The organism is Bradyrhizobium sp. 1200_D9_N1_1, from assembly GCF_052075915.1.
Lineage (GTDB): Bacteria > Pseudomonadota > Alphaproteobacteria > Rhizobiales > Xanthobacteraceae > Bradyrhizobium > Bradyrhizobium diazoefficiens.
The window spans coordinates 5,080,224-5,187,385 of the sequence record NZ_CP197226.1 but is presented as its reverse complement, the minus strand read 5'-3'; the positions used below and the strand labels follow the sequence as shown (position 1 = coordinate 5,187,385).

The window sequence follows — 107,162 nt, the reverse complement described above, 5'->3', positions numbered from 1 at the left end:
AACGGCCCGGGCCGCACATGCGCGACCCGGGCTTGGTATCACCGGCTACAACGTCATCTGCATCGGTTCGGGATAGTAGTGGAACCCGTCACCCGCCTTGGCGACGTGGCCGTAGCCGGGCCAGGCGAAGTGATAGGACATCACGGGCGTCTTGTTGGCCGCGAGCATGGTGAGCAGCTTGACGCGCGACTCGGCTGCCTGCTTCGGGTCGGTGTCGTAGGAGAATTCCATCCGCGGCCGCTCCAGCAGCAGCACGGAATGGTGCGAGAGGTCGCCGAGGAAGGCGAAGGACTTGCCGGCCGAGCTGACCATGAAGATGGTGTGGCCGACGGTGTGGCCGGGCGCGGAGATGGCCTGCACGCCGGGCAGGAATTCCTGGCCGTCCCTGAAGAACACGATGCGGTCGCGGACCGGCAGCAGGTTCTTGCGGGCGTGCACGACGAAGTCCTTTGCCGGGCTCCCCATCTTGCCTTCATCGGTCCAGAAATCGAAATCGGTCTGGGAGATGTAGATCTGCGCGTTCGGAAACAGCGGCTTGTTGTTGGCATCCACGATGCCGCCGATGTGATCGATATGCGCGTGCGAGCAGACCACGGCATCGATGTCCTCCGGCTTGATACCGGCCTCCATCATGCTCTTCTGCTGCCGGCCGGTGGTGGGGCCGAACATCTTGGAGCTGCCCATGCCGGTGTCGAACAGGATGAGCTTGTCGCCGGTGTTCACGATCGGCGAGTTCTGCTCGAGCACGACATTGTCCGGCGACAGGAAATTGTCGGCGAGCATCTTCTTCACCTCTTCCTTGGAAACGCCGGTGAAGGTGCCGGAGGGATCGCCGAGCGGCAGCGGTCCGTCGGAGACGACGGTCACTTCGGCGTCGCCGAGAATGAAGCGGTGCCAATAGGGAGTCTGGGTGCCGAGCTTGGGAGCGCGTGCCATCGCACTGCTGCCGAGCATTGCGCTGGCGCCAAGGCCGGCGCCGAGTGCGAGCAGGGATCGACGTGAGACATCGAGTGTCATTCGTTTCCTCCATTCTTCTTTTGAGCTGCGCGATTGTCTCGCGCGTTGTGTTCGGCCTGAGGCCAGCGGTGGAATGCTGCGCCGGTTCAGACAAGCTAGCAAGTGGAATTGATTTGCGGGTTAGCGCGGCTTGTCAAAGTGCGCGATGCAATTCCGGCGCGCGACAAAAGACACCGGTTGCCGACGTTGCTTCGTCAGCACGATCCAGCCACGCGGTGCCGCAATGCAATCAATGATTGTGTCGCGATTGTGTCTCCTGACCGCCCGACGCGGCAGGACTGCAAGAATCTTTTCGCGTCACGACGGCACGCGTCCGCATAGGCCGTGTTCGCCATCGGGCTTCACTCGGCTACTCCCCGGCCTAGCCATGGGCAGCGCCGAAAGCGCAGGGAATAGGCCGGGCGTGATCTCACGCGATCCTCAGCGCGAGGTCGCTTGCTTCCGTCTCGGCAAAGCCGGCCTGCAAGACCTCTTCGCGCTTGTGGCGGAGATGCGCACGCAGGATGTGCGAGAGGCCGGCACCATCGCGCCGCTGCAGCGCGTTCAGGATCGCCTCGTGCTCCTTCACCGCGAACGCCCAGCGCTGCGGCGTCATCGGCGTGACGTAGCGCGCGCGGCGGATGCGCGCCGTCACGGAGGCGTAGAGCCCGGTCAGTGCGGGATTTCCGGCCGCGGCGACGATGGCTTCGTGGATGGCGCGGTTGCCGCGATAGTACTGGATCAGGTCGCCCTCGCGATAATGCCGAACCATGTCCGTGTGCGCGGCGGCGATCGCGTCGATCTCGGCGTCGCTGATCCGCTCGCAGGCGAGCTCGCCGGCAAGCGCCTCGAGGCCCTGGCAGACCTCGAACAGGTCGCGCATGTCCTTGTCGGTCAGCTTCGCCGCGCGTGAGCCGCGATGGGGCAGGAGCTGCACGAGACCTTCGGCGGCCAGCACCTTGAGCGCTTCCCGCAGCGGCGTGCGCGAGATCTGGAGCCGGTCGCACAGCTCGCGCTCGGGAATCCGCGCGCCCGGCGGGATTTCACCGTCGAGCAGGATGGCGCGGATGCGGCCGACGACCTCCTCATGAAGCATGGCAGGCGGCTCCAATTTGAATGCAAAAATGCAGTAATCAGTCCAAATATGCAAGTTCCAGCTTGCTAATCGCAGATTCTGCATTCAAAAATGTAAAAAACAAGAGGGCATGAGGAAATGGACCACGCTGCGGAGGCGGACGACCTCGTTTTTGAACGTCAGGACGGCATCGGGCGGATCACCTTCAACCGTCCGCAGGCGCGCAATGCCTTCACCTTCGCCATGTACGAACGGCTCGCGGCGATCTGCGAAGAGGCCGACCGCGATCATACGCTCAAGGTGCTGGTGCTGCGCGGGGCCGGCGACAAGGCCTTCGCCTCCGGCACCGACATCAACCAGTTCCGCGAGTTCAAGACGCCGCAGGACGCGATCGACTACGAGAACCGCATCGACCGCGTGCTCACCACGCTCGAGCAGTGCCGGGTCCCGACCATCGCCGCGATTAACGGGTTCTGCACCGGCGGCGGGGCGGGCATCGCCGCGGCCTGCGACCTGCGCATCGGCACGAACAGCGCCAAAATCGGATTTCCGATCGCCCGGACGCTCGGCAACTGCCTGTCGATGTCCAATGTCGGCCGTCTCACCGCGCTCATCGGCGCTGCGCGCGTCAAGGATCTGATCTTCACCGCGCGCCTCATTGACGCCGCTGAAGCCGCCAGCGTCGGGCTGCTCGGCGAGGTCGTCGAGGATATCGCGGCCCTGGACAGGCGTGCCGACGAGGTCGCTCGCCTGCTGGCCAGCCACGCGCCGCTGACGCTGACCGCGACCAAGCAGGCGGTGGCGCGCCTGCAAAGGCGGCTGACCCGGGACGAGGGGGAAGACCTCATCCTGATGTGCTACACGAGCCAGGATTTTCGCGAAGGGCTCGATGCTTTCCTCAACAAGCGCGCGCCGCAATGGCGCGGCCAATAGGACGGGCCGATGCAAAGCGATCGATCGCAATCCACCTCTCGCCGTTCGGGACCGCTTGCCGGCCTCAAGGTCATCGATCTCACCCATGTCATGGCGGGGCCGACCTGCACCTTGATGCTCGCCGACATGGGCGCGGACGTCATCAAGATCGAGAAATGGCCGAACGGCGACGACACCCGCCATTCGGTGCCGCCCAAGATCGGCGATGAGGCGGCCTCCTTCCTGATGATGAACCGCAACAAGCGCGGCATCGTGCTGGACCTCAAGACCGATGGCGGCAAGAAGGTGCTGCGGCGGCTGATCGCGGACGCCGACGTGCTGGTCGAGAATTTTGCTCCGGGCGCCATGGAGCGCCTCGGCTTCGGCTATGAAGACCTGCACAAGCAGTATCCATCGCTGATCTACTGCTCGCTGTCCGGCTTCGGCCGCACCGGCCCCTACAAGCACCGCCGCGGTTTTGACCTCGTCGCGCAGGCGATGAGCGGCATCATGAGCTTTACCGGCGAACGCCCGGATGGTCCGCCCGTCAAATGCGGCCCGCCGCTGTCCGACATCACCGCCGGCCTGCTCGCGAGCATGGGTATCCTTGCCGCCTATACGCATCGCCTCAAGACTGGCGAAGGGCAGTGGGTCGAGACCTCGCTTTACGAGGCGGCCCTGGTGCAGACCTACTGGCAGTCCACGATCGCGCTGGCCGCGGGCACCGCGCCGCGCGCGATGGGCTCGGCGCATCCGCTCAACGCGCCGTACCAGGCCTTCGAGGCCTCGGACGGCTGGCTGGTGGTCGGCGGCGCCAACAAGAAGCATTGGCTGTTGATGCTGGAGGCGCTCGGTGCCAGCGAGCTTGCCTCCGATCCGCGCTTCGTCACCGGGGCGGACCGCATGGCGCATCTGAAGGAGCTTGAGGCCGTCCTGAGCGAGCGCTTCCGCACCCGGTCGCGGATGCATTGGCTTGCGGCACTCGACGAGAAGGGCGTGCCGTGCGGCCCCGTGCACGACATGCTGGAGGCGCTCCGCGATCCGCAGACGCTGGCGCGCGAGATGGTCGTCGAGGTCGAGCATTCCACGCTCGGTCCGGTGAAGACGATCGGGCTTCCCGTCAAGTTTTCGGAGACCCCAGGCAAAGTGCTCTCGGGCGCGCCGGTCTACGGTGAGCATACCCGCGAGGTGCTGGCCGAACATGGGTTCGACCAGAAGCAGATCGAAGCGCTCGAGCAAGAAGGCGCAATCGTTTCAGCCGCAGACAGACGCGAGGAACGCGTCGCCTGACCGGTTCGATACAACAAACAAAACAGAACAAACATAAGAGCTGGAGGAAATCATGGGTCGGACGTCAACACTTCTGCTTTCCGCAGCCGCGACCGTGCTCGCCGGCACGGTCCCGGCGTTTGCGGCCTGGCAACCGCAAAAGCCGATCGAGTTCGTGGCCACCGCCGGACCGGGCGGCGGCACCGACAATCTCGCCCGCGCGGTGCAGAACATCGTCACCAAGTACAAGCTGACGGAGCAGCCCATCGTCGTCGTCAACAAGGGCGGCGGCAGCGGCGCCGAAGGTTATGTCTACGGCAAGGCGTCCGCAGGCGATCCCTACAAGGTGATCTTCGGAACGTCGAACGCCTGGCAGCAGCCGCTCGTCTCCAAAGTCGCCTTCAACTACACCGATCTCACCCCGATCGCGGCGATGGCGCAGGACGAGTTCCTGCTCTGGGTCAAGCAGGATGCGCCCTACAAGACGGCAGGGGACTATCTGAAGGCGGCCGCATCGGGCGAATTCAAGATGGGCGGCGCGCAGTCGAAGGACACCGACGAGGTGCTGACCCGCATGATCGAGAAGGCCGGTCAGGTCAAGCTGACCTACATCCCCTTCAAGAGCGGCGCCGAGACCGCCGTGCAGCTCGCCGGCGGACACCTCGACTCCCACGTCAACAATCCCAGCGAGAGCCTCGGGCAATGGCGTGGCGGCACGCAGCGACCGCTTTGCGTTTTCAGCCCGAAACGGCTGCCGCAGGGTCCCAAGGTCACCGCGACTGAAGGCTGGAGCGACGTTCCGACCTGCGCCGAGCAGGGGCTCGACATCAAGCAATATGAGCAGCCGCGGACGGTGTGGCTGCCCGGCAAGGTCACGCCGGATCAGGCCGCGTTCTATGTCGACCTCATGAAGAAGGTGCAGGCGACGCCGGAATGGAAGGACTACATCGAGAAGACCTCCCAGGTCGACACGTTCCTGACCGGCGCCGAGCTCGACAAGTTCATCAAGGAGGACCTTGAGCACGTCAAGCAGGTTGCGGGCGAGCAGGGCTGGCTGGTCAAGTGAGGCGACCATCGTGCCACAATCTCCACTGTCGTCCCGGCGAACGGCGGGACCCACACCGCTTGATCTATCGTGGAGCGTTGGTGGTGGTACCGACTTGGCTTCCAGGCCTCGTCAAACTTCTCCCTGGGGTTATGGGTCCTGGCTTTCGCCGGGACGACACTTGATGGCTTGGAAGACGCGTGCGTCATTCACTGGCCGTGGCACGCCGCTCGAACGGAGCTCTCGATGATCTCACGCCGCGCGCTTGAGCTTGCGACCGCTATCCTCACCGGCAGCTTTGGTGTGGCCGTCGTCGTCTCCAGCCTCGACAACGGCATCGGCTGGTCGAGCGCGGGCGTGGACGCCGGCACGTTTCCGTTCCTGACCGGAATCATCATCGTGCTCGGAAGCCTCTACAATCTGGTGAGAGGTCTTCTGCCGGCGACGACGCTCGCAAGCGTTCCCATCGCGATCACACCGATCGAGCTGCGCCGGCTTGCCGGCCTGTTCGTGCCGGCCGCGATCTTCGTTGCCGCGATCCCGCTGGTCGGGATGTACATCGCCTCAAGCCTGTACGTCTTCGCCGTGCTGGCGATTCCGAGGCACCAATCCGTGCCACGCGCGCTGGCGATGGCGGCGGCAACGGCGCTCGCGCTCTACGTCGTGTTCGAGCGCATGTTCCAGGTCAGCCTGCCGCATGGCGCGCTCGCCGCCGCGTTCGGCATCTGACGGAGAGGCCGATGGATAATCTTGGGGAACTGCTGCACGGCTTCACCATCGCGATCACCGTGCCGCATCTGCTGCTGATGGCGGTCGGCGTGCTGCTCGGCATTCTCGTCGGCGTGCTGCCGGGGCTGGGCGCGCCGAACGGGGTGTCGCTGCTCCTGCCGCTGACCTTCGGCATGCAGCCGGTGTCGGCGATCATCCTGCTCTCCAGCATGTACTGGGGCGCGCTGTTCGGCGGCTCGGTGACCTCGATCCTGTTCAACATTCCCGGCGAGCCGTCCTCTGTCGCAACCACCTTCGACGGCTATCCGATGGCGCGGGACGGCCGGCCGACGACGGCACTCGCGACCGCCTTTGGTTCGGCTGCGTTCGGCGCGCTGGTCGGCGTCATCCTGATCACCTTCCTCGCATCCTGGGTGGCGCAGGTCGCGCTCGCCTTCGGGCCGGCGGAATATTTTGCGGTCTATTTCCTGGCCTTTGCGAGTTTCGTCGGCATGGGCGGGGCGGCCCCGATCAAGACCGTCGTGGCGCTCGCGATCGGCTTTGCGATCGCCGCCATCGGCATCGACACCGTCTCGGGCAGCGTCCGGCTGACCATGGGCATCGACGAGCTGGTCAAGGGGGTGAACTTCGTCGTCGCGGTGATGGGTCTGTTCGGCATCGGCGAACTGCTGGTTGCCGTCGAGGAGGAATTCCATGCCCGCGCCGTCTCCTCGAAGATCGATTGGCGCGAGGTGTTTCGCGCAGTCGGCCGCCTTCCGCGGCATAGCGTTGCGCTGCTGCGGAGCGCCGCGATCGGGTGCTGGATGGGGATCACGCCGGGCGGCCCGACCGCCGCATCCTTCATGAGCTACGGCATCGCCCGCCGCTTCTCGCGCCGCGGCCGATATTTCGGCACCGGCGAGCTCGAAGGCATCATCTCGCCGGAGACGGCCGACCATGCCGCGGGCACCAGCGCGCTGCTGCCGATGCTCTCGCTCGGCATTCCAGGCTCGGCGACCGCGGCCGTCATGATGGGCGGGCTGATGATCTGGGGCCTCAATCCAGGGCCGATGCTGTTCGTCGACCAGAAGGATTTTGTCTGGGGCCTGATCGCCTCGATGTATGTCGGCAACATCGTCGCGGTTGCGCTGGTGCTGCTGACCGTTCCGGTCTTCGCCGCCTTGATGCGAATCCCGTTCGTGGTCATCGCGCCCCTGATCGTGATCATCTGCGTCGTCGGCGCCTATTCGGTGTCGAACTCCTATCTCGACGTGGTGATGATGCTTGGCTTCGGTGTCGTCGGCTATCTCTTCAAGAAGCTGTTCTATCCGCTGGCGCCGCTGGTGCTCGCGATCGTCATCGGCGACAAGGCCGAGGATGCGTTCCGGCAGTCGATGCTGATGTCGAAGGGATCGCTCGGGATCTTCTTTGCGAACAAGCTGGTGACGTGCCTGATCGTGGCCGGCATCACGCTGCTGCTGCTTCCGCTCGCGTTGCAGCTCGCGCGTTTGCTGCGCAAGCCCACGCCATCCGACAGGAATGAGACGACAGCTCAGGAGAAGGTGATCATATGACCGCAAAGCCGCTCATTGCACTGGCGATGGGAGATCCCGCCGGCATCAGCCCGGAGCTGACGGCGAAGCTCGTGGTGGAGGGCGACATCCGCGCGAGCTGCCGGCTCGTGGTGATCGGCGACCGCCGCATCTTCGACGAGGGCGCGCACGTTGCGGGCGCCAAGCCGGACCTGACCATGGTGGAGCAGGGGGCCGACCTTCGATCGGCGCAGGGCGACGCGCTGTTTGTCGATCTTCGCCACCTCGACCCCAGGGACGTCGAGCCGAAGACCGCGACGCTTGCCGGCGGAAAATTCGCGCTGACCAATTACCGGCACGCGCTCGAACTCGGCCGCGACGGCCGCGTCGATGCGGTCTGCTTCACCCCCTTCAATAAGCAGGCGATGCGCCTTGCCCGCGCCGAGTATGACGACGAGATCGCGTTTTCCGCGGAGGTGGTCGGCCTCCAGACGCCGGCCAGCGAGTTCAACGTGCTGGACCGGCTCTGGAACGCGCGGGTCACGTCCCACATCCCGCTTAGGGATGTGGCTGCAAAGCTGTCCAGCGAACGCATCCACCGCGCGCTGAAACTGACCGATGCTTGCATGCGCAACGCCGGCTTTGCGCGCCCGCGCATTGCGGTTGCGGGTCTCAATCCTCACGCCGGCGACGGCGGCAATTTCGGCCGCGAGGAGATCGACATGATTGAGCCGGTGGTCGCGGCCGGCCAGCGCGAGGGCATTGCCGCGGAGGGGCCGTTCCCGGCCGACACCGTGTTCCTGCGCGCCAAGGGCGGCGCCTTCGACGCGGTGCTGACGATGTATCATGACCAAGGCCAGATCGCGATGAAGCTGATGGGCTTTGATCGCGGCGTGACCTTGCTCGGCGGCTTTCCATTCCCGATCTGCACGCCCGCGCACGGCACCGCCTACGACATCGCAGGCCAGGGCATCGCATCGATCGGGGCCAGCCGCGCCGCGCTGCTGCTCGCGGCGGAGATGGCCGGGCGCCGTGCTGGGTGATCGACCACGGGCACTAGCTCGTCGGCTGCGCCAGTCGCCCTCGGGAAAAACTAGAAACTTCCGTGGTCGCTCCGAGTTGCCAATTCGGTGAATGTCTCCATCCCGGAGCTGGCACATGGGCGATCGCGGGTCGCGAAGGACGATGATGAGCGCCCGGTCGGTCGATCGCGCCCAGGTATTCTGCATCGTTCTGATCCTTGTTCTGGCGGCAGCACCCGCGTTCGCGGCCGAGATCAGCCCGGCCGTCATCGAGTCCGCCGAGCCATCGAAGAAGACTCTCTCGAACGAAAAGCCGACTCCGGCGGGCGTGCGGTTGCAAGTGCTTCTGGACAGGGCGCATTTCTCGCCCGGCGAGATCGACGGCAGGTTCGGGGAGAATGCGAAGAAGGCGCTACGCGCCTATGCGGAAGCCCGGCAGTTGCCGGGCTCGGAGGCTCCGATGGAGGAGGTTTGGAAGGCGCTGCGGGCGGACGAGCGGCCGGTCACGCTGACCTACACCATCACCGAGCGGGACGCGGCGGGTCCTTTCCTGAACAAGCTGCCGTCGAAGATGGAGGACATGAAGGACATCCCGAAGCTCGGCTTCACCAGTCCGCGCGAAGCCCTGGCCGAGAAATTTCACATGAGCGAGCAGCTTCTGGCGGCGCTCAACCCCGGGCGCCGTTTTGATCGCGCCGGCGACACCATCGTCGTGGTGGACACTGCCAGTGCGGGAGAGGGTGCGCCTGCAAAGGCAGACAGGGTCGAGGTCGACAAGGTCAGGCAGACCGTCAAACTGTTCGACAAGTCGAATGCGCTGATCGGATTTTATCCGGCGACTGTGGGAAGCGAGGACAAGCCGTCGCCCTCAGGCACGCTCAAGGTCACCGAAGTCAGCAAGAATCCGCTCTATCGCTACAATCCCGCCTATCACTTCAAGGGCGTCCGTTCGCGCAAGCCCTTTACCATCAAACCAGGTCCGAACAATCCGGTTGGGACGGTGTGGATCAACTTGTCCGCCGAAGGCTACGGCATTCACGGCACGCCTTCGCCGGACAAGATTTCCAAAGCGGAATCTCACGGCTGCGTGCGTCTCACCAATTGGGACGCCGAACGCGTCGCTGGGAGCGTCGCGAAAGGCACGCCGGTCGCCTTTGTGGAGGGCGCCAAGTGAGGGGCGCTCACACGGCGGTCGCCGGCCCAAGGCAACGAGTGCGTTTTCGGATTTCGGAATAGTCGCATAATGCCACTGTTTTGCCCGACGCGTCAAAACAGCTTGAGCTGCAGGAAAAACACTAATGAAAACAACGCCCGGCTACTGTGTATGGGGTTGTTTTGCGATTTTTTATCGAGCGGACGGATCCTGGCCTCAGGCTCCGCAGATGATCACGCCATACCAGCCGAGGCCGCGATAGGTCTCGTAGCCGGGTGTCGCGTGGAACGCGATCATCGTGCCCGAGCGGTCGTGATAGAAGCCGGAGCGCTCGCCGTTCAGCGACAGCGAGATGCGCTCGCTCAAAATGCCTTGGCCGTCGGAGGCCGCGATCACGCGGAAATTGGAGTCGACCAGCAGCACGCGTGCCTTGTCGCTGTCGCCGACGCGCACGCCCTGGACGATGGCGCGGGCCTGCGGCTCCCAGTCGAAATGGATGGCGAGCACGCCGATCGGCGTGCCGTTGGCCTGGCCGCCGGCGCGGACGCTGGCGCAATAGGTCGCGACCTGCGCGTTGCCGAGCAGCGGCTGGTTCTCGACGTCGCCGGCGACATAGTCGTCGCCGGAGCGCAACGTCCGCGCCTCGCGAAACCATTTGGTGTGGGCGATGTTCTGGCCGACGACGCGAAAGCGGTCGGCGCGGCCATTGGCGATGACGTTGCCGTCGAGGTCGCAGAGCCAGAGGTCGAGATAGACGGTGTAGGCGCCGAGGATGACGCCGAGGCGCTGCGAGGCGTCGGTGACTGCCGCCGGTGCGGGCGAGGCCGCGCAATCCACCACGGCGGAGTCGGTGGCCCACCAGCGCACGTCGCAGGTGCGCTCATAGAGGTTGCGGTCGATCAGTTCGACCGCATTGAGCGACAGATCGACCATGCGCTCGCCGCGCGAGCGCTGGCTCATGCGGTCGATCGAGGCGACGAGATCCCCGGTGCGTTTCGTCAATTGGGTTTCGAGCTCGCGCGCGATGCTCTCGACCTGTTGGCCGACGCCGCGCACCTCCTGCGCCACCACCGCGAAGCCCGCGCCTTGCGCGCCGGCGCGCGAGCTCTCGATCAGCGCGTTTAGCGCCAGCATCTTCATCTGGTTGGTGATCTGCTGGATCGCCTTGGTCTTGTCGACCGCGATCTGGTTGACCTCCGCGGTGAGGCGGTTGATCAGCGCGGAAATGTCGGAATCATCTTCAGCGGGTTCGGCGGCAATCGGCTTGGCTTTCAGACCCAGCACAGCAGACATCGGGGAGTTCCCTTGGCAATGAGGCCTGATCTGCAATGAACCCGGAACAATCGCTTACAGATCGAATACGATTCTTTTTCGAGGATTCCGCCTAACGCCTGCTTAATTTGCTGTTCGGTGGAATGCCCAAATGATAGTCACTCCGGCCCGTCGGCTGGCCATCCACCGCTTTGTGCAGCCCGGCCGTTGCAAATCGCCGGGGTTTCCTGGCCAATCCCCTTAAGCCAGTGACCGGGCGCCTCGCGTGTTCGCCCGAACCTCGAGTTCCCAACAGATTGCCGCTCGTCATGACGCCGCCTACCACTGCCTTGCCCGTCGAAGCGCCCCAGGCGTTCCTGGGGGTGACGCGCTCGCTCACCGACAAGCTCTGGCGCGACCGGCTGGACGCCCGCGGGGCGGCCCAGGCGCTCGCCATTGTGCAGCGGCACCAGTTGCCGGAACTGCTGGCGCGGGTTCTGGCGGGGCGCGGGGTCGATATCGACGCGGTGCCGGACTTCCTGGACCCGACCATCCGCAAGCTCATGCCGGACCCCTTCACGGTGACGGAGATGGAGGCCGCCGCAAAGCGCATCGCCGATGCCGCGGCGAAGGGCGAGAAGGTCGCGATCTTCGGCGACTACGACGTCGACGGCGCGACCTCGGCGGCGCTGCTGGCCTGGCACTTGCGCCATTGCGGGCTCGATCCGCTGATCCACATTCCCGACCGGATCTTCGAGGGCTACGGGCCCAATACCGAAGCCGTGCGCGGGCTGGCCGCGAAGGGCGCCACGCTGCTCGTCACCGTCGATTGCGGCACCACCAGCATCGAGCCGCTGGCTGAGGCCAAGCGCCTCGGCATGTCCGTGGTCGTGATCGATCACCACCAGGCCGGGACGGAGCTGCCGCTGGTCGACGCACTGGTCAATCCGAACCGGCTCGACGATCTCTCGGGCCTTGGCCATCTCGCCGCGGTCGGTCTCGTGCTGGTGACACTGGTCGCGGTCAATCGCGAATTGCGCCAACGCGGCTTCTGGAATGCGGAGATGCCCGAGCCCGATCTGCTCGGCATGCTGCATCACGTCGCGCTCGGCACGGTCGCCGATGTCGCGCCATTGATCGGACTCAACCGCGCCTTCGTCGCCAAGGGGCTGATCGCGATGCGGCGGCGCGATCATGTCGGCCACACCGCGCTGATGGACGTGGCGCGGCTCAACGGCCCGCCGGAGGCCTGGCATCTCGGCTTCATGCTGGGGCCGCGGGTCAATGCCGGCGGCCGGATCGGCCGCGCCGATCTCGGTGTGCGGCTCCTGCTCGAAGGCGACAGCGTCGAAGCCGCGCGGATCGCGGCTGAACTCGATCGCCTCAACACCGAACGCCGTGTCATCGAGCAGGCCGCGGAAGCGCAAGCCGAGGCCGAGGCGCTGGCCTCGATCGGACTGGAGGACAAGCTCGGCGTCATCGTCACGGCGTCCGAAGGCTGGCACCCCGGCGTGGTCGGCCTCGTCGCTTCCCGCCTGAAGGAGAAGTTTTCGCGGCCCGCCTTTGCGATCGCACTCGAGCCCGGCGGCATCGGCACCGGCTCCGGGCGCTCGATCGCCGGCGTCGATATCGGCAAGGCGGTGCGGCAGGCGGTCACCGACGGCATCCTGCTCAAGGGCGGCGGCCACGCGATGGCCGCGGGCGTCACGCTGCGCAAGGAGAAGCTCGCCGAATTCCGCGCCTATCTCGAAAATGCGCTGGCGCGCGACGTCGCCGAGGCGCGCCACGTCAACGAGCTCTATATCGACGGCGCCGTCTCCGCGCGCGCGGTGACGACGGAGCTTGCGGCGACGCTCAACCGCGCAGGGCCCTTTGGCAGCGGCAATCCGGAAGCCGTGCTGGCGCTGCCGGCGCATCAGCTCGTCTATGCCGATGAGGTCGGCCAGGCGCATCTGCGTTTGCGCTTCAAGTCCGGCGATGGCGCCATCGTCAACGGGATCGCCTTCCGTTCGGTCGGACAAAAACTCGGCAACGCGTTGGTCGCCAATCGCGGTCAGCAATTGCATGTCGCGGGATCGTTGTCGGTCGACCGCTATCAGGGCGCCGAGCGTGTGCAGTTCCGCGTCATCGACGTCGCGCTACCGGACCAGGGGCCATCCGTGATTAAGTAGCGGCCTCAAACAACAAGAAAAGGGAGTGAACATGGCAGGGCAGGTTGAGGGCAAGGTCGCGCTGGTGACGGGCGGCGCCTCCGGCATCGGCGAGGCGATCGTCGAGCTGTTCGCGCGCGAGGGCGCCACCGTCATCGCAACCGACGTCGACGAGTTGCGCGGCCCCGAGCTCGCCAAGCGCATCACAAAGGCCGGCGGCAAGGCGATCTTCCTGGAGCAGGACGTCAGCAGCGAGGAACGCTGGATCGAGATCGTCGCCGAGATCGCCAAGCGCTACGGCCGGCTCGACATCATGGTCTCCAATGCCGGCATCGGCATTGCCGTGCCCTCGATCGTCGACATGACGCTCGGTGACTGGCGCAAGCAGAACGCGATCAACCTCGACGGCGTGTTTCTCTCGGTCAAGCATTGCCTGCCTTTGATGCGCAAGACCGGCGGCGGCTCGATCGTCATGATGTCCTCGCTGGCGGGCCTGCGCGGCGCGCCGGGGTTGTCGGCCTATTCGGCGACCAAAGGCGGCGTGCGGCTGTTTGCGAAATCGATCGCGATGGAGTGCGCGGCCGTGGGCGATGGCATTCGCGTCAATTCCGTTCATCCCGGCATCATCGACACTCCGATCTGGGGCAAGATCCCGACGGGGGCGACCGGCAACCAGGGCAATGCGCCGATCGATCCGGAGGAACGGGCCCGGGTCGTCACGCCGCTTGCCCGCGCCGGGCAGGCCGCGGAGATTGCCTCCGGCGTGCTGTATCTGGCGTCAGATGCCTCGCGTTACGTCACCGGCAGCGAGCTCGTGATCGACGGCGGTATGAACGCCGGCGGCGTGCCGCGGCGGCAATAAGCCGCCGCGCGGGCTGCGAAGGGCAGGGTGGCGCCCGCGGGGGCTGACGCGCAGGCGTCGGCCCTGTACAAGGCGCGCAGCTCTCGACCGACAAAGGTGTCCTTCGCCATGGCGCACAGCCTTCACTCCTCGTCATCCACGCCGGCGCCATTCCGCTCGAACCGGCCGGACCTTGCCACCGACGCGATCCGCACCGCGCGCGAGGATCTCGCCGCCTGCTTCCGCATGGCCGCGCGCAACGGCTTTGAGGAGGGCATCTGCAACCACTTCTCGGCCGTGGTGCCGGGCCACGACGACCTGTTCCTCGTCAACCCCTACGGCTACGCCTTCCGCGAGCTGACCGCGTCAAAGCTCTTGATATGCGACTTCCACGGCAACGTGCTCGACGGCGAGGGCGTACCCGAGGCGACGGCGTTCTACATCCACGCCGAGATGCACAAGCGCCTGCCGCGCGCCAAGGTCGCGTTCCACACCCACATGCCCTACGCCACCGCGCTGTCGATGACCGAGGGCGATCCCCTGATCTGGGCCGGCCAGACCGCGCTGAAATTCTACGGCCGCACCGCGGTCGACCGCGACTACAACGGCCTTGCGCTCGACAACCGCGAAGGCGCGCGGATCGCATCCGCCGTCGGCGATGCCGACATCGTCTTCATGAAGCATCACGGCGTGATGGTGCTGGCGCCGACCATCGCGGAGGCCTGGGACGATCTCTACTACCTCGAGCGCGCTGCCGAGGTGCAGGTGCTGGCGATGTCGACGGGACGCAAGGTGCTGGCCGTCGATCCCGCGATTGCGGCCGAGACCTACAAGCAGATGCGCGAGGGCGATTCCGAATCCGCGCGGTTGCATCTGGCTGCGATCCGTAGACAGCTTGATGCTGAGGAGCCGCAGTACAGGCACTGATCTCTTGGGGCCGTCATTCCGGGGCGCGCGAAGCGCAAGCCCGGAATCCATCGCGCAGCGAGCGACGTGGAGGAATGGATTCCGGGCTCGCGCCGAGTGGCGCGCCCCGGAATGACCGGCTCCTACGGCCCTTGCCGCAGCCTCGCCAGCACCTTCAGCCCGCCATAGCCGTCCGCCGGCGTGATCCCCGCGTGTTGCTGGAAATCCTTGATCGCCTTCATGGTGTCGTTGCCGACGCGGCCGTCGGTGCCGCCGGTGTCGAACCCGGCCTTGGTCAGTCGCGTCTGCATCTCCTGGACCTCGGCGAGCGTCAGCGCGCGCTCGGAGCCGGGGAAGGGCTGGATGAAGGGCGGTGCGCCGAGGCAGCGGTCGCCGAGATGGCAGATCGCCAGCGCATAGTTCATCGAGGGATTGTAGCTTTTCACCGAGTAGAAATTCGGCCCCAGCAGGAACGTCGGTCCGCCCGCAACCGGCGTCCACATCTGCGCCGATGCATTGGGCTGCGGGAACGGTTGGCCATCGGCGCGGGTGACGCCGGCTGACGCCCAGGCCGCATAGGTCCGGCTGCCGCTCACGTCGCCGGATGCGCGCACCTCGTAGCCCCAATGCTCGCCGCGGCGCCACTTGCCGCGATTGACCAGGTACTTTGCCGTCGAGCCCAGCGCGTCGTCGGGCTTGCCGAATGGCGACACCTTGCCGTCGCCGTCATAGTCGATGCCGACATTGAGCCAGACTTCGGGCATCCATTGCGAATGCCCCATCGCACCGGCCCAGGAGCCCTTCATCTCCTCCGGCGTGCTCCAGCCCTTGTCGACGATGCGTAGCGCGTTGATCAACTCGGTCTCCCAATAGGCCTTGCGGCGCGGCTCGTTCCAGGCGAGCGCGGCGAGCGAGGGAAACACCGGCGTCATGTGGTTCTGCTGCACCAGCGGATCGCCATAAGCGGACTCGACGCCCCACAGCGCCAGCAGCGTGCCGCGCTCGACGCCGAAGTCGCGCTCGATGCGCGCGAGCAGGGCCTCGTTGTTCTTCAGCGCGATCTTGCCGTTGATGATGCGCCAGTCGGAGACGCGGCGGTTGATGTATTGCCAGACCTGCTCGTGGAATTCGGGCTGGTTGCGCATCTGCTTGAACACGCTCATGTCGGGCTCGACCCGCGCCATTGCGCGCTGCCAGGTCGCGGCCGAAATGCCCTTCGCCATTGCGCGTGCGCGAAAACTCTCGCGCCACTCATCGAAGCCTGGCGGCGCGGCGAGGGCGCAGGTGGGTGACGCGACGATGGCTGCCACGCCGAGCGCAGACTTCAGCAAGGTGCGGCGGGTGTGATTGGCCGAGGAATCAGCTTGTTTCATGTGTGCAGTCTAGCGGGAAACATGGCGCCTGTGAGCCGGTTCCTGGAACGTTGGGAACAGGCGACCCGCCGCACGGCCCGATGGTGAGGTTAAGAAGATGTTGAAGGGCGGGTGGGGCCAAGCACACGAAAGCGCCATTCCCCGATTTTTTGCTCAGCCGCTTTACGGTCGGTTCGCTCTTGTCATGCAGAATACGCGCATGCGGTAGCTGTTCGACATCATCCGTGCTCCCTGGCCGTTCGGCGCAGGGCCGTTCGTCGTGATCCTGACGATCATTGCGGAAAACTTTGGCCGAGGCATTCAGGGCGATGGCGCCGTCGGCGACTTGTCGGATGCCGATGGCGGCGACGGAGGCTTCGGCGGCCAGGGCTAGTCCCGGCGCGGTCTAGTCGTCCTGCAGATCGGCCGCGATTCCGGCGAGCCAGCGCCGGACCGTTGTTTCCGCCTTGCTATCCAGATTCCGGGCGAGGCGTTTTTCCAGCGCGATCACCCGATCCCGGCAGGCCTTCAGCAGCGTCGCGCCGCGCGGCGTCAGGGTCCATTGCTGGATGCGGCCGTGGACGGGATGAGGCGTCATCGCAATCGCGCCGTCGCGTTCGAGGTTGCGGATGATGACGCCGACCGTCTGCGGCGTCAGGAAGGTGAGGCGGGCGACGTCGGCGCCCGACAGGCCTGGATAGGCGTTCAGCATTGTCAGCACGGCAAATTGCGGCGAGGTCACGCCGAGATCGGCGAGCGTCCGTTCCATCGTCAGGCGGACCGCGGCATGGGCCTGGCGCAGCAGATAGCCGAGATAGCCTTGCTCGCCGCGTTTGCCTTCCCCCGGGGCGGGCACGTGGACCGCGCTCCCGTCGGAAGCGGCGGAGGCCTTCCGCGGGCTTTTCGATCTTGTGAAGTCAGCGGCCTTGCGCATCATATAAGAGCTCTTATACAGTATAAGTGCTCTTACAATAACACGAGGTGCACGGCAATGTCACACGCCCGCAGCGAATATGAGGATTTCAAGAGGATTGCGCCCGACGCGTATGATCTGGTGCTGGCGCTGGGCCAGGTTGCGGCCAAGGCCGGCCTCGACAAGCAGCTTCTCGAACTGGTCAAGTTGCGCGCCTCGCAGATCAACGGCTGCGCCTTCTGCGTGCAGCATCATATCCTGCTCTCGGAGCGCATCGGCGTGCCCGTGGACAAGCTCAATCTGGTCGCGGTCTGGCGCGAGGCACCGATCTACTCGGCGCGCGAGCGTGCGGCATTGGCCTGGACCGAAGCCCTGACCTTCCTGCCCGACGGCGTCAGCGACGAGGTCTACGCGGAAGTGACCAGCGAATTCTCCGAGTCCGAGCTGATGTACCTGACCTCGGCGGTCGCCTCGATCAACGTCTGGAACCGGTTTGGCGCGGCCTATCGCTGGACGCCGGCGAAGCGGCCGGTCGCAACGAATGCCGCATCCTGATTGCCATCAGGGAAAAAGGGGAGGTTGTCATGACAGCAATGAGTCTGGCCACCACGCAACGCCCGGTGCCGTCGCGTTCAATGGCGCTGGCCGTTGCCGGCGGGCTCGCCTGCGCACTCGCGATCGGCAAGGCGCTGCCGCTGACGATGGAGACCGTATCCGGCGCGCTCGCGCCGCTCTGCGCGACAGCCGCGGAGAGTTCGCCGCTCGACAAGGTCGAGCCGATCGGCTCCTATGCATTGCCGAACGTGCCGGGCAAGCGCGTGACCATCGTGCGCGTTTTCTACGGCCCCGGCGGATTTACGCGGCCGCATCGCCACGCGGGCTCGGTGACCGCCTACGTCACCAAGGGTGAGATCCGCTCCCAGCTCGGTGGCGGCCCGGTCGAGACGTTTGGCGTCGGCCAGTCCTTCTTCGAGCCGCCCGGCGCGACGCATCTGGTGTCGGCGAATGCCAGCGCCACGCAGCCGGCGGAATTGATCGCGGTGTTCGTGGCGGACGAGGGCGCGCAGCTAACGACGTTTCTGGACTAGTTCGTAGCCCGGGCGAGCGAAGCGACACCCGGGAACAGTTGTCGTGAACATCCCGGATGTCGCTTCGCGCATCCCGACTATACGATCGGCGTGCTCCGCGATCTCGTCAGCCACCATACGACGCCGGATCGGGATTGTCGGACGGGTGCTCGAACGACTTCTTCATCGACACCGGCATCGGCACGTGGAAGTTCAGGCCGCGCGGCGGCACCGGCTCCATGAACCATTTGTTGTAGATCTTCTCGATCTCCGGGCTCTTGTAGAGTTTTGCCGTGGCACGATCGACCACGGCCTTGAACTGTGCGTCGTCCTTGCGCAGCATGATGCCGTAGGGCTCCGGATCGGAGAAGGCGCCGGAGCTGATGGCGTAGAGCGACGGATCCTTCGCTGAGGCGATCATGGCCGCGAGCTGGATGTCGTCCATGACGAAGGCCTCGGCCCGGTCAGTCTCGACCATCAGGAACGCCTCGGGGACGTCCTTTGCATTCATGACGTTGATCCCGAGCGCGCGCGCGGCGTTGGCCTTGTTGAGCTGGGTGATGTTGGTGGTGCCCGCGACCGAGACGACGGCCTTGCCCTTGAGGTCATCGACCTGATCGAGCTTCGAAGCCTTCTTCGACACGAAGCGGCTCGCCGTGAGGAAATGCGTGTTGGTGAACCACACCTGCTTCTGGCGGTCGGCGTTATTGGTCGTCGAGCCGCATTCGAGGTCGATGGTGCCGTTCGCCATCAGTGGAATGCGGTTGGACGAGGTGACGAGGTTCTCGTTGACCGCGAGCTTGTCCAGCTTCAACTCGGCCTTGATCTCCTCGACGATCTTCATGCAGATGTCGATGGCGTAGCCGACGGTCTTCTGCTTCTCGTCGATATAGCTGAAGGGCACTGCACTGTCGCGCACCCCGAGCGTGATCGCGCCGGTCTCCTTGATCTTCTTCAGCGTACCGGTCAATTCCTGCGCATGAGCCGGCACGGCGAATGCGACGGCCACGATGACCGCCGTGGTCAGACAACGCATGTGCTTCCCTTTCTCCAGTTTGCTTGCCGGAAGCCAAGCAATTCTGGGGCCAGAGAAGGCCGGGTCGTTCGGGGAGGTCGGGACGCCGATCCGCTTAAGCCTCGTGCGCCGAAAGGGGCGTCATGAGATCGTCATCGAGGCGCGCCGCGCGGTGAGGCGCGAGTTGCCTCAATTCTCCTCGCTGCTCGAGCCCTCGCGCTGATCCGGCTTGATCACGTCCTCAGGCAGCGCATGTGCCACAGGCTGCGGGCCGCCCGCGATCTCCGGGCCGACCTCGCGGCCGCGGGCACGGATCAGCCGCTCATAGGCGGAGACCAGCGTGACGTAGGGGCTGACCCAGATCCAGCCGTCGCGGGTGAACACCTGGACGTCGAAATGCAGATGCATCGACGTGCCGGCGGGATGGTCGAGATAGTTCGAGACCACGCCGATCTTCTCGCCTTCGGTCACGATGCGGCCGTTAAGCACGCCGTCGGCGTTCATCACCTGCGGGTTCATGTGCATGTAGCGGAAGCGCATGTGCTCGGTGCGGCTGTTGATCTCGAGCGTCGCGGCCTGGTCCTTGGATGCGCGGATCACGATGGCGTCGCGCACGGCGACGACGGCGCGCTGCTTGGGATCGCAGGGGGCGCGACCTTCGCCGGGCGGCGGGCACTCGGCGGCGCGGATGTCCTCGCCCTGGTGGCCGTAACCGCCGCCGCATTGCCCGACTTCGAAGCTGCGGGACTCGCAGAAATTGTCGCGCCAGGGGTAGGCCGTCGGACTCTCGTTCTTGTCGCGCCTGCCGTAGGATTGCGAGCGCACGAAGGCGGGCGCCTTCTCCAGCGGGAAGCGGATCTGCGCATAGGCCATCACGTCCGGATGGCCGCTCTTGTTGCGGTAGCCGGTGTTCGGGATGATGTCGCCGCTCGGCCGGTAGCTGAAATCGGCCGAGCGCCCTGAAGGACGATCGATGATGTCGGAGGCAACGTCCATCAGCGGCCGCATGCGCTGGCCGCCGGCGACGCGCAGCGCCTTCAGGAAGCGTTCGGCAACCGGATAGGCCTCCTTGCAGGCAAGCCGCCGCGGTTTTGCGACACTGTCCAGGCACTGGATGGAGACGACATAGGCGACGCCGAACCGAGTGAAGGCGTAGCGCACATAGCCTTCGCGGATGAACCTGCGCAGGTCCGGATAATGGGCTGCAAGCGGCTTGACCGGCTCACCCTTGCCGCCGGCGGGATCGGCGATGTCATAGAGCAGCGCAGAGCCCGTGATCTGCACCTCGACGGGTCTTGCGAAGACACGCGTCGGCATGCCGTCACCGGCGCCGGGTTCGAGCGAGAAGCTCGCGCTATATCCGGCGGGGCCGGCGTCGAACATATCGACGGGGTTGAAATCAGCCTGATAGCGCGACAGCGACAGGCTCGGCGGCGCGCCGTTGCGCTGGGCCTCGCGATAGGCGCCGGCGTCGAACGGCAGCAGCACGGGCACGGAGCTGCGGGCAATGCCGGTGAAGAATTGGGAGGAGATTGCGTTGAGCTGCACCAGTGCCGGCATCGCGCGCGGATCGTAGCGCGGCACGGAACGGCGAGGCACGAAGATGAAATCGTCCGCGGCCCGGGGGTGGCTGTTGATCTCGGTGCGGAGCTGGTCGAGCGCTGCGCGCCAATCGACGCGCAGGGCCGTGAGCGAGGGGCTGCGGAATTCGTCCGCAGCGAGCGGAGTGGCGGTGAGGAGCGACAGCGACGCCAAAAGAAGCGAGACGAAGCGGAAACTCTTCCTATCCACTGTCTCGCCCCCCGGCGGCACCTGTTCCGATCCTCGATCCCTGGCTTAGTCCTTGGCGCGCTCGGAGTAGGAGCCGTCTTCGGTCATCACCACGATGCGGGTGCCGACGGCGATGTGCGGCGGCACGGTGGTGCGGATGCCGTTGGAAAGCACCGCGGGCTTGTAGGAAGACGAGGCGGTCTGGCCCTTGGTCACCGGCTCGGTCTCCACCACTTCCAGCGTCACGCGCTGCGGCAGCGCGAGCGAGACCACGTTGACGTCGTGGGTCGACAGCTTGACGGTCATGTCTGGCTGAAGATAGGCGGCCGCGTCGCCGACCACGTCCTTGGAGACCTGGACCTGGTCGTAGGTCTCAGGGTTCATGAAGTGGTAGCCGTCACCGTCTTCATAGAGGAAGGTGAAGTTGCGCTCTTCGATCGTCGCCTTTTCGACCTGGTCGGTGGTCTTGTAGCGCTCGGAGATCTTTACCCCGTCCGAGATTCGGCGCATTTCGATCTGGCTGACCGGGGTGCCCTTGCCGGGATGGATGTTCTCGGCGCTCACGACGACATAGAGCTTGCCGTCTTGCTCGATCACGTTGCCCTTGCGAATAGAACTGGCGATGACTCTCAAAGCTGTATTTCCTGCTTGCTTGGCCCGGCTCCGGCCAGGACGTGGTCAAATTGATGGGGGACTTGGGGCCTCAAATCAGACCTCGGCGCCCGTTTCGGGCCGCAACATACTGATTTTGCCGTTGGATGCCAGCACTTTGCTGATGGCTGGGGTGGTCGGTTAATGGCTGGGGACAAGCCGATTTCGCCGTTCTGGTCGCCCGAGCGCCACCTCGACCGGCGGCCGTTCCTCCAGGCGAGGGGAGCCGTGACCGGGGCTTTACGGGGCTTTTTCGCCGAGCAGGGCTTCATGGAGGTCGAAACCTCCGTTCTTCAGGTCTCCCCGGGCAATGAGACCCATCTGCACGCCCCCCGGACCGAGATCGTGCGGCCCGACGGCAGCCGGGCCAGCCGCTACCTGCGGACCTCCCCGGAATTTGCCTGCAAGAAGCTGCTGGCGGCCGGCGAGCCCCGAATCTTCGAGTTCGCCCGGGTGTTCCGTGACCGCGAGCGCGGCGACCTGCATCTGCCCGAATTCACCATGCTGGAATGGTACCGGGCCGGTGCGCCTTATGACGCCATCATGGCCGACACCGTCGTGGTCATCGCCCGCGCGGCGCAGGCGACCGGGATCGGGACCTTCTCCTTCCGCGGCCGGACCGCCGATCCCTTCGCCGAGCCGGAGCTCCTGACGGTCGCAGGCGCCTTTGAACGGTTCGCCGGCATCGATCTGCTGTCGACAATCTCGGGTGACGAGGGTAACCGTGCCGCGCTCGCCCAAATGGCTGGCGGCAAGATCCGCGTGGCCGGGGACGACACCTGGTCGGACATCTTCAGCAAGGTTCTGGTCGAGCATGTTGAGCCGCATCTGGGACAGGGGCGTTTGACCATTCTGTTCGAATACCCATCTCCCGAGGCGGCACTGGCGCGCGTGAAGGCCGGCGATCCCAGGGTCGCCGAACGGTTCGAGGTCTATGCCTGCGGCGTCGAACTCGCCAACGGTTTTGGCGAACTGACCGACGCCGAAGAGCAGCGCCGGCGCTTCACCGAATCGATGGCGGAGAAGCAGCGCCGCTATGGCGAAGCCTATCCGCTGGACGAGGACTTTCTAGCCGCGGTCGCCGCAATGCCGGAGGCGAGCGGCGTCGCGCTCGGCTTCGACCGGCTGGTGATGCTGGCCAGCGGCGCAACGCGGATTGATCAGGTGGTGTGGACACCCCCTGCAAATGAAGCGCTGAGTGAAACATGAAGAAGACCAATCTTGCACGCACCTTGCGCGAGCCGGCCGAGCTCGTGGCCGAGCACCTCGCGCCTGCCGCGGCGCTGCCCGCACTGGAGCGCGTTGCCGCGCGCTATGCGGTCGCGATCACGCCGGCGCTGGTCGAGCTGATCGACACATCCGATCCTGACGATCCCATCGCCCGCCAGTTCGTGCCGACCGCCGCGGAACTCGAGATGCAGCCGGGCGAGAGCGCCGATCCGATCGGAGATCACCCGCATTCGCCGGTCCCGGGCATCGTGCACCGCTATCCCGATCGCGTGCTGTTCAAGCTCGTTCACGTCTGCGCGGTCTATTGCCGCTTCTGCTTCCGCCGCGAGATGGTCGGCCCCGGCAAGGACAACGCGCTCTCGGACAGCGCTTATCGTGCTGCCGTTGATTACATCCGCGCGCACGACGAGATCTGGGAGGTGATCCTGACCGGCGGCGATCCCCTCATGCTGTCGCCGCGCCGCATGAGCGAGATCATGGCCGATCTCGCCGGCATCGATCACGTCAAGATCATCCGCCTTCACACCCGCGTGCCCGTCGCCGACCCCGCGCGCGTCAGCGACGAGATGGTCGCAGCGCTGAAGGTTGCGGGCGCGACCACCTGGGTTGCGCTGCATGCCAACCATGCACGCGAGCTCACGGAAGGCGCCCGCGCAGCCTGCGCGCGGCTCGTCGATGCCGGGATTCCCATGGTCAGCCAGTCCGTGCTCTTGCGCGGCGTCAATGACAACGTCACGGCCTTGTCGGATTTGATGCGAGCTTTCGTCGAATGCCGGATCAAGCCGTACTATCTGCATCACGGCGATCTCGCACCGGGCACTGCGCATCTGCGCACCACGCTGGCGGAGGGGCAGGAGCTGATGCGGCAGCTGCGCGGACGGGTGTCAGGACTCTGTCAGCCTGACTACGTCATCGACATTCCCGGGGGTGCCGGCAAGTCGCCGGTGGGGCCGAACTATGTGTTGGCGGCACAAAATACCGCACCCGACGCACGTGAAGCGGCGACGGAAACGCGCTATCGTATCGTGGACTATTGCGGGGACGTTCATCTCTATCCGCCCGAGACGTGAGTGGTGACGGAGTGGACGCCGGTTTGAGCATGGAGGAACGGAAATGAAGAGGATCATCGTGGCCGTGTCGCTCGTGGTCTTGCTCGGCGGCGCGGCAGTGGCGCAGACCGGCAGCAAGGGATCGACCACCACGTCGGGACCGTCGGCGGGCAATTTGCCGCCTGCACCCGTCGGTCATCGGCAGCCGCGCGCCGGCGACGTGCCGAACGAGAAGAATTTGAGCGACCCGAACGATCCCCTCAGCAAGGAAAACCAGGCGCTCGACAAGAAGATCAAGAGCATCTGCCGCGGCTGCTAGGCCGCGTCGGTGCGGGCAGGGCGCGACAGCTCGCCCCGCCCGCGTTTGCTTTGGCCTTACGCCGAGCGCTCGTGCAGCCCCGCGCGCTGGGCGTTGCGCCGGATTTCGACCGCATCGGCGAGCTGCTCGAGCACAGTTGCCGTGGTCGCCCAGTCGATACAGCCGTCCGTGATGCTCTGGCCGTAGGTGAGCGGCTTGCCCGGAACCACGTCCTGGCGGCCGGCGACGAGATTGCTCTCGATCATCACACCCATGATGCGGCTCTCGCCACCGGAAATCTGGCCGGCAATGTCGGCCATGACCAGCGGCTGGTTCTCCGGCTTCTTGCTCGAATTGGCGTGGCTCGCATCCACCATCACCAGCGGCGCGACGCCGGATTTCGCCAGCTCGTTGCAGGCCGCCGCGACGCTTGCCGCATCGTAGTTCGGCGTGCTGCCGCCGCGCAGGATGATGTGGCAGTCCTCGTTGCCCGCGGTCGAGGCGATCGCCGAGCGGCCGAGCTTGGTCACCGCCATGAAATGATGCGGATGCGAGGCCGACTTCACTGCGTCCGCCGCGATCCGCACATTGCCATCGGTGCCGTTCTTGAAGCCGACCGGGCAGGACAGCCCGGAGGCCAGCTCGCGATGGATCTGGCTCTCGGTCGTGCGCGCGCCGATCGCGGCCCAGGACACGAGGTCAGCGATGTATTGCGGCGTCGTCATGTCCAGGAATTCGGCGCCGGCCGGGAGGCCGAGATTGTTCACCGCTGACAGCACGTTGCGCGCCAGCCGCAGGCCCTTGTTGATGTCGAAGCTGCCGTCGAGATCGGGGTCGTTGATCAGGCCCTTCCAGCCGACGGTGGTGCGCGGCTTCTCGAAATAGACCCGCATTACGATCTCGAGCTGGTCGGCGAGGTCCTCGCGCAGTTTTGTCAGACGCTCAGCGTAGTCGAGCGCGGCCCGGGGATCATGCACCGAGCACGGGCCGACCACCACCAGCAGGCGGTCGTCCTGGCCGGTGAGGATGGCATGGATGGCGTTGCGCGCCGCCATCACCACACGCGTTGCGGTGAGCGTGCGCGGGACCTCCCGCATTACCTCATCCGGCGTGCTCAGCTCTTTCAGTTCACGGATACGAAGATCGTCAGTCGTGCTCAGCACGGCGGGCTCCTGCTTGTTTGAACCTGCCGGCCAATAAAAAAGCCGCCAGGTCTGGCGGCTGTTCGGACGTTTGCTTCAATATTTCAGATTGAGCGCGATCCTCCTGCCGCCAGCGAGCTGTCGTAGCTAAAGTACCAAAAATAGCTGGTGGCAACGGTGATCATGGCAGGCGATATAGCGTGCCATTGGCTGGTTGTCACCCCCCAATCGGCTTGGCGGGCGACGAGACCCCTCAGGTGTTGCTGTTGCGTGCCGCCAGCGCCATGCCGATCAGGGTGGCGCCGCCGAACAGCAGGTTGATACCGACGAGCACGCCGATCGCCCATTCCGCCGAGCTCGGCAGCCCCGTGATCACCATGAACGAGATCGCGATGTCGACGAGACCGGAGATCAGGAGCCACGACCAGCGGCCGCTCAGTTCGCGGCGGTGCTCGAGTGCGTACATGATGGTGGCGACGCCCTCGGCGAGGAAATAGGCGCCGAGCACGATGGTCAACGTCAGCACGGCCTGCATCGGCCGCGCCAGCAGCAGCATACCGGCAAGCACGGCCAGCGCGGCCGAGATTAGCGACCACCAGAAGCCCGGCGTGCTGCGCGCCCAATAGGTCACGATCAGCCCGCCAATGCCGCTGATCAAGAACATCCAGCCGAGGAAGATCGCGATGGCAAGGCTTGCGAGCGGCGGCAGGATCAGTGCGGCGACGCCGAGAACGGCGAGCAGGATGCCCTCGAACAGGAAGGCCTTCCAATGCGCCTTCACAGTCTTGCTCATCGCGGATTGCAGCCGTGAAAGATCTTCAGGCGATGTCATCGGCAGGCTCCGGATCGAAGGGTGTGTGCTCAATCTAGTATGCGCGCAGCGGGCTTGCCATCCCGCGGCTCAACCGCCGCCGTGCGCGGACGAAAAACCTTCGCCGCTGGTGCGAATGCGGTTGCGGCCGAGAATATAGATCGCCGTTGTGACAATCAGAAGCGCGAGGCCGAGCAGGATCGAGACGAAGCCGATCGGGATCAGGGCCAGCGTCAGATTGCGCTCGGGGTTGATCAGCCAGTGGTGGATCGAGGTCAGCACGAAGGCGAGGCCGAGAAAGCCGACGCCGCCGCCGGCCAGCAGCAGCGCCCACATCCGGCGCAACTGGCTGAGCCGCTCCCGCGCAACGTCCGTGCGGGGCGCGTGGTGGCGCGCGACGCGCCGCACCAGGCGGATGGCGAAGGCGATCGAGCTGAAGCCGACCAGGAGGCTCGCGGCGCCCAGCCACATCCGCAGCGTCGGGTCCAGATCCGGCATGCGCTGGAGGGTCAGCAGCGGGAAGTCGAAGGCCGAGTGCAGCGCGAGCGGGCCGGCGAAGATCAGCAGGCGGCTGGAGAGACGGGCCCAGTCGCGATGGTGCCGGTTTGCGCCCAGCGCCGTGCCGGCACGGGCGATCGTCAGGTAAGCGCCGGCGATGATGCCGAGCGCGCCGTGGAACGGCACGGTGAGGACGCTGCGCAAGGCGGCAAGCGAGCGCCACATCTCGGCATGCTGGACGAGATAGGCGAGGTTCTCGTAGGCGGCGAAGCCGAGGCCGACCGCGGCGCCATAGACCACGGTGTCCATCGGATTGGCGAAGGTCCGCCGCTTGGTCGAGGAGACCAGCACGATGGCGACCACCTTGACGGCCTCCTCGGGCAGCGCGACGCCGAAGATCGAATGCATCGCCAGCGCCGCCCAGGGATTGTCGGGGGCTGCAACCATCTTGGCGAAGGGGGCGCGGGCGAGGCCCAGCAGCGAGATGCTGGCCGCGCCGAGCAGGAACGCGGTCCAGACCTGGGCCGGTGGTCCCGGGCGCTCTTCGGCGGCAATGACGAGCCACAGCATCAGCAGCGCCGGGGCGATGGCGGCAGTTCCGATGACGGTGGGTAAAGCTTCAATCAGATACATCGGCGCCGAAAATAGGTTCCCTTGATCCGCTTATCTACAATCACCGCTGCGACCATGTGTCATGCGCTTGCTGTCGCCTCGCTTAACGGGCGTGACAGCTCCCGTTCATACGCACCGCTGGGACCGAATGCAGGCACAATCATTTGCGTATCGGGCCTGTTGGTCATCAACGCGCCTGTTGGTCCTGGATGGTCGCGATCGCATGTCCAGGATCGGGCCGCGATTGGCAAGCCAAATCAAGGAAGTGCACCGGTTTCTTCGATTCACGATGCACGTCTCCCGGCGGCGAGTCTGGCAGGCGTGCCGTCCGCCAGAACAACGCGCGGCCGGGTAGATCGGCCTAGTCACGCTTCCTTGTGCGCCGGCGGGGTGATGTGGCGGTACGGCGAGCCCGCACCTGCTCCAGCTGCCAGAAGACGCGCACGAGGCACGAGCCCAGGCAGAACACGATCAACAGCAGCAGGAAGGCTTGATCGACGGCGGCGACATGGATCATGGCGATAGCCAAGCAACGTGCATGCCATGCGTTCCTGCAGCGGCCTGCGCTCGGCGCGACCGCGCCTCCTACCAGGCGTTGCTTGCGGAGGCTCGAATCGGCGCGTTGGCGCAGGGCGATCGGGGCTGCCGCTGCCAGCCTTCAGTGCGTGGTGAACGGCGGCGCCGCCTCGGGGGCGATGTCGAAGGCGCCGAGATGGAATTCCTCCCCGATGGACTCGTCCGGCTCGGCGTGCTGCGCGAGCAGCGTGAACGCGGCCTGCGGGTATTGCTTCCAGATCTCGAGATCGCCGGCGGTGATGGTGAGCCAGCCGAACGTGTACATGTAGCGTCCGGGCTCGGTAACCCGGCCGACCCTGTCCCAGGTGATCTTGTCGACTGCCATTCGGTCCCCCGATCGCAAATCTGCAAATGAGGTCCGGCGCGAGGCACAGACCCTCAAAAGCTGATCCCGCAATGGGGCCGCGATAGGGCAGAGATGCGGAGGCAAGACGGCCCCGGAGGGCCGCCGCCTGCCGGTCAGCGCGTCGAGGCCGCCTGCGCTTCCGACGCCCGCTCCAGCTGACGGTGCGAGGCGTGGAAGACGTCGTGGACGAGGCCGATCTTCTCCATGCCCAAGATGATCAGGCCGTTGAGATCGATCTCCCACCAGGCGTGCGAGATATAGGCGTCCCGCGGGAAGCGGTGATGGTTGTTGTGAAGGCCCTCGCCGAAGGTGAGGATCGTGGTCACGAACTCGTTGGTCGAGGCGTCGTCGACCTCAAAGCGGCGATAGCCGTAGGCGTGACAGACCGAGCCGGTGAGCTGGCTGACGAGGATCAGCAGATAGGCCCGGAGCAGGCCGGAGAACAGCACGCAGCCGATCATGGTGTGCACGCCGCCGAAAACGTAGCCGATGAAGCCGGGGATGAAGACGGCCGACATCCCGTACCAGACCCAGCGAGTGCGGACGAAGAACATCGCGATGGGGTCGGCGAGGATGTCCTTGGCATAGTATTCGTTGTCGGTGGTCGCCTGGTCGAATACCCAGCTGCCCTGGGCGTGCAGGAAGCCCTTGAGCGCGCTGACATAGCGATTGCCGAAGCCGTCGAATTGCGGGCTGTGGGGGTCGCCCACGTCATCGGCATAGAGATGGTGGCGGCGGTGGTTTGCGACCCATTTGGCGATCGAGCCCTGCACCGCCATCTGGGCGATGGCGCAGAAGAAGACGCGCATGATCGGGCCGGTGCGGAAGCTGCGATGGACGAACAGACGGTGCATGCCGGCGCCGATGCCGAATGTCGTCAGCGCGAACATCCAGGCAAACGTAAACAGCTCCACCTTGCCGACGCCCTGCGTGACGGCCCAGATGATGCCCGCGACCGCGCCGACATAGAGGATGCCGAGGAGGAGATAGCTTTCGCGCAGCTTGGCTTTGACGAGCGGTCCCTCGGTCACGACACCGGGGGGAAGCTGCGGCTTGGCGGCGGTGGGCGCGCTCTGAGCGGTCTTTGCCTGGGCGAACTCAGCGTCAGCGATAGACATTCCGGGACTTCCAATACGTTAGGCCCGCAATGATTGCGGCCGTACTGGTTCACACCCTATCGCGCAGGGCTCGCCACCTCCAGCGTTTCGTTAAGAAAGAGTTAAGATGGAGCCAGCCGGTCTCAGGCCGGCTGCGGCACGGGCGAGCGCGCGATCAGGCGGACGACGTCGTCCCACTGCTGCTTCTCGGCGAATTTGACCGCAAAGCCGTTGTCGAACTTGCGGATGACGCGGCCGACGCAGGCGCCGATCGCAAGCGGGGTACCGATCGGCGGATCGTATTCGCAGGATATCGCGACGCCGGCGGTGGAGACGTCGATGATGAAGCAGGGATGGGTGCTGCCGTCTGCGAGCGTCAGGAAGGTGTGAGAGACCTGCGGAACGAAGCGGGCGTCATTGCGCAGCTCTTGGACGCTGGCGTCCCTCTGCTTCTTCTCCAGCCAGGTCAGCTTCTCCGACATCCAGGCGCGCCGCGCCCGCGTCATGTCGAGTTCCATCAGGAAGCCCGACTTCAGCGTCGCGCTGATCGTGCACTGGAATTCGCCGAAATCCTGGAAGTACGAGGTCACGCGCTCGCCGATCTTGCCGACGACAGGCACGTCCACGATCATGCGGAACGGCGAGACGCGCTTGGTCCGGCAGGCGAAGGTGCGGAGCTTGCCCTCACAATCGTACCAGCGCGGCAGCGAGTAGCTGCCGCTCACGGTGACTTCCACTGCACGCTGCCTGAGGAATTCTGCGATGGACATCCGCGCCAATCGGGTTTCGGAGTATTTCCGTACTTCCACGGTAGCGGTCAAATTCTAAGTAAATGATACCGCCGCTCAGGAGCAGGGGTAAATTTCCGGTAAACGCGTGGCCGGGTCATGCACCGGCGAAAGCGGCATAAGGTCCCGATTATGGGGCACGCAAGTTCACAACACCGTCATTGAGAGCGACGGCTCGGCCGTGGCGTTCAGAGAGAGCCGAGCAGAACGAGACAGGCCAGCACGGCCACGGCGACAAGGAGCCTGGTCGTTTTCCAGGCCAGACTCTCCGCACCAACGTTCAATCCGAACCACGGCAATGCGTGCCGCAGCGCGCGCGTTGCGAATGCTTCGACGATGGCGAGCGCGAGGGCGATGCCGGCAAGGAACGCCCATGACTCGGCTGGGGGGATCCACGGCGCCAGCCAGGCAGGCACCGAGCCTTTGAAGGACGCGAGCAGCGCGAACCAGCCGAACAGGTATGTGAAGCTCTTGATGACGTCGGGTCCGAGCGCATCGGGCTCGAGCCGGATGCCGATCGCTGCGAGCGCGCGCTCGATGCGCTCACCGTCGGCGAAGAAGAGAAAGGCGCCGAGGTAGAGCGGAACCCGCGACATGAAGAGGAGGGCCATCAGTCCGAACAGAACCGCGTAGCCGTAGGCGTCGCCGAGAATGTGCATGCCGCTGACGGGCGAGGGCTCCGGCGCGGTCGCGGCCTGGCGCGGCGGAAGCGACCTCGCTCGCGCCATGTGCTCCAGCATCCTGGCGCGGCGGTCCGGTGTGTAGGGCGTCGTGCGCTGCATCCAGGGCGGCAGTGCCGGCGAGGCAATGCCGGATTGGCCGTCCGAGGGGGATTTGCGCTGCTCCATGGGTCCACACCGGTTCCAACAGGATGTTGGTCGGAGGTGAGGGCCGGAGAGGTTCACGGGCATGGCGGTGAATTTCACTGCATCGCCCGCGCGCGGATGGCGCTCCCTAGCGGAATCGAACCGCTCTCTCCACCGTGAAAGAGATGAGAATAGGTCCATGGCCGTCCATCTCCGTCCAAATTAGCGAATTTAATCAACAAATACTGCCACATAGAGCCATGCCAGTCCATTGACGTCCAGCCACGGATATTGGACAAGTGTTGGACACGACGCTTTTTCAACCGCTCCAAGGTGGCGAAAATGGCCCGCACAGTGCGCGACGCAAATCTGGAAAAGAGAGAGGCCCGTAGGCGACTGGCTGCGCGCGGCAAGCCGTATTACCGGGTCATGGAGGAGGGCGTTCACCTCGGCTACCGGCGGCTCAAGACCGGCGCGGGTTCCTGGGTCGTTCGCCACTACGTCGGTAATCAGAAATACGAGGTCGAGACGATCGGTCCGGCCGACGACCTCTCCGACGCAGACGGTGTGAAGATCCTCAGCTTCTCCGAGGCCCAGGCGAAGGCGCGCGAACTGATGGTGGGACGCGCGCACAAGGCCGCTGGCAAGAGTGGTCCGCTCACCGTGAAGGCCGCCGTCGACGCCTATATCGAATTCCTGGAGGCCAAGCGGAAGTCCGCGAGCTTCAGCCGGTACGCCGCGGACGCCTTTATCCTGCCGGAGCTCGGCGAGATCGAGGTGAAGGATCTCACGAAGGACCAGATCGAGACATGGCACCACGGCCTTGCCAAGGCCGGCGCGCGCATCCGCAGCGCAGTCAAGAAGGGCAAGGAACAGCGCTTCAAGGAGATCGACGACCCGGAGGAGCACCAGAGGCGCCGGAGATCCACCGCAAACCGCATCCTGACGGTTTTGAAGGCCGCCCTGAACAAGGCATGGCGGGAGGAGAAGGTGCCAAGCGACGCGGCCTGGCGCGCGGTCGAGCCGTTCAAGGGCGTCGATGCCGCTCGGATGCGATATTTCGAGCTCGCCGAAGTGACGCGGCTCCTCAACGCGTCAAACCTGGATTTTCGTAAGTTGGCCCGCGGCGCGGTCGAGACCGGCGCGCGCTATGGCGAGCTGACGAGGCTGAAGGTGGTCGACTTCAGCCACAACAGCGGCACGGTGGCCATCCGGAAATCCAAATCCAGCAAGTCGCGCCACATCCATCTGACTGACGACGGTGTCGCTTTCTTCCGGTCTATCACCGCTGGCCGGGCCGGCACTGCTTTCCTGTTCGTGAAGGAGAACGGAGAACCGTGGAAGAAGGACCACCAGAAGGATCCGATGCGCGAGGCCTGCGCGCGGGCGAAGATCGACCCGCCGATGGGCTTCCACGGTCTCCGCCACACATGGGCGAGCCACGCGGTCATGAATGGGGTGCCGTTGCTGGTAGTGGCGAAGAACCTGGGGCACAGCGACACCCGGATGGTCGAGAAGCACTACGGTCATCTAGCGCCCAGCTACGTCGCTGATGCGATCCGCGCCGGCGCGCCAAGGTTCGGCGTCGTCGAAGACGGAAAGGTTGCGGCGCTGCAGGCTGGTACGTGATCATGGCGCCGCGGCATTCGTTCAAGAACGAGATCGCCGAGTATCGCCGCGAGCTCGGGCCCGGCGAAAACGATCGAGAAATCCTGCTTATGCTCGCCGTTTTGGATCGCTGGCAGGAGCATCCTGACGCGGACACGATCTGGCGAAAAATATCTGCTGCCGTGCCGGGCCTATCGGCCCAATCCTTCATTGGAGGTGTGCTGCACGTCCGCGAAATGTGTGACCGGCTGCGTCACGTTCTCGAAGAATCGCCCGCGCTGGTTGCCGCCGTACGCAATTCTGCTGCGAAGGATGACGCCGCAGATCAGTACGAAGTCGCTGCTGTGAAGCGTCGGGGAGCGAAACTCTTGCTCGAGGACTCCGACCGGCTCGTCGGCCGCAAGAAAGACGGCGCGCATCGGCAGGAGTTCATGCGGATGACCAGCCGCATGGTCCTAGAAAACTGCGGCCAATACCTTGACGATGTCGTTGCCTCCCTGACCGAGATCGCTTTCGGCGACACGACCGACGGCCGAGCCGTTCGCGATGCCAGGCGGTCCCCCAAGCGCCGCCGGGACATTCACACCCCGAAATAGAGGGCGAATGTCCCTCTGGGAACTCCGGTAAATCGTCCATCCATCCACGTGCGGCCACACCACACGCATGGAGATGGACATGGAAAGCGCAGTTCAGAATTTTTTCGGCAAGAGATCGTTTCGCATCGACGAGTTCGCCACCCGCAATTCAATCTCGAGGTCGCAGGCCTATATCGAGGTGAAGGAAGGGCGCCTCAACGCGCGCAAGGTCGGCAGCGCGACCCTCATCACCATCGAGGACGAAAGCGCCTGGCTGGCATCCCTACCGCAGACCAAGTCGCACGCCGACACTCGCGCCGCCTAAACGAGAAACGCCGCCTCTAGCCAGGCGGCGCTCGTTTTTGTGCAACAGCAGATCGATCACACTCATGCATGTAGCGCAGCAAATTCCTGCCCGCAATACGTCTCAACGCGCCGACCCGGTCGAGGTCTTCCGTGCCCGCGCCTGGGCGGTCGTCAAGCTTCTTGAAAACCACATGATTGCCGACAAGCAGACCGCGGTTGACGGCCTGTGGAGATTTGCCGAAGCCCACGGTGTGGTTCGGCAGATTGGTACCGATGCCGCACAGGCAATTCTCTCGGAGGCCTTCCGATGACTAAGAAGAAGGCCGAGGCAGGCTGGCAAGGAAACCTGCTCATATCGCCCTCGGGCGCACCGAAGCCGCTCCTGGCGAACGCAATCACGGCGCTTCGCGAGTGCCCAGCATGGGAGATAGCGTTGTCGTATGATGTGTTTGGCATGCAGACCATGCTCGACCGCGCACCGCCTTGGGAGGGTGGGCTCGCCTGGGACCCGCGCGCCTGGACACCGCAGGACGATCTACTCGCGACCGACTGGATGCAGCGGCAAAACATCGGCATCAACGTTGCGACTATGGCGCAAGCGATCGAAGCGGTTGCTCGAGATCGCCAGTTTCACCCAGTGATCGACTACCTCGAAAATCTGGAACACGATGGAGAAGGCCGCATCAAGGGATGGCTAGCCAAATATCTGGGTGCCGAGCAAAGTGCCTACCATGATCAGGTTGGTCGGGCGATGCTCATCGCTGCGGTCGCCCGCATCTATGACCCTGGGTGCAAGGTCGACACGGTACCCATCCTGGAAGGGCCACAGGGCGCACGCAAATCGACCGCTATCAAAGCCCTGTTCGATCCATGGTTCACTGACGAAATTGCAGACTTGGCTTCGAAGGACTCGGCCATGCAGACCCGTGGTGCGTGGGGAATCGAGATATCCGAGCTTGATGCTATGTCCCGCGCTGAGGTGTCCCGGATCAAGGCCTTCATTTCCCGGACCGCCGATCGGTTTCGGCCGCCGTACGGCAACAGGATCATCGAGAGCCACCGGTCGTGTGTTTTTTGGGGATCTACCAATTCCGACGACTACCTGAAGGACGCCACCGGCGGCCGTCGCTTCTGGCCAATCAAGGTCGGTAAGATCGATATCGACAGCCTCAAGCGCGATCGCGAGCAGCTTTGGGCCGAAGCCAAGCGGCTCTACGACGCGGGGGTGCATTGGTGGCTGTCCGGCGCTGAGATCATGGGCGAGGCAGAAGAACAGCAGAGTTCACGCTATGTCGGCGATCCCTGGGATGCGGCGATCGAGCGCTACGTCGCAGACCGAGACGAGGTGACCATCGAGCAGGTTCTTCGGGATGGTCTTGGCATTGAGATCATCCGCTGCACACAGGTCGAAATGACGCGGGCCGCTCGATGCCTCAAGATTCTGGGCTTCAACCGTCACCAGCGGCGCAGTGGTGACAAACGGCACTGGGTCTACCGAAAACTGGTGCCAGGTGGTGCCGGCGCGATCGCCGGCGCAAAAGTCACCACTCTCACACCGGTGACACGCAGCAGAGTGGTGACACGCCAAGAGCTTGAGAAACAAGCATGATCACCAGTGTCACCACTGTCACCACTATGATCTTAGACGTGAACAAGTGGCGTATTTATAGGATGTATGGAAACGGGTGGTGCCATCTGGTGCCGGTGGTGACAGAGGGCGGGATTGACCTCGTTGTCGACTGTGGTGCATTGGCCGTTGAAATTCCGAGCTCAACCGCCGGAATGCGCGCCAGGCACTATGCTCGTCGATGCGCTGGCAATCATCGCTGCCTTATAATCGGCGCTGAAAATCAATCCTCCACTTCGACAAGGTGGCGTGTCGAATCCAAAAGGGCTGCAAATGCAATATCGTCGCCATGCCATGTCCAACGCACGGCCAATATACGTCGCACTCGGCCGGCAATCGCTGGAGGAGGGGACTATAAATACGCGCGTAACGTAGTGCGTCTGGCAATTGAAGCGCCCGCGACGACGCTGGCGAAGCGGCTGAACTCGCCGAAAGGCCTGGCTTTGGTCCCAAGAAGACCGGGGGTGTGGGTGCCTACCCCCAGACGACAACAACCGGTGTATACTTCGAGGTTGTCGCTGTTTTTCGCGGCCTTCTCTCCCAAATCCACCGTGTCGTTTCGTGTCATCGCGAGTGTGTCGCATGACTGAACCGATCCGCACGGCAGCCGGCATCGTCGAGATGTTTGTGGAGCGAGCCAGGGTTCTTGGGTTGAGCCATCGCGAGGTCGATGATCGCGCGCATCTCGGCGAAGGCTATTTCAGCAAGCTGGCGTGCGGTGATCGCCGTCCGACGGCCGTGACGATCGAGAAGCTCTGCGCCGCGCTTCAGCTCGCGTTGCTGATGGTTGATGACGCCCAAATGGGCGTTTGTGAAACGAACGAACGCAGCGATTATCCTTCCAACGAAAGGAGCGGTGATGAGCGACGTACACTCAATTCCGGTCAGGGTGCCGGAAGATCTTCGCCAGAAGCTCGAAGCTGAGGCCAAGGCGACCGATCGCTCATTGTCGGGCATGGTGCGCTTCTTGCTGCAAGAAGCCTTTTCGAAGCGCGCGAGCGCGGAGAGGACTGCGGCATGAGTTTGCCCCGTACTCCGGCGGCGCCGCGGGCGCCAGCGGTGATCAGGCGCCTTCCGGCCCTTGAGCGCGAACTGGCGGACCTCAAGCTTTTGCTTGCCGAACGCGTGCTGGCGGCCACCGAGGGCGCTCCTGGGGCCCGTGAGAGGCTTGTGGCGCTCGTCTCTGACATCCGCGCGCTCGAGGCCGCCGTGGAAGCCAATGGCCTCGCACACGAGCTCGCGCAGCGTCTGGACCGCGAGGCCGTTGCTGAGTGGCGGCTGCAGGTCGAGGCCGACCCCGTCGCGGCGACGGAAGGCATCACGAAAAAGGCGTGCTGTGGCATGTGCAGCGAGGCGCACGGCTGCGTCATCACGCGCGGCGAGCAATGCGCGCATCCGGTCACGGTTGGCGGCGTTGGTCCGCGTCGCCAGGGTGATCCCGTGAGCAGGAAGCTTTTTCAAACGGCCGCGGCGCACCTCAAGATCGCCGGCTATGAGCAAGAGGACGCCGCATGACCGACACCACCATCATCGCGCCGACGGTCCCGACGACTACCGAGATTCCATCCGATCCGGGCGAGGCGGCCACGGCGCTCGCCGCACGCATGGCGGATAAATCCTGGGCGGATGGTTTCTTGAAAGGCGGCCCGCAGGTCGCGGAATATCAGAAGCTGTCCGAGGTCGCGGCGAAGAAGACCGACGCCGACCAGGTCACCCTCGCGATGGAGGGAAAATATCTGCCGGTCAACAATGCCGATCACATCACCATGATGGGCACCGCCGGGATGCTGCGCGAGGCCGGCATTGAAAGCGACGTCATCAAGCAGGTTCTGTCCGGCGGGCCGGTATCGGCCGAGGAGCGCGCCACGGCGGAGAAGGTCAAATCGAAGCTGATGGGCAACCCGGATTGGTCCAAGAAGTGGCTCGCGGGGGACGCGGAGGCAAAACAGCAAATGATGCTTTTGAACATCGTCTTGGCCAGCGACGTGAAGCAGGAGCAGCAGGCATGACCCCGTCGACGCCGGCAGGCATGGCTCTCAACCTCTTGAGCAACAGCTACGGCGGCACCGGTTTGCAGCAGCAAGTCGCCGACGAGACCGACGAGATCCGGCGCAAGCGGTTGCAGCAGGCCAAGTCCGCGGGCTTCAGCCCGGCCGGCCAGGCGCTCGCGATCGACTACGGCATGATGTCCGTGCCCGGCGCGCAGTAATTCGGCAAGCCCGCGTCCCGGCCTCCGCAAGGACACGGCCGGTTCGGGTGAGTACGGCTCCCGCAAGGGCAAAGCCGAGTACGCAGACAGCCCCCGGAAACGGACACGGCTGACACCTCCGGTCCCCGCTCAGGCGGATACGGCCACAGCAAGGCGTACTGGTCCCCGTAAGGGCAAGGCCGGAACATCGGGGCCCCGCAAGGACAAGCCCGGGACGACATCAAGGCAGGACGCGGAAAACAGCCGCGTGTGCCAACGGGAGAACTCACTCTCGATTTGCGATTTGGAGCGGTTGAAGGTGGATACGAACGTCGTTGCACAGGAAGGGCCCGCGATGGCCGCTCTGAACGAGCGGCAGAAGCGGTTTGTGCACGCGCTCTTTCTGGCGCCCAGGTCGCACGGCTCGCGCACGTTCGCCGCAAAAGCAGCGGGCTACGGCACGCCGACGAGCTCGCGCAAGTCGCTATCGCAGATCGGGCATCAGCTATCCACCGATCCGAAGGTTCAAGCCGCAATCTCGGAGGTGTCCGCATCGTATTTGACGACGCTCGGGCCCCCGGCAGTCCGCGCACTCAGGAAGTTGCTCGAGGATCCAGGGCACAAGGACCACGGCCGCGCGCTCGGCATCATCATGGACCGCGTGACGCCGATACAGTCAACGGCCGTGCTGAAGGTCGAGGGAGAGGTGAAGATTTCTTCGGGCGATGCGGCTCGCGTGATGGATCGGATCGAAGAGTTGTCGACGAAATTTATGGTCGCGTTGCCGCAGCCGAAAGTCATCGAACACGAGGCGACCGAATGATGACTTGCGGCCATCGGTACACCCTGGTTTTGGCAAGCCTGGCGAAGCGCGCTCTCGCTGGAGAAATGCCAAACAATATGCGGCTCGAATTCTTGCAGCACTTGGACCGGATGACTGACATGTGGGTGACGCCAGAGGTCATCGCTATGGTCGATCCGATGGACGAGCGCGGGTATCAGTTATCGAGGGAAGCGGCGAAGCTTGGTTATAGGGGAAGGCCTTCTGCTCTCGATATTTACGCGCAGAAATTCGAGATTTTCGCTGCGCTCAATCCAAGTTTGCAGCGGGCCTATGACGCTGCGTTCAAACGCACCCACCAATTTCACGATGCCTAAATAGGAGAAGATCGAAATGGGCACCACACCTACGCAAGAGGCGGCTCACAAGGCCAACGTGATTGCATCGGAAAGCACGCGCCAAGCCGCGCTCGGAGCGGCCCGCGCCGCCTACAACAACACACCCGCGGCGTGGCCCGCATATGATGCGGCAGTCAAAGCGGCCGACGCTGCGCATCTTCGCGCGGTCATCGCCAGTGCGGCGGCGAACGGTTTGGATGGTCCAAGGCAAACGCTGCACGAATTAACCGGCAGTTGGGTTTGAGAGCTCCAAAGGGATTGCAGGATCCCTGTTTCATCCGCGGAAAGGCCGGGACTGCGGGGAGAAATCCCGGCCACAGTTTTGCAGGTAGGAATGAGCGACAGAGAGGCGGCAATCATCGGACTGAAGCGCGAGATCAAGATGGTCCGCGCGAAGGCGCGCGAGCTGAAGGCGCAGAACGACGCATGGCGCGACGTCGCGAAGACGCTGCGGCAACTCGCTGGGCTTAATGACGTGCAGTATTCGCGTTTGTTGTCGGCAGCATCGTTGCCGATCGAATAGGCCGCGCGTTTCGGATTGAGCTGTCTCCGTCAAACAGCTCCGACTTGGACACGTCGTTAACGACCTTCGGCGCTCGACCGGCTCGAGCCGCGCCTCAAGGTCGGTCCGATGTCCTCTCGCTATCTCAAGAAATTGGCACCTTTGCTGGCGCTGCTGCCGATGACTGGGATAACCCCAGCCGCTGCCCAGCAGCAGGTCATTCCAGGCATCACCCTGCCGCCGCAGACTGTCATCGGCAATATGACGTCCTTTAGCGGCAACGCCGTCGCCGTGTCGATGGCGCAGCTTCGGGCAAACATGACCCTGCCGATCGCGACCACATGCCCGTCCAGCAATTGGTTCAACAGCCTGTCATCCCTGGGCATTCTGGGGTGCACCCAGCCCACCGTCAACGACATCAGCGGATTCGGTTCCGGAGTTGCGAACCTTCTTGTCAGCCCGTCGAGCGCCAATCTCCGTGCCGCCCTGACTGACGAGACTGGAACGGGACTCGCCTATTTCCAAGGGGGTGACATCGGAACGCCGTCGGCTGGCGTCGGCACAAACCTGACCGCACTGAACGCCTCGAACCTTGGGTCCGGGACCGTCGCGGCCGCGCGCGGTGGAGCTGGCACCATCACCGGTGCCCTGAAGGGCAACGGCGCTGGCGTGGTTTCGCAGGCGGCCTGCGCTGATCTTTCGAACGGCACCGCGCTGTGCTCGACCACGCCGGGCACGAACGTCGCGACCGCACTCGCCAATGCCGCCAACGCCAACGGCGGAATCGCCACCACGACCGGCAGCTCGACCGCATGGACGCCGACGATCACCACGAGTGGAACGGTCGGCACGCCGGCTTACTCGACCAACAACGGCGTCTATGAAAAGGTCGGCAACACGGTCAACGTGTTCTTCAACATCCAGCTCTCGGGCTGGACCGGCTCTCCGACCGGCAACGTCAGCATCGCCGGCCTGCCAATCGCGGCCGGAGGCAGCGGCTTCGGAACCTGCAACATCACGGGATATTCTGGCGTGCTGTCGATCGGCTGGGTATCTGGCGTGCCGAGCAGCAGCACCATTATCCTAGAGGTGATCCCGCAGACTGGCGCGACAGGATTTGCCAATCTGACCGCGGCGAACGCCGGGACCACCTTTGCCATCAAAGGCGGTTGTTCTTATCCCACCTGACCGGGGTGCGTTGCGGCTCTGCTTAAGGCCGAGTCATCGAGTAGGTAGTGCGCACTTTAAGCGCGTTTCGGATTGGGCTTTCCGTAACTGGCCCCGCCTTTGGACATCGGCGTGAACGTCTTCCGCAGGCCTCAGCGAGTGGGGCCGAGCCCTCCTTCCGCGTCTGCGCGGAACGGGCCCTCGGAAGGCCACTCGGATGTTCGCCAGCTTCACTGGTCGCCTTGCCCTCGCGGCTGCTTTCGTCGCGTCGATTTCGCCAGCTCTGGCGCAGATCCCCAACTTCACACTGCCGCCAAGCACCGTAGTTGGCCGCAGCGCCAACGGCACCGGTCCGGCACAAGCGATCCCATTCAGCACGCTCATCGCAGCCATGCTGCAATCGAGCCTGACGATCCCGACCGTCAACACGAACTCGGTGATCTACAAGGGCTCGACGAGCGGCCAGGCGACCGTCAGCGCGCAGGCCGTCGCCGGCACACCGACGATCAAATGGCCGACGCAATCAGGCACCGTCCCGACGTCAGCGACGTCGCCGATCTTGCTCGACGCTGTCACCGGTGTGGTCAGTTGCCCGACCTGCGCGACCAGCACGTCCGCTGCATCGCCGATCGTGGCATCCAGGACACTCGCTCAGACGCTCAATCTGGCGTCTTTCCCCGGTCTTGTGACAGTCGGATATGCGGCGGCCGGCGATGGCGGCGGCGCCACCTTCAAGAACGTCGGCAGCGCGCCGTTCATCGACAGCCAAGTCAATTCAATTTCGATCGTCAATGCGGGCTCTGGCTGCACGAATGGCACGTACTTTGGGATTTTCCCAACGGGGGGGACCGGCAGTGGCCTGCAAGGAAACGTCACGATCGCGGGCAACGTCATGTCGTCGTTCTCGACAACGGGAACGGGCGGCAACGCCTATACCGTCAATGACGTGCTCACGGTCGGCGGCATAACGGGTTGCGTCACAGCGCCGACGATCAGGGTTCTCGGCGTAACCTCTACCATTGCCAGCTTTACCGATGCGGTCGGAACCCATTTCCAGATCGTTCCAAGCGCCGGCAACTACGTCAACATTCGGCAATTTGGCGCCAAGCAGGATTATACGGCCGCCGGCGGCGACGCTGCTGCGACGGACGATCAGGGCGCCATCCAGAATGCTTTGCGCTATGCCGGTTATAGGGTCGGATCCCCGGATGCCGGAGGCTATCAGGGGCGAACGGTTATTATTCCGCAAGGCGCCTCCAAGGTCTGCAATGGTCTAATCGTCCCGACCAACGTAGTTTTGATGGGGCAAAGCAACGGCGGGAGCGAACTTAAACAGTGCGACGCGGACTCCTCCGCGACCAATTTCATAACGCTCGGGGACCCGCAGAACCATCAGACCGCGTTCTTTCTCGGCCTCGAAAATTTAACTCTCTTCGGAGCCAATTCTGGGAGCGGCGGCGGCGCCGCGATGGTTTACTCCAATAGCGCCCAAGCGCCCGACGCTCTTAAAAACGTGTCGGTCTATCCGGTGTACCGCTACTGCGTGCTGACGCAGACAGGTTATGGCGGCCCGAGCATATTCGCTATCCACGGTAGCTACTTTATCCCCAATTCCGCCGTCTCGCCTTCGCCCTGCGTAGCACTCGCGGCCGCCTCCAACAACGTGATCGACAATGGCACGTGGTTCAGCTCTGGCGGTTCGCCGTGGACCGGCGCCGGTATTCAAGTCAACACCAACGCCGGCAACGTGCATCGCTATGTCGATGTCCACTGCGAGAACATCCATGACTGCGTTATCGTCAACGTCGCAGCCGGCGGCAATGCCACGATGACCAAGGTCGAAGGCATGGTCGGCAACGCCACCGTCACCAACGTCGTCAATCGCATTGCCGGCTCGGCCACGGGCCAGCTGAAGGTCGAAATGACCACCGGCAACGGCGCGACCTGCAACGTCCTCAATGGCGCCAGCTGTGCCGCCACGCTGCCGGTCGTATCCGACACGACGTACTGAGCGACCGATGACTACCGGCGAACGGGCTGGAGGTTCATCAGACGTCCCCTGCCATTTTACCGCTGTGCATCTACGGCGGGATAGGGATCCAGCCTTTGGCGTTGTATTCGACCGCGATGCCCTTTTCCTGGAACTTTTTCGTCAACTCTGGGCGAGGTACGATCCCGTCCCAGTTGCTGTCTCTGCAGCGCCGACAAATCATTACGCCACCCCATGCTTGAACCGGCTTACCGTCGTAAACATGGGGTCCGAACTGAAACGCTCGCTCACATATGAAGCAATCGTACATGATCTTGGGCTCTACCATTTGCGCTTCCTTTGCCCGCTGTTTACTGCACTGCATCCTTTGTGGTGTTGGTTCCGACAAATAGGTACACGAGGTCTCCAAGCTCAGGCTGCGTTGGCTTGTCGACATCGATCTTATAGGGAGTGGAAGCCTCGATCGCGACCTTCAAGGTGCCAGCTTTGACGGCTCCTGGGCCGGATATGATCCCGAGATGAGATCCGCCGCCATCAGAGAGCGTAGCGCCTTCCCACTGAGCCTTTTGAAATGCCCGATAGAACGATTGCGCCAAATCTTTGCCGAGCTGATTCAGGTACATGATCTGCACTCTGTGCTTCGGAATTTGAGAGAGACGTTGCGCTAGATCGGAGATTTGCTGATCTGTGAGGGGTTTCCACGAAAAACCTACCGTAACCGATATTATTCGGTTGAGCCCAGCGAGCTCCCCTTCGAGGCGATCGACTTTGCTCTTGGCTTCGTCAGGAGTGGACACCGCCAACTTGTTCTTGAAGTCGTCGCGCTGCTTTTCGGCGAGCGTAGCTTCCCCTTTTGCTGTAGCAACCTGACCCGAATAGTAAGTCGAGGCAGCGGTCCAAACCGAAACCGCGACGATTGCTGCCAAGGCTAGGAATACGAATGGGTTGGCGGCGATCAGTGCCGCATTCTTCTCTAGGAATTCCAACATCCCGGCTCTCCCCGCCCGACCGGGAGCGTACCTTAGAATCGAAGCGCCCCGAAAGGGGATGGATTTTTAACCAAATCAGTGATGCAGTGTCCGTGGGTGTGAGAACCCGGACCGAAATAGGCTGGCGATCGATTTGGCGTCGATTGCTGCCGAAAGCGCAGTGAGCCTTGGCGGGCTTGCTAGGCGCTATGGAGCGCCTTGGCGGGCGCGCCGATCTGGCTTTTATGCCGGGGGCGGTGCGCCATGTCCAGAGCCGCGAGGCTTAAAAGCGCTGCCGACCTGTCTTTCGGCAGGTTCTCACCCCCCGGCTGCCCAGTTCGTTACAGGGCGCAGGCTGTGAGAAGCCAAACCGAAAGCAACCACCATGACCATCGATAGACCCATGTTTCCGCCACGAGCGGAGTCCGTGGATTCGTTTTCATCCCATGCCGCTGTAGGACAGCGGAAAACGGGAAAACGCGCCAGCGACTCTCCTGGGCCCGTTCCAAGCCCATCCAACGTCCTCACGTTCCCGGGGCGCAAGTTTGAGCCTGGGTGTTACCAGCCGACCGGGCGACAAGCCGCCTCGCGCAAACGCAATCCGCTCCGGCATCCCTGCCACAGCGTGTCTCACGCGGTGACGATCGCCGGGAAGATCCGGAGAGGCGAGGCCCTGCGGACCGATCCATTCCTCGACGAGGGCGCCATACTTTGGAAGGGCGTGGAAGCCGCCCGCCTCCTTCTCGGGGAGCTATTCGAGCTCGCCGTGAAGCAAAGCGGGAGTATGGGACAATGAGCAGCGCCATTCGATTTCCCCAGCCCGACGTTGCGAAGGCCGAACGTGACCGCATGGACGCCGGTGCCTACCATCACTTGGAAGGCGACCTGCGCGATTTGGTCAACATGGGTCGGATCGCGGCAGATCTCGCGCACGATGCAGACGGCGAGCCGCCGCTCTGTGAGAAGCGAAACCTAGCCCTGTTTGCCGTCTACCATCTTCGAGAGATGCTTCTTCGGTTCGAGATGAAGTACGACGACGGCGACTGGCGGGTCGGGTCCACCGAAGGCGCGACCGGCAGCGGCTGATGACGCACCGCCGGCGGTTGTGCCGCTAGTCCCTAAAAGATACGCCGCCGGGACACTGCATTCGAGCCCGGCGGCGACTTGTCTCAAACTGAGTACTCATGCTGGAGGGCTCACGAACGAAGTTGATGTGGAATAGGCTGTCCCAGCTACGCGCTTTCAGTGGGAGCAGCAAATGTCGATCGTGAGAGCTATCGCCCTGTTCGTAATTCTCGCATTCGGAGGCATCGTGATCGCCGCCGGGGTCATGACATCGCCAGCATCGGCTAGCAAAATGGATGGCAAGGCTGGGGGCTGGGGGGGACGTAACACAGCGCATTACGATGCCCCGAAAAGCGGCACAGCGAAGCCGCCGACTTCTGCGAAAAAGCCACCCGCGCAGTGAACATAAAAGGCGGCCCGCCGCTTCACGCTGGCGGGCCTCAGCGACCAAAATCCGACAATGCGAAGAACATCGCGCGCCCGTATTTTTACGGAATCCATTTTTGGAACGAGGTGTTTTATTGAAAGAACACCGGCGATTTAAGTACCGATTTCTACTTTGCCCGGGATGGCCGCAGTGGGGGCTGGAACCACCTGCGGCTTTTCCGGTTTCGAGCCGCTTTCCCAACGGGCCTTGGCACAAACTGCACATGGCAAGGGAAAAAATCCCGGATACGCTAAGATGATGCGTGAAGGATGGGGTTTTCGGTTTTTCGTTTGGGTGCTCGGGCTCGCCCCCGTGGTCCTCGTGGCAATCTTATTGTTCAAGCTTTGAGGCCGCTCCAGTTGGCCAGCACACAAAGGAACAATCGGCCTTGGCGGCGCGTTTGCTAGCGCCCCCAGCCGAAAGGTAGCCCCCCCACTGCTGGAGGAAAACCCGCAAGGCGGGTTGGCGGCCCCGTATTGGGGCCGTTTACAATTCCCGCTTCAGCTTGCGTCGTCCCCAATGCGGTTCTTTGCCCTTGGGATTGAGCTCCGGGACGTAATGTCTGTTCAGCGCCCGCATGACCCCGATACGAGCGAACATCGTCGGACCGCCTCGCTCGACCACCAGGAGCAAGGCTTCCATCGCTGCGCGCCATTCGGGCGCGTCATGCTCTCTCTTCGGCAGCGCCGCGATGTACTCGCCGGCCTCGCGCAGCGTGGCTAGGCTGCGACCGTCGACCTCGATCGGCTCCTCGAAAGGCCGCCCCCAGCCCGCCTTCATCAGGTCTGCTTCACGCTGTCCGCGATTGCGTGTTCAACTTCTGAGGCGAGAACGGTCAGGTGATCGGCCAGCTTCCTAAAAAGCTCTCGTTTCTTCGGGTCAGTCGCCAGGTCGCGGATGAGGGCACACTCGGCGGCATCTGTGCGGAGCCTTTCCAACTGAGCCTGCATGTCCTTCATTGCAGCTACTCCGTTCCTGTCCGGAACACTACTGCCAATGTTGGGAAACGAACAGAACGGTGCTCCGAGCTGTGAGTAAGCTCGGACCTGCTTGAGCTTCCCCAAGGTCCAAGCACCCCACGGCCCCGGCCTCAACGCCCACCACGAAACCCCACGGCCGGGGCCGTTTTTCCCGCTACGGCCTCGCCGGTCATGCCCGGCGCTCGGCTAGCGAGCGTTCGAGCTCGCGAACTGCGGCGGCATACCGCTCTCGAAATCTGGCCTGACCTCAGCTCCGCGGTGGCCGCACCCGGCACAGACGAAGCGCGGCTCGACGTCAGATAGTCGAACATCGTCCGGCCAGCGATCAGCACTCAGAGCAACGTGATGGCCGCAATGGCAATAGACCAGGACGCCACGCAGACCCATTTCGCGCATCTCGCCGAAGGTGATCTTGACGGGGCGGCCGTCAACGTGCGCGGGCGTTTGGCGTCGGACAGGGCGAGGCATGCCGCCATCGAAGCGCGGCGCAGGCCAGAGTCAAATTGTCGATTACTGGTGGGTCAGAGCGCGCGCGAGATACTGCGCGTCGTGGGTGTGCGTAAGTGCTCTGTAAAAATTACGCGTCAGACTGGTCTGGTGCGGAGCAATCGACGGAGGAAACTATGAACCGTGGTTATAAGTCTCGAAGTTATGATCCACCCAAAGGATATGAAATATCTGTCCCACTCGATAACCGAGGAAGCGCTTTTTCCCCACAAAATGCAGCGCGGTGAAGGCTTCCACCTCTTCAGTTACAGAATTGGGGATGGCACGCTTAATGCGGTACTTCGGGATTTGCTCGGCGCCGAGACCGCTGGCGGGAGCTTGCCTAATATCTCTCCACGGCATGCGGCTTAGCATGAAGATGCGCTTTGCCAATGCCAAACGATCATCATCACCGCAGCAATTAAATGAGTTACCGGAGCCGTCCTGCATTTTTTCAAATGAGAACGCAGGTGGCATCTCGTCTATTCGCGGTGGAGAATCCTGGACGCCCGCCTTCAAAAACGGGGCTTTAATGCCGTGCTGCTGTATGAACTTCTTTTTACCCATACATGTTTTTGACGTACTCAGCCTCCAACTGAGGGCGGAAAAATTCCGCCATTGCTTCGGGGGTTATCTCCGCGCCTTGGGCCGCCTTATAAGCATCTACCCAAGGTTTCTCCTCATGGGTCATATTGCGAAGGCGCCAAGCCGAGAACTGTCCGTAGTATTCGAAGATATCGTCTAGTGCTCGCTTGTCTTTCTCGTCAAAAATCGACGGATCAAAGTCATTAACGACAGGGATCGTTCTGCTGCCGTTTTCCTTGTAGGCATGATAAATTTCCGGAACGACAGGCCCGTGATCCCAAGCGACTACACGCTCCTTGAAAAGCTTCTCGCCGCGCATCGCCGTAACCAGACCTTGCGCATAGTAGCAAAGCTTCTGAAGCTTAAGATTGGAAATGTCATTGTCCTCAGCGTCGGCCGACGCGAGGGCAAATTTGGCGATGTCCTTTGCCGAATAAATTTTGAAAGCCAATTTGCTCACCTCGATTTTGACGCTCCGGGGACGCGGGGGTCGGAGGGAACGAACTAAGAACAGATGTAGGCGCTGCTTCTGGCTATAATAAGACGCGGCACTCGCCAATAGGTTCGCCCTGATTCGGTCATAATTAGTTAAGGCGTGCTGTAAGTGACACGGTCCCGTCCTGCGTGGGACGGCGACGGGGGCGCCAATCTTAGGCGAGCAGCACATCGACTGCACGCCTCGCGGGATGCTGATGCCTTGCATGGGGCAGCATCAGCACGACATCGACGAGCTCGCGATCGCGTCCGCCGCGGCGCGGTAGTTCGCCGCCAGTGCGCTCAATCCTTCGCGCGCGAGGAAGAGATCCGCGTCGTCAGCCCATTCCAGGCAAAGGCGCTCCATGTGGCGCAGCTCATCTAGCCGGCGCCGCTTGCCTGTCCATACGCGTATATTGGACAGTCGTTGGACACGGCGGCAAAGGATGGTGCTAAGTGATTGATTTTTATGGCGCTCCCTAGCGGAATCGAACCGCTCTCTCCACCGTGAAAGGGTGGCGTCCTAACCGATAGACGAAGGGAGCAAACGCTAAGCCCCGCCGCTTTTGACGGCACGGCCGCGGCCGCGCGAGTCGTGCCCGCCGGCTTGCAGCGGGCGAACGTATAGTGTCCTTTCGGCCCGTGGGCAAGCCGTTCGGGAACGGTCTTTTGGAATCGTGGACAGCGCCGGCGAGGGGATGATTCGGACCCGATTTCAACGGTTTCTTAGGGCTCCCTGAGGTAGCGCTGGAGCGGGAGATTTCACGCCAATGCCACCGCCCAAGAAGCGCGCAGACCGCAAGCTGCTGTCGCAGCACGCCTGGATCACGCTCGACGGCGGGTTCGCGGCGCGGCATTGCCTGGTCCAGGACATCTCGAGCTCGGGCGCCAAGATCACCCTGGACGAGGACGCAAGCCAGCTTCCGGGCGTGATCCGGCTGGCCTTCGCGCGCGATGCCCGCACCGGGCGGAACTGCCAGGTGGTCTGGCGCCGCGGCAAGTCGGCCGGGATCAAGTTCATCTGACATCCACCTAGTGCGACCCGGATGGCGCGCCGCACCTCGCCGGGCTAGAACGCTCGCATGCGCACACAGCTCCTCATCCTGATCTCGTTGCTGGCCACGTCCGCAGCCGCGGCAGAGCCCTTGCGCCTTCCGGCTGCCGAGCCGCCGCAGCAGGGCAAGACCCTGCCGCTGAAGGGCGCTGGCGGGACGGCAAAGGCGGGCGCATGCGCGTCCTATGGCCGTGGCTACCACATGGTCGAAGGCACCGGCACCTGCGTGAAGATCGGCGGCTCGATCAGCGTCGACGCCGCGGTCCGGCGCTAAAGCCGCATGCCGCCGGATCTGTTGCGGCTCGATATCGTCGTCCCCGTGCTGATGTATTGCGCGCTGCTGTGGTGGGTCGGCCGCGGCCTGAGCTGGCCGGCGCGGCTCGCCACTGCTGTCGTGACGCTGGTGCTGATCATCTGCGTGCTGCTCGTCGAGCGCGGCTGGCTCTAGGCGCGGCCGTCAAAACAAAAAGTGCGAAAACAACCCCATGCACAGTAGCCGTCAAGCGCGGCGATGCCGCCGGCCGCGTGCGCCGGAACGGCGATTCCTCGCGTGCTCATCGCAGCTTACGCCGCGCCAGCGGCTCACGACATCGGCGGTGCGACAAACTGGGCAAAGCCGGGGCGGTTGCCGAGCTCGGCGAGCCAGCGCGTCAGGTTCGGCTGCGCCGGCCGGGTGATGCCCTCGACGCCGAGCCAGCGCCGCGCATAGGATCCAACAGCGATGTCGGCGAGCGTGAACTGGTCGCCCTCCATGAAGCGGCGCGTCGAGAGCAGGCGATCGGCGATCGCCCAGACCTCGACGGCGGCATCGGCATCGCGCTGCACCTGGATCATGTCGCGCTCGGCGGGCGCCGTGCGCACGATGCCCCAGAACACGGGGCGGTCGACCGGCTGCACCGTCGACAGTGTCCAGTCGAGCCAGCGGTCGACCGAAGCTCGCTGCTTGGGCGCGTCCGGATAGATCGGCGTGCCGCGTCCATGCGCGAGGCAGAGATAGCGCATGATCGAATTGGATTCCCACAGCACGAAGTCGCCCTCGACCAGCGTCGGGATCCGCGCATTCGGGTTCATCGCGAGATACTCGGCCTCGCGGGTCTTGCCGTATTGCATGCCGGCATCGATGCGCTCGTAGCGAAGGCCAAGCTCGGTGAGGCACCACAGCACCTTCTGCACGTTGACCGAGTTGGCGCGGCCCCAGATCGTCAGCTTGGTGTCAGGCATGAAGCTTCTCCCGCGGCGTTTTCAATTGTGCGGGTGATAGCGGAATTTCCTGTGCCGGACGACGGCGTTTGCGGCGCGCCCCTCATGCAAAAAGCTCCGCCATGGGCAGAGCTTTCATTGCAGGTTGAACCAGCTCGTCAGTGGCCGAAGAACAGCCACAGCAGAAGGATCACCGGGATCGGCACGCCCAGCATCCACAGCAACAATCCTCGTCCCATTGCGTCCTCCTCCAATCATCTTGTCGAGGAGTGAACGTGCGCGGCGAGGGCTTGTTCCTATGGAAAAGGCCCTACCAGTGGCCGGTGTTCGGCATCGACGACCACGGTTCCTGCGGCGCTTTCGGCTCGCCCTTCTGCAAGAGCTCGATCGAGTGCAGATCGGGCGAACGGACGAAGGCCATGTTGCCGTCGCGCGGCGGCCGGTTGATGGTGACGCCGGCCTTCATCAGCTTCTCGCAAGTGGCGTAGATGTCGTCGACCTCATAGGCGAGATGGCCGAAGAAGCGATCCTCGCCGTACTTCTCCTCGTCCCAATTGTAGGTGAGCTCGACCAGCGGCGCGCCGCGCGTTTGCGGCTGCTTCTTCAGCGCCTCGAGATCGTCCGCCGAGCACAGGAACACCAGCGTGAAGCGCCCCTTGTCGTTCTCGATCCGCCGCACCTCCTTCAAGCCCAGCGCATCCTGGTAAAACTTCAGCGCGACATCGAGATTGCGCACGCGCAGCATGGTGTGAAGGTATCGCATGGTTGTTGCTCCCTTGAACGGATGGGGTTTTGCTTTGGGCCGGGACGGCGGGGGTAGGAGATAGCAGGAAAGTGGGAGGAGGGGCAGGGGGCGGGGCAAATGTGCGTGAGGGAGAGGCGGCCAAGCGCGGACCAAGGCTGCGGCGGTGGCAGGCTGGCGAAGGCAAATGAATCTAATGCACTGTCACCGTAATTCGGTGGGGCGATCCCTGGCCCTGCCGTCTGCCGCGGGTCTGTCATCTAGTGGTAGACGCGCACGGAAACGACAACTATCATTTGTTCCCCGGGGCGGGGACATATCGAATGCAAGAGCCAATCTTCGACGCGATAGCCGTGACCTATCGGGGGCTGTTCGCGGATCAGCATCTCGTTGACGCGCAGCAATTCGGCAAATCACTGATAGGTGTGACGAAGCTCGCCAACAGCATTTGCCACGAGATATTCCACGAAGAGATCACGCACGACCCTCGCTCGTATCAAATCCGATTTTGTGTCGGCCCGAGCAAGAAGAACGGCCTCATTCAAGAAATCTTCGCCGTCGTCACCTCCGGCCAGATGCCACTCTATACCCCGATCTTGATGACTGTCGGAAAGAAGCTAACCGAACTTATCATTGACGCCGTGATCGAGAAGGCGCTCGGCAAGAAGAAAGATACAAGCAACGCCGTCGATAAAATCCACGAGCTTGCAATGACGCACGCCGAGTTCTTGCAACAGGTGTTGAGAGGTCAGATGCGACAAGGCCGGGCTAATGAAGATCATCAACGAACTTCATCGTGAGAACCGCGCATCGTTGCGACAGATACCGGAGCCTGTCGGGCGAACCGTGCGGCTCTTGCAGATAGGTGACGCACGCAATGGCATCGTCATAGATGAACCGGCGGCGGAGGTGTTGCGGTCGCCGGATCAACTCACGCTAGGCGAGCCGGTCACGTATGACGTGAAAATCCACGGTGTATTCAAGACGAACGGCGCATGTCGCATTGAGATTTTGGATCAGAAGAAAATCGTCTCTGGCAAGATCGCCGACGCCACGCTCGAAGCGCCTCACAACGTCTACACCAAGGCTCTCGACGAAGGGGCCGTCCTCCGCGTTGTGGCGCAGCCGACCATGAAGGACGGTAAATTGCACCGGCTGTTCATCACTGGCGCGAAGCTCGCGCCGAAACGACGCGCTAAAGCATAGGTCCAGCAATTACGGTGACAGTGCATTTAATCGCCGCGAAACCAGCGGCGTGGCCGTGAATAAATTCATTGCACTGTCACCGTAGCTCCCGTGAGGTTTAGTCTGTCGGAAGCCCGTGCCGTGCAAAGCAGGACCTCACCTTTCCAGCTGGACCGGCGGGGACCCGATAGGCGTGCCAATCCTCCTGTGTATATCCGACAGCGCGCAGGCATGCAGTCGCCGCGCCGTCTTTGCGTTTGGCTTCTGCAACGGTAGTGCCGTCACGTTGTGCCTGACAGACAGGATCGTGATGGCAATTGATACGGGCCTGAGCCGCGCCTGCGAAGCTCAATGCCAGCGAAGTGAGCAACAACGTCTTACAAAGTCTCATTTTGAAAATCCCACGGTTAAACCGCGTCGATAGTAGAAGTGGCAAACAAAGCCACAAGTAGTCGTCCGCGCTTTACACAAGGATTTGGAGCCGGTGGTCAGCATCACTGCAATTGCGGAATTACGGCGACAATCAAACTCTCCATCCAATGCGAGGCAGTTCTCTGTGACGCTGGGCGCTGCCAGTTTAGTGCACTGTCACCGTAATGCGCGATGTGTTTGCAGGGAATGCTAGCCCGCCCTGTCGCTAGGGCAAGGCGCGGGACTATGGTGACAGTACCTCAATTCATTCGCCCGGCGGTCCCACGCCGTAACAGCTCACACGCCTACAGCTTCCCGAACTCATCCAGAGTTCTGATGACCAAAGGCATGAACTCATTGCCGCCGCCGTGGCCGGCGTCTTCGAGAATATGCAGCCTGGAGGTCGTCCATCGCTTGTGCAGTTGCCACGCCGTGGACAACGGTCCGCTGACGTCGAAACGGCCATGGATCAGGGCGCCGGGAATGCCGTTCAATCTCGATGCGTCGCGGATCAATTGATCCTCCTCGAGAAATGCGGCGTGGCGCCAATAGTGAGTGACCAGACGCGCAAAGCGCAGTCGAAACTCCGCGTCGTCAAATCGGGGATTTGGCCGATGTCCCGGGGTGAGCGAGACGTGCGCGTCCTCCCACTCGCACCATGCCCGGGCGGCTCTGTCGCGAACGGTCTCGTCGGCATCGGCAAGCATGATTGCGTAGGCATCGACGAGCGGCATGTCGCGGAGATGCCGGGGGACAGTCTCGGAAAAGCGCTCCCATTCCCTTGGAAAGATGCGCCCGACATCCTTGGTGATCCATTGCACCTCTGCACGCGATGTCGTCGTCACGAACCCGAGCACCATCGCTTTCACGCGTCGCGGATGCGCTTGTGCGTAGGCGAGGCCAAGCGTGGTTCCCCAGGACAAGCCCAGGATGATCCAGCTTTCGACACCGAGCAGCTCGCGCAGCCTCTCGATGTCCGCGACAAGGTGAGCGGTGGTATTGCTTGCCAGGTTCGAACCCGACTGACTTGCGAGCGGAAGGCTGCGACCGGAGCCACGCTGATCGAACAGCACGGCCCTGTAGACATCAGGATCGAAAAATCGTCTCTGACCAACAGAGCAGCCCGTGCCCGGACCGCCATGCAGGAAAAGCGCCGGCTTGCCCGCGGGATTGCCGCAACATTCCCAGTAGATCTGGTGGCCGTCGCCCACATCCAGCAATCCAGTCTCGTACGGCTCGATAGGCTGGAACTGGGCCATCGCTTTCTCCTGGTGCCTTTTGGCAGCCTTTCTCTATGCCGCAATCGCGGGCTTTGGCAGGCCGGATCTATCGGGCGAACGAATTTAGTGCGCTGTCACCGGATCGCGACGGCGCGGATGAACCCACGGAAAAGCCGGCGCGACCAATGCTCGGCTTCATAAGGTCTTCATCACATGAGCTGGAAGAAGAAATACGCGATCGGTTGCCTGATTGCCCTGTTCGTTTTCACGGCCATGGACTCCTACGATCGCCCCAACAGGGACGTTCGCTTTGGAGCTGTCATCGTGATGGCGGCTGTATGGCCCGTCACAGTGTCCGTCATTTTGGGCGGAGCCGTCGGCGGGATGGTTCGCGATGGCTTGCCCAGCGAGAGCTAGGCAGGCCCTCGGCTCCAGAGAACCGAGGCTTCGACCGGTTCGGCGCCGAGCAACGGCGAACGAGCCTGGTGCGGCCCGCCGCTGAATTTCTCGCCGTCTGCGCTTAGGCAGCGATCCGCTGCTCGGCGGGCGCCGTCAGAAGCTTGAGCACTTCGGCATGCTCGAGGTCAGGGACCGCGATCGCCGTATGGCTGTAGGTCGCATGGCTGCGTGATTTGGCGATCTTGTCCAGGATCGCTTTGCCCTTGATGACGTGGAGGCCCATGCCCTCTTCGGAGGGGAAGATCGCCAGCACGACATCATAGGCCGCGATGACGGCCCTGAGCGCCTCGGCCTTGTCCTCGGCGACATCGACAAAGACGCGAACATCGGCCGCGAGTTCACGCAGCTCGTGAAAATCCAGCACTGTGGGGATACTCCAACGCAACGATACCAAGGGGAGCTTGGATGCGTTGGGTTACTGAAGTGTCAACAACACGGCTCGAACCACAGGTTTCACGGTGAGGTGTCTTGCTGAGCTGGCTGGATGAGGTGGCTTTGCCGCCGCCCGTGAACGCCGTTGCCGCGCGGGAGCGCTACGTCACTTGCGTTAAGTCACTTGCGCTAAGTCACTTGGCGTAGCCCTGGGACCGGAGCCACGCGATCTTGCGATCGCCGTTGATCCAGTCGTCGGCATCCGCCTTGCTGGTGAATCCGGTGATTTCGCGCTGCTCGTGGTCGGGGTAGTCCGCCAGGATCTTCCAGTCGCCATCGGCGATCCGGACCGCTCTAAACGTCACTTTTGTTTTGGCCATGCGGCACTATGCAACAAATGCTTTCGAAAGAGAACCAGTTAGGGGCTTTCGTGACTTCGGCTAATACGGGCATCGCTGCTGCCTGCTGGCGAACCGGCAGAACCCTCTATGGACATTGCTGAATTCGATTCGGCGCGGGTCGATGCAAGCGCTGTCATCCCGCCGAAACAGGCGGAACCGACGTCAAACTGCGGCTTGCGTTTTCGGCCCCGATGGGTTCTAAGCCCGGTGACTTCCTGACCGCTGGCATGAACACAAAGCGCGCTGCGCGGCTTTGTCGCGTGCCCGGCACGGTTACCCCACAGCCCGCGCGCACCCCATTCAGAAGGACGTTTGACATGGCGAAGATGACCAAGACTCAATTGATCGACGCGATTGCCGAGGGCACGCAGCTTGCGAAGAACGACGTGAAGTCGGTCATCGAGTACATGGCGACGGTCGGCTACAAGGAGCTCAACGAGTCCGGCGAGTTCGTCATTCCCGGTTTCGTGAAGATGTCGGTCGTGAACAAGCCGGCGACCGAAGCCCGCATGGGCGTCAATCCCTTCACCAAGGAGCCGATGCAGTTTGCGGCCAAGCCCGCGAGCAAGTCGGTGAAGGCATCGCCCCTGAAGGTCGCCAAGGACGCCGTCTGATCCTGCCATCGCGCACCGCTTGCGTGCCCAGAGCCCCGTTCCGATGATGTCGGAGCGGGGCTCTTTGTTTTGTCTCTTTGCTTTTGTCTTGTTTTTTTTCTTGTTGTTTTTCTGGGGGCGGCGCGATGTCCGCAAAAGCGAAAGCCCCGCCTGGGGGGAGCGGGGCTTTCTGATGGGGATGAAGCCTGGGGGAAGCTTCAGGAATGAGACGCGCCAGCCCAGTAAAAGGTTCAGCCTTCCGAAGAAGAGAAAGAGAAAACCCCGCGCTTTCGCGCGGGGCTTTCCAAACTGACGGCGATGGGATTTCAGCGCCTTGCCGTCAGCCGTAGATCAAACCTGGGGTAGAAAATCCAAAAAGCAACAGCGCCGCCGTGACGGAGTATGTTCGTCAGGCGGCGCTGCCGTATGACTGGGCGCTGAAATCCCCAGCCTCGATGGGTCTTTGCGGCGCCCAAAAGGTTCAAGACGATGGGCGTGGGAAATCGCGCGAGGGGGCTGGACTTTTTGTTCTCATTTTGTTCCTATGAGCCATCATCTTTTGGAATCCTTTGGGAGGTGACTCATGACCGTCGAAAAGCAGCGCGAAGTGATCAGACTCTGGAACGAGCTCAGGAAGGTCGAGGGGCCGGCCGCAGAAGAACTCCGCATCCAGATTCTCGAATGCTTCTCCGAGAAGGGCAAGGAGAAGCGCGCGGCGTGATGCGCGCGCGGGCGGACGCCGGCCGCGATGGCGCACGAGATCGCCATCGTGGTTGTGGCGGTCTCGATATTTCATCACCGAAGATGTCTGCCGGCGAAGACGTGAGCGCACGCGGTTTCATCGATCGTTAGGAATCGATTCTCACTTATTTTCCCGACTCCGATTCGTTCTTCGAGAACGAAATGGAGTCGGATGCAGAACAAGTTGCGCGTCCTCGATGTCGATGCGAGCGCGCGTGTCAGAACGAGACAGCGTGAAGTCTCGCACAGTGCCGTTCTCGTCTTTCGCGCAGGAGATGAGCGAGGAGAGAGCGACATGGATGCATGCTGGTTGATCGGGATGTTCGCCGAGATCGCAAAAGTGTTTTGGTCTGACAGGAGTGCAAGGCCATACGCGAGACTGCGCAACGGCGCACGATCGGTGCCGCAGGTGCTGCCGCTGCGATCGATGCCGGCTGAGACGGCATGACGAGAAACTTCGCGCGCGACACCACTCGTTAAGAGTTGCTCCGCGCCGATTTCTTCGATTCCGATTCGTTCTTCGAGAACGAAATGCAGGTGAAGCTGGAACAAAAACGGTCGGCGAGGGGCGGGCCTGCCTCGGCGATCGCGCGATGCCTCAAGCGGCTGGCCGAGATCCAAACGGCGCTGCGCCAACTCCTAACGAAAGCTTGCGCGGGAAACGATAACCCTATTCGGTTAGGTTAAAAGCCCAATCGCGTTGCGCTTGCCGCGGGTTGGAGTAGGTGTCTGGCAACGACAAGAAACGACTTTGCCAAGAAGCCACTTTGCCATGACACCTTTTTCAGAGCCGTCCTTTTATCAAGGCGACCGCCACACCTACCGGCGCGTTGCGATCGTCGGCACGCTGTTCTGTCTCGCTTTCGTGCTAATCAGTTTTTCGCTGCGGCAGCAAGCCGAGGACACGCGCGTCGCGGTCAAGGCCGACCGGCTGGTGCGCACGGCAGGCCAGGCGCCGCACACCAACTAGCGCTCGTCACCACCGATCCGGTCGTCGGCCGCTGCGCGCGGGCACGAGGTGCCGCGGCTCGCGAGCGCGACGAAGCCGGCATAGCCGGACAGGTTGAGCAAGACTTCGAGCCACACGGGCATGTCGAACATATCGAACCTCACTTGCGTGAAGACAACCTTAACTTGCATGCGCGGCGCTTGTTCCCGGCTCGCGCAAAAGAGATCCGCCTAGCAAGAAGTCCGCCTAGAGCCGGGAGGAGGGATCGAGCCGCCGGCCGAGGGTCGCGACGGACTCGGAGGAGGGCTGTTCCCTGAGGAACTCGGCGATGGCCCGCGCCAGCTCGCCGTCACTCATCGGCGTCGGCGGCGGGCGCAGCGCGCCGACACCGAAACTGCGGACGATCTCGTCGTAATGTCGATCGCCGGATCCGGGAACGAGCCGGCGGATCCGGGCAAGCAAAGCGGATATCGGCAATCCTTCCTCCTCGGCCTTCCGCCCCGCTGGCAGCCGTTGTTCTCTGCTGCCCATTTGCTCCCGTGGAACAAAAACCCCGCCAGCATCGCGGAGGATACTGACGGGGCTTTCGTGCTGGGCCTTCACCGGATAGCGGAGGCTTCGCACTTGCAATTCCAACCGCCGCACGGCGATTTCGTTCCGCCTCGCATCGATTTTTTTTGACCGGCTCCGGTTCCGCGCCGCGCGCAACCATCAAACGGCACTCGCGTTGTCACCCCAGACGCGAAGGAGGAGCTCATGAAAAAGACACTGGCAGTTCTGGCCACCGTCGCAGCCGTCGGCGTGACCGCGGTGGCGGCGCCTGCGCCTGCCGAGGCGCGCGGCCGCGGCATCGGCCCGGGCCTCGCGTTCGGTCTTGCCGCCGGCGCGATCACCGCGGGCGCGATCGCCGCGTCCCACCCCTACGGCTATTACGGCCCTGGCTACGGCTATTATGACAGCCCGGGCTACTATTACGGATCTGGCCCGTACGCCTATTATGGCGACGGACCGTATTACTATCGCCGCCACTATTACCGTCACTGGTAACGGCGGGGGTAAGTGAAAAGCCCGGAGCGATGCTCCGGGCTTTTTTCATGCGTGGCGATCAGGCGCGTGCTACGGCCAGAGCGAGGGTCGCTCGACCTTGCGTGCGTTCTCAAGCGTCGACACGAAATACTCTTCGCGCTCGCGCTTGAACTTCTCCTGGGTGGCACGGAAGGCGGCGACACGGGCGGCGATCTCTTCGCGTTCACGGATCTTGCGTTGTTCGTCTTCGGTCATGTCCATCCCCTCTGTTCACACTTGGACGATGTTACTCGGGTTGTTTTTACAGGGTCGTGTTTACGAGTGTCCTCAAGCGCTGCCGCCGCACCGGGCCTTGAGTCGCATAACACATGCATTGGCGCTTCTGATTGGGGCGTCAATGGGGAGGAGGCATTGCAGGATTGTGATATGCGATGGGCGGAAAAAACGAGCGCGCCTGCGTTCGCAGTTGATAACAGCGTCAACAATCTTGTCGCTTGCGCATCTTGCAGCTAGCGCAAGACCAAAGCGGGAGGCGTGCGATTGATTGCATCGGATCTTCGCAGCGGCGTTGAACGTCTCGGCGACATGATCGCCGAGGCGAAGACCATCGTACCGTTCACCGGCGCCGGCATCTCGACCGAATGCGGCATCCCCGACTTCCGCTCGCCGGGCGGCATCTGGACGCGCAACCGTCCGATCCCGTTCGATGGATTCGTTGCGAGCCAAGAGGCGCGCGACGAATCCTGGCGCCGGCGCTTCGCGATGGAGGAGACCTTTGCGGCGGCAAGGCCCGGCCGCGGCCATCGCGCGCTCGCTTCGCTCTACCGCGCCGGCAAGGTCCCCGCGGTCATCACCCAGAACATCGACAATCTGCACCAGGCCTCGGGCTTCGCGCACGAGCACGTGATTGAACTTCACGGAAATACTACTTATGCGCGATGCGTCGGATGCGGGCAGACCTATCAGCTCGATTGGGTGAAGCGCCGATTCGACCAGGACGGCGCTCCCAACTGCACCGTGTGCGACGAGCCGGTGAAGACCGCCACGATCTCGTTCGGCCAGATGATGCCGGAGGAGGAGATGCAGCGCGCAACCGCGCTGTCGCGCGCCTGCGACCTCTTCATCGCGATCGGTTCCTCGCTCGTGGTGTGGCCGGCGGCGGGCTTTCCGATGATGGCGAAGCGCGCGGGTGCACGTTTGGTGATCATCAATCGCGAGCCGACCGAGCAGGACGACATCGCCGACCTCGTCATCCGCCACGACATCGGCGAAACGCTCGGACCCTTTGTCGGCAATTGAGGCGTTAGTTTGATTCGCGGCTGTGCAAGCTGTTCATAGGTTCCGGCGAATCTCTTTTTTGTCTATGCGCCGCAACCGGGAGTGTTATCTTTTGAGTCGAAAGATTCGCGTCGCGTCGAATTGAGAACATTCTCTTAAGACGCGTGATTCGAGCGCCGCCAATGTGGCGGGTTGCATGGCAGTGTGGGGTCCGGGGTTATGGGGTCGTCGGACGGATTTGAGTCCAAAAAGCTTGGAGTTCCCGGACAGGGCACGTCGCCGGGGCGCATGACGCCGGGCGAGCACGGCAGCGGCCGCGAGAGCGGGCTCAGCCCGTTCACCGGCCTTGGCGAGCCCAGCGCCAACCTCGTCGAAGTCCACGGCGTCATCAAATGGTTCGACGCGTCGAAGGGCTACGGCTTCATTGTTCCCGACAACGGCTGGCCGGACGTGCTGCTGCATGTCACCGTGCTTAGACGCGACGGCTTCCAGACCGCGTATGAGGGGGCGCGCATCGTCGTCGAATGCATCCAGCGCGCGAAGGGCTACCAGGCCTTCCGCGTGGTCTCAATGGATGAGTCGACCGCGATCCATCCGGCGCAGATGCTGCCGCCGCGCACCCACGTCACGGTCACCCCGACCAGCGGGCTGGAGCGGGCCCAGGTCAAATGGTTCAACCGGCTGCGCGGCTTCGGCTTCCTGACCTGCGGCGAAGGCACGCCCGACATCTTCGTGCACATGGAGACGCTGCGCCGCTTCGGCATGACCGAATTGCGCCCCGGCCAATATGTCCTGGTCCGCTTCGGGCCTGGTTCCAAGGGCATGATGGCGGCCGAGATCCATCCCGAGACCGGATCGCCCGGACCGCAGTCGCACTAGCGGCGGCAGGATCGCCAATTCCCGCAATCGTGAGCAGAGGCGCGCCGGCTGACCGGCGCGCCTCTGGCTTTTCGGACGGTCGCCGCGTAGGACTGTTCCATTCCCACGCCCTGAGTGCCATCCCATGAATCTTGATCGAAAGGCTGTCTGGTCCGTTGCGAAGGGCTGGCTTGCCGCCATCCTGCTCATCGCCGGCGTTGTCGTGGCGGGCGGACCTGTCCGCGCCGCGAGCTTCCAGCCGCTCGAGATCGTCACCAAAAGCGGCGTGCAGGTGTTCTCGGTGGAGATGGCAACGACCGAGGAGGAGAAGCAGACCGGCCTGATGTACCGCAAGGAGCTGGCTGACGGCAAAGGCATGCTGTTCGATTTCAATCCCGAGCAGGAAGTGTCGATGTGGATGAAGAATACCTATGTCCCGCTCGACATGATCTTCATCCGCGCCGACGGCCGCATCCTGCGCATTGCCGAGAACACCGAGCCGCTGTCGACCAAGATCATCTCGTCCAAGGGCCCCGCGCGGGCCGTTCTGGAGGTGGTGGCGGGAACGGCGCAGAAATACGGCATCCGCCCCGGCGATCGCGTCGGCCACCCGCTGTTCGGCAGCAAATAGAGCCGTCCGGTGGGGGCCTTCCCGGCCTTGCCGGCACCTTTAGGACGCTTGCTGGCGCTTTGGGAAGCGTGTATCGACAGGGCTCGCCGGACATTCGGGGTATAGCGCAGCCTGGTAGCGCGGCAGTTTTGGGTACTGCAGGTCGTTGGTTCGAATCCAGCTGCCCCGACCAGTCCCGAGGTCGAACCTCCTTCATTTCCTTCGAAATTTCGACTCGCGGATCCCAGGCTCAAAACAGCAGCCAATCGGCGAGACGCCAGGCGATCCAGGCGAGGGCGCAGATCCAACCCAGCATGACGATCCCGGCGACGCCGAGTCCGCAGAGTGCGAACAGCGAGTCTCCGGGCTCCGGCGCCTCGGAGAGTTTCTCGGTCGTATCGATCTGGCTCACAGCATCCCCCTTGCCTTGCGGCCCGTTGTTCATTGGTCTCTTCTCGCTCGACGAAATTCACCGACCGGGCTCCAGCTCACACGGACGTGAGACGCGATGACCGTCCATCCATGGCGGGCGCGCGCTGATCGTTGGCGCTCGCCAGGACCCCGGACGGATGGGAAGAAGCTGCAACGCGCCGCGCGGCGATTGGTTGCGGCCGTCCGGCGCGGAACATGCGTGCCGGATCGAACTTTCTCACGCGGCCAGCGCCTGCTTTGCAGACCCGGTGCGTTCGGCCTGAAGCCCTCGCGTTCGTTCCTTTGCGCAGCCCGACTTCCGCGCGATTTTTCAAGGCATTGGCGCGGTCGGCCCGACGCAGAATTACCAAAGATTCATCGAACCTTTGGCTGTCGCCATGGACATATGGATGTTGGGGATTTCAGCGCCCAATGCCTAACGGACGCCGCCAAGCGATAATACTCCGCTTGCGCGGCGTTGCGCTTTTCAAACGTCTTTTTTGCAGGCGTCGCGATCTTCAGACGTCGCGTTCTTCAGAATTGCCCAATCAGCTCGAGGCGTGCCAGCCGGGCGGAAACGGCACGAACGGCCAGACCATCTGGTTGTCGTTGGCGGCCCTTGGCGGTTCGTGAGCCGACGTCCTGACGGCCGGGACAGGCGGCGCCGATCGCACCGCCAAGCGCAGACAGGCACACTGCAAATTCATTGTGGTCGCCCCAGCCAGTATGTCTTTTTTCAAAACGTTCGAGTCTTAAACCTTCAAGTCTTCAAGACTTCCGAGTCTTCTTCAAAATCCAAGTCGTCTTCAAATTCCAAGCTCTTTAAAAACGCGACGTCAGCTCAAATTGAATCGCGGGTCCCGAAAACGGCGCACTCACTCTCAAATCATGCATGCATTGTAGAAAAACCGGCGCCGGCTTTCAACCAGCCCGGCCACCAGTTCGCGACTGGTAAGGTTGATGGGTTAGGTTAAGGGCGAGCGGTTGTTGCGGCCACTTTGGCGATCGTTATCAGATCGGTGCCGGCTCGCGATGGGCTGCCTGGAATTCGTGCTCGCACAAGATCACAGTTCGTCGCGGCGCGCGTATCCTGTGAGTTCTGTGTCATGTCTTTCGATCGCAACTTAAAAACGGCCAGCCCGCAGTCGAGCTGGACCGAAATCTGGCACCTCTGGACCGTGATCGTGCCGCGCCGCTCGATCAACGGGCAGCTCGTTTACGGCAAGGTCTGGCGCCGGCACGACGGCCGCGACTGGATCTACAAGAAATTCACCGAGTTCGACAGCGAAGAAGCGGCCTGAAGCGACGCGATCGTGAATCGTCATCCCGCTTTCAGGTTGGTGCCTGCACGCGCGGCAGCGGCAATTTGAAGTGACGTTTCGCGTAAGCGACGATCTCGTTGTCGGAAGGATGGTCGGCCGTTTCCACTGCGGCAATCCGCTTGGCGACATCTGGCGCGTTGGCGCGGATGTGGCTGGCGAGCTCGGTCTTCGCGTTGGCCGGGCCGATGATCAGGACTTCGCCGGCATCGGCGAGGGCTTTGGTCACCTCAGCGTAGAACGTCTTGTCAGGCGCGGCATGGCCGCTGCCGATCTCATTGGCCTTGTGATGGAGATGACGCGTTGCCAGATGCGGATGCAGCGTGATTTCGTCGGAGCCGCTCAGGCCGAGATGGAAGATCCGGGCCTGCGTGTGGTCGATCCATACAATGGCGTGAAAATGAGAGGGCATGTGCTTGGCCTTGTCCGGGAGGAAGCGCCGACGTCGATGCGGCGGCGCGAGTCGCGGCGACACTAGTTCGGCCGGCGCCGGCCCTGGTTGACGCAGGTCAATCCAATCCCGGACGAACCGACAGCGGCGTCGGGACGGTGCGCCCGGACGAACGGGCGTCCCGGCTCAGGCGGCCTTCGTTGCGGGCGCCGGCTTGGACGGCGGGGGCTTCAGCGGCTTGTCCTGCCGCTTCGACCACGAGATGTAATACGCCACCGTCGTCATGATCGCGATGCCGGCGATGCTGACGAAGAGCTGCGCGAACAGCGAGCCCGAGCTCATCGAAAGCTCGAAATGGCCGACGAAGGACAGGAACACGCCGACGCAGAACACCGCGAGCGATTGCTGGCCGCAGACGATCAGGGGATCGAACACCTTCCATTCCAGGCCCGGCCAGTCCTTCGGCACGAAGCGGATCACCAGGATCACGATCACGACGAAATGGATGAAGCGGTAAGGCGCAAGGTTGGTCTTGTCGTTGGGGTTGAAGGCGGAGAACAGCCATTCCGGGAACATGCCGCCGATGGCGGGGAAGCGGCCGGCCATGGTCATGACCAGCGCGAACAGGAGATAGCCGAGGCAGAGCCACAGCGTGATCGGCGAATTGATCAGCGTCATCGAGCGCCGCGCGCCGCCCATCGCGCACCAGGCGCCGAACACGAACAGCACCTGCCAGGCATATGGATTGAAGTACCACTGGCCAGCCGGATAGGCGGTCAGGTTCCAGCCGAAATGGCGCGCGGCGAGCCACAGCACGATCGACAGCACCATCGTCAAATCGGGCTTGCGCAGCATGAACCACAGCACCGGCGGAAACAGTCCCATCAGCACGATGTAGAGCGGCAGCACGTCGAGATTGAGCGGCTTGAAGCGCAGGAACAGGCCCTGGCGCAGCGTCTCGGTGGCGTTGTCGACGAGGCCGGCGACGTTGAACTCGTTGATCATGTCTGAATCGCCGAAGCGCAGCGCCAGATAGCTGATCGAGGCGATGTAGATCACGAACAGGATGATGTGGGCGACGTAGAGCTGCCAGACCCGCTTGGTCAGGCGCGTGGCGCCGACGATGAAGCCGCGCTCCAGCATCATGCGCGCATAGACGAAGGAGGCAGTGTAGCCGGAGATGAAGACGAACAGGTCGGCCGCGTCGGAAAAGCCGTAATTGCGCGTCGTGATCCAGTTCACGACGTTGTCAGGGATGTGGTCGAGGAAGATCGCCCAGTTGGCGACGCCGCGAAACAGGTCGAGCCGTAGGTCACGGCCTTTTTCAGGGAGCGTGGCGTTGATGTTCAGGAAGGCCATGCGACGGGAGCTCTCGGAGGGGATAGATGCGCTGATGTCGGCGAGGCAGTGCGGCCGGGCTGAATCCCGGCGCGGAAGGCGGGTACGGAATTGTCACGGTGCAGCATAATGACTATACCGTCGGTAAGGGTGACCGGGGGGCCGGAATCACCGATCAGTTCCCGATCGGTGTCTCTATACTATCCCTGAGGTTTCCACCAACTGCCACCCTGACGCATCGAAATCGAACGAAAAGACGAAAAGGCCCGGACCACCCCATGACCGCACGCATTTTCAAGCCCGCCAAGAACGCGATGCAATCCGGCCGGTCCAAGACCCGGGAATGGCAGCTCGACTACGAGCCGGAGCAGCCGCGTGCGGTCGAGCCGCTGATGGGCTGGACCTCGTCCGGCGACATGAAGCAGCAGATCACGCTGCGCTTCGACAGCAAGGAAGAGGCGGTCGCCTATTGCGAGCGCAAGGGCATCGCCTACCAGGTGATCGAGCCCCAGGATTCGATCCGCCGGCCGGTCGCCTATGCCGACAATTTCTCGTTCCGGCGCGGCGAGCCCTGGACGCATTGAGGGGGCAGGTGGCTGCTCCGACTTCATACGACGTGATGTACTCGTCATGCCCGGGCTTGTCCCGGGCATCCACGTTTTGGGCCGCGTGAAAGAGCGTGGATGGCCGGGACATAGGCGAGCGGAAGCGACGCCGTCCTTCAGACGGCTATGCCCGGCCATGACGGTGGGGCGGTATTCCCCCGAACTCGATAGCGCCGCGCCCTTGGGATGGCTCTTGGCACCAATTCCGCCTCATGCTTCGCTGGTCCCGGCATCACGGGATCAGGGTGAGGTGGGGGATGGCGGGGCGTGACCAGCTCGACGGTGTCGATCTGAAGATCTTATCCGAGCTGCAGCAGGACGGGCGGGTGCGCAACAACGAGCTGGCGCTGCGCGTCGGCGTGTCCGCGCCCAACTGCCTGCGGCGGTTGAAATCGCTGTTCAGCCGCGGCGTGATCCGGGCGGTGCGCGCCGTCATCGACGAGCGGCTGCTCGGCTATGGGGTCGTGTCGTTCGTCTCGATCCAGCTTGGCAGCCAGGCCCAGCCGGTGCTGGAGGCGTTCGAGGGCTCGATCGCCGCGATCCCGCGCATCCAGCAGTGCTGGCGGATTTCGGGCGACACCGACTATCTGCTGAAATGCGTCGCGCCGAGCGTCGAGAGCATGCGCCAGCAGCTGCTGCATTTCGCCGCGATGCCTGACGTGAAGAACGTCCGAAGCTTCCCGGTGCTGGGTGTCGCGAAGGACGTGCCGCTGCCGTTGCAGGAGGTTGCGGCGGCGTCGGCGGGATAGGAGATCGCTCCGCCGGTGTGAGGCTCACAGAGACTGCGAAGGAGCTGAAATCATGTATATCGCAGGCTTCGTTATTCCCGTGCCGGAGGACAAGATGGAGGCCTATCGCCGATGGGCCGAGAATGGCTCAGCTCTGTTCAGGGAATACGGGTGTCTGGAGATCGTCGAGTCCTGGGAGGACAACGTCCCCAGTGGCACGCACACCGACTTTCGCCGCGCCGTGAATGCGAAGGACGGCGAGAAGATCGTCTTCACCTGGCAGGTCTGGCCCGACAAGGCAACGCTCGAGGCCGCCGAAGCCGGGATGGGCGACGACAAGCGATTTGAGGCTGCGGGCGACATTCCGTTCGATCCGAAGCGCCTGATCCTGGGCTGCTTCAGCCCGATACACGTCATGGGGCGCCAGGACCGGTAAGGGCGTCGTAGCGGAACTATATATCTTAGTAACTCACATAAGTTTGACATGTGATTTGCGAAGCCCTGCAATGCGCCGGACCGTGATTGTCGGTTCCTGCGCGCTGCCTAGATGCAGGGTGTGAACCTCAGCCTGCATCGCACGCTGGGGATGCTTTTGTGGGACCCTTAGCAGGAAAAGACATCATGACATCGACTTCGAAGACGATCGCAGCGTCTGCTGCGGCGCTGTGTGCGTCTGCGTTTTTTGTTCTGTCGGCACCGGCTGCGAAGGCCGAAGACTACTGCATCACCAATGGCGCCCAGGCCGCCCATGGTTGCGGCTATCCGACGATGGAAGCCTGCCGGCAGGCGGCCGGCGGCATCGGCGGCTCGTGCTCGCAGGCCGGCGGCGCGAAGACCACCAACGACGCGCTCGCCTTCCAGCCGAAGCAGACGCAGTCGCGCACCAAGCCTCGTTCGGGCGCGCAAAACTAACGCCTGACATCGAGACCGGATCCGGGACATTGCGGCCTCCGAGAGCGATCTCGGGGGCCGTTAACTTATGACAAGCAGACAACAATGCGCTGCGGCGCGCATCAGCGATACCTTCCGCGAAACTCGCGCGGTGAGGCGCCGGTCCAGCTGCGGAAGGCGCGGGAAAAACTCTTCTCGTTGCGGAAGCCGGCGATCTCCGCGATCCGCTTGATCGGGGTGCGGCCGCGCATCAACTCCTGCTTGGCGAGCTCGAATTTTGTCTCTTCCTTCAGATCGCGCAGCGAGGTCGCTTCCTCGCGCAGGCGCCGGTGCATGGTGCGGGTGGAGAGCGCCAGCTCGCTTGCGACATCCTCGGCGCCGAGACTGCGTCCGCGCGCATTGCGCAGCACGCGGCGCACGCGCTCGACCAGCAGCCGGTCGCGCCGATAGGGCAGCACGGTCAGCCGCAGCGCGCCCTTGAGCATGCTGTCGAGATCGGCCGGGCTGCGGGTCAGCGGCAGTGAAAGATAGTGCTTGTCGAACACGATGCGGGCGCCATCCGCATCAAAGCTCAAATGCCTGCAGAAGATCGTCGGATAGACCGAGACGTGGCCCGGCTCGGAATAGGGAAACTCGGCCGCACGCAGCGCGATCGCGGAATCGACGGCCCAGCAGGAGAAGCCGAGGACATAGCGGAGCAGGGTGACGAGGCAGAATTCGCGCAAGGGGCCGAGATCGCGCTGCTCGCGAAGGGAGATGGTCGCGGTCTCATCACCAAGCGAGAGCTCGAACAGCACGTCCTCGGTCAGCAGGCGATGATGCCGGCACCAGCGCTTTAGCGCGACTTCGAGATTGGGGGCCGTGATCGAGGCGCGGCACAGCATGCCATAGGTTCCCCAAGGCAGCCGGCGCGAGAACCAGCCGAGCGCTTCGTCGTCGAGCTCGCGCATGGCGTGGCCGGCCAGCGCCTCGAACTGGGCCGCCGTCACCCGTCCGTCCTGGGATCGAACGAGATCCTCGGTGACCTGCCCCTTGCCCAATGCCTCGGCCGGATCCCGCCCGTAAACGGCATAAGCGGCAACCACGCCGCGGACGAAGGCGGCTGGGGTCATGGCGCGGCGGGGCGTCGCGGTTGCGGCTTGGAACGGCATGAAAAATCCTCGCCAAAGTTGGCGGAAAATGCAACCTTTTCGACCGCCAGGACGCCCGGGCGGGGGTAGGTTCGGACCCGACAAGAATACGGAGGAATCGCCTTGAACATCCCGAGCATCGATTTCGATCTGGGCGAAGACATCAGCATGCTGCGCGACACGCTGCGCGCCTTCGTGGAGGCGGAGATCGCCCCGCGCGCCGCCGAGATCGAGAAGGCCAACCTGTTCCCGGCGGATCTCTGGAAGCGCCTTGGCGACCTCGGCCTGCTCGGCATGACGGCACCGGAGCAATATGGCGGCTCCAACATGGGCTATCTCGCCCATATCGTCGCCATGGAGGAGATTTCGCGCGGGTCGGCAGCCGTGGGCCTGTCCTACGGCGCGCATTCCAACCTCTGCGTCAACCAGATCCGCCGCAACGGCAACGACGCGCAGCGCGAGCGCTATCTGCCAAAACTGATCTCCGGCGAGTATGTCGGCGCGCTGGCGATGTCCGAGCCCGGCGCCGGCTCCGACGTCGTCTCGATGAAGCTGCGTGCCGACAAGCGCGGCGACCGCTACGTGCTCAACGGCTCGAAAATGTGGATCACCAATGGCGGCGACGCGGACGTGCTGGTCGTCTATGCCAAGACCGATCCGGAGGCGGGCCCGCGCGGCATGACTGCCTTCCTCGTCGAGAAGGGCTTCAAGGGATTTACCCACGGCCAGCATCTCGACAAGCTCGGCATGCGCGGCTCCAACACCTATCCCTTGTTCTTCGACGAATGCGAGGTGCCGGCGGAGAACGTGCTTGGCAAGGTGGGCGAGGGTGTCAAGGTGCTGATGTCCGGCCTCGATTATGAGCGCACCGTGCTTTCGGGCGGCCCGCTCGGGATCATGGCGGCCTGCATGGACGCGGTGGTGCCCTACATGCACGAGCGCAAGCAGTTCGGCCAGCCGATCGGCGACTTCCAGCTGATGCAGGGCAAGCTCGCCGACATGTATGCGACCTGGCAGGCCACGCGCGCCTATGTCTATGCGGTCGGGCGCGCCTGCGACCGCGCCGACCACGCGCGGACCCTGCGCAAGGATGCCGCGGCTGCGATCCTCTATTCCGCGGAGAAGGCGACGTGGATGGCGGGCGAGGCGATCCAGGCGCTCGGCGGCGTCGGCTACACATCCGAATTTCCGGTCGGACGGCTGTGGCGCGACGCCAAGCTGTACGAGATCGGCGCCGGTACATCCGAGGTCCGCCGCATGCTGATCGGCCGCGAGCTGATGGCCGAGACGGCGTAGGTCCGGCGCACTTGGAATTGCCGTGGTCCCACCTGGCCGCGGCCTCTCACCAGATCACCAGAAACGCGGGACAACATGCCGCTCCATTCCAGCATCGATCCGTCTTCGTCAGACTTTGCGCGCAATTCCGAGGCCATGCGCTCCCTCGTCGCGGACTTGCGCGAAAAGCTCAGCCAGGTTGCGGGCGGCGGCGGCGAGGCCTCGCGCAACCGCCACACCTCGCGCGGCAAGATGCTGGCGCGCGAGCGCGTTGACCTGCTGGTCGATCCCGGGACCTCGTTCCTGGAGCTGTCGCCGCTGGCGGCCTACGGCCTCTATGGCGGCGACGTGCATTCGGCGAGCGTCGTCACGGGAGTGGGGCGCATCTCGGGCCGCGAATGCGTGATCGTCGCCAACGACGCCACCATCAAGGGCGGCACCTATTATCCGATGACTGTGAAGAAGCATCTGCGCGCGCAGGACATCGCGCGGCAGAACAATCTTCCCTGCGTTTATATGGTCGATTCCGGCGGCGCCTTCCTGCCGCTCCAGGACGAGATCTTTCCGGACGAGCGCCACTTCGGCCGCATCTTCTACAACCAGGCGCAGATGTCGTCGCAAGGCATCCCGCAGGTCGCGATCGTGATGGGGTCCTGCACCGCCGGCGGCGCCTATGTGCCGGCCATGTCGGACGAGAGCATCATCGTGCGCAACCAGGGCACCATCTTCCTCGGCGGCCCGCCGCTGGTGAAGGCGGCGACCGGCGAGGTGGTGACCGCGGAGGAGCTCGGCGGCGCCGACGTGCATTCGCGGCAATCAGGTGTGACCGATCACTACGCGCAGAACGACGCCCACGCGATCGGCATCGCCCGTCGCATCGTCGGCACCCTGAAGCCGTCGAGCCGGCCGAACCTCAACATGCATCCGCCGCGCGATCCGCTGTTCGCGGCCGAGGAGATCTACGGCGTGGTGCCGGTCGATGGCCGCAAGCCGTTCGACGTGCGCGACATCATCGCGCGCGTTGTGGACGGGTCGGAATTCGACGAGTTCAAGAAACTCTACGGCACGACGCTGGTGTGCGGCTTCGCCCATATCTGGGGCTATCCGGTCGGCATCATCGCCAACAACGGCATCCTGTTCAGCGAGAGTTCGTTGAAGGGGGCGCATTTCATCGAGCTGTGCTGCCAGCGCGGCATTCCGCTGGTGTTCCTGCAGAACATCACCGGCTTCATGGTCGGCAAGAAGTACGAGGCCGGCGGCATCGCGCGCGACGGCGCCAAGCTGGTCACTGCGGTCGCGACGGCGTCGGTGCCGAAATTCACCGTGGTGATCGGCGGCTCCTATGGCGCCGGCAATTACGGCATGTGCGGCCGCGCCTACTCACCGCGCTTTCTCTGGATGTGGCCGAACGCGCGCATCTCGGTGATGGGCGGCGAGCAGGCCTCGATGGTGCTGAGCCAGGTCCGGCGCGACAATATCGAGGCCAGGGGCGATAGCTGGTCGAAGGACGAGGAAGATAAGTTCCGCGAGCCGATCCGCGCGCAGTATGAAGGCCAGGGCCATCCGTACTACGCGACCGCGCGCCTGTGGGACGACGGCGTGATCGACCCGGCCGACACCAGGCTCGTGCTCGGCCTCGGCCTCTCGGCGGCGTCGAATGCGCCGATCGAACCGACGAAATTCGGCCTGTTCAGGATGTGATGCGATGGACCGCTCAAAGCTCTACCGCCGTTTTCGCACCCTCCTGATCGCCAACCGCGGCGAGATCGCCTGCCGCGTCATTCGCACCGCCCGTGCCATGGGCCTGCGCACGGTCGCGGTCTATTCCGAGGCCGACCGTGACGCGATGCATGTCGCGCTCGCCGACGAGGCCGTGCTGCTCGGCCCCGCGCGGGCGCGTGACAGTTATCTCAATGTCGAGCGTCTGATCGAAGCCGCGCGAAAGACCGGGGCGGAGGCCGTGCATCCCGGCTACGGCTTCCTGTCGGAGAATGCCGAGTTTGCGCATGCCTGCCTCGACGCGGGGCTGGTCTTCGTGGGGCCGACCGCCGGGATGATGACGGCGATGGGCTCGAAGTCCGGCTCGAAAGCGCTGATGGAGAAGGCGGGCGTGCCGCTGGTGCCCGGCTATCACGGCGAGGCCCAGGACGAGGCGACGCTGGCGAAGGCCGCGAACCAGATCGGCTTCCCGATCCTGGTGAAAGCGTCGGCCGGCGGCGGTGGCCGCGGCATGCGGATCGTGCGCTCGGCGGCCGAGCTCGGGCCCGCGATCGTCAGCGCCAAGCGCGAGGCCAAGGCCGCGTTCGGCGACGACCGCATGCTGATCGAGAAATATGTCGACAATCCCCGCCACATCGAGGTGCAGATCATCGGCGACAGCCACGGCAATCTGCTCTCGCTGTTCGAGCGCGAATGCACGCTGCAGCGCCGGCACCAGAAGGTGATCGAGGAAGCGCCGTCGCCGACCCTCAATGCGGCACAGCGCGAGACGGTCTGCGCCGCGGCGCGGAAGGCGGCGGGCGCGGTGAACTATGTCGGCGCCGGCACCATCGAGTTCGTCTCCGACGGCAAGGACGTGTTCTTCATCGAGATGAACACGCGTCTCCAGGTCGAGCATCCCGTGACCGAGCTGATCACCGGAATCGACCTCGTCGAATGGCAGCTGCGCGTCGCCTTCGGCGAGGCGTTGCCGCTGCGGCAGGACGAGATCCGCCTCAACGGCCACGCGGTCGAGGCGCGCGTCTACGCCGAAAATCCGACCAAGAACTTCATGCCCTCGGTCGGAAAGATCTCGACCTGGCGGCTGCCCGCAGAGACCGGCGGCCTGCGCATCGACGCGGGCTATCGCGAGGGCGACAGCGTCTCGCCGTACTATGACGCGATGCTCGCAAAAATGATCGCCTGGGCACCGACCCGGGATGTCGCGATCGAGCGGCTGAACCGCGGACTGGAGGACTCCGACGTTCGCGGCATCGTCACCAATATCCCGTTCCTGTCGGCGCTGATCACGCATCAAAAAGTGCGGGCGAATGCGATCGACACCGGCTTCATCGAGCGCGAGCTGGCGGTGTTGACGCAGGCTACGCCTGCGCCCGGCGAGCTCGAGCTCTGCGCCGCGGTCGCCGCGATCGTGAACGACGAACGGCAGGCCGCGCAGGCAGAGGCGAATTCGCCCTGGCAGACGTTCGGCTGGATGCCGGTCGGCCGGCGTCAGCGCAGCTTTGCCTTCCGCGTCGGACATGGTGTCGGACATGGGCCCGAGCAGAAGATCACCCTCAACTACGGCAGCGGGCCGTCGACGCTGGTCATCGGCGAGCGCGAGCTGGCATTCGCGATCGGGCCGCGCGATGGCGGCTTCGATCTGACGCTCGACGGCGTCAAATCCCAGGTCGCCGCCGTGATCGACGGCCATGAGCTCTATTTGCGCACGCGCCACGGCCGCTTCGACCTGCATTGGGTCGATCCGTTCGGCGGCGAGACCGAGGAGCAGGCCGGCGCGGACAAGATCGCGGCACCCTTGCCGGGCACGGTCGTCGCGGTGCTGGCCGAGGAGGGCGCAACGCTGGAGAAGGGCGCGCCGATCCTCACCCTCGAAGTGATGAAGATGGAGCAGACCCTGCGGGCGCCCTATGCCGGCGTGCTGACGTCGATCAAGTGCAAGGTCGGCGACATCGTGCAGGAAGGCGTCGAGCTCGCCGTGGTCGAGCCTTCGGGAGAATGAGATGAGCGAGCCCGTCCGCATCATCGAGATGGGGCCGCGCGACGGCCTCCAGAACGAGAGGACGCCGGTGAGCGTCGAAGCCCGCATTGCCTTCGTCGAGGCGCTGGTCGCAGCCGGTCTCAACACCGTCGAGGTCGGCGCTTTCGTGTCGCCCAAGGCGATCCCGCAAATGGCAAGCTCCGATGCCGTGCTGCGCGGCGTCGGCCATATAACGGGTGCCGAATTCCACGTGCTGGTGCCGAACGAGAAGGGCTATGACGCCGCGCGCGCCGCGGGCGCGAAGGTGGTCTCCGTCTTTGCGGCGGCCTCCGAAGGCTTTTCGCGGGCCAACATCAACTGCACGGTCGCGGAGTCGATCGAACGGTTCAAGCCGGTGCTGGCGCGCGCCAAGACCGACGGCATCAAGGTGCGCGGCTACATTTCCTGCGTGCTGGGCTGTCCGTTCGACGGCGAGATCAAGCCGAAGGCGGTGGCCGATCTTGCTAGCACGCTGTGGGACCTCGGCTGCTACGAGATCTCGCTCGGCGACACCATCGGCGTCGGCACCCCGGCCAAGGCGAAGGAAATGCTGCGCGCCGTCAGCGCCGACATCCCCGCCGCCAATCTCGCGATGCACTTTCATGACACCTACGGCCAGGCGCTCGCCAACCTCTATGCCGGGCTGGAGCAGGGCGTCCGCGTCATCGATGCCGCCGCCGGCGGCCTCGGCGGCTGCCCCTACGCCCCCGGCGCGACCGGCAATGTCGCGACCGAGGATGTCGTCTACATGCTCGAAGGCATGGGCATCAGCACCGGCGTCGACATGGAGAAGCTGTTGGCGGCGACGAACGAGATGAGCGGCGTGCTGGGCAAGCCGCCCGTGAGCCGCGTGGCGTCCGCGCTGAATGCGAAGAAGAAGCGAACTACGTCCTAATTTTCGTAGGGTGGGCAAAGGCGCATAGCGCCGTGCCCACCATCTCTCCGCGATCGAATTTGGAAATGGTGGGCACGCTTTCGCTTCACCCACCCTACGAGACAACGAAACGCGCGGTCAGGCCGCCTTCAGCCCAACATCCGGCAGACGCGGCCGGCTCTTGAGCGCCTTCACCATCATGGCCTCGACCTCGGCCTTTTCCTGCGGCAGCAGGGCGAGGCGGGGCGGACGGGTCAGCACCGTGCCGCGGCCCATGATGTGCTCGCACAGCTTGATGCACTGGACGAGGTCCGGGCGCGCATCGAGATGCAAGAGCGGCATGAACCATTCGTAGAGTGGCATCGCCTCGGCATAGCGTCCCGCCTTGGCCAGGCGAAACAGTGTCTCGCCCTCGCGCGGGAAGGCGTTCGACATGCCGGAGACCCAGCCCACGGCGCCCATGGCGACGCTCTCGACGATGACGTCGTCGAGGCCTGCGAACAGCACGAAGCGGTCGCCGACCATGTTCCTTGTGTCGATGAAGCGGCGCGTGTCGCCGGAGGAATCCTTGAAGGAGACGACCGTCTCGACGTCGGCGAGCGAGGCCAGGATGTCGGGGGTGACGTCGTTCTTGTAGATCGGCGGGTTGTTGTAGAGCATCACGGGAAGGTCCGTCGCGGTGGCGACGGCGCGGAAATGCGCGGCGGTCTCGTGCGGCTTCGACGAATAGACCAGGGCCGGCATCACCATGACGCCGTCGATGCCGACACGCGCGGCTTCCTTGGCCGTCTCGACCGCGAAGGCCGTGGTGAACTCGGCGATGCCGCACAGCACGGGCACGCGCCCGGCCGCGACGGATTTCGCCGTCTCCATGATCGCGACCTTCTCCTTGCGCTCCAGCGACGTGTTCTCGCCGACGGAGCCGCAGACGATCAGGCCGGAGACGCCGTCGCGGATCAGTCCGTCCATCACCTTCGCGGTCGCGTCGATGTCGAGCGAGAGATCGTCGTGGAATTGCGTGGTGACGGCCGGGAAGACGCCTTCCCAGGAAACGCGGCGGCTCATGGTCTAACTCCAAGTAAGTTTTGCCGGCGGGGGCTGGGGCCGCCGGCTGTGGTGAAGAGGATGGCGGGCGGGATCAGAGCGTAGCGCCGACCTTGCGCAATTCGGCGAGGACCGGAGCCTTGGGCAGCCAGATCTTGTCGAACTCGGCAATGACCGCCTCGGTGTCGCCGGCCGGCACCTGGCGGATCGGGATCGGCGCGTTCTTGAAGTTCTCGATCAGTGCGGGCTCATTGCCGGCGAGCTCGTCGATCTGCGCGTCCAGCGTCGACTTGACCGTCTTGGCGATCAGCTCGCGGTCGGCTGCGGGGAGCGACTGCCAGACCCGGCCCGAGACCACTGCGGCCATCGGCATGAAGACGGCGTTCATCTGGAGGATCACCTTCGAGACCTTGTCGAAGCGCTGATTCCAGGAGAATTCGAGATCAGCCTCGAGGCCATCGACCTGGCCGTTGGCCATCGCGTCGAACACCTGCGGCGTCGGGATCGGCGTCGGCGCCGCGCCAAGCGAAGAATAGAAATCGCGATAGACCGGCGTCGGGTTGATGCGCAGCTTCATGCCCTTGATGTCGGCGAGCGAATTCAGGTCCCTGGAGGAGAACACCGCGCGCATGCCGGTGATGCCCCAGCCGAGCCCGATCGTGCCGGTCTCCTGCGGCAGCACGTCGAACAGCTTCACCGCCGCGGGATGCCGCACGAATTTCGCGACCGCCGGCGTCGAGCGGACGATGTAGGGCGCGTTGATCGCGGCGATGTGCGGGACGCGCGAGCCGAGCTCGGCGGCCTGGATGAAGCCCATGTCGAGCGCGCCGGACTGCAATTGCTGCATCATCGCGGGCTCGTTGCCGAGCTGGCCGGAGTGGAACACGGTCAGCGTCAGCCGGCCGTTGGTGGCGGCCTTGAGCTCGTCGCCGAACTTGAGCGCGGCTTTGTTCCAGGAATGGCCGTTCGGCGTGATCAGGCCGAGGCGGAATTCCTTGGCCTGGGCGAGCGCCAGCGACGGCGCGAACACCGATGCGGCTGCGCTGGCGGCGAGAAAGCGGCGACGTGAAAGCGGCATGGTCGGGCTCCTTTTGGACGGGCCTATTTGACGAGGATCAGCGAGAGCGAGGGGAAGAGCGAGAGCAGCACCAGCAGGACGCAGGAGATGACGAAGAAGGGCAGCGTCACCATGAACATCTTGCCGGGCTTGGCGCCGGTGACGGCGGCCGCGACGAAGAAGCAGAGCCCGACCGGCGGCGACAACAGGCCGAGCACCAGGTTGATCACCACGACGACGCCGAAATGCCGGGGGTCGATGTGATAGACGTCGGTTGCGACCGGCAGCAGGATCGGCACCGTCATGATCAGGCCGGGAATGCCGTCGATCACGGTGCCGATCACCAGCAGGATGACGTTGCAGATCAGCATGAAGCTGATCGGGTCCTTGGCGGCCGACTGGATCCAGCCGGCGGTCTCCTGCGGCACCTTGCCGAAGATCAGGACCCAGGAGAACACCGCGGCGGCGGCGACGAGGAACAGCACGATTGCCGAATAGATGGCACTGCGCAGCATCATCTGCGGCAGCTGGGAGAACTCGAACTCTTTGGTCCAGTATTTTCCCACCAGCGCCGCGGCGACGGCGCCGACGGCTGCGGATTCCGTTGCGTTGGCGAGGCCGCCGAGGATGGTGCCGACGATGACGATCGGGATCAGCAGGGTGGGCGACGTCCGCAGGATCGTCATGACGCGCTGGCGCGGCGTCTGATAGTCGGCGCGGGGATAATTGTAGATGTATCCCATCAGCGCGATGACGAGGCAGAACATCACGGTCAGGATGACGCCCGGCACGATTCCGGCGATCAGCATGTCGCTGACCGAGACCTGCGCGAGAACGCTGTAGACCACGAACATCACCGAGGGCGGGATGATCGGGCCGAGCATGCCGCCATAGGCGGTCAGTCCCGCCGCAAAGGTCTTGTCGTAACCCTTCTTCTCCATCTCCGGCACCATGATCTGGGCCATGATCGCGACCTGCGCGGTCGCAGATCCCAGGATCGAGGAGATGAACATGTTGGCGAGGATGTTGACGTAGGCGAGTCCGCCCTTCAGCGAGCCGACGAAGGCCATCGCCATGTCGACGATGCGGCGGGTGATGCCGCCGCCGTTCATGATCTCGCCGATCAGGATGAAGAGCGGAATGGCGATCAGGCCGTAGCTGTCGACGCCGCCGAACAGCTGGAGCGGATAGGACTGGAACAGCACCGGATTGCCGGATGCGGCGATGTAGACGAGGCCGGCGAGGCACAGGCAGAGCCCGATCGGCACGCCGACCAGCATGATCGCGACGAAGGCGGCAGACGTGATCATCAGTTGACCCCGTCGAGCTCGGAGAGCTGGAAGCCCCTCAGCGGCGTGCGCGGGACCAGCTCGAGATCTTCAAGTAGATTGGCGAGGCCGTGAATGGTCATCGACACCGCGAAGATCGGCAGCGTCAAATAGAGCACCCAGGTCGGCCAGTTCAGCGTCTGGGTGTGCTCGGTGTAGAGGAAGTTGAAGGTCTCGGCCGCGAGCTTGCGCCCGTCGAAGCCGGCGCGTGCGAGCCCGATCGGGTCCATCCAGAGCACGCAGGTGACGATCAGGGCGACGCCGAACACGACGACGAGACCGGTCGAGATCACCTTGGCGATCTTCTGGTGCTGCGGCGAAAGACGCTCCGTCAGCATCGTGACGGCGAAGTCCAGCCGCAACCGCGTCATGGCGGAGGCGCCGATGAAGGTCAGCCAGACCACGCAATAGACAGCGGATTCATCGATCCAATAGATCGGGAAATGCGAGTAGCGGGTGACGACGTTCACCAGGATCAGTGCGGTGAGCAGGTACATCAGGCCCATCAGCGCCAGACGCTCGAAGGCCAGCAGCGCGCTCGACGCCCTGATCACAATCCGCCGGGCGCTGAGCGCGCCCGTATCCGGCATCGTCCCTTCGATCATCAAAGGCCCCAATCCCCCGTCAGAATTCCCGTGCCAAGGCAAAATGTATAATTTATACATTTTGGGTGTCAAACGGAGATTGCGGTCATTTCGGCGGCAGGACGCGCTTTTGCTGGGCACCTGGTTTTGTGGGGGCTGGCTTTTGCTGGCGCCCTCAACATGCAAGAGAGGGACCGCTTTCTGCCGGACGAGTCGCGAAGAAAGACGGAAGGTCAGATGAAACAGCCTCTGAAGCATCGCACCCTGTCGGCTGCGATCGTCGACCAGCTCCGGCAGGCGATCCTCGACGGCACCTATCCGGCGGGATCGCAATTGCGCCAGGATGCGCTTGGCGATGCCTACGGCGTCAGCCGCATTCCGGTGCGCGAGGCGCTGTTCCAGCTCGAGGCCGAAGGGCTGGTGCGCATCGTTCCGCAGAAGGGCGCCATCGTCTCGGAACTGTCACTGGACGAGATCAACGACGTGTTCGACCTCCGCCGCATCCTGGAGCCGCGATTGCTGGCGCAGTCGGCGCCGCGCTTCACCGGGGAGGATTTCGCGGGGCTGGACGACATCCACAAGAGTTTCGAGAAGGCGATCAAGGCGCGCAACGTCAGCGAATGGGGCCAGCTCAACGCCGACTTCCACATGGCGCTCTACGTCCACGCCCCGCAGCCGCGCACCCGCGCGATCGTGCTGTCGCTGCTCCAGACCAGCGACCGCTACACGCGCCTCCAGCTCTCCAACACCAAGGCGATGGGCACTGCCGAGAAGGAGCACGCCCAGCTGATCGCGCTCTGCCGCGCGCAGAAGATCGATGAGGCCTGCCGGTTTTTGGAGCGGCACATCGAGGCCGTGCGAAAGGATCTGTTGCAGGTCGTGGCCGGCAGCACGATCGCGCCGAAGTCACGGCGGAAGGAGAAATCGTAGGGTGGGCAAGGGCGCATAGCGCCGTGCCCACCGTCTAGGCGTCGTACATTCTGGTGGGCACGCTACACTTTGCCCACCCTACGGAAGTTGCGATTGCCGCTACCTGCTCCCGTCCGGCCCCATCACGAGATCCGGCAGCGCGGTCGATATCCCCGGCACGAAGCACAGCAGCAGCACCGCAAGCATCATCAGCAGCACGAAGGGCAGGGTGCCCCAGATCACCTCGCTGAGGGGAATATCGGGCGCGACGTTGCGGATGACGAAGATGTTCAATCCCACAGGTGGGTGGATCAGCCCCATCTCCATCACGATGGTCATGACCACGCCGAACCAGATGATGTCGAAGTTCGCGGCGCGTAAGGGCGGCAGGATGATCGGCGCGGTCATCAGGATGATCGAGACCGGCGGCAGGAAGAAGCCGAGCACGACGACCATGACGAGGATCGCGAACAACAGGCCCCAGCGCGGCAGGTGCATCGCGACAACGGATTCGGCGACCGATTGCGAGATGTGCAGATAGCTCATCACGTAGGAATAGAGCAGCGACATGCCGATGATCATCATCAGCATGGTCGATTCCCGGATCGTCGACTTCATGATCGGCGCAAGGTCGCTCGGCCGCCACACGCTGTAGATCGCGGCGATCAGCCCCAGCGCGAGGAGCCCGCCGAGGCCGGCGGTCTCCGACGGCGTGGCATAGCCGCCATAGAGCGCGATCATGACGCCGGTGAGCAGAAGCACGAACGGGATCACACGCGGCAGCACGCTGAAACGCTCTGCCAGCGTGTACTCGTCGCGGGCGAGAATTGCGGCTTCCGGTCCGCCTTTCCTGTAGATGGCCTCAGCGGCGGCATATTCCCGGCGGAAGCGGATCACGGCATAGGTGCCGAACAGGGACACCAGCAGCAGGCCCGGCCCGATGCCGGCGAGGAAGAGACGCCCGAGTGACTTTTCCGCCGCGACCGCAAACAGGATCATGGTGATCGAGGGCGGCAGCAGGATGCCGAGCGTGCCGCCGGCGGCGATGATGCCCGCGGCAAAGCCGCCGGAATAGCCGCGCTTGCGCATCTCGGGGATGCCGGCCGAGCCGATCGCCGAGCAGGTCGCTGGGCTCGAGCCCGCCATCGCCGCGAATAGCGCGCAGGCGAACACGTTGGCGACGCCGAGCCCGCCGGGGACGCGATGCAGCCAGGCATGCAGGGCCAAATAGAGATCCTGGCCGGCACGCGACTTGCCGATCGCCGCGCCCTTCAGGATGAAGAGCGGGATCGACAGCAGCGTGATCGAGGCCATTTCCTCGTAGACGTTCTGCGTCACCGTATCGAGGGAGGCCGACGGCATGTAGATGCCCATGAACACGACCGCGACCGCGCCAAGTGCGAAGGCGATCGGCATGCCCGAGAACATCACGACCAGCGTCGCAATGGCGTAAGCTAGGCCAATACCGAAAACGCTCATGGCCGCCTGGCTCCTGCGAAAGGCAGCGCAAGCTGCACGAGAATCTGGACGCAGAGCAGGCTCATGCCGAGCGCCATCAGCGAATAGGGAATGGCGAGTGGCGGCGACCACATCGAGTTCGAGACCTGGCCGTCGACATAGGCCTCATGGGCCAGCGTCCAGGATTTCCATGTGAAGAAGGCGCAGAACATGAATGTCGCGGCATCGACCAACCAGAGCCTGATCCGGTTCGCCAGCGGCGAGAGCAGGCCGACGAAAGCCTCGATGCCGATATGACCGCGGTTCTGCTGCACATAGGCGGCCGTCATGAAGGTCGCGCCGACCAACAGGAACACGGCGGCCTCGTCCTGCCAGTAATTGGCGGCCTTGAACAAGGCGCGGCTCAGCACGCTGTAGCTCAGGATGGCGCAGGCCGCGACCAGCGCGATCGCCGCGAACACGACGATCATGCTGTTGAGGATGGCGAGACCGCGATCGATCGCCGCCGCAAGGCCGGTCCTTGCGGCAGCGTTGGCCTGGTCGTCACGATCCGGAAGCGGACCGTGGCTCATGCCGCGACGTCGGTGGCGAGCTTGAGCAGGTTCGCGGCGGTCGCGGTCTTGGCGCCGTAATCCTTCCACGCGGTGTCGCGGGCGATGTCGCGCCACTTTCCGACGGTCGCGGCATCGAGCACCGAGACCTTGGCGCCGGCCTTCTCGTAGACCTTTGCGACCTCGACGTCGTCGTCCTGCGCGCCCTTGCGGCCGAAGACTTCGAGCTCGGCGCCAACTGCGAGCAGCACGTCCTGCTGGTTCTTCGGTAGCTTGTCGAAGATCGCCTTCGACATCATCAAGGGCTCGAGCATGAACCAGTAGGAAGCGCCCGCGCCCGAGGTCAGCGACTTCGCGACCTCTTCGAGCCGGAACGAGATCAGGCTGGTGGAGGAGGTGAGAGCGGCGTCGCAGGCGCCGGTCTGCATCGCCGCGTAGATTTCGTTCGAAGGCACCGACAGCACCGAGGCGCCGGCGGTCTGGAGCACCATGTCCATCTCGCGCGAGCCGCCGCGCACCTTCATGCCTTTGGCGTCTTCAGGCGCGACGATAGGCTTGGAGCGGCTGGCGAGGCCGCCGGCCTGCCACACCCAGGTGAGCAGGATGATGCCCTTGTCGGCGAGGAAGTCGGAGAGCGCCTTGCCGACCGGCTCCTTCTTCCAGCGCATGCCCTGGTCGTAGGTGGTGACGAGGCCCGGCATCAGGCCGATATTGGTCTCCGGCAATTCGCCGCCGGCGTAAGGCATCGGATAGAGCGAGATATCGAGCGCGCCCTTGCGCATCGCGGAGAACTGCGCGTTGGTCTTGATCAGCGAGGAGTTCGGATAGATTTCAGCGGCAATGTCGCCATTGCTGCGCTTGGCGACTTCGGCGGCGAACATGCGGCAGAGCCGGTCGCGGAAATCGCCCTTGTCGATGGTGCCGCCCGGGAATTGGTGCGAGATCTTCAGCGTGGTCGCGGCATGCGCGGTGCCAGTGCCGAAGCGGAGAATGGCGGGTGCCGCGACGGCGGTCGCGAGCAGGTGGCGGCGCGTGAGCATGGTGTGATTCCCTTGGACGGTTCTTGTTTGGTGTGATTTGGGTCAGGCCTTGTGAGACCGGTGCCTGGGCCCATCCTAGCCGGTCTTTCGCCCGATGTTCTCTCATCTGATAGTTCGAGACCGAATGCCGCGGCAAGTGTCGGCCGTGCTGCGCTGCACACTTCTGGTCCTCCTAGGCCAGGCGGAACGAGGGACGGCGGCGGCGCGCAGAAATTTATCAGCGACCGCGTAACAACGCCGCGTGGCAATCCGTCGAGATTGAATAGCGGCGTCCGTCGCTGACAAACACCATCTCGAAGGGAAGACCAATCATGACCATTCGCACCCGCATCGCGCTCGGCGTCTCGGTTGCCGCTCTCTCGCTTGGCCTCGCGCTGTCGCCGGCCGCCTTTGCCCAAGACAAGATGGGCGACAAGATGGGCAAGGAGGACGGCATGATGAAGAAGAACACCATGTCCAAGGACGGCATGAAGAAGGATGCCATGACCAAGGACGACGGCATGAAGAAGGATCACATGTCGAAGGACGGGATGAAGAAAGACGACGGGATGATGAAGAAGAACTGATCTTCCATCGTCGCGGGAGGCGTTTGCGCAAGGCAGACGCGCGCTCTCGAAAGTCCGGAGCGGTCCCGCGGACCGCCCCGGAGCGATGTCTCAGCGCAAGTTCAACTGAATGTGACTTGTGAACGTTACTTGCGCTTGGCCTTGCGGGCGGCGTAACGGGCGTCGCGCTTGGCCTTCTGTTCGGCCTCGAGCGCAGTCGCTTGGGCGGCCGCTTCCTCGGCCTCACGCGCAAGTCGCGCAGCTTCCGCGGCCTTGGCTTCTTCCTCAAGGCGCTTCTGCTCGGCCTTTTCCGCCTCGCGCGCAGCCTTTGCCTCGGCGCGCTTGGCCGCGAGCGCCTCACGCTCGGCACGCTTCGCCGCAACCGACGGATCATCCGGTCCCGGTTGGGATTTGAATTTGTTCAAAAGATTTTTGCGGGCGTCCTGCGCCGCCTTTTGCCGGTCTGCGAAACCTGGTTCCCTGAATCCACTCATCGACGAGCCTTGTCTTCCTCGCTTTCGACCCTACATCACTGCGTGTTGGTACGTCGGCTGGGCATAGCAGGCGCCACGCGACGCAGATGCGTGTACATCGCCGCGCGTCGCAACGCCACCCAAATCGCAGCCGACCAGGTAGACGAAAATCGCCTCCCGACGATCCTCGTAGCCCGGAAAAACTGCCGAATTGTGATGTCCCTCATAAGGGAGCACGCGGAGCGGCGCCTAGCGTCCGCGCCAACGAGACGGAGCACGGGCATGATGATCTTCCGATTGAGCCTGAAGGCGCTCGCAATCACCGTCGCTGTCGCCGCCTTGGCCGGCGCCGCGTTCCTGCTCGCCCGTCCGCAGCCGATCGAAAGTGCCGTCCTGGGCGCCGACTGGGAGTGCAGCCAGACCGCGTTCGTGCTCACGACTTGCGCACCACGCGTCCGTGAGGCGATCCCCGCGGTCGAAACCTCGCGCAAGGATGCGATCCGGGCGACCCGAGGCTGAACCGGAACTTGCGATGTGACGCGTCGCCGCAGAGGTGTTAAAGCTGGCTCGCCCGAGTGATCAGCCGGTCATGACCAAGTCTGAGCCCAATCCCGAACCCAAGCCTGAACCGGGTGACGGGCCCAAATCCCCGCCAAGACCTCAATCCGGTGACAATCGCCGCGGCGCGGTCGCCGGCCTGATCATCGCGATCGTGATCCTCGGCGTCGGCTGGTGGCTGGCCCGCGATCTCACCGCCGCCAGCAAGATGCAGGACTGCCTGATGTCGGGGCGAAGCAATTGCAACGTGATCGAGCCGGCCCGCTAGAAGTCCTCCAACGCTGTCCTCTGGAGCTCTTTGGGCCGAAAAATCGCCGTGATCTTAATCATTTGTAACGGGACTTAGCCGATCAGGCAGGTCAGTTATGTCAGCCGGCATCAGCCCAGCGCGCGGCGAATCGTCTATCGCGCTGGGACCACGGCGATCGGCCACGGCAATCGAAAGAGTAGGGGGGCAAGCACGCATGAGTGCGTCCAGCAGCAAGAAGATCATCATTCCCTTGGTTTCGGCCATGTCGTTGCTCGCGCTCTCGGCGCAGGCGCAGGAAGCCAGGCCACCGAGGGACGCCGGCCAATTTCCGGCAGCGCCAGCTCCGGGCTTACCGTCCCAGAACAATCAGAACATGCGCAAGGGCCCGCCGCCGCAGCAGGCGGCCCGGCCTGCGCCGCAGCCCGGCGGCCAGCCCCATGCGGGCCCCGGGGCCGGTCCGCACAATGCGGGCGGCCCGCCGCCCGGACGTAACTACGCCAGGGGACCCGCACCGGCGCGCGACTGGGGCGGACACGCCTATCGCGGCAACGTCGCCTGGGATGGCGGGCGCTGGCGCCACGAGGTCCACAACGGCCGCTCCGGCTGGTGGTGGGATGTCGGCGGCGTCTGGTACTATTATCCGCAGCGGATGGCCGGTCCGCCCGGCTATATCTCCGAGGAATATTACGACGACGTGCCGGTGGCTTACGCCCCGCCGCCGGTTGCCTACGAACCGCCGCCTCCGCCGCCGCCGGCCGATCCCGGCGCGAGCGCGCTTGGCGGCGCCATCGTCGGCGGCGTGCTCGGCGGTCTGCTCTCGGGCAACGCGACGGGCGCGGCCGCGGGCGCCGTGATCGGCGGCGCCACCGGCGCGATCGCCGGTGCTACGGCTGCCTCGCGTCCCGGCTACTACCTGGCCGAGGGCAATTGCTACTACCGCTATCCGAGCGGCCAGTATGTGCAGGCCGATCCTCGCGCGTGTTACTGAGGGTCCAGGCAGCTCTGAAATGAAGAGGCGGGCGAAAGCCCGCTTCTTTTTTGTCCGGGTTTGTCGTCTTGGCTTGGCGCCGCGGCGGAACGACTGATTGCCGCGCGCCTACGACACCAGCCAGGTCATGAACGCCATGAGACCCCAGACCAGGCCCGCGATCCAGGCCAGCATCACGATGCCGATGGTCGCAAGAAAGGTGACGCCGAACGCGTCGGACCTTTTTCGCGGTGTGGGGACGTGAGCCTCAGCTGCTGCTTCTCGTGTCATGACCGCAAGACCACCCGTGCCTTCTCCCGCCTTTGGGAGCGCTGAGATGTTCTAGCCGAGACGCCGGGCGCAGGCTGTGACGCAATTCACATCCGTCTGAATGATGCCGAGTTTCACGGGTTCGTGCGGTATCTGCGTCGCACGGTCGCCGTGGGACGCCTTGAAACCACGAGTGCAGTTTCATATCAGATACAATTGAAGCGTGTGGAAAACGCTCACGACAACGCTGATTATCCGCAATCATACGGACGAAATTGCCATGCACTTGTCCAGATCGGACGGCTAGAATCCGCCCCATGTGTAACAAGTACGATCCACAGCACGAAGCCGAGGCGGCAATGAAGCGCGCCGCGGCATCAGAAGGCCCGGACCGGCAACGACTCATCGAGCTCGCCATTGCCTGGCATCAGCTGGCCCGCGACCGGCGCGACGATGAACCGACGGAATAGTCGGATCGAGCCGACGACTGCCTGCCGAATCCTTGAGCCTGCGATCCACCGCAAGCGACGTTACACGCCGCGATCGATTCCTGCCGGTTTCGACCCGTGCTCGTAATCCTGGAAGCATGGTCGATCCGCCGAATGGCCGTTCTGGTCGCTCCCGCCCGCCAGCGAACGAACGGCGAAGGCCAGCTGATGCTGGCTCGCCGCGACGTTCATAATGGAAGCTTGTGCCGCCTCGAGGTGTTTGGCTATCCCGCTGGAGTTCAAGTCCACGCCCGCATCGATCGCCAGAAACGACATTGCGCCGACGGCAATTCCGGACGCGACAGCCATTCTTGTCCATTCAGATGACGGCATCACAAAACCTTCGACACCTTTTCTGCATGCCGGATAGGTAGGATTCTCTCGCCGCCTGGACAGGCCCGCGCACGCTTTGTTGAAGTGCGCTGGATCTGCAAATCACGCCGCCACGGAGATCGCGGGCCGGGTAATTTCTGGCTCTCGTCGGCTCGGCTCAGCCCGAACGAAGCCGATCGGCTCGGAGAGTTAAGACTGGCGATCCCAGCAGGACTCGAACCTGCAACCCGCGGAGTAGAAATCCGCTACTCTATCCAGTTGAGCTATGGGACCGTCTTGAGGCCGCTCTTGAGCCGGCCTCGGCTACCGTCTGCCGGTCTTCTATCACGCCAAATATGAAAAATCCGCACGTCCGCCAAGCCTGAACCGAACCGTTTTCCTCAATGGCGCGACAAAACGGAACGGTGGGGTGTCAGGGTGCCGGGTTGAGCGGCAGCGGACCGGACGATGGATCACATCGCCGGGAACGCTGAACAGCTTCCGGGACACGGCCGCCGGTCGACCGGCTAGATATTGCTGCGCCATTAGGACGGCGTGCGCGGCGGTATCTTGATCGGTCTCCTCTGGGCCTGCCTTGTCATGGCGAATGCGACGTTTTGCACCTCTGGTTCCATCGCCTTGAGTCCGTCACCTTTCCACGCATTTCATGCGACAAGCGGCGTTCGTCCGCGATTTCCGGGAGTCCATCCATGATCGGTCTTGTTCGCGCCGTCACAATCTGCGCCGCGCTGGCGCTCGGCCTTTCGGCTGCGCAAGCCGCCGACAAGGCTTTCAAACGCGACGATCTCGCCGATTCCGCGATCAAGCTCGAGGCGCAGATCAAGAGCGAGGCGGGACCTGTCGCCAAGACCAACGCGACGCTGCGCACGGATGCTGACGCCGCCTTCCGGCGCAATGATTACCGTGCCGGCCTGTCGGTGCTCGGCCAGATTGCGGCCACGACGCCTGACGATGCCGGCAACTGGCTGCGGCTTGCCAAGGTGATCTTCCAGATCTGGCCGAAGAACTCGAGCGAGCAGACGTTCCTGCTGGAGCGCGCCTCGACGGCGGCCTACATCGCCTATCAGCGCGCCGGCAATCCGGGCGAGGAGGCCGACGCGCTCGCGGTGCTCGGCAAGTCGCTGGCCGAGCGCAAGCTGTGGCGGCCGGCGCTGGACGCGCTACGGCTGTCGCTCGACATGCGCGAGGTCGCCGACGTCCGCGGCCAATACGAGAAGATGCGCGACGAGCACGGCTTCCGCCTGCTCGACTATACCGTCGATTCGGATTCGGCCAGTCCGCGCGCCTGCTTCCAGTTCTCGGAGGAGCTCGCCAAGCGTACCGACTTTGCGCCGTTCCTCGCGCTCGCGGGCCAGGACAAGCCGGCGCTGTCGGCCGAAGGCAAGCAGCTCTGCGTCGACGGCCTGAAGCACGGCGAGCGCTACAACATCAATCTGCGCGCCGGCCTGCCGTCGACGGTGAAGGAGGGGCTGCCGAAATCGGCCGAGTTCAACGTCTACGTGCGCGACCGCAAGCCCTTCGTGCGCTTCACCAGCCGCGCCTATGTGCTGCCCAGGACCGGCCAGCGCGGCATTCCCGTGGTCAGCGTCAACACGCCCGCGGTCAACATCAACGTCTTCCGGATCGGCGACCGCAACCTGATCAACACGGTGGTCGACAGCGACTTCCAGAAGACGCTGTCCAAGTATCAGCTCAGCGATCTCGGCGACGAGCGCGGCGTGAAAGTCTGGACCGGCGAGCTCACGACCGCGATGACGCTGAACCAGGACGTCACCACGGCATTCCCCGTCGACCAGGCGCTGGGCGAGCTCCAGCCGGGCGTCTATGTGATGACCGCCGCGGCCAAGGGCCCGGGCTCGGACGACGAGTACCAGCTCGCCACGCAGTGGTTCATCGTCTCCGATCTCGGTGTGTCGGCCTATTCCGGCAACGACGGCATCCACGTGTTCATCAACTCCCTGGCCTCGACCGATCCGGTCGGCAAAGCCGAGGTGCGACTGATCGCGCGCAACAACGAGATCCTGGCCACCCGCAAGACCGACGATTCCGGCCATGTGCTGTTCGAAGCCGGCCTTGCGCGCGGCGAGGGCGGCCTGTCGCCGGCGATGCTGACGGTGACGGGCGAGAAGGCCGACTATGCCTTCTTGAGCCTGAAGACCTCGGCCTTCGACCTCAGTGACCGTGGCGTGGCGGGCCGCGTGGTGCCTGTTGGCGCCGATGCCTTCGTCTATGCCGAGCGCGGCGTCTACCGCTCCAGCGAGACCGTCTATCTCACCGCGCTCTTGCGCGACGGGCAGGGCAATGCCGTCACCGGCGGGCCGATGACCCTGGTGGTCGAGCGCCCTGACGGCGTCGAATACCGCCGCGCCGTACTGTCCGACCAGGGCGCCGGCGGCCGCACGCTGTCCGTGCCGCTCAACTCGGCTGTGCCGACCGGGACCTGGCGAGTGCGTGCCTTCACCGATCCGAAGGGCTCGTCGGTCGGCGAAACCACCTTCATGGTCGAGGACTATGTCCCCGACCGGATCGAATTCGAGTTGTCCGCCAAGGACAAGCTGATCAAAGCTAACGCTCCAGTGGAGCTTAAGGCCGACGGTCATTTCCTCTACGGCGCACCCGCCGCGGGTCTCCAGCTCGAAGGCGACATGCTGATCGCGCCCGCTTCGGAACGTCCGGGTTTTGCCGGCTACCAGTTCGGCGTCGCCGACGAGGAGACCACCTCGAACGAGCGCACGCCGCTTGAGAACCTGCCCGAGGCCGACGCCAACGGCGTTGCCACCTTCCCGGTGACGCTGGACAAGCAGCCGGCCTCGACCCGCCCGCAGGAGGCGCAGATCTTCGTCCGCATGGTCGAGACCGGCGGCCGCGCCGTCGAGCGCAAGCTGGTGCTGCCGGTCGCGCCCGCGAGCGCCCTGATCGGCGTCAAGCCGCTGTTCGGCGACAAGAACGTCGCCGAAGGCGACAAGGCCGAGTTCGACGTCGTGTTCGTCTCGCCCGAGGGCAAGACGTTGCCGCGTGACGGCCTGCGCTACGAGCTCCTGAAGATGGAGTCGCGCTACCAGTGGTATCGCCAGAACAATTACTGGGAGTATGAGCCGGTCAAGTCGACCTCGCGCGTCGCCGACGGCGATCTCACCATCGCCGCCGACAAGCCGTCGCGGGTCTCGCTCAGCCCGCGGCCCGGCCGCTACCGGCTCGACGTCAAGTCGAGCGACGCCGACGGCCCGGTGACCTCGGTGCAGTTCGACGTCGGCTGGTATTCCGACGGCAGCGCCGATACGCCGGACCTGCTGGAGACCTCGATCGACAAGCCGCAATATGCCTCCGGCGACACCATGACGGTGTCCGTCAACGTGCGCAGCGCCGGCAAGCTCACCGTCAACGTGCTCGGCGACCGCCTGCTGACGACGCAGACGATCGACGTCAAGGAGGGCACCGCGCAGGTGAAGCTCCCGGTCGGCAAGGACTGGGGCACCGGCGCCTATGTGGTGGCGACGCTGCGCCGTCCGCTCGATGCCGCCGCCCAGCGCATGCCGGGCCGCGCCATCGGCCTGAAATGGTTCGGCATCGACAAGCAGACCCGGACGCTGAGTGTGAAGCTGACGCCGCCGGCGCTGATCCGGCCGAACGCGATGTTGAAGATCCCGGTCAAGCTCGACGGGCTCAATCCGGGCGAGGACGCAAAGATCGTCATCGCCGCGGTCGATGTCGGCATCCTCAACCTCACCAATTACAAGCCGCCGGCGCCGGACGATTACTATCTCGGCCAGCGCCGCCTTTCCGCGGAGATCCGCGATCTCTATGGGCAGTTGATCGACGGCATGTCGGGCACGCGCGGCCAGATCAAGTCCGGCGGCGACGCCGGTGCGGCCGAACTCCAGGGCTCACCGCCGGCGCAGAAGCCGCTCGCGCTCTATTCCGGCATCGTCACGGTTGCCGCTGACGGCACCGCCGAGGTGAGCTTCGACATTCCGGAGTTCGCCGGCACCGCGCGCGTGATGGCGGTGGCGTGGACCGCGACCAAGCTCGGCCGCGCCAACACCGACGTCGTGATCCGCGATCCTGTCGTGCTGACCACGACCTTGCCGCGCTTTCTGCTCAATGGCGACCACGGCACGGTCAACCTCGAAATCGACAATGTCGAGGGCCAGGCCGGCGACTACGTCATCAACGTGAAGACGGGCGGCCCGGTGAAGATGACCGGCAATCCCGCGACCACGGTCAAGCTCGCCGCCAAGCAGCGCAACGCGTTCTCGCTTGCGCTCGATGCGACCGCAGCGGGACAGGCGACGCTCGACGTCGACATCAAGGGGCCGAACGGGCTTGCACTCGCACGCCACTATGCGTTCGACGTCAAGGCGGCGACGCAGGTGCTGGCGCGGCGTTCGATCCGGACGCTGGCGAAGGGCGAGAGCCTGACGCTGACCTCGGACATGTTCTCCGACCTTGTGCCGGGCACCGGCAGCGTCTCGGTCTCGGCGAGCCTGTCCACGGCGCTCGATGCGGCGACGATCCTGAAAGCGCTCGACCGCTATCCCTATGGCTGCTCGGAGCAGATCACGAGCCGCGCCATGCCGCTGCTCTATGTCAACGAGCTTGCGGCCGGCGCCCATCTCGCCATGGACACCGAGGTCGACCAGCGCATCCGCGACGCGATCGAGCGGCTGCTGGCGCGACAGGGCTCGAACGGCTCGTTCGGACTGTGGTCGGCCGGCGGCGACGACGCCTGGCTGGATGCTTACGTGACGGACTTCCTGACCCGGGCCCGCGAGAAGGGCTTTGCGGTGCCGGACGTGCTGTTCAAGAACGCGCTCGACCGCGTCCGCAACTCCGTCGTCAACGGCAATGAGCCGGAGAAGGACGGCGGCCGCGATCTCGCCTACGGCCTCTACGTGCTTGCACGGAACGGCGCGGCTCCAATCGGCGACCTGCGCTATCTCGCCGATACCAAGCTGAGCAACCTCGCGACGCCGATTGCGAAGTCGCAGCTCGCCGCGGCGCTCGCGCTGGTCGGCGACCGTAACCGCGCGGAGCGGGTCTATGGCGCTGCACTCGACAGCCTCGCGCCCAAGCCGGTGCTGGAGTTCGGCCGCACCGATTACGGCTCGCAGCTTCGCGATGCGGCGGCGCTTGTCTCGCTTGCCAGCGAAGGCAACGCGCCGAGGGCGACGCTGACGCAGGCGGTGTCGCGGGTCGAGACCGCGCGCGGGCTAACGCCCTACACCTCCACGCAGGAGAACGCGTGGCTGGTGCTGGCGGCGCGGGCGCTCGCCAAGGAGAACCTGTCGATCGAGGTCGACGGCCAGCCGGTCAAGACCGCGCTCTACCGCAGCTACAAGGCGGACACGCTGAGCGGCAAGCCGCTGAAGATCACCAACACCGGCGATGCGCCGGTGCAGGCGGTGGTCTCGGTGTCGGGCTCGCCGGTGACGCCGGAGCCGGCGGCCTCCAACGGCTTCAAGATCGAGCGCAATTACTTCACGCTCGACGGCAAGCCCGCCGACATCAGCAAGGTCAAGCAGAACCAGCGCTTCGCGGTGGTGCTGAAGATCACCGAGGCCAAGCCGGAGTACGGCCACATCATGGTGTCCGACTATCTGCCGGCGGGCCTTGAGATCGACAATCCGAAGCTGGTCTCGTCCGGCGACAGCGGTACGCTGGACTGGATCGAGGACGGCGAGGAGCCCGAGGATACCGAGTTCCGCGACGACCGCTTCACGGCGGCCGTTGACCGGGCGTCGGACTCCAAGTCGGTCTTCACCGTCGCCTATGTTGTCCGCGCCGTTTCGCCGGGTAAATACGTATTGCCGCAGGCTTATGTCGAGGACATGTACAACCCCTCGCGCTACGGGCGGACGGGCACGGGGAATGTCGAGGTACGGGCGGCGAAGTGAGTGGAGCGCAGATGAGCGAAGCCAACCAAGTGTCTCGTCATTCCGGGATGGTCCGAAGGACCAGACCCGGAATCTCGAGATTCCGGGTTCGGCTCTTCGAGCCGCCCCGGAATGACGGATTAGGAGGGCGCACCACCATGCGCATCCTTTCCGTCCTCGCCTTCACACTCATCCTCGCCATCACCGCCTTCGTCGGCTGGGTCTACTCCCTCGGCCCGCTCCCGCTCGACGAAGCGCGCCAGGCCTCCACCACCATCGTCGATCGCAACGGCAAGCTGCTGCGGGCCTACGCCATGGCGGACGGCCGCTGGCGGCTTCCGGTCGACGCCAGGACGAACGTCGATCCGATCTATCTCAAGCTGCTGCTCGCTTATGAGGACCAGCGCTTCTATGCCCATGACGGCATCGATCCGCTGGCGCTGGGCCGCGCCGCGTTGCAGCTCGGAACGCGCGGCCACATCGTGTCCGGCGGCTCGACCATCACCATGCAGCTAGCACGGCTGATGGAGCCGCGGCGGCAGCGCTCGCTCTATGCGAAGCTGCGGCAGATGGTCCGCGCGATCGAGATCGAGCGGACCCTCGGCAAGAGCGAAATCCTCGACCTCTATCTCGCGCTGGCGCCTTATGGCGGCAATCTCGAAGGTATCCGCGCCGCCTCGATCGCCTATCTCGGCAAGGAGCCGAAGCGGCTCTCGCTGGCTGAAGCCGCATTGCTGGTGGCGCTGCCGCAATCGCCGGAGACGCGCCGGCTCGACCGCTATCCCGATGCGGCGCTCAAGGCTCGCGACCGCGTGCTCGACCGCATGGTCGAGGAGCACGTGGTCAGCGTCGATGACGCAAAGCAGGCCAAGGCCGTGCCGGTGCCGAAGCTGCGCAAGCCGATGCCGGTCCTGGCGCCGCATGCGTCCGACACCGCGCTTGCGACGGTCAAGGATGCGCCCGTCATCAAGCTGACGCTGGACGCCAATCTTCAGAAGGTGCTGGAACCGCTGGCGCGCGACCGCGCGGTTGCGCTCGGTGCGAACATCTCGGTCGGCATCATCGTGGTCGACAACGAGAGCGGCGACGTGCTCGCGCGCGTCGGCTCGGCTGATTATTTCGACGAGAGCCGGGCAGGGCAGGTCGACATGACGCGCGCCATCCGCTCGCCGGGTTCGACGCTCAAGCCCTTCATCTACGGCCTCGCCTTCGAGGACGGCTTCGTCCATCCCGACAGCCTGATCGACGACCGGCCTGTCCGCTTCGGCTCTTACGCGCCGGAAAATTTCGACATGACGTTCCAGGGCACCGTGCCGGTGAAGAAGGCGCTGCAATTGTCGCTGAATGTGCCGGCGATCGTGCTGCTCGACCGCGTCGGCGCGAGCCGGCTGGCGTCGCGGCTGCGGCAAGCCGGCGGCAATCTCATCCTGCCCAAGGACGAAGCGCCAGGGCTTGCCATGGGGCTCGGCGGCGTCGGCGTGACGCTTCAGGACCTTGCGCAGCTCTATGCCGGGTTTGCCCGCCTTGGAACCACCAAGCCGCTGCGCGAGGTCGTGGCTGCCAGAGACGACCGCGAGCCGCTGCGGCTGCTCGATCAGGTCGCGGCCTGGCAGGTCGGCAACGTGCTGCTGGGCACGCCACCGCCGGAAAACGCCGCCCACAACCGGATCGCCTTCAAGACCGGCACATCCTACGGCTATCGCGACGCCTGGTCGGTCGGCTTCGATGGCCGCATGACCATCGGCGTCTGGGTCGGTCGGCCCGATGGAGCGCCGGTTCCCGGCCTGATCGGCCGTGTCGCCGCCGCGCCCATCCTGTTCGACGCTTTCGCCCGGACCGGTAAGACGCTGGCGCCGCTGCCGAAGCCGCCCAAGGGAACCCTGGTCGCCAGCAACGCCAAGCTGCCGCTGCCCTTGAAACGGTTCCGCCCGGTCGGGGAACTGGTGCGGACCGGCAGCGAGCAGGCGCTGCACATCCAGTTCCCGCTGAACGGCTCGCGGATCGACGTCGATCGGTCGGGTGGCTCTGAGGCCGCAGCCATGCCGGTCAAGGTCGCCGGCGGCGTTCTGCCCATGACCGTCATGGTTAATGGCACGGCGCTCGGCGAGATCGACGGGCGCCGCCAGCGCCTGATTGATCCGCCTGGTCCGGGCTTTGCGCGGCTCACCGTGATCGATGCCACTGGCGCCGCGGACACAGTTGTCATTCGAATTCAATGACCCGGCCTTAAGCGGTTGTCGGAATGACGGTTTCAGCGTAAGCGGAACCAATGGCCGAGACCTACCCAAGCCCCCGTTTTGGAGCCCCCCGCGAGCCGAAATCGCCCGTAAATCCGGGTAGCCGGCTGGTGTCGATGCTCGATGTCGTCACGGCTAGCCACGCCCGCGCGGTGGCCTTTCTGGTGCTGTGCGCGCTGCTGCTGTTCCTGCCGGGCTTCTTCACGATCCCGCCTGTCGACCGCGACGAGGCGCGCTTTGCGCAGGCCACCAAGCAGATGGTCGAGAGCGGCGACTATGTCGACATCCGCTTCCAGGAGGACGTCCGCTACAAGAAGCCGGTCGGCATCTACTGGTTGCAATCTGCGGCAGTCGAAGCCGCCGCGGCACTCAAGCTGCCGAAGGCCGAGTTGCGGATCTGGGTCTACCGGCTGCCGTCGCTGCTGGGGGCGATCGGCGCCGTGCTCATGACCTATTGGGCTGCGCTCGGCTTCGTCACGCGGCGCGGTGCGGTGCTCGCAGCGCTCTTGATGTGCGCCTCGGTGCTGCTCGGCGTCGAGGCGCGGCTCGCCAAGACCGATGCGATGCTGCTGTTCTGCGTGACCGCCGCGATGGGCGCGATGGCGCGGGCCTATCTGTCGTGGCAGCGCGCTGAGGACGAGACACATCCGCCCTGGAGCTGGCCCGCGATCTTCTGGACCGCGCTCGCCGTCGGGATCCTGATCAAGGGGCCGCTGATCCTGATGTTCGCCGGCCTGACCATCGTCGCACTGGCGATCCAGGACCGCGATGCCTCCTGGCTGTGGAAGCTGCGCCCGCTCTGGGGCTTGATGTGGATGCTGGTGCTGGTGCTGCCCTGGTTCGTCGCGATCTTCTGGCGCGCGGGCGATGCCTTCTTCGCGGACTCCGTCGGCGGCGACATGCTGAGCAAGATCGGCGCGCAGGAATCCCATGGCGCGCCGCCCGGACTGTACCTCGCGCTGTTCTGGATCACCTTCTGGCCGGGCGCGCCGCTCGCGGCAATGGCGGCGCCTGCGGTGTGGCGGGCGCGGCGTGAGCCCGGTGCGCAATTTCTGCTGGCCTGGCTGGTCCCGTCCTGGATCGTGTTCGAGGCGGTGCTGACCAAGCTGCCGCATTACGTGCTGCCGCTGTACCCGGCGATCGCGATCCTGACCGTCGGCGCGCTGGAGCGGCGCGTGCTGTCGCGCTCCTGGCTGATGCGCGGCTCGGCCTGGTGGTTCGCGATCCCCGCGGCCGCCTCGATCATCGCGGTGGTCGGCGCGGTGATGCTGACGCGGCAGCCGGCTTTCGTGGCCTGGCCGTTTATCGCGGCGTCCCTGATCTTCGGCCTGTTCGCCTGGTGGCTGTTCGACACCAACCACGCCGAGCGCTCGGTGCTGAACGCGCTGGTCGCAGCCTTGATGCTTGCGGTCGTGGTCTACGGCATCGTGCTGCCGTCGCTGACGCCGGTGTTTCCGAGCATCGAGGTCGCGCGTGCTCTGCGCAACGTCACCTGCGTCGGGCCGAAGGCGGCCGCCGCCGGCTATCACGAGCCGAGCCTCGTGTTCCTGACGGGCACCCAGACGCTGCTCACCGACGGCTCGGGCGCAGCGGACTTCCTGCGGCAGGGCAGCTGCCGCTTCGCGCTGATCGAGCAGCGCTCGGAGCGCAGCTTCGTGCAGCGCGCCGAGGCGATCGGGCTGCGTTACAAGGTCGGCGCCCGCATCGACGGCTACAATTTCTCGCAAGGGCGCGCGATCTCGATCTCGATCTTCCGCTCGGAAGGCACCGAATAGGATGCCGGCCTCGACCAACATCGCGCCGCGGCCGAGCTATCCCGCGCAGTTTCTGACCGTGACGGGGCGTGCGCTGGCGCAGCTCGTGCGTTCGCCCTCGCATTCGCGCCGCGCCGAGGCCGCGCGAAAGCTGGCGCGCCATTCGCTATGGCTCAGCGCCGCGGGCGCGGCCCTGGTCATCGCGCTGATGCTGGCGTTCGACCTGACTGAGATCCAGTTGATGCCGGCGCGCGGCACGCCCGGCCTGTGGCCGATCCGCATCCTGACCGATTTCGGCAAGGACGAGTATGTGCTCTCGGCGCTGGCCGTCGCCCTCGTGGTCGTGGCGCTCGTTGCGGCCGGCCTTTACGGCACCCGCCGCGCGCTGCTGCTCGGCCTCGGTACGCGGCTCCAGTTCCTGTTTCTATCCGTTGCATTCTCGGTGTTGATCGCCGAGATCCTGAAATATCTCATTGGCCGCGGACGTCCGTTCGTCGGCGGCAAGGCCGACCCGTTCAACTTCATCCCGTTCGAGGGCAGCGGGGCCTATGCCAGCCTGCCATCCGGCCATGCGGTGACGGCGTTCGCGCTCGCTTTCGCGGTGTCGGCACTCTGGCCACGGCTGCGCGTCTTCATGTTCACTTACGCAATCGTGATCCTGCTGACGCGCCTGGTGCTGCTCGCGCATCATCCGAGCGACGTCGTGGCCGGCGCCCTGGTCGGCATGGTCGGCGCCATGGCGGTCCGCTACTGGTTCGCGGCCCGTAGGCTCGGCTTCGCCATCCGCGCCGATGGCAGCATCTTGGCCATTCCAGGACCGGTCGGCGGCCGCCTCAAAAGGGTTGCCCGCGGGGCCTCCGCCCCATAAAAGCGGCTGCCTGCCGGGGCCGCCGGTTCCCCGAGGCGCAGGCCAATTCCAACCACGAGCCTCATTTGTCGACGTCCCAGCCTTCGGTTTCCATCGTCGTTCCCGTGCGCAACGAAGCCGACAACATCGCGCCCCTGATCGAGGAGATCACCGCGGCGCTCGACAGCCGCTGGGATTACGAGATCATCTACGTCAATGACGGTTCGACCGATACGACCGGCGAGCGGCTCAAGGCCATCATGGCGCAGCGGGGCAATCTGCGTCAGCTCCGACATGCAAAATCCGGTGGCCAGTCCGCTGCCGTGCGCAGCGGCGTGCGTGCCGCGCGCGGCGCGATCGTGGCCACGCTCGACGGCGACGGCCAGAACAATCCGGCGTTCCTGCCGGACCTGATCGCGGCGGTCGAGAAGGGCGCCCATGTCGGGCTCGCCGCGGGCCAGCGCGTCGGACGCAAGGACACGGGCTTCAAGAAATTCCAGTCGCGCGTGGCGAACAAGGTCCGCAACGGCATCCTGAAGGACGGCACGCGCGACACCGGCTGCGGCCTGAAAGCATTCCGGCGCGAGGTCTTCCTCGCGATGCCCTATTTCGACGGGCTGCACCGTTTCCTGCCGGCACTGGTGCGGCGTGAAGGCTACGAGATCGCCTATGTCGACGTGATCGACCGGCCGCGCCGCTCCGGCGTGTCAAATTACGGTTTCTTCGACCGGCTATGGATCGGCATCATGGATCTGGCCGGCGTGTGGTGGCTGATCCGACGCAAGAAGCCGACGCCCGACGTGACCGAGGTGACACCTCATGACTAGCCTTCTCAACTATCTGCACGACGTCTTCGTCGTGAAATTCGACGCCTGGGTGATCCTGGGCTTCGTGGCGCAGGCGTTCTTCACCATGCGCTTCGTGGTGCAGTGGATCGCGTCCGAACGTGCGCGCAAGAGCGTCATGCCGGTCGCGTTCTGGTTCTTCTCGGTCGGCGGCGGTGCGCTGCTCCTGGTCTACGCGCTCTATCGCAAGGATCCCGTGTTCATCGCGGGCCAGGCGCTTGGCCTCGTCGTCTACCTCCGCAACGTCTATTTCATCATCATCAACGGCAAGCAGGTCTCGAGCGAATAGCTCGCTCTTGTGTGCCTCATCGGCATGAACAAGTTACAAGCCGTCCTGTTCACGTCAGTCTTTCTGGTCGGCCTGCTGTTACTCGGGCTCGGCCTGTTCGAGCTCGGCAGCACCGTCGCGTTCCTTGTGCGGGCCGAGCAGACCGAAGCGCGGTTCATGGGTGCCGTCGCGCGGACCGGCGGGAATCATGGCGGAACGTTTCTCTATCCGTCGTTTCAATTCACGACGATCGACGGGCGCTCGGTGACGTTCACGTCCTCGTCGGGCTCGACCGCTCAGCCTTATTCAGACCGCGAGCAGGTCAAGATAGCCTACGATCCACGGCGGCCCGAGGATGCGCGGCTGCTGTCGTTCCTGACGCTGTGGATCGCTCCGGTCCTGCTTTGCGGCGCGGGCCTGCTGCTGGCGGGCGGCGCGGTTCTTGTTCGCGCCGGACTAGCGCGGCAACGCCGAGGCCGCGCCTGAGGCGGGCAGGGCGGCTGCCTCGGTCTCGGTCCTGCGATACGGCTCGCCCGCGGCATCCAGCACGGGATAGGCGACCGAGCAGATGTGCGAATGGATGCGGCGCAGATCGCGCAGCACGTCGAGGTGCAGCGAGGTGGTCTCGATGGTCTCGGGGCGGCCCTCGCGCAGGCGGTCGAGATGGCGCTCGACGGCGGCAAGCTCGGTGTTCTTCAGCGTGGTCTTCTCCACCAGCAGCTTGCGCGCTTCATTCGCATCGCCCGACATGAACACGCCGAAGGCGATCCGCAGCGATTCCATCGTGCGCTTGTGGAAGGCGGCGAGCTCCTCGGAGCCCTCGGCCGAGAACTGGAAGCGGCGCTTGATCTTCTTGGTCGCAAGCTCGCTCAGGCTCTTGTCGATGATGTCGCCGATGTGTTCGAGGTTGATGGCGAAGGAGATGATCTCCATCGCGCGCCGCCCCTCGCTCTCGTCGAGGCTGCCCCGCATCAGTTTCGTCACGTACAGCTTGATGGCTTCATCCAGGCCGTCGACGACATTGTCCATCTTCGAGACCTGGTCGACCAGGGCGCGGTCGCCCGTCATCATCGCGGCCATGACCTTGCGCAGCATCACCTCGACGAAGTCGCCCATCCGCAGCGTTTCGCGGGCGGCGTCGGCGAGCGCCAGCGACGGCGTCTCCAGCGCGGTCTCGTCCAGATAGCGCGGGCGGGCCGGATCGGTGTCCTGGATGCGGTCGGGCAGGAGGCGGGTCAGCAGGCGCGACATGGTATCGAGCAGGCCGATGAAGATAATGGCGGTGCCGACATTGAAGGCGATGTGGAAGGCGGCCGTCATCCTGGCGAGATCCGGCTGCCAGGCGTGCATGTGCTCCGCGATCACGCCCAGGAATGGCAGCACCAGTGCAATCCCGATCACGCGATTGACGAGATTGCCGACCGGCAGGCGGTAGCTCGCGGGATCGTCGCGCCTGGCCCCTTCGAACACGGGGTTGATGGCGCTGCCGAGATTGGCGCCGAGCACCAGAGCCAGGGCCGCGTAGGGCGTGATGAACTGCGAATAGGCCAGCGACATGATCAGCAGCACGCTGGCGACGCTCGAATGCACCGCCCAGGTGACGAGCGCCGCGATGACGATGCACAGGATGGGATCACCCGTGATCGCCGACATCACGACGCGCACGCCGGGTGCGTTCTCGGCCGGCGCCAGCGTGTCGAGCAGGATGTGCAGCGACAGCAGCATCAATCCGAGGCCGATGCAGACGCGGCCGACGTCCTTGATCCGCGAGCGCGGTCCGGAGCGGAAGGCGACGAGGCCGAGCACGAACAGCACGGGCGCGACGGCAGCAATGTTGAACGACAGCACCTGCACGATCAGCGTCGTGCCGACATTGGCCCCCAGCATGATGGCAAGCGCTGCGGCGAGGCTGACGAGGCCCTCGGCGGTGAACGAACTGGTGATCAGGGCGGTCGCCGTGCTGCTCTGGAGCAGCGCGGTGAGCCCGAGGCCGGCGGCGAACGCGCTGACGCGGTTGCCGAGCGCCTTGCCGAGCAGGCGGCGGAGGTCCGGGCCGAAGGCGCGCAGTATTCCGCTGTGGACCATGTGCAGGCCCCACAGCAACAGCGCCACGCCGCCCATCAGATCAAGCAGAACCAACGTTCCCATGCTCCGTGTCCGGATGAGAGTCGATTGGTGAGGCTAGCGCCAAATGCTTGAGGATCAAACCATTTGTTGGCGCGTCGGCGTTAACGTTTGCGGCGGCTGCACGTTCCCGCGGCGCGCGTTGCCGCGACCTCAGGCGCGATGCCTTTTGAGCAGGCTCACATTGCTGTCTTGAGGGCAGCGAAGCCGCGATCGAGATCCGCTTTGAGGTCGTCGGTACTTTCGAGCCCGATATGCAGACGCAGGGTAGGGCCGCCCGGCGCCCACTTGGTCGCGGTGCGATAGCCGTCGCAGTCGAAGGGAATCGCAAGACTTTCGAAGCCGCCCCAGGAGAAGCCCATGCCGAACAGCTTGAGCGTGTTGAGCATGGTGTCGACGGCCTTCTGCGGGGCCGGCTTCAGCACGATGCTGAACAGGCCCGAGGCGCCGGTGAAGTCGCGCTTCCAGATCGCATGGCCCGGATCGGTCTCGAGCCCGGGATGCAGCACGCGCGCGACCTCGGGACGGCTTGCGAGCCAGCGCGCCATGTCGAGGCCGGAACGATGATGCTGCGCCAATCGCACCGATAGCGTGCGCAGGCCGCGCAGCGCCAGGAAGACGTCGTCGGGGCCGGCGCAGACGCCGAGCAGGCGGATGCCCTCGGCGATCTGCGGCCAGGCTTTTGCGTTGGCCGAGATGGTGCCGAACATGATGTCGGAATGGCCGCCGATATATTTGGTCGCCGCCTGCATGCTGATGTCGACGCCCTGCTCGAGCGAGCGATGATAGAGCGGGGTGGCCCAGGTGTTGTCGTCGATGACGAGCGCATCGCGCGCATGCGCGACCTCGGCGATGGCGCGGATGTCGGGCATCTCGAACGATTGCGAGCCCGGCGCCTCCACCAGCACCGCACGCGTGTTGGGCTTGAACAGCTTGTCGATGCCGGCGCCGATCAGCGGATCGAAATAGGTGGTCTCGACGCCGTAGCGGGCGAGCATGCCGTTGCAGAAATTGCGCGAAGGCCGATAGACATTGTCGCAGACCAGAATGTGGTCGCCGGTCTTCAGCACCGAGAGCAGGGTGGTGGAGATCGCCGACAGCCCGGATGGCACGATGCCGACGCCGGCGCATTGCGGCCCCTCCAGCGCCATCAGCGTGTCCTGGAACGCCCTGGTCGTCGGGGTGCCGTGGCGGCCATAGGTGAACTCGCCGCGATGGGCATGCAGGTCCTCGGCGGTCGGATAGAGCACGGTCGAGCCGTGGAACACCGGCGGATTGACAAACCCCTTCTGCGCCTTGGTGTCGCGGCCGGAGGTGACCAGCCGGGTCTCGGCCTGCTGCTGGGAGGGGTGCGAGGAATCCATGCGCCTGCTTTCAAAACTGCGTTTCCGGCGGGCGCGATGCGCCCCGCTGGCCGGCCGAAAGGCCGCTGTCGTTAATAACAGAACACAGAAGAGTCCCGTCAACCCCTTGACCCGGCTCGCCAGTCGTTCTGTGATGCGTAGGTGCTATTCAGTCGCCGCATGTTGAGGGGCCTGCCGCGACCTTCGATCCATCGTCTGACCGGACCTTGCGCTACAGCCATAATGGCGGGCGCCTGCGGCGGGGATTAAGGTATGGCCTCCCGAGATCGGCGAGTGTTCGGCAAGGTTTTCCAGCATGACTCTTGCAAGGCTCACCCTGGCAGAGACGATCCTGAGACAACATTCCTGACCTTGAGACGACCCTTGAAAGGCCTTCCCCCCATGAAACGCGTAACCCTGGCTCTCACTCTTGCTCTCGCCGCCGGCCTGACTGCCCAAGCCGCCGATGCGCAAACGCTCAAGACCGTCAAGGACCGTGGCACGCTGTCCTGCGGCGTCAGCCAGGGCCTGCCGGGCTTCTCCGCGCCCGACGACAAGGGCAACTGGACCGGGCTCGACGTCGACGTCTGCCGTGCGATCGCGGCGGCCATCTTCAATGACCCGACCAAGGTCAAGTTCGTGCCGACCTCGGCCAAGGACCGTTTCACGGCGCTGCAATCCGGCGAAATCGACGTGCTCTCGCGCAACACCACCTGGACCATTTCGCGCGACACCTCGCTGGGCGCCAACTTCACCGGCGTGACCTATTATGACGGGCAGGGCTTCATGGTGAAGAAGTCGCTCAAGGTGAATTCCGCCCTCGAGCTCAACAGCGCCTCGGTCTGCGTGCAGACCGGCACCACCACCGAGCAGAATCTGGCCGACTACTTCAAGGCCAACAACATGAAGTACGAGGTGATCGCGTTCGGCACCAACGACGAGACGGTCAAGGCCTATGAGGCCGGCCGCTGCGACGTGTTCACCACCGACCAGTCGGGCCTCTATGCCAACCGCCTCAAGCTCGCCAATCCCAATGACCACATGGTGCTGCCCGAAATCATCTCGAAGGAGCCGCTCGGCCCGATGGTGCGCCACGGCGACGACCAGTGGTTCGACATCGTGAAATGGACGCTGTTTGCCCTCGTCACCACCGAGGAGCTCGGGGTGACCTCGAAGAACGTCGACGAGAAGGCGAAACTCGAAAGCCCTGAGTTGAAGCGCGTGCTCGGCAGCGACGGCAATTTCGGCGAACAGCTCGGCCTGACCAAGGACTGGGTGGTGCGGATCGTGAAGGCGGTCGGCAATTACGGCGAGGTGTTTGATCGCAACGTCGGCGCGGGCTCGCCGCTCGCCATCAATCGCGGCCTCAACAATCTCTGGAACAAGGGCGGTCTCCAGTACGCGCCGCCGATCCGCTGATCCCGCTTGAGCGGCACGCGGCGATGAGCACCGAGGCTCGAAAACCGCCGGCCCAGATCGCGCTGAAGATCAGGCGCATTCTGGGCGGCAAGGCAGGCTGGAACGGCGTCGCCGTCCAGTTTGCCTTCGCGGCGATCCTGGGCTGGATCGGTTATGAGATCGTCTCCAACGCCCGCGCCAACCTCGAAAACCAGCACATTGCCGCCGGCTTCGGCTTCCTCAGGAACAATGCCGGCTTCGACGTCAACCAGACCCTGATCTCCTACACCGGCTCGGACACGTTCCTGCGCGTGTTTATCGTCGGGCTTCTGAACACGCTCGTGGTCTCGGTGGTCGGCATCTTTTTCGCCACCGTGATCGGCTTTATCGTCGCGCTGTGCCGGCTGTCGCCCAACTGGCTGCTGTCGCGCATCGGCGAGCTCTATGTCGAGATCATCCGCAACCTGCCGCTGCTGTTCCAGATCCTGTTCTGGTACCTGGCGGTGCTCGCGGCGCTGCCAAATCCCCGGCAGAGCATTTCGCTGCTCGGCATCGCCTTCGTCAGCAATCGGGGCCTCGTCATTCCCCGTCCGATCGGCGAGAGCGGGTTCGAGCCGTTCCTGGCGATGCTGGTCCTCGGCATCGTCGCATCGCTGGCGTTGCGCTTCCATGCGCGGCGCGCGCTGTTCCAGCGCGGGCAGGTGATCCGCATCTGGCCTTATGTGCTGGGCCTGCTGTTCGGGCTGCCGGTGGTCACGATGCTGGTGTTCGGTCTGCCCTTCACCTTCGAGCTGCCGCAGCTCAAGGGCTTCAATTTTGCCGGCGGCTCGCGGATCATCCCGGAGTTCGTGGCGCTGACGGTCGCCTTGTCGACCTATACCGCCGCCTTCATCGCCGAGATCGTGCGCGCCGGAATCCTGTCCGTGCACAAGGGACAGATGGAGGCGGGGTCGTCGCTGGGCTTGAGCCGCGGCACAACGCTCCGGCTGATCGTCGTGCCACAGGCGATGCGCGTCATCGTGCCGCCGCTGACCAACCAGTATCTCAACCTCACGAAGAACTCCTCGCTGGCGGTCGCCATCGGCTATCCCGACCTGGTGTCGGTGTTCGCCGGCACCTCGCTGAGCCAGACTGGACAGGCGATCGAGATCATCGCCATGACGATGGGCGTCTATCTCTTGATCTCGCTCGTCACCAGCGCCGTCATGAGCGTCTACGGTTGGCGCGTCAGCCGGAGTCTGGGCGCATGACCGACATCACCTCGTCCAGCTTCGTTCGCCAGGACCTGCTCACCGAGCGTCCCGCGCCGGTGAAGACCACGGGCTTCGTCGGCCTGATGCGCACGCGCCTGTTCAACTCGCCGACCAACATTCTGCTCACGATCGTGGGCGCCCTGCTGCTCTGGTTCACCATCATTCCCTCGGTCAGGTTCCTGATGGTCGATGCGGTCTGGGCCGGCAAGGATCGCACGGCCTGCCTGGCCGAGAATGCCGGATTTGCGGTCGGCGCCTGCTGGCCCTACATCCAGGCCAAGCTGCCGCAACTGATCTACGGCTTCTATCCCGAGGCCGAGCGCTGGCGGGTCAACCTCACGCTCATCCTGGCGGCGGTCCTGCTGGTGCCGCTGCTCGTTCCGCGCCTGCCGTCGAAAGGGCTGAACGCCGGCCTGTTCTTCTTCGCCTTTCCGGTGGTCGCATTCTTCCTGCTGCGCGGCGGCGGCATCACCGGCTTTGGCCTGAGCTGGACGGCCGGCCTCCTGCAATTGTTCGACGACAGCATCATCGGGGCAGGGCAGGCCCTGCTCAATCTCAGCAAGACGTCGGCCATCGCCCCATTGCTGTGGGTCGTTGGCAACCTCGTCGTGCTTGTCGGCACGGCGATCTACTGGCTGATCTTTCCGCTGACCTGGCTGCGCGATCAGCTCCAGGGAACGGGCCAGTCGGTCTGGGTCGATTTCGCCATCACCGCCGTGATCGTCTCCCTGATCGCCTTCCTTCTCGGCGGTGGTGTGCGCGCCGGCTGGCGTGCGCTCGCATCGAGCATTGCCACCTTCGTCGCCATCGCCATCGTGATCAAGCTGATGGGGCTCGATCATGGCGGGCTGCCGGTCGTGGAGACGAGCCTGTGGGGCGGCCTGCTGGTGACGCTGGTGGTGTCCGTCACCGGCATCGTCACCTCGCTGCCGATCGGCATCGCGCTGGCGCTGGGCCGCCGCTCCACCATTCCGCTGATCCGGATCTTCTCGATCGCCTTCATCGAGTTCTGGCGCGGCGTGCCGCTGATCACCGTGCTGTTCTTCGCGACCTACATGCTGCCTCTGTTCCTGCCCGGCAATTTCACGGTCGACGGTCTGGTGCGTGCGCTGATCGGCATCGCGCTGTTCACGGGCGCCTATCAGGCCGAGAACGTTCGCGGCGGGCTTGCTGCTATCCCGCGCGGGCAGGGCGAGGCTGCGGCGGCCCTCGGGCTGTCCTGGTGGAAGACGACCTCGCTGATCGTGCTGCCGCAGGCGCTGCGCCACGTCATTCCGAACCTCGTCAACAGCTTCATCTCGCTGTTCAAGGACACTTCGCTGGTCTCGATCGTGGCGCTGTTCGACCTCCTGGGCTCGCTCAGGGCCTCGTTCTCGGATCCGAAATGGTCGACGCCGTCCACGGCGTTCACGGGTTTCGCGTTCGCGGGGATCATCTATTTTCTGTTCTGCTTCGGAATGTCACGCTACTCGCTGTTCGTCGAGCACCGCCTCAACGCCCACCGCCGCAACTGATCGAGGCCACCATGTCCGACCCCATCGTCAAGATTTCCAGCCTGAACAAATGGTACGGCGAATTTCACGTCCTGCGCGACATCGACCTCGAGGTGAAGAAGGGCGAGCGCATCGTGATCTGCGGGCCCTCGGGCTCCGGCAAGTCCACGCTGATCCGCTGCATCAACGCACTGGAGGAATTCCAGGAGGGCGAGATCGTCGTCGACGGCATCGCGCTCGGGCCGAACCTCAAGCATGTCGACGCGGTGCGCCGCGAGGTCGGCATGGTGTTCCAGAGCTTTAACCTGTTCCCGCATCTGACGGTTCTGGACAATTGCACGCTGGCGCCGATCTGGGTCCGCAACATCCCAAAGAGGGATGCCGAGGCAACCGCGATGAAATTCCTGGAGCGGGTCAAGATCCCGCACCAGGCCAACAAGTTTCCGGGCCAGATGTCCGGTGGCCAGCAGCAGCGCGTCGCGATCGCGCGCGCGCTGACGATGAACCCGAAGGTGATGCTGTTCGACGAGCCGACCTCGGCGCTCGACCCCGAGATGGTCAAGGAGGTCCTCGACACCATGGTTGACCTCGCCGGGGAGGGCATGACCATGCTGGTCGTGACCCACGAGATGGGATTTGCCCGCGAGGTCGCCAACCGCGTCGTGTTCATGGACGCCGGTCAGATCATCGAGGCCAATACCCCGAACGAGTTCTTTGCCGCCCCCCAGCACGCCCGCACGAAACTGTTCCTGAGCCAGATTCTGCGGTGAGCGCCTGAAAATCCGGCGGCCTCGCTGCTCCAACCGACCCACCAGCTTCGCACCATGCGAATCAGCTTGCCTCTTTTCGGACCATCCTCCGGAGAGAGACCTTGCAGAGCAGTGTCGGCGCGCGCGCATACCAGAATGCGCGATTGGAAAAGAAGCTGAGGAAGCAGGCGGATGCCGTCATGTCCTTCGCGATCGAGGCGCTTGGGCAGGGCAGATTTGACGAAGTCGAGATCCTTTGCCGCGAGATCCTGAAGGAGGTTCCGGATCACTTCCACGCCACGCACCTGCTCGGCCTGCGCGCGTTCGACGGCGGGTGGCTCGAGGACGCGCAATTCCTGCTTGAGCGCGCGGTTGCACTCGATCCGCGTTCGCCCGATGCCCATGGCAATCTCGGGGCCGTGTATTTCGCGCTCGAGAGGTTCAAGGATGCCCGCGCATGCCAGGAGAAGGCCATTGCGCTGAAGCCGAATTGTCCGATCACCCTGACCAATCTCGGCAATACGCTGCTGCACCTCGGCCTCGCCAAGGAGGCGATCGAACTGCACGAGCGCGCCATCAGGCTGAAGCCGAACTATGCCGATGCATTTTGCAACCGCGGGATGGCGGAACTGATGATCGGCCAGTTTGAGCGCGCCGGGGTGGACTTCGATCGCGCCCTGTCGTTTCAGCCGCGTCACGCCGAAGCGATCGCCGGCAAGGCTATGGTGAGCCTCGAGCTCCGGCACTTCGAGGCGGCGGAGGCCGCCTTCGAAGCTTCGCTCGCGCTCAAGCCGGGCTCACCGCGGATTCTGGTGCAGCGCGGACGGCTCCATTTGACCCTGTACCGGCTGGAGCAGGCGGCCGCGGATTTCGATGCAGCGCTGGCGCAATCGCCACGGAACGAGCTCGCGCTGTGCTGGAGGGCGCAGGTCGACATTATGGTGAGGAACACGGCGGGGGCGATGGCGGGCGTCAAGACCCTGCTCGAGGTCAATCCGCAATCCGAGGCGGGCATGTCGCTCCTGGCCTCTTGCCATGCGAACCAGGGAGACATCGCGACGGCGCTCGAATATCTCGATGCGGCGCTGGCGATCGCGCCGGACTTTCCGGAGGCCATCGGATACAAGATTTTCGTGCTGGATTACCTGCCGGAGGCCGATTTCGTGGTCCAGCAGGCGGCACGAAAATATTGGTGGGATCAGATCGGCGCCAAGCTTCCGCAAAGGACCCTGTCGCCGCGCGATCTCGATCCGGACAGACGGATCGTGATCGGATATGTCGCGTCGGAATTCAGGCAGCATTCGGCGGCGTACACCCTGTTGCCGGTGATGCGCCATCACGATCACGCCAAGTTCAAGATCGTCTGCTATTCCTGCTGGCCGTTGCAGGATGGGATGACCGAGAAGTTCAAGGCTTGCGCAGACGTCTGGGTCGAGGCCGCGCAGTTTTCGGACGATGAACTGGCCGATCGTATCCAGGCCGACGGGATCGATATTCTGATCGATGTGTCCGGACATACGACCGGCAGCAGGCTCCATGTTTTCTCGCGGAAGCCGGCCCCCATCCAGGTCACGGGCTTCGGGCACGCAACAGGCACGGGCCTTCAGACGATGGACTACGTGCTCGCGGATCCGATCTTCATTCCGCAGTCGGCGCGCCACCTGCTGGCCGAAAAGGTCTATGACCTGCCGAGCCTGATCACGATCGATCCCATCCAGGACGTGCCACCTTCGGAGCTTCCCATGCTTCGCAACGGCTATGTGACCTTCGGTGTGTTCAACCGCATCTTGAAGATCTCGGACGAGGCCATCCGGGTGTGGTCGAAGGTGATGCGTGAGGTGGCGGGATCGAAGATCATCATCAAGAACGGGCTGCTCGACGATCCGATGCTGCGCGACGGTCTGATCGCGCGGTTCGTGGCACAGGGCATCGCCGAGGAGAACGTCATCTGCATGGGCTCGACCTCGCGCCGCGAGCATTTGCGGGCCTTTGCCAATGTCGACATTTCGCTCGACACCTTCCCGCAAAACGGTGGCATCAGCACCTGGGAATCCCTCTATGCGGGCGTCCCGGTCGTCGCCAAGCTCGGTAATGGCTCCTCGTCGCGCGCCGGCGGCTCCATCGTGGCGGCCGTCGGTCTCGGCGACTGGGTTGCCGATGACGACGAGGGCTATGCCGCGATCGCGTGCAAATTTGCCGCGCAGCCTGCCCATCTGGCGAAGCTGCGCGCGGATCTGCCGGCGCAGATCGCCAATTCACCCGCCGGCAACGTCGAGATCTACACGCGTGAGGTCGAGGCGGGATATCGCCAGTTC

The 107,162-nt window shown here is 64.2% G+C and carries 120 protein-coding genes and 3 tRNA genes (1 of these 123 only partly in view); 74 read left to right on the top strand and 49 right to left on the bottom strand.

What is annotated here, in order from left to right; genetic code table 11:
• Nucleotides 1–45: 45 nt before the first annotated feature.
• Complete coding sequence (locus tag AB5K84_RS25155; RefSeq protein ID WP_011087139.1) at nucleotides 46–1,017, bottom strand: MBL fold metallo-hydrolase; 972 nt, start codon at nucleotides 1,015–1,017, stop codon at nucleotides 46–48.
• Nucleotides 1,018–1,426: 409 nt separating this feature from the next.
• Nucleotides 1,427–2,092 (bottom strand): GntR family transcriptional regulator, encoded by a 666-nt coding sequence (locus AB5K84_RS25150; protein ID WP_171463762.1) that lies wholly within the window; start codon nucleotides 2,090–2,092, stop codon nucleotides 1,427–1,429.
• Between the two features lie 117 nt (nucleotides 2,093–2,209).
• Here AB5K84_RS25150 and AB5K84_RS25145 point away from each other — a divergent pair, with 117 nt between their 5' ends.
• From AB5K84_RS25145 to AB5K84_RS25115, 7 genes are all read left to right on the top strand, one after another.
• The gene (locus AB5K84_RS25145) at nucleotides 2,210–3,004 is read left to right on the top strand and encodes an enoyl-CoA hydratase/isomerase family protein (RefSeq protein WP_011087141.1); all 795 of its coding nucleotides are present in this window, start codon (nucleotides 2,210–2,212) and stop codon (nucleotides 3,002–3,004) included.
• A 9-nt stretch (nucleotides 3,005–3,013) separates the two neighbouring features.
• On the top strand, nucleotides 3,014–4,273 hold the full coding sequence (locus AB5K84_RS25140) for a CaiB/BaiF CoA transferase family protein (RefSeq protein ID WP_011087142.1): 1,260 nt from the start codon (nucleotides 3,014–3,016) through the stop codon (nucleotides 4,271–4,273).
• 52 nt (nucleotides 4,274–4,325) lie between these two features.
• The gene (locus tag AB5K84_RS25135; protein ID WP_011087143.1) at nucleotides 4,326–5,318 is read left to right on the top strand and encodes a Bug family tripartite tricarboxylate transporter substrate binding protein; all 993 of its coding nucleotides are present in this window, start codon (nucleotides 4,326–4,328) and stop codon (nucleotides 5,316–5,318) included.
• 225 nt (nucleotides 5,319–5,543) lie between these two features.
• Complete coding sequence (locus tag AB5K84_RS25130) at nucleotides 5,544–6,026, top strand: tripartite tricarboxylate transporter TctB family protein (protein WP_038967116.1); 483 nt, start codon at nucleotides 5,544–5,546, stop codon at nucleotides 6,024–6,026.
• 11 nt (nucleotides 6,027–6,037) lie between these two features.
• Nucleotides 6,038–7,579 (top strand): tripartite tricarboxylate transporter permease, encoded by a 1,542-nt coding sequence (locus tag AB5K84_RS25125; RefSeq protein WP_011087145.1) that lies wholly within the window; start codon nucleotides 6,038–6,040, stop codon nucleotides 7,577–7,579.
• Nucleotides 7,576–8,580, top strand: a complete 1,005-nt coding sequence (locus AB5K84_RS25120) for a 4-hydroxythreonine-4-phosphate dehydrogenase PdxA (protein WP_011087146.1) — start codon at nucleotides 7,576–7,578, stop codon at nucleotides 8,578–8,580. Before AB5K84_RS25125 ends, AB5K84_RS25120 begins: the two co-directional genes overlap by 4 nt.
• Before the next feature lie 145 nt (nucleotides 8,581–8,725).
• On the top strand, nucleotides 8,726–9,733 hold the full coding sequence (locus tag AB5K84_RS25115) for a L,D-transpeptidase family protein (protein ID WP_038967133.1): 1,008 nt from the start codon (nucleotides 8,726–8,728) through the stop codon (nucleotides 9,731–9,733).
• Nucleotides 9,734–9,928: 195 nt separating this feature from the next.
• Here the strand turns inward: AB5K84_RS25115 and AB5K84_RS25110 are convergent, their stop codons facing one another.
• Nucleotides 9,929–11,005 (bottom strand): methyl-accepting chemotaxis protein, encoded by a 1,077-nt coding sequence (locus AB5K84_RS25110; RefSeq protein ID WP_011087148.1) that lies wholly within the window; start codon nucleotides 11,003–11,005, stop codon nucleotides 9,929–9,931.
• Between the two features lie 287 nt (nucleotides 11,006–11,292).
• On the opposite strand from AB5K84_RS25110, the gene recJ reads away from it, so the two are divergent.
• The 3 genes from recJ to AB5K84_RS25095 all read left to right on the top strand — a co-directional run bounded on the left by recJ (nucleotide 11,293) and on the right by AB5K84_RS25095 (nucleotide 14,881).
• Nucleotides 11,293–13,134 (top strand): single-stranded-DNA-specific exonuclease RecJ, encoded by a 1,842-nt coding sequence (gene recJ, locus AB5K84_RS25105; RefSeq protein ID WP_038967117.1) that lies wholly within the window; start codon nucleotides 11,293–11,295, stop codon nucleotides 13,132–13,134.
• A 31-nt stretch (nucleotides 13,135–13,165) separates the two neighbouring features.
• Nucleotides 13,166–13,975 (top strand): SDR family NAD(P)-dependent oxidoreductase, encoded by an 810-nt coding sequence (locus AB5K84_RS25100; protein WP_038967134.1) that lies wholly within the window; start codon nucleotides 13,166–13,168, stop codon nucleotides 13,973–13,975.
• A 108-nt stretch (nucleotides 13,976–14,083) separates the two neighbouring features.
• A complete protein-coding gene (locus AB5K84_RS25095; RefSeq protein WP_038967118.1) occupies nucleotides 14,084–14,881 on the top strand; it encodes an aldolase in 798 nt (265 codons plus the stop codon).
• A gap of 122 nt (nucleotides 14,882–15,003) precedes the next feature.
• Here AB5K84_RS25095 and AB5K84_RS25090 read toward each other — a convergent pair whose 3' ends face one another.
• On the bottom strand, nucleotides 15,004–16,233 hold the full coding sequence (locus tag AB5K84_RS25090; RefSeq protein ID WP_011087152.1) for a lytic murein transglycosylase: 1,230 nt from the start codon (nucleotides 16,231–16,233) through the stop codon (nucleotides 15,004–15,006).
• A gap of 385 nt (nucleotides 16,234–16,618) precedes the next feature.
• Nucleotides 16,619–17,149, bottom strand: a complete 531-nt coding sequence (locus AB5K84_RS25085) for a MarR family winged helix-turn-helix transcriptional regulator (protein ID WP_011087153.1) — start codon at nucleotides 17,147–17,149, stop codon at nucleotides 16,619–16,621.
• 54 nt (nucleotides 17,150–17,203) lie between these two features.
• Here AB5K84_RS25085 and AB5K84_RS25080 point away from each other — a divergent pair, with 54 nt between their 5' ends.
• Together AB5K84_RS25080 and AB5K84_RS25075 are read left to right on the top strand one after the other, a co-directional pair.
• Complete coding sequence (locus tag AB5K84_RS25080) at nucleotides 17,204–17,680, top strand: carboxymuconolactone decarboxylase family protein (RefSeq protein WP_011087154.1); 477 nt, start codon at nucleotides 17,204–17,206, stop codon at nucleotides 17,678–17,680.
• 29 nt (nucleotides 17,681–17,709) lie between these two features.
• On the top strand, nucleotides 17,710–18,213 hold the full coding sequence (locus AB5K84_RS25075) for a cupin domain-containing protein (protein WP_011087155.1): 504 nt from the start codon (nucleotides 17,710–17,712) through the stop codon (nucleotides 18,211–18,213).
• Between the two features lie 106 nt (nucleotides 18,214–18,319).
• Here the strand turns inward: AB5K84_RS25075 and AB5K84_RS25070 are convergent, their stop codons facing one another.
• The 3 genes from AB5K84_RS25070 to efp all read right to left on the bottom strand — a co-directional run bounded on the left by AB5K84_RS25070 (nucleotide 18,320) and on the right by efp (nucleotide 21,610).
• On the bottom strand, nucleotides 18,320–19,228 hold the full coding sequence (locus tag AB5K84_RS25070) for an amino acid ABC transporter substrate-binding protein (protein WP_011087156.1): 909 nt from the start codon (nucleotides 19,226–19,228) through the stop codon (nucleotides 18,320–18,322).
• Nucleotides 19,229–19,396: 168 nt separating this feature from the next.
• Nucleotides 19,397–21,019: a peptidoglycan DD-metalloendopeptidase family protein gene (locus tag AB5K84_RS25065; RefSeq protein WP_011087157.1), complete on the bottom strand. Its 1,623-nt coding sequence runs from the start codon at nucleotides 21,017–21,019 to the stop codon at nucleotides 19,397–19,399.
• Nucleotides 21,020–21,043: 24 nt separating this feature from the next.
• Entirely contained in the window at nucleotides 21,044–21,610 is a 567-nt protein-coding gene (gene efp / locus AB5K84_RS25060; protein ID WP_011087158.1) for an elongation factor P, read from the bottom strand.
• 162 nt (nucleotides 21,611–21,772) lie between these two features.
• Here efp and epmA point away from each other — a divergent pair, with 162 nt between their 5' ends.
• From epmA to AB5K84_RS25045, 3 genes are read left to right on the top strand one after another with little or no spacing between them, the layout of a single operon-like run.
• Nucleotides 21,773–22,837, top strand: coding sequence for an EF-P lysine aminoacylase EpmA (gene epmA, locus AB5K84_RS25055; protein ID WP_011087159.1), 1,065 nt, complete (start codon nucleotides 21,773–21,775; stop codon nucleotides 22,835–22,837).
• Nucleotides 22,834–23,928 carry a lysine-2,3-aminomutase-like protein gene (locus AB5K84_RS25050; protein WP_011087160.1) on the top strand — a complete coding sequence of 365 codons (1,095 nt, stop codon included), beginning with the start codon at nucleotides 22,834–22,836 and terminating at the stop codon, nucleotides 23,926–23,928. The genes epmA and AB5K84_RS25050 overlap by 4 nt, the downstream gene beginning before the upstream one ends.
• A 43-nt stretch (nucleotides 23,929–23,971) precedes the next feature.
• Nucleotides 23,972–24,226, top strand: a complete 255-nt coding sequence (locus AB5K84_RS25045; protein ID WP_038967121.1) for a hypothetical protein — start codon at nucleotides 23,972–23,974, stop codon at nucleotides 24,224–24,226.
• A 56-nt stretch (nucleotides 24,227–24,282) separates the two neighbouring features.
• Here AB5K84_RS25045 and AB5K84_RS25040 read toward each other — a convergent pair whose 3' ends face one another.
• The 8 genes from AB5K84_RS25040 to AB5K84_RS25005 form a co-directional block, all read right to left on the bottom strand.
• Nucleotides 24,283–25,368 (bottom strand): 3-deoxy-7-phosphoheptulonate synthase, encoded by a 1,086-nt coding sequence (locus tag AB5K84_RS25040; protein WP_011087161.1) that lies wholly within the window; start codon nucleotides 25,366–25,368, stop codon nucleotides 24,283–24,285.
• Nucleotides 25,369–25,600: 232 nt separating this feature from the next.
• Nucleotides 25,601–26,179: an HdeD family acid-resistance protein gene (locus tag AB5K84_RS25035; RefSeq protein ID WP_011087162.1), complete on the bottom strand. Its 579-nt coding sequence runs from the start codon at nucleotides 26,177–26,179 to the stop codon at nucleotides 25,601–25,603.
• Between the two features lie 69 nt (nucleotides 26,180–26,248).
• Nucleotides 26,249–27,289, bottom strand: coding sequence for a PrsW family glutamic-type intramembrane protease (locus AB5K84_RS25030; protein ID WP_011087163.1), 1,041 nt, complete (start codon nucleotides 27,287–27,289; stop codon nucleotides 26,249–26,251).
• A 340-nt stretch (nucleotides 27,290–27,629) separates the two neighbouring features.
• On the bottom strand, nucleotides 27,630–27,785 hold the full coding sequence (locus tag AB5K84_RS25025) for a hypothetical protein (RefSeq protein WP_165448156.1): 156 nt from the start codon (nucleotides 27,783–27,785) through the stop codon (nucleotides 27,630–27,632).
• Nucleotides 27,786–27,926: 141 nt separating this feature from the next.
• Complete coding sequence (locus AB5K84_RS25020) at nucleotides 27,927–28,169, bottom strand: hypothetical protein (RefSeq protein WP_038967122.1); 243 nt, start codon at nucleotides 28,167–28,169, stop codon at nucleotides 27,927–27,929.
• Between the two features lie 134 nt (nucleotides 28,170–28,303).
• Nucleotides 28,304–29,308, bottom strand: a complete 1,005-nt coding sequence (locus AB5K84_RS25015; protein WP_011087165.1) for an acyl-CoA desaturase — start codon at nucleotides 29,306–29,308, stop codon at nucleotides 28,304–28,306.
• Between the two features lie 122 nt (nucleotides 29,309–29,430).
• Nucleotides 29,431–30,057 (bottom strand): pilus assembly protein PilZ, encoded by a 627-nt coding sequence (locus AB5K84_RS25010; RefSeq protein WP_038967123.1) that lies wholly within the window; start codon nucleotides 30,055–30,057, stop codon nucleotides 29,431–29,433.
• A gap of 206 nt (nucleotides 30,058–30,263) precedes the next feature.
• On the bottom strand, nucleotides 30,264–30,923 hold the full coding sequence (locus AB5K84_RS25005; RefSeq protein WP_038967124.1) for a hypothetical protein: 660 nt from the start codon (nucleotides 30,921–30,923) through the stop codon (nucleotides 30,264–30,266).
• 300 nt (nucleotides 30,924–31,223) lie between these two features.
• Between AB5K84_RS25005 and AB5K84_RS25000 the strand changes: the two genes are divergently transcribed.
• From AB5K84_RS25000 to AB5K84_RS24925, 16 genes are all read left to right on the top strand, one after another.
• On the top strand, nucleotides 31,224–32,510 hold the full coding sequence (locus AB5K84_RS25000; RefSeq protein WP_441232691.1) for a tyrosine-type recombinase/integrase: 1,287 nt from the start codon (nucleotides 31,224–31,226) through the stop codon (nucleotides 32,508–32,510).
• On the top strand, nucleotides 32,507–33,085 hold the full coding sequence (locus AB5K84_RS24995; protein WP_441232690.1) for a hypothetical protein: 579 nt from the start codon (nucleotides 32,507–32,509) through the stop codon (nucleotides 33,083–33,085). The genes AB5K84_RS25000 and AB5K84_RS24995 overlap by 4 nt, the downstream gene beginning before the upstream one ends.
• Before the next feature lie 79 nt (nucleotides 33,086–33,164).
• Nucleotides 33,165–33,389, top strand: a complete 225-nt coding sequence (locus tag AB5K84_RS24990; protein ID WP_441232689.1) for a DNA-binding protein — start codon at nucleotides 33,165–33,167, stop codon at nucleotides 33,387–33,389.
• A gap of 64 nt (nucleotides 33,390–33,453) precedes the next feature.
• Nucleotides 33,454–33,681: a hypothetical protein gene (locus AB5K84_RS24985; RefSeq protein WP_441232688.1), complete on the top strand. Its 228-nt coding sequence runs from the start codon at nucleotides 33,454–33,456 to the stop codon at nucleotides 33,679–33,681.
• A complete protein-coding gene (locus AB5K84_RS24980) occupies nucleotides 33,678–34,979 on the top strand; it encodes a VapE domain-containing protein (RefSeq protein ID WP_441232687.1) in 1,302 nt (433 codons plus the stop codon). Before AB5K84_RS24985 ends, AB5K84_RS24980 begins: the two co-directional genes overlap by 4 nt.
• 600 nt (nucleotides 34,980–35,579) lie before the next feature.
• On the top strand, nucleotides 35,580–35,921 hold the full coding sequence (locus AB5K84_RS24975; RefSeq protein WP_441232802.1) for a hypothetical protein: 342 nt from the start codon (nucleotides 35,580–35,582) through the stop codon (nucleotides 35,919–35,921).
• A complete protein-coding gene (locus tag AB5K84_RS24970; protein ID WP_441232799.1) occupies nucleotides 35,857–36,018 on the top strand; it encodes a ribbon-helix-helix domain-containing protein in 162 nt (53 codons plus the stop codon). The genes AB5K84_RS24975 and AB5K84_RS24970 overlap by 65 nt, the downstream gene beginning before the upstream one ends.
• On the top strand, nucleotides 36,015–36,512 hold the full coding sequence (locus AB5K84_RS24965; protein WP_441232686.1) for a hypothetical protein: 498 nt from the start codon (nucleotides 36,015–36,017) through the stop codon (nucleotides 36,510–36,512). Before AB5K84_RS24970 ends, AB5K84_RS24965 begins: the two co-directional genes overlap by 4 nt.
• Nucleotides 36,509–37,006 carry a hypothetical protein gene (locus AB5K84_RS24960; RefSeq protein ID WP_441232685.1) on the top strand — a complete coding sequence of 166 codons (498 nt, stop codon included), beginning with the start codon at nucleotides 36,509–36,511 and terminating at the stop codon, nucleotides 37,004–37,006. The genes AB5K84_RS24965 and AB5K84_RS24960 overlap by 4 nt, the downstream gene beginning before the upstream one ends.
• On the top strand, nucleotides 37,003–37,206 hold the full coding sequence (locus tag AB5K84_RS24955; RefSeq protein WP_441232684.1) for a hypothetical protein: 204 nt from the start codon (nucleotides 37,003–37,005) through the stop codon (nucleotides 37,204–37,206). Before AB5K84_RS24960 ends, AB5K84_RS24955 begins: the two co-directional genes overlap by 4 nt.
• Nucleotides 37,207–37,504: 298 nt before the next feature.
• Nucleotides 37,505–38,008, top strand: coding sequence for a hypothetical protein (locus tag AB5K84_RS24950; RefSeq protein WP_441232683.1), 504 nt, complete (start codon nucleotides 37,505–37,507; stop codon nucleotides 38,006–38,008).
• Nucleotides 38,005–38,343, top strand: a complete 339-nt coding sequence (locus tag AB5K84_RS24945; protein WP_441232682.1) for a hypothetical protein — start codon at nucleotides 38,005–38,007, stop codon at nucleotides 38,341–38,343. Before AB5K84_RS24950 ends, AB5K84_RS24945 begins: the two co-directional genes overlap by 4 nt.
• Before the next feature lie 16 nt (nucleotides 38,344–38,359).
• Complete coding sequence (locus tag AB5K84_RS24940) at nucleotides 38,360–38,608, top strand: hypothetical protein (RefSeq protein WP_441232681.1); 249 nt, start codon at nucleotides 38,360–38,362, stop codon at nucleotides 38,606–38,608.
• A 90-nt stretch (nucleotides 38,609–38,698) separates the two neighbouring features.
• On the top strand, nucleotides 38,699–38,887 hold the full coding sequence (locus AB5K84_RS24935; protein ID WP_441232680.1) for a hypothetical protein: 189 nt from the start codon (nucleotides 38,699–38,701) through the stop codon (nucleotides 38,885–38,887).
• A 141-nt stretch (nucleotides 38,888–39,028) separates the two neighbouring features.
• Nucleotides 39,029–40,054, top strand: coding sequence for a hypothetical protein (locus AB5K84_RS24930; RefSeq protein WP_441232679.1), 1,026 nt, complete (start codon nucleotides 39,029–39,031; stop codon nucleotides 40,052–40,054).
• 196 nt (nucleotides 40,055–40,250) lie between these two features.
• Nucleotides 40,251–42,044, top strand: coding sequence for a hypothetical protein (locus AB5K84_RS24925; RefSeq protein WP_441232678.1), 1,794 nt, complete (start codon nucleotides 40,251–40,253; stop codon nucleotides 42,042–42,044).
• A gap of 329 nt (nucleotides 42,045–42,373) precedes the next feature.
• Here AB5K84_RS24925 and AB5K84_RS24920 read toward each other — a convergent pair whose 3' ends face one another.
• On the bottom strand, nucleotides 42,374–43,012 hold the full coding sequence (locus AB5K84_RS24920) for a hypothetical protein (RefSeq protein WP_441232677.1): 639 nt from the start codon (nucleotides 43,010–43,012) through the stop codon (nucleotides 42,374–42,376).
• Between the two features lie 771 nt (nucleotides 43,013–43,783).
• Between AB5K84_RS24920 and AB5K84_RS24915 the strand changes: the two genes are divergently transcribed.
• On the top strand, nucleotides 43,784–44,077 hold the full coding sequence (locus AB5K84_RS24915) for a hypothetical protein (protein WP_441232676.1): 294 nt from the start codon (nucleotides 43,784–43,786) through the stop codon (nucleotides 44,075–44,077).
• Nucleotides 44,078–44,969: 892 nt separating this feature from the next.
• On the opposite strand, the gene AB5K84_RS24910 is transcribed toward AB5K84_RS24915, so the two are convergent.
• From AB5K84_RS24910 to AB5K84_RS24880, 7 genes are all read right to left on the bottom strand, one after another.
• Nucleotides 44,970–45,263, bottom strand: a complete 294-nt coding sequence (locus tag AB5K84_RS24910; protein WP_441232675.1) for a hypothetical protein — start codon at nucleotides 45,261–45,263, stop codon at nucleotides 44,970–44,972.
• Complete coding sequence (locus AB5K84_RS24905; RefSeq protein ID WP_038967560.1) at nucleotides 45,263–45,442, bottom strand: hypothetical protein; 180 nt, start codon at nucleotides 45,440–45,442, stop codon at nucleotides 45,263–45,265. The genes AB5K84_RS24910 and AB5K84_RS24905 overlap by 1 nt, the downstream gene beginning before the upstream one ends.
• Nucleotides 45,443–45,649: 207 nt before the next feature.
• A complete protein-coding gene (locus AB5K84_RS24900) occupies nucleotides 45,650–45,931 on the bottom strand; it encodes a hypothetical protein (protein WP_441232674.1) in 282 nt (93 codons plus the stop codon).
• A 153-nt stretch (nucleotides 45,932–46,084) separates the two neighbouring features.
• Nucleotides 46,085–46,516: a hypothetical protein gene (locus AB5K84_RS24895; protein ID WP_404522406.1), complete on the bottom strand. Its 432-nt coding sequence runs from the start codon at nucleotides 46,514–46,516 to the stop codon at nucleotides 46,085–46,087.
• Nucleotides 46,509–46,985, bottom strand: a complete 477-nt coding sequence (locus tag AB5K84_RS24890; protein WP_404522405.1) for a Panacea domain-containing protein — start codon at nucleotides 46,983–46,985, stop codon at nucleotides 46,509–46,511. Before AB5K84_RS24890 ends, AB5K84_RS24895 begins: the two co-directional genes overlap by 8 nt.
• A gap of 261 nt (nucleotides 46,986–47,246) precedes the next feature.
• Complete coding sequence (locus AB5K84_RS24885; RefSeq protein WP_441232673.1) at nucleotides 47,247–47,375, bottom strand: hypothetical protein; 129 nt, start codon at nucleotides 47,373–47,375, stop codon at nucleotides 47,247–47,249.
• A 103-nt stretch (nucleotides 47,376–47,478) separates the two neighbouring features.
• Nucleotides 47,479–47,553: transfer RNA gene (locus tag AB5K84_RS24880), tRNA-Glu, on the bottom strand.
• A 225-nt stretch (nucleotides 47,554–47,778) separates the two neighbouring features.
• Between AB5K84_RS24880 and AB5K84_RS24875 the strand changes: the two genes are divergently transcribed.
• The 3 genes from AB5K84_RS24875 to AB5K84_RS24865 are packed head-to-tail and all read left to right on the top strand — an operon-like array spanning nucleotide 47,779 to nucleotide 48,510.
• On the top strand, nucleotides 47,779–48,033 hold the full coding sequence (locus AB5K84_RS24875) for a PilZ domain-containing protein (RefSeq protein ID WP_028171312.1): 255 nt from the start codon (nucleotides 47,779–47,781) through the stop codon (nucleotides 48,031–48,033).
• A 57-nt stretch (nucleotides 48,034–48,090) separates the two neighbouring features.
• Nucleotides 48,091–48,336: a porin gene (locus AB5K84_RS24870; RefSeq protein WP_011087168.1), complete on the top strand. Its 246-nt coding sequence runs from the start codon at nucleotides 48,091–48,093 to the stop codon at nucleotides 48,334–48,336.
• Nucleotides 48,337–48,342: 6 nt separating this feature from the next.
• Nucleotides 48,343–48,510: a hypothetical protein gene (locus AB5K84_RS24865; RefSeq protein ID WP_011087169.1), complete on the top strand. Its 168-nt coding sequence runs from the start codon at nucleotides 48,343–48,345 to the stop codon at nucleotides 48,508–48,510.
• 134 nt (nucleotides 48,511–48,644) lie between these two features.
• On the opposite strand, the gene AB5K84_RS24860 is transcribed toward AB5K84_RS24865, so the two are convergent.
• Nucleotides 48,645–49,283 carry a glutathione S-transferase family protein gene (locus AB5K84_RS24860; RefSeq protein ID WP_011087170.1) on the bottom strand — a complete coding sequence of 213 codons (639 nt, stop codon included), beginning with the start codon at nucleotides 49,281–49,283 and terminating at the stop codon, nucleotides 48,645–48,647.
• 289 nt (nucleotides 49,284–49,572) lie between these two features.
• Nucleotides 49,573–50,025, bottom strand: a complete 453-nt coding sequence (locus AB5K84_RS24855) for a VOC family protein (RefSeq protein WP_011087171.1) — start codon at nucleotides 50,023–50,025, stop codon at nucleotides 49,573–49,575.
• A 302-nt stretch (nucleotides 50,026–50,327) separates the two neighbouring features.
• On the opposite strand from AB5K84_RS24855, the gene AB5K84_RS24850 reads away from it, so the two are divergent.
• On the top strand, nucleotides 50,328–50,804 hold the full coding sequence (locus AB5K84_RS24850) for a DUF7946 domain-containing protein (protein ID WP_038967125.1): 477 nt from the start codon (nucleotides 50,328–50,330) through the stop codon (nucleotides 50,802–50,804).
• The gene (locus AB5K84_RS24845; RefSeq protein WP_011087173.1) at nucleotides 50,776–51,210 is read left to right on the top strand and encodes a DUF7947 five-stranded beta-barrel domain-containing protein; all 435 of its coding nucleotides are present in this window, start codon (nucleotides 50,776–50,778) and stop codon (nucleotides 51,208–51,210) included. The genes AB5K84_RS24850 and AB5K84_RS24845 overlap by 29 nt, the downstream gene beginning before the upstream one ends.
• A gap of 695 nt (nucleotides 51,211–51,905) precedes the next feature.
• On the opposite strand, the gene pip is transcribed toward AB5K84_RS24845, so the two are convergent.
• A complete protein-coding gene (pip, locus tag AB5K84_RS24840) occupies nucleotides 51,906–52,859 on the bottom strand; it encodes a prolyl aminopeptidase (RefSeq protein ID WP_011087175.1) in 954 nt (317 codons plus the stop codon).
• Nucleotides 52,860–53,033: 174 nt separating this feature from the next.
• Between pip and AB5K84_RS24835 the strand changes: the two genes are divergently transcribed.
• On the top strand, nucleotides 53,034–53,237 hold the full coding sequence (locus tag AB5K84_RS24835) for a hypothetical protein (RefSeq protein ID WP_028171322.1): 204 nt from the start codon (nucleotides 53,034–53,036) through the stop codon (nucleotides 53,235–53,237).
• A gap of 103 nt (nucleotides 53,238–53,340) precedes the next feature.
• Here AB5K84_RS24835 and AB5K84_RS24830 read toward each other — a convergent pair whose 3' ends face one another.
• The gene (locus tag AB5K84_RS24830; RefSeq protein WP_028171323.1) at nucleotides 53,341–53,643 is read right to left on the bottom strand and encodes a hypothetical protein; all 303 of its coding nucleotides are present in this window, start codon (nucleotides 53,641–53,643) and stop codon (nucleotides 53,341–53,343) included.
• A 202-nt stretch (nucleotides 53,644–53,845) separates the two neighbouring features.
• Nucleotides 53,846–54,031 carry a hypothetical protein gene (locus AB5K84_RS24825; protein WP_027542681.1) on the bottom strand — a complete coding sequence of 62 codons (186 nt, stop codon included), beginning with the start codon at nucleotides 54,029–54,031 and terminating at the stop codon, nucleotides 53,846–53,848.
• A 338-nt stretch (nucleotides 54,032–54,369) separates the two neighbouring features.
• Between AB5K84_RS24825 and AB5K84_RS24820 the strand changes: the two genes are divergently transcribed.
• The 4 genes from AB5K84_RS24820 (at nucleotide 54,370) to AB5K84_RS24805 (ending at nucleotide 56,356) form a co-directional block, all read left to right on the top strand.
• Entirely contained in the window at nucleotides 54,370–54,666 is a 297-nt protein-coding gene (locus AB5K84_RS24820) for an HU family DNA-binding protein (protein WP_027542683.1), read from the top strand.
• Between the two features lie 562 nt (nucleotides 54,667–55,228).
• Nucleotides 55,229–55,366: a hypothetical protein gene (locus tag AB5K84_RS24815; protein ID WP_165448157.1), complete on the top strand. Its 138-nt coding sequence runs from the start codon at nucleotides 55,229–55,231 to the stop codon at nucleotides 55,364–55,366.
• A gap of 192 nt (nucleotides 55,367–55,558) precedes the next feature.
• Nucleotides 55,559–55,834 (top strand): hypothetical protein, encoded by a 276-nt coding sequence (locus AB5K84_RS24810; protein ID WP_038967128.1) that lies wholly within the window; start codon nucleotides 55,559–55,561, stop codon nucleotides 55,832–55,834.
• 324 nt (nucleotides 55,835–56,158) lie between these two features.
• The gene (locus tag AB5K84_RS24805) at nucleotides 56,159–56,356 is read left to right on the top strand and encodes a hypothetical protein (RefSeq protein WP_011087178.1); all 198 of its coding nucleotides are present in this window, start codon (nucleotides 56,159–56,161) and stop codon (nucleotides 56,354–56,356) included.
• On the opposite strand, the gene AB5K84_RS24800 is transcribed toward AB5K84_RS24805, so the two are convergent.
• Both AB5K84_RS24800 and AB5K84_RS24795 read right to left on the bottom strand, forming a co-directional pair.
• Complete coding sequence (locus tag AB5K84_RS24800) at nucleotides 56,353–56,526, bottom strand: hypothetical protein (protein WP_011087179.1); 174 nt, start codon at nucleotides 56,524–56,526, stop codon at nucleotides 56,353–56,355. The genes AB5K84_RS24805 and AB5K84_RS24800 overlap by 4 nt on opposite strands.
• Nucleotides 56,527–56,581: 55 nt before the next feature.
• The gene (locus AB5K84_RS24795; RefSeq protein ID WP_028171326.1) at nucleotides 56,582–56,812 is read right to left on the bottom strand and encodes a hypothetical protein; all 231 of its coding nucleotides are present in this window, start codon (nucleotides 56,810–56,812) and stop codon (nucleotides 56,582–56,584) included.
• A 279-nt stretch (nucleotides 56,813–57,091) separates the two neighbouring features.
• Here AB5K84_RS24795 and AB5K84_RS24790 point away from each other — a divergent pair, with 279 nt between their 5' ends.
• Nucleotides 57,092–57,382: a hypothetical protein gene (locus AB5K84_RS24790; RefSeq protein WP_011087180.1), complete on the top strand. Its 291-nt coding sequence runs from the start codon at nucleotides 57,092–57,094 to the stop codon at nucleotides 57,380–57,382.
• A 69-nt stretch (nucleotides 57,383–57,451) separates the two neighbouring features.
• Here the strand turns inward: AB5K84_RS24790 and AB5K84_RS24785 are convergent, their stop codons facing one another.
• Entirely contained in the window at nucleotides 57,452–57,616 is a 165-nt protein-coding gene (locus tag AB5K84_RS24785) for a hypothetical protein (protein WP_164933808.1), read from the bottom strand.
• A 285-nt stretch (nucleotides 57,617–57,901) separates the two neighbouring features.
• Here AB5K84_RS24785 and AB5K84_RS24780 point away from each other — a divergent pair, with 285 nt between their 5' ends.
• From AB5K84_RS24780 to AB5K84_RS24765, 4 genes are all read left to right on the top strand, one after another.
• The gene (locus AB5K84_RS24780) at nucleotides 57,902–58,660 is read left to right on the top strand and encodes an SIR2 family NAD-dependent protein deacylase (protein ID WP_038967135.1); all 759 of its coding nucleotides are present in this window, start codon (nucleotides 57,902–57,904) and stop codon (nucleotides 58,658–58,660) included.
• 198 nt (nucleotides 58,661–58,858) lie between these two features.
• The gene (locus AB5K84_RS24775; protein ID WP_441232672.1) at nucleotides 58,859–59,518 is read left to right on the top strand and encodes a cold-shock protein; all 660 of its coding nucleotides are present in this window, start codon (nucleotides 58,859–58,861) and stop codon (nucleotides 59,516–59,518) included.
• A 124-nt stretch (nucleotides 59,519–59,642) separates the two neighbouring features.
• On the top strand, nucleotides 59,643–60,128 hold the full coding sequence (locus AB5K84_RS24770) for a DUF192 domain-containing protein (protein ID WP_011087183.1): 486 nt from the start codon (nucleotides 59,643–59,645) through the stop codon (nucleotides 60,126–60,128).
• A 95-nt stretch (nucleotides 60,129–60,223) separates the two neighbouring features.
• A tRNA-Pro gene (locus AB5K84_RS24765) sits at nucleotides 60,224–60,300 on the top strand.
• Between the two features lie 57 nt (nucleotides 60,301–60,357).
• On the opposite strand, the gene AB5K84_RS24760 is transcribed toward AB5K84_RS24765, so the two are convergent.
• The gene (locus AB5K84_RS24760) at nucleotides 60,358–60,552 is read right to left on the bottom strand and encodes an RNA-binding protein (RefSeq protein ID WP_231166472.1); all 195 of its coding nucleotides are present in this window, start codon (nucleotides 60,550–60,552) and stop codon (nucleotides 60,358–60,360) included.
• Between the two features lie 1,072 nt (nucleotides 60,553–61,624).
• Between AB5K84_RS24760 and AB5K84_RS24755 the strand changes: the two genes are divergently transcribed.
• Nucleotides 61,625–61,819, top strand: a complete 195-nt coding sequence (locus tag AB5K84_RS24755) for a hypothetical protein (protein WP_028171330.1) — start codon at nucleotides 61,625–61,627, stop codon at nucleotides 61,817–61,819.
• Between the two features lie 31 nt (nucleotides 61,820–61,850).
• On the opposite strand, the gene AB5K84_RS24750 is transcribed toward AB5K84_RS24755, so the two are convergent.
• Both AB5K84_RS24750 and AB5K84_RS24745 read right to left on the bottom strand, forming a co-directional pair.
• Nucleotides 61,851–62,249: a hypothetical protein gene (locus AB5K84_RS24750; protein WP_028171331.1), complete on the bottom strand. Its 399-nt coding sequence runs from the start codon at nucleotides 62,247–62,249 to the stop codon at nucleotides 61,851–61,853.
• A 165-nt stretch (nucleotides 62,250–62,414) separates the two neighbouring features.
• Entirely contained in the window at nucleotides 62,415–63,587 is a 1,173-nt protein-coding gene (locus AB5K84_RS24745; RefSeq protein WP_011087185.1) for an OpgC domain-containing protein, read from the bottom strand.
• Nucleotides 63,588–63,844: 257 nt separating this feature from the next.
• Here AB5K84_RS24745 and AB5K84_RS24740 point away from each other — a divergent pair, with 257 nt between their 5' ends.
• From AB5K84_RS24740 to AB5K84_RS24725, 4 genes are all read left to right on the top strand, one after another.
• Entirely contained in the window at nucleotides 63,845–64,150 is a 306-nt protein-coding gene (locus tag AB5K84_RS24740; RefSeq protein ID WP_028171332.1) for an ETC complex I subunit, read from the top strand.
• A 278-nt stretch (nucleotides 64,151–64,428) separates the two neighbouring features.
• A complete protein-coding gene (locus AB5K84_RS24735) occupies nucleotides 64,429–64,920 on the top strand; it encodes an Lrp/AsnC family transcriptional regulator (protein ID WP_011087187.1) in 492 nt (163 codons plus the stop codon).
• 52 nt (nucleotides 64,921–64,972) lie between these two features.
• A complete protein-coding gene (locus AB5K84_RS24730) occupies nucleotides 64,973–65,335 on the top strand; it encodes a DUF1428 domain-containing protein (protein ID WP_011087188.1) in 363 nt (120 codons plus the stop codon).
• A 185-nt stretch (nucleotides 65,336–65,520) separates the two neighbouring features.
• Nucleotides 65,521–65,811 carry a DUF3551 domain-containing protein gene (locus AB5K84_RS24725; protein WP_028171335.1) on the top strand — a complete coding sequence of 97 codons (291 nt, stop codon included), beginning with the start codon at nucleotides 65,521–65,523 and terminating at the stop codon, nucleotides 65,809–65,811.
• Between the two features lie 101 nt (nucleotides 65,812–65,912).
• Here AB5K84_RS24725 and AB5K84_RS24720 read toward each other — a convergent pair whose 3' ends face one another.
• The gene (locus AB5K84_RS24720) at nucleotides 65,913–66,941 is read right to left on the bottom strand and encodes an AraC family transcriptional regulator (RefSeq protein WP_011087190.1); all 1,029 of its coding nucleotides are present in this window, start codon (nucleotides 66,939–66,941) and stop codon (nucleotides 65,913–65,915) included.
• A gap of 147 nt (nucleotides 66,942–67,088) precedes the next feature.
• Here AB5K84_RS24720 and AB5K84_RS24715 point away from each other — a divergent pair, with 147 nt between their 5' ends.
• The 4 genes from AB5K84_RS24715 to AB5K84_RS24700 all read left to right on the top strand — a co-directional run bounded on the left by AB5K84_RS24715 (nucleotide 67,089) and on the right by AB5K84_RS24700 (nucleotide 72,829).
• On the top strand, nucleotides 67,089–68,216 hold the full coding sequence (locus AB5K84_RS24715) for an isovaleryl-CoA dehydrogenase (protein WP_011087191.1): 1,128 nt from the start codon (nucleotides 67,089–67,091) through the stop codon (nucleotides 68,214–68,216).
• Nucleotides 68,217–68,291: 75 nt separating this feature from the next.
• Nucleotides 68,292–69,896, top strand: a complete 1,605-nt coding sequence (locus AB5K84_RS24710; RefSeq protein ID WP_011087192.1) for a carboxyl transferase domain-containing protein — start codon at nucleotides 68,292–68,294, stop codon at nucleotides 69,894–69,896.
• 4 nt (nucleotides 69,897–69,900) lie between these two features.
• On the top strand, nucleotides 69,901–71,916 hold the full coding sequence (locus AB5K84_RS24705) for an acetyl/propionyl/methylcrotonyl-CoA carboxylase subunit alpha (RefSeq protein ID WP_038967137.1): 2,016 nt from the start codon (nucleotides 69,901–69,903) through the stop codon (nucleotides 71,914–71,916).
• Between the two features lies 1 nt (nucleotide 71,917).
• Complete coding sequence (locus AB5K84_RS24700; protein ID WP_011087194.1) at nucleotides 71,918–72,829, top strand: hydroxymethylglutaryl-CoA lyase; 912 nt, start codon at nucleotides 71,918–71,920, stop codon at nucleotides 72,827–72,829.
• A 117-nt stretch (nucleotides 72,830–72,946) separates the two neighbouring features.
• Here AB5K84_RS24700 and AB5K84_RS24695 read toward each other — a convergent pair whose 3' ends face one another.
• The 4 genes from AB5K84_RS24695 to AB5K84_RS24680 all read right to left on the bottom strand — a co-directional run bounded on the left by AB5K84_RS24695 (nucleotide 72,947) and on the right by AB5K84_RS24680 (nucleotide 76,827).
• Nucleotides 72,947–73,873 (bottom strand): dihydrodipicolinate synthase family protein, encoded by a 927-nt coding sequence (locus tag AB5K84_RS24695; protein ID WP_011087195.1) that lies wholly within the window; start codon nucleotides 73,871–73,873, stop codon nucleotides 72,947–72,949.
• Nucleotides 73,874–73,946: 73 nt separating this feature from the next.
• Nucleotides 73,947–74,930 (bottom strand): TRAP transporter substrate-binding protein, encoded by a 984-nt coding sequence (locus AB5K84_RS24690; RefSeq protein WP_011087196.1) that lies wholly within the window; start codon nucleotides 74,928–74,930, stop codon nucleotides 73,947–73,949.
• 23 nt (nucleotides 74,931–74,953) lie between these two features.
• Nucleotides 74,954–76,219, bottom strand: coding sequence for a TRAP transporter large permease (locus tag AB5K84_RS24685; RefSeq protein WP_011087197.1), 1,266 nt, complete (start codon nucleotides 76,217–76,219; stop codon nucleotides 74,954–74,956).
• Nucleotides 76,219–76,827 carry a TRAP transporter small permease gene (locus AB5K84_RS24680; protein ID WP_038967140.1) on the bottom strand — a complete coding sequence of 203 codons (609 nt, stop codon included), beginning with the start codon at nucleotides 76,825–76,827 and terminating at the stop codon, nucleotides 76,219–76,221. Before AB5K84_RS24680 ends, AB5K84_RS24685 begins: the two co-directional genes overlap by 1 nt.
• Before the next feature lie 231 nt (nucleotides 76,828–77,058).
• On the opposite strand from AB5K84_RS24680, the gene AB5K84_RS24675 reads away from it, so the two are divergent.
• Complete coding sequence (locus AB5K84_RS24675; protein WP_038967141.1) at nucleotides 77,059–77,751, top strand: GntR family transcriptional regulator; 693 nt, start codon at nucleotides 77,059–77,061, stop codon at nucleotides 77,749–77,751.
• 99 nt (nucleotides 77,752–77,850) lie between these two features.
• Here the strand turns inward: AB5K84_RS24675 and AB5K84_RS24670 are convergent, their stop codons facing one another.
• From AB5K84_RS24670 to AB5K84_RS24660, 3 genes are read right to left on the bottom strand one after another with little or no spacing between them, the layout of a single operon-like run.
• Nucleotides 77,851–79,209, bottom strand: a complete 1,359-nt coding sequence (locus tag AB5K84_RS24670; RefSeq protein ID WP_011087200.1) for a TRAP transporter large permease — start codon at nucleotides 79,207–79,209, stop codon at nucleotides 77,851–77,853.
• Complete coding sequence (locus AB5K84_RS24665; protein ID WP_011087201.1) at nucleotides 79,206–79,760, bottom strand: TRAP transporter small permease; 555 nt, start codon at nucleotides 79,758–79,760, stop codon at nucleotides 79,206–79,208. Before AB5K84_RS24665 ends, AB5K84_RS24670 begins: the two co-directional genes overlap by 4 nt.
• A complete protein-coding gene (locus AB5K84_RS24660; RefSeq protein WP_011087202.1) occupies nucleotides 79,757–80,779 on the bottom strand; it encodes a TRAP transporter substrate-binding protein in 1,023 nt (340 codons plus the stop codon). Before AB5K84_RS24660 ends, AB5K84_RS24665 begins: the two co-directional genes overlap by 4 nt.
• 311 nt (nucleotides 80,780–81,090) lie before the next feature.
• Between AB5K84_RS24660 and AB5K84_RS24655 the strand changes: the two genes are divergently transcribed.
• Nucleotides 81,091–81,345, top strand: coding sequence for a pentapeptide MXKDX repeat protein (locus AB5K84_RS24655; RefSeq protein ID WP_011087203.1), 255 nt, complete (start codon nucleotides 81,091–81,093; stop codon nucleotides 81,343–81,345).
• A 125-nt stretch (nucleotides 81,346–81,470) separates the two neighbouring features.
• Here AB5K84_RS24655 and AB5K84_RS24650 read toward each other — a convergent pair whose 3' ends face one another.
• Nucleotides 81,471–81,818: a DUF6481 family protein gene (locus AB5K84_RS24650; protein ID WP_011087204.1), complete on the bottom strand. Its 348-nt coding sequence runs from the start codon at nucleotides 81,816–81,818 to the stop codon at nucleotides 81,471–81,473.
• Between the two features lie 261 nt (nucleotides 81,819–82,079).
• On the opposite strand from AB5K84_RS24650, the gene AB5K84_RS24645 reads away from it, so the two are divergent.
• The 3 genes from AB5K84_RS24645 to AB5K84_RS24635 all read left to right on the top strand — a co-directional run bounded on the left by AB5K84_RS24645 (nucleotide 82,080) and on the right by AB5K84_RS24635 (nucleotide 83,593).
• Complete coding sequence (locus AB5K84_RS24645) at nucleotides 82,080–82,316, top strand: hypothetical protein (RefSeq protein ID WP_028171346.1); 237 nt, start codon at nucleotides 82,080–82,082, stop codon at nucleotides 82,314–82,316.
• Between the two features lie 70 nt (nucleotides 82,317–82,386).
• A complete protein-coding gene (locus tag AB5K84_RS24640; RefSeq protein ID WP_038967144.1) occupies nucleotides 82,387–82,623 on the top strand; it encodes a hypothetical protein in 237 nt (78 codons plus the stop codon).
• Between the two features lie 196 nt (nucleotides 82,624–82,819).
• The gene (locus AB5K84_RS24635) at nucleotides 82,820–83,593 is read left to right on the top strand and encodes a hypothetical protein (RefSeq protein ID WP_038967145.1); all 774 of its coding nucleotides are present in this window, start codon (nucleotides 82,820–82,822) and stop codon (nucleotides 83,591–83,593) included.
• 108 nt (nucleotides 83,594–83,701) lie between these two features.
• On the opposite strand, the gene AB5K84_RS24630 is transcribed toward AB5K84_RS24635, so the two are convergent.
• Entirely contained in the window at nucleotides 83,702–83,863 is a 162-nt protein-coding gene (locus AB5K84_RS24630) for a hypothetical protein (protein ID WP_011087208.1), read from the bottom strand.
• 296 nt (nucleotides 83,864–84,159) lie between these two features.
• Between AB5K84_RS24630 and AB5K84_RS24625 the strand changes: the two genes are divergently transcribed.
• The gene (locus AB5K84_RS24625; protein WP_165448158.1) at nucleotides 84,160–84,312 is read left to right on the top strand and encodes a hypothetical protein; all 153 of its coding nucleotides are present in this window, start codon (nucleotides 84,160–84,162) and stop codon (nucleotides 84,310–84,312) included.
• Nucleotides 84,313–84,372: 60 nt separating this feature from the next.
• On the opposite strand, the gene AB5K84_RS24620 is transcribed toward AB5K84_RS24625, so the two are convergent.
• Together AB5K84_RS24620 and AB5K84_RS24615 are read right to left on the bottom strand one after the other, a co-directional pair.
• The gene (locus AB5K84_RS24620; protein WP_063623006.1) at nucleotides 84,373–84,639 is read right to left on the bottom strand and encodes a hypothetical protein; all 267 of its coding nucleotides are present in this window, start codon (nucleotides 84,637–84,639) and stop codon (nucleotides 84,373–84,375) included.
• Between the two features lie 220 nt (nucleotides 84,640–84,859).
• Nucleotides 84,860–84,936, bottom strand: a tRNA-Arg gene (locus AB5K84_RS24615).
• Nucleotides 84,937–85,352: 416 nt separating this feature from the next.
• Between AB5K84_RS24615 and AB5K84_RS24610 the strand changes: the two genes are divergently transcribed.
• From AB5K84_RS24610 to AB5K84_RS24580, 7 genes are all read left to right on the top strand, one after another.
• A complete protein-coding gene (locus AB5K84_RS24610) occupies nucleotides 85,353–90,557 on the top strand; it encodes an alpha-2-macroglobulin family protein (protein ID WP_011087210.1) in 5,205 nt (1,734 codons plus the stop codon).
• Between the two features lie 137 nt (nucleotides 90,558–90,694).
• Nucleotides 90,695–92,755 carry a penicillin-binding protein 1C gene (gene pbpC, locus AB5K84_RS24605; protein ID WP_162494094.1) on the top strand — a complete coding sequence of 687 codons (2,061 nt, stop codon included), beginning with the start codon at nucleotides 90,695–90,697 and terminating at the stop codon, nucleotides 92,753–92,755.
• Nucleotides 92,756–92,805: 50 nt separating this feature from the next.
• Nucleotides 92,806–94,548 carry an ArnT family glycosyltransferase gene (locus tag AB5K84_RS24600; RefSeq protein WP_011087212.1) on the top strand — a complete coding sequence of 581 codons (1,743 nt, stop codon included), beginning with the start codon at nucleotides 92,806–92,808 and terminating at the stop codon, nucleotides 94,546–94,548.
• Between the two features lies 1 nt (nucleotide 94,549).
• Nucleotides 94,550–95,395 carry a phosphatase PAP2 family protein gene (locus tag AB5K84_RS24595; RefSeq protein ID WP_011087213.1) on the top strand — a complete coding sequence of 282 codons (846 nt, stop codon included), beginning with the start codon at nucleotides 94,550–94,552 and terminating at the stop codon, nucleotides 95,393–95,395.
• A gap of 65 nt (nucleotides 95,396–95,460) precedes the next feature.
• Nucleotides 95,461–96,201: a glycosyltransferase family 2 protein gene (locus tag AB5K84_RS24590; protein ID WP_028174100.1), complete on the top strand. Its 741-nt coding sequence runs from the start codon at nucleotides 95,461–95,463 to the stop codon at nucleotides 96,199–96,201.
• Nucleotides 96,194–96,508, top strand: coding sequence for a lipid-A-disaccharide synthase N-terminal domain-containing protein (locus AB5K84_RS24585; protein ID WP_011087215.1), 315 nt, complete (start codon nucleotides 96,194–96,196; stop codon nucleotides 96,506–96,508). The genes AB5K84_RS24590 and AB5K84_RS24585 overlap by 8 nt, the downstream gene beginning before the upstream one ends.
• Nucleotides 96,509–96,517: 9 nt before the next feature.
• On the top strand, nucleotides 96,518–96,973 hold the full coding sequence (locus AB5K84_RS24580; RefSeq protein WP_097532085.1) for a DUF3592 domain-containing protein: 456 nt from the start codon (nucleotides 96,518–96,520) through the stop codon (nucleotides 96,971–96,973).
• On the opposite strand, the gene AB5K84_RS24575 is transcribed toward AB5K84_RS24580, so the two are convergent.
• Both AB5K84_RS24575 and metC read right to left on the bottom strand, forming a co-directional pair.
• On the bottom strand, nucleotides 96,944–98,635 hold the full coding sequence (locus tag AB5K84_RS24575) for a Na/Pi cotransporter family protein (protein WP_441232671.1): 1,692 nt from the start codon (nucleotides 98,633–98,635) through the stop codon (nucleotides 96,944–96,946). The genes AB5K84_RS24580 and AB5K84_RS24575 overlap by 30 nt on opposite strands.
• 155 nt (nucleotides 98,636–98,790) lie before the next feature.
• Nucleotides 98,791–99,975: a cystathionine beta-lyase gene (metC, locus tag AB5K84_RS24570; RefSeq protein ID WP_011087217.1), complete on the bottom strand. Its 1,185-nt coding sequence runs from the start codon at nucleotides 99,973–99,975 to the stop codon at nucleotides 98,791–98,793.
• Between the two features lie 381 nt (nucleotides 99,976–100,356).
• Here metC and AB5K84_RS24565 point away from each other — a divergent pair, with 381 nt between their 5' ends.
• The 5 genes from AB5K84_RS24565 to AB5K84_RS24545 form a co-directional block, all read left to right on the top strand.
• A complete protein-coding gene (locus AB5K84_RS24565; protein ID WP_011087218.1) occupies nucleotides 100,357–101,373 on the top strand; it encodes an amino acid ABC transporter substrate-binding protein in 1,017 nt (338 codons plus the stop codon).
• A gap of 23 nt (nucleotides 101,374–101,396) precedes the next feature.
• Nucleotides 101,397–102,602: an amino acid ABC transporter permease gene (locus AB5K84_RS24560; RefSeq protein WP_011087219.1), complete on the top strand. Its 1,206-nt coding sequence runs from the start codon at nucleotides 101,397–101,399 to the stop codon at nucleotides 102,600–102,602.
• Nucleotides 102,599–104,119 (top strand): amino acid ABC transporter permease, encoded by a 1,521-nt coding sequence (locus tag AB5K84_RS24555; protein WP_011087220.1) that lies wholly within the window; start codon nucleotides 102,599–102,601, stop codon nucleotides 104,117–104,119. The genes AB5K84_RS24560 and AB5K84_RS24555 overlap by 4 nt, the downstream gene beginning before the upstream one ends.
• Nucleotides 104,120–104,130: 11 nt before the next feature.
• Nucleotides 104,131–104,868 carry an amino acid ABC transporter ATP-binding protein gene (locus AB5K84_RS24550; RefSeq protein WP_011087221.1) on the top strand — a complete coding sequence of 246 codons (738 nt, stop codon included), beginning with the start codon at nucleotides 104,131–104,133 and terminating at the stop codon, nucleotides 104,866–104,868.
• Between the two features lie 101 nt (nucleotides 104,869–104,969).
• On the top strand, nucleotides 104,970–107,162 hold the 5' portion of the coding sequence (locus AB5K84_RS24545) for a tetratricopeptide repeat protein (RefSeq protein ID WP_038967150.1). 48 nt of this gene lie beyond the right edge of the window; 2,193 of the gene's 2,241 nt are visible here — the first part of the coding sequence; its start codon is at nucleotides 104,970–104,972; its stop codon lies off the right edge, out of view.

Excerpts from the sequence above, each read along its gene's own strand:
- AB5K84_RS24800 (WP_011087179.1), bottom strand. The coding sequence starts at position 56,526 with ATGCAAGTTAAGGTTGTCTTCACGCAAGTGAGGTTCGATATGTTCGAC.
- AB5K84_RS24920 (WP_441232677.1), bottom strand. The coding sequence starts at position 43,012 with ATGTTGGAATTCCTAGAGAAGAATGCGGCACTGATCGCCGCCAACCCA.
- AB5K84_RS24755 (WP_028171330.1), top strand. The coding sequence starts at position 61,625 with ATGTCTTTCGATCGCAACTTAAAAACGGCCAGCCCGCAGTCGAGCTGG.
- AB5K84_RS24710 (WP_011087192.1), top strand. The coding sequence starts at position 68,292 with ATGCCGCTCCATTCCAGCATCGATCCGTCTTCGTCAGACTTTGCGCGC.
- AB5K84_RS24620 (WP_063623006.1), bottom strand. The coding sequence starts at position 84,639 with ATGGCTGTCGCGTCCGGAATTGCCGTCGGCGCAATGTCGTTTCTGGCG.
- AB5K84_RS24870 (WP_011087168.1), top strand. The coding sequence starts at position 48,091 with ATGCGCACACAGCTCCTCATCCTGATCTCGTTGCTGGCCACGTCCGCA.
- AB5K84_RS25150 (WP_171463762.1), bottom strand. The coding sequence starts at position 2,092 with ATGCTTCATGAGGAGGTCGTCGGCCGCATCCGCGCCATCCTGCTCGAC.
- AB5K84_RS24595 (WP_011087213.1), top strand. The coding sequence starts at position 94,550 with ATGCCGGCCTCGACCAACATCGCGCCGCGGCCGAGCTATCCCGCGCAG.
- AB5K84_RS25095 (WP_038967118.1), top strand. The coding sequence starts at position 14,084 with ATGGCGCACAGCCTTCACTCCTCGTCATCCACGCCGGCGCCATTCCGC.
- AB5K84_RS24785 (WP_164933808.1), bottom strand. The coding sequence starts at position 57,616 with ATGACCGAAGACGAACAACGCAAGATCCGTGAACGCGAAGAGATCGCC.
- AB5K84_RS24640 (WP_038967144.1), top strand. The coding sequence starts at position 82,387 with ATGACCAAGTCTGAGCCCAATCCCGAACCCAAGCCTGAACCGGGTGAC.
- AB5K84_RS24900 (WP_441232674.1), bottom strand. The coding sequence starts at position 45,931 with ATGCCTCGCCCTGTCCGACGCCAAACGCCCGCGCACGTTGACGGCCGC.
- AB5K84_RS24975 (WP_441232802.1), top strand. The coding sequence starts at position 35,580 with ATGACTGAACCGATCCGCACGGCAGCCGGCATCGTCGAGATGTTTGTG.
- AB5K84_RS24860 (WP_011087170.1), bottom strand. The coding sequence starts at position 49,283 with ATGCCTGACACCAAGCTGACGATCTGGGGCCGCGCCAACTCGGTCAAC.
- AB5K84_RS25070 (WP_011087156.1), bottom strand. The coding sequence starts at position 19,228 with ATGCGTTGTCTGACCACGGCGGTCATCGTGGCCGTCGCATTCGCCGTG.
- AB5K84_RS24750 (WP_028171331.1), bottom strand. The coding sequence starts at position 62,249 with ATGCCCTCTCATTTTCACGCCATTGTATGGATCGACCACACGCAGGCC.
- AB5K84_RS24655 (WP_011087203.1), top strand. The coding sequence starts at position 81,091 with ATGACCATTCGCACCCGCATCGCGCTCGGCGTCTCGGTTGCCGCTCTC.
- AB5K84_RS24735 (WP_011087187.1), top strand. The coding sequence starts at position 64,429 with ATGGCGGGGCGTGACCAGCTCGACGGTGTCGATCTGAAGATCTTATCC.
- AB5K84_RS24635 (WP_038967145.1), top strand. The coding sequence starts at position 82,820 with ATGAGTGCGTCCAGCAGCAAGAAGATCATCATTCCCTTGGTTTCGGCC.
- AB5K84_RS24560 (WP_011087219.1), top strand. The coding sequence starts at position 101,397 with ATGAGCACCGAGGCTCGAAAACCGCCGGCCCAGATCGCGCTGAAGATC.
- AB5K84_RS24960 (WP_441232685.1), top strand. The coding sequence starts at position 36,509 with ATGACCGACACCACCATCATCGCGCCGACGGTCCCGACGACTACCGAG.
- AB5K84_RS24760 (WP_231166472.1), bottom strand. The coding sequence starts at position 60,552 with ATGAACAACGGGCCGCAAGGCAAGGGGGATGCTGTGAGCCAGATCGAT.
- AB5K84_RS25025 (WP_165448156.1), bottom strand. The coding sequence starts at position 27,785 with ATGATCCATGTCGCCGCCGTCGATCAAGCCTTCCTGCTGCTGTTGATC.
- AB5K84_RS24955 (WP_441232684.1), top strand. The coding sequence starts at position 37,003 with ATGACCCCGTCGACGCCGGCAGGCATGGCTCTCAACCTCTTGAGCAAC.
- AB5K84_RS24990 (WP_441232689.1), top strand. The coding sequence starts at position 33,165 with ATGGAAAGCGCAGTTCAGAATTTTTTCGGCAAGAGATCGTTTCGCATC.
- AB5K84_RS24690 (WP_011087196.1), bottom strand. The coding sequence starts at position 74,930 with ATGCCGCTTTCACGTCGCCGCTTTCTCGCCGCCAGCGCAGCCGCATCG.
- AB5K84_RS24650 (WP_011087204.1), bottom strand. The coding sequence starts at position 81,818 with ATGAGTGGATTCAGGGAACCAGGTTTCGCAGACCGGCAAAAGGCGGCG.
- AB5K84_RS24665 (WP_011087201.1), bottom strand. The coding sequence starts at position 79,760 with ATGAGCCACGGTCCGCTTCCGGATCGTGACGACCAGGCCAACGCTGCC.
- AB5K84_RS24905 (WP_038967560.1), bottom strand. The coding sequence starts at position 45,442 with ATGAAGGACATGCAGGCTCAGTTGGAAAGGCTCCGCACAGATGCCGCC.
- AB5K84_RS25130 (WP_038967116.1), top strand. The coding sequence starts at position 5,544 with ATGATCTCACGCCGCGCGCTTGAGCTTGCGACCGCTATCCTCACCGGC.
- AB5K84_RS24700 (WP_011087194.1), top strand. The coding sequence starts at position 71,918 with ATGAGCGAGCCCGTCCGCATCATCGAGATGGGGCCGCGCGACGGCCTC.
- AB5K84_RS24685 (WP_011087197.1), bottom strand. The coding sequence starts at position 76,219 with ATGATCACGTCTGCCGCCTTCGTCGCGATCATGCTGGTCGGCGTGCCG.
- AB5K84_RS24885 (WP_441232673.1), bottom strand. The coding sequence starts at position 47,375 with ATGGAGCGCCTTTGCCTGGAATGGGCTGACGACGCGGATCTCTTCCTC.
- AB5K84_RS24815 (WP_165448157.1), top strand. The coding sequence starts at position 55,229 with ATGACCGTCGAAAAGCAGCGCGAAGTGATCAGACTCTGGAACGAGCTC.
- AB5K84_RS24865 (WP_011087169.1), top strand. The coding sequence starts at position 48,343 with ATGCCGCCGGATCTGTTGCGGCTCGATATCGTCGTCCCCGTGCTGATG.
- AB5K84_RS24555 (WP_011087220.1), top strand. The coding sequence starts at position 102,599 with ATGACCGACATCACCTCGTCCAGCTTCGTTCGCCAGGACCTGCTCACC.
- recJ (WP_038967117.1), top strand. The coding sequence starts at position 11,293 with ATGACGCCGCCTACCACTGCCTTGCCCGTCGAAGCGCCCCAGGCGTTC.
- AB5K84_RS25110 (WP_011087148.1), bottom strand. The coding sequence starts at position 11,005 with ATGTCTGCTGTGCTGGGTCTGAAAGCCAAGCCGATTGCCGCCGAACCC.
- AB5K84_RS24565 (WP_011087218.1), top strand. The coding sequence starts at position 100,357 with ATGAAACGCGTAACCCTGGCTCTCACTCTTGCTCTCGCCGCCGGCCTG.
- AB5K84_RS24670 (WP_011087200.1), bottom strand. The coding sequence starts at position 79,209 with ATGAGCGTTTTCGGTATTGGCCTAGCTTACGCCATTGCGACGCTGGTC.
- AB5K84_RS24850 (WP_038967125.1), top strand. The coding sequence starts at position 50,328 with ATGCAAGAGCCAATCTTCGACGCGATAGCCGTGACCTATCGGGGGCTG.
- AB5K84_RS24790 (WP_011087180.1), top strand. The coding sequence starts at position 57,092 with ATGAAAAAGACACTGGCAGTTCTGGCCACCGTCGCAGCCGTCGGCGTG.
- AB5K84_RS25145 (WP_011087141.1), top strand. The coding sequence starts at position 2,210 with ATGGACCACGCTGCGGAGGCGGACGACCTCGTTTTTGAACGTCAGGAC.
- AB5K84_RS24810 (WP_038967128.1), top strand. The coding sequence starts at position 55,559 with ATGCAGAACAAGTTGCGCGTCCTCGATGTCGATGCGAGCGCGCGTGTC.
- AB5K84_RS25085 (WP_011087153.1), bottom strand. The coding sequence starts at position 17,149 with ATGATGCGCAAGGCCGCTGACTTCACAAGATCGAAAAGCCCGCGGAAG.
- AB5K84_RS25045 (WP_038967121.1), top strand. The coding sequence starts at position 23,972 with ATGAAGAGGATCATCGTGGCCGTGTCGCTCGTGGTCTTGCTCGGCGGC.
- AB5K84_RS25140 (WP_011087142.1), top strand. The coding sequence starts at position 3,014 with ATGCAAAGCGATCGATCGCAATCCACCTCTCGCCGTTCGGGACCGCTT.
- AB5K84_RS24675 (WP_038967141.1), top strand. The coding sequence starts at position 77,059 with ATGAAACAGCCTCTGAAGCATCGCACCCTGTCGGCTGCGATCGTCGAC.
- AB5K84_RS25080 (WP_011087154.1), top strand. The coding sequence starts at position 17,204 with ATGTCACACGCCCGCAGCGAATATGAGGATTTCAAGAGGATTGCGCCC.
- AB5K84_RS24770 (WP_011087183.1), top strand. The coding sequence starts at position 59,643 with ATGAATCTTGATCGAAAGGCTGTCTGGTCCGTTGCGAAGGGCTGGCTT.
- AB5K84_RS24845 (WP_011087173.1), top strand. The coding sequence starts at position 50,776 with ATGAAGATCATCAACGAACTTCATCGTGAGAACCGCGCATCGTTGCGA.
- AB5K84_RS24915 (WP_441232676.1), top strand. The coding sequence starts at position 43,784 with ATGAGCAGCGCCATTCGATTTCCCCAGCCCGACGTTGCGAAGGCCGAA.
- AB5K84_RS24965 (WP_441232686.1), top strand. The coding sequence starts at position 36,015 with ATGAGTTTGCCCCGTACTCCGGCGGCGCCGCGGGCGCCAGCGGTGATC.
- AB5K84_RS24985 (WP_441232688.1), top strand. The coding sequence starts at position 33,454 with ATGCATGTAGCGCAGCAAATTCCTGCCCGCAATACGTCTCAACGCGCC.
- AB5K84_RS24585 (WP_011087215.1), top strand. The coding sequence starts at position 96,194 with ATGACTAGCCTTCTCAACTATCTGCACGACGTCTTCGTCGTGAAATTC.
- AB5K84_RS25020 (WP_038967122.1), bottom strand. The coding sequence starts at position 28,169 with ATGGCAGTCGACAAGATCACCTGGGACAGGGTCGGCCGGGTTACCGAG.
- AB5K84_RS24575 (WP_441232671.1), bottom strand. The coding sequence starts at position 98,635 with ATGGGAACGTTGGTTCTGCTTGATCTGATGGGCGGCGTGGCGCTGTTG.
- epmA (WP_011087159.1), top strand. The coding sequence starts at position 21,773 with ATGGCTGGGGACAAGCCGATTTCGCCGTTCTGGTCGCCCGAGCGCCAC.
- AB5K84_RS25155 (WP_011087139.1), bottom strand. The coding sequence starts at position 1,017 with ATGACACTCGATGTCTCACGTCGATCCCTGCTCGCACTCGGCGCCGGC.
- AB5K84_RS25125 (WP_011087145.1), top strand. The coding sequence starts at position 6,038 with ATGGATAATCTTGGGGAACTGCTGCACGGCTTCACCATCGCGATCACC.
- AB5K84_RS24980 (WP_441232687.1), top strand. The coding sequence starts at position 33,678 with ATGACTAAGAAGAAGGCCGAGGCAGGCTGGCAAGGAAACCTGCTCATA.
- AB5K84_RS25090 (WP_011087152.1), bottom strand. The coding sequence starts at position 16,233 with ATGAAACAAGCTGATTCCTCGGCCAATCACACCCGCCGCACCTTGCTG.
- AB5K84_RS24680 (WP_038967140.1), bottom strand. The coding sequence starts at position 76,827 with ATGCCGGATACGGGCGCGCTCAGCGCCCGGCGGATTGTGATCAGGGCG.
- AB5K84_RS24835 (WP_028171322.1), top strand. The coding sequence starts at position 53,034 with ATGAGCTGGAAGAAGAAATACGCGATCGGTTGCCTGATTGCCCTGTTC.
- AB5K84_RS25030 (WP_011087163.1), bottom strand. The coding sequence starts at position 27,289 with ATGTATCTGATTGAAGCTTTACCCACCGTCATCGGAACTGCCGCCATC.
- AB5K84_RS24740 (WP_028171332.1), top strand. The coding sequence starts at position 63,845 with ATGACCGCACGCATTTTCAAGCCCGCCAAGAACGCGATGCAATCCGGC.
- AB5K84_RS24910 (WP_441232675.1), bottom strand. The coding sequence starts at position 45,263 with ATGAAGGCGGGCTGGGGGCGGCCTTTCGAGGAGCCGATCGAGGTCGAC.
- AB5K84_RS25100 (WP_038967134.1), top strand. The coding sequence starts at position 13,166 with ATGGCAGGGCAGGTTGAGGGCAAGGTCGCGCTGGTGACGGGCGGCGCC.
- AB5K84_RS25035 (WP_011087162.1), bottom strand. The coding sequence starts at position 26,179 with ATGACATCGCCTGAAGATCTTTCACGGCTGCAATCCGCGATGAGCAAG.
- AB5K84_RS24820 (WP_027542683.1), top strand. The coding sequence starts at position 54,370 with ATGGCGAAGATGACCAAGACTCAATTGATCGACGCGATTGCCGAGGGC.
- AB5K84_RS24940 (WP_441232681.1), top strand. The coding sequence starts at position 38,360 with ATGGGCACCACACCTACGCAAGAGGCGGCTCACAAGGCCAACGTGATT.
- AB5K84_RS24825 (WP_027542681.1), bottom strand. The coding sequence starts at position 54,031 with ATGGCCAAAACAAAAGTGACGTTTAGAGCGGTCCGGATCGCCGATGGC.
- pip (WP_011087175.1), bottom strand. The coding sequence starts at position 52,859 with ATGGCCCAGTTCCAGCCTATCGAGCCGTACGAGACTGGATTGCTGGAT.
- AB5K84_RS24730 (WP_011087188.1), top strand. The coding sequence starts at position 64,973 with ATGTATATCGCAGGCTTCGTTATTCCCGTGCCGGAGGACAAGATGGAG.
- AB5K84_RS24875 (WP_028171312.1), top strand. The coding sequence starts at position 47,779 with ATGCCACCGCCCAAGAAGCGCGCAGACCGCAAGCTGCTGTCGCAGCAC.
- AB5K84_RS24935 (WP_441232680.1), top strand. The coding sequence starts at position 38,699 with ATGAGCGACAGAGAGGCGGCAATCATCGGACTGAAGCGCGAGATCAAG.
- AB5K84_RS25115 (WP_038967133.1), top strand. The coding sequence starts at position 8,726 with ATGAGCGCCCGGTCGGTCGATCGCGCCCAGGTATTCTGCATCGTTCTG.
- AB5K84_RS24895 (WP_404522406.1), bottom strand. The coding sequence starts at position 46,516 with ATGGGTAAAAAGAAGTTCATACAGCAGCACGGCATTAAAGCCCCGTTT.
- AB5K84_RS24925 (WP_441232678.1), top strand. The coding sequence starts at position 40,251 with ATGTTCGCCAGCTTCACTGGTCGCCTTGCCCTCGCGGCTGCTTTCGTC.
- AB5K84_RS25000 (WP_441232691.1), top strand. The coding sequence starts at position 31,224 with ATGGCCCGCACAGTGCGCGACGCAAATCTGGAAAAGAGAGAGGCCCGT.
- AB5K84_RS24550 (WP_011087221.1), top strand. The coding sequence starts at position 104,131 with ATGTCCGACCCCATCGTCAAGATTTCCAGCCTGAACAAATGGTACGGC.
- AB5K84_RS25120 (WP_011087146.1), top strand. The coding sequence starts at position 7,576 with ATGACCGCAAAGCCGCTCATTGCACTGGCGATGGGAGATCCCGCCGGC.
- AB5K84_RS24610 (WP_011087210.1), top strand. The coding sequence starts at position 85,353 with ATGATCGGTCTTGTTCGCGCCGTCACAATCTGCGCCGCGCTGGCGCTC.
- AB5K84_RS24725 (WP_028171335.1), top strand. The coding sequence starts at position 65,521 with ATGACATCGACTTCGAAGACGATCGCAGCGTCTGCTGCGGCGCTGTGT.
- AB5K84_RS24705 (WP_038967137.1), top strand. The coding sequence starts at position 69,901 with ATGGACCGCTCAAAGCTCTACCGCCGTTTTCGCACCCTCCTGATCGCC.
- AB5K84_RS25135 (WP_011087143.1), top strand. The coding sequence starts at position 4,326 with ATGGGTCGGACGTCAACACTTCTGCTTTCCGCAGCCGCGACCGTGCTC.
- AB5K84_RS24945 (WP_441232682.1), top strand. The coding sequence starts at position 38,005 with ATGATGACTTGCGGCCATCGGTACACCCTGGTTTTGGCAAGCCTGGCG.
- pbpC (WP_162494094.1), top strand. The coding sequence starts at position 90,695 with ATGCGCATCCTTTCCGTCCTCGCCTTCACACTCATCCTCGCCATCACC.
- metC (WP_011087217.1), bottom strand. The coding sequence starts at position 99,975 with ATGGATTCCTCGCACCCCTCCCAGCAGCAGGCCGAGACCCGGCTGGTC.
- AB5K84_RS24625 (WP_165448158.1), top strand. The coding sequence starts at position 84,160 with ATGTGTAACAAGTACGATCCACAGCACGAAGCCGAGGCGGCAATGAAG.
- AB5K84_RS25050 (WP_011087160.1), top strand. The coding sequence starts at position 22,834 with ATGAAGAAGACCAATCTTGCACGCACCTTGCGCGAGCCGGCCGAGCTC.
- AB5K84_RS24600 (WP_011087212.1), top strand. The coding sequence starts at position 92,806 with ATGGCCGAGACCTACCCAAGCCCCCGTTTTGGAGCCCCCCGCGAGCCG.
- AB5K84_RS25075 (WP_011087155.1), top strand. The coding sequence starts at position 17,710 with ATGACAGCAATGAGTCTGGCCACCACGCAACGCCCGGTGCCGTCGCGT.
- AB5K84_RS24855 (WP_011087171.1), bottom strand. The coding sequence starts at position 50,025 with ATGCGATACCTTCACACCATGCTGCGCGTGCGCAATCTCGATGTCGCG.
- AB5K84_RS24645 (WP_028171346.1), top strand. The coding sequence starts at position 82,080 with ATGATGATCTTCCGATTGAGCCTGAAGGCGCTCGCAATCACCGTCGCT.
- AB5K84_RS24720 (WP_011087190.1), bottom strand. The coding sequence starts at position 66,941 with ATGCCGTTCCAAGCCGCAACCGCGACGCCCCGCCGCGCCATGACCCCA.
- AB5K84_RS25005 (WP_038967124.1), bottom strand. The coding sequence starts at position 30,923 with ATGGAGCAGCGCAAATCCCCCTCGGACGGCCAATCCGGCATTGCCTCG.
- AB5K84_RS24970 (WP_441232799.1), top strand. The coding sequence starts at position 35,857 with ATGAGCGACGTACACTCAATTCCGGTCAGGGTGCCGGAAGATCTTCGC.
- AB5K84_RS24775 (WP_441232672.1), top strand. The coding sequence starts at position 58,859 with ATGGGGTCGTCGGACGGATTTGAGTCCAAAAAGCTTGGAGTTCCCGGA.
- AB5K84_RS24660 (WP_011087202.1), bottom strand. The coding sequence starts at position 80,779 with ATGCTCACGCGCCGCCACCTGCTCGCGACCGCCGTCGCGGCACCCGCC.
- AB5K84_RS24630 (WP_011087208.1), bottom strand. The coding sequence starts at position 83,863 with ATGACACGAGAAGCAGCAGCTGAGGCTCACGTCCCCACACCGCGAAAA.
- AB5K84_RS24695 (WP_011087195.1), bottom strand. The coding sequence starts at position 73,873 with ATGAGCCGCCGCGTTTCCTGGGAAGGCGTCTTCCCGGCCGTCACCACG.
- AB5K84_RS25010 (WP_038967123.1), bottom strand. The coding sequence starts at position 30,057 with ATGTCCATCGCAGAATTCCTCAGGCAGCGTGCAGTGGAAGTCACCGTG.
- AB5K84_RS24745 (WP_011087185.1), bottom strand. The coding sequence starts at position 63,587 with ATGGCCTTCCTGAACATCAACGCCACGCTCCCTGAAAAAGGCCGTGAC.
- AB5K84_RS25015 (WP_011087165.1), bottom strand. The coding sequence starts at position 29,308 with ATGTCTATCGCTGACGCTGAGTTCGCCCAGGCAAAGACCGCTCAGAGC.
- AB5K84_RS24715 (WP_011087191.1), top strand. The coding sequence starts at position 67,089 with ATGCTGCGCGACACGCTGCGCGCCTTCGTGGAGGCGGAGATCGCCCCG.
- AB5K84_RS24805 (WP_011087178.1), top strand. The coding sequence starts at position 56,159 with ATGACACCTTTTTCAGAGCCGTCCTTTTATCAAGGCGACCGCCACACC.